Below are 107,847 nucleotides of genomic sequence, written 5' to 3' on the forward strand. Positions count from 1 at the left end.
AAGCACGGCCAACTTCGCCTCTCGAAAGGCTTCAACCTGAAAGACGGGCGGTCTGACTTCATCCTCGCAGAGTACGAAACCCGCCCCGACGTAAACGTCGAGAACATCCAGCAGGTGCGTGCCGTCTGGAACGGAGACGAGTGGGAACTCCATCTCGTCTGCAAGAAAGAAATCCCGGTCGAGGACGCGTCCGGCGACAAGACGGCGGGTATCGACCTCGGCATCAGTAACTACCTCGCCATAGACTACGATGATGGCGCAAGTGAACTATATCCGGGAAACGTGCTGAAAGAGGACAAACACTACTTCACTCGCGAGGAGTACCAGACCGAAGGCGAGAACGGCCCGTCGAAGCGGGCGTTGAAGGCTCGTCGGAAACTCTCTAGGCGCAAAGACCATTTCCTCCACGCCCTCTCGAAGCACATCGTCGAGCGGTGTGTCGAAGAAGGCGTGAAGAAGATAGCAGTTGGCGATCTCAGCGACATCCGAGAAGACGGGAACCGCGATTCGCGGAACTGGGGTGCGTCGGGGAACAGGAAACTCCACGGATGGGAGTTCGACCGATTCGCCCGTCTACTCGAATACAAGGCCGAGGAACACGGTATCCTCGTTGACCGCGTAGACGAGGAGAACACGAGCAAAACGTGTTCGTGTTGCGGACAGATTCGGGATAGCAACCGCGTAGAGCGTGGGCTATACGTTTGTTCGTCGTGCGAGACGACGATGAACGCGGACGTGAACGGTGCAGTGAACATTCGAAGAAAGATAACTCAAAGTCCCCCGACCGGGGATATGAGTAACGGCTGTTTGGCACAGCCCGGAGTCTTCCTGTTCGACGGCGAGAGCGGGTCGTTCAAAACGAGAGAACAGGGAAGCTGCAAACCATAGTGTCCCAACGCTCGGGACGTCGTGCAACGGAGCACGGAGGATGTCAAAAGTGCTTTGTGGTTTTGATTCGGACGCCCACTTATAAAGGAACGCGGCGTTACTCGTTTCGCGAACGGTTCGAAAGCTCCGCCCTTCGGAACGCTGGGCCAAATTTCGGATTTCGTCCCGCCGACCTACCGAACCGCGGACCTGACCCCGAGCTAGAAATCGGTTCCGAGCGCGAGACGTACGGGCGAGAGACGCGCGAGCGAAGCCGCCGCGAGGAGTCAGCGATTACTCGCGCTCGATGACCTCTATCTCGTGGCCGTCGGCGTCTTTCGTGAACGCGTAGCGGTTGTCGCAGGACTCGGGGTCCCGATAGTCTGCGGCGTCCCGTTCCATCAGCGTCTCCCAGTCGTCTTGGAGGTCGTCGGCCCGGACCGCGAGGTGGCCCCACGCGTCGCCCATGTCGTACGACCGGCCGTCGTAGTTGTAGGTCAGTTCCACGGCCATCGCCTCGTCGGCCGCGCCCGCGGGCTTCATGAAGTAGTTCGCGAAGGTGTCTGCCTCCCAGCGGCCGGTGTGCTCGTATTCGAGCTTCCGGGTGTACCACCCCAGCGCCTCGTCGGCGTCCTCGACGCGAATCATGGTGTGGTCGAGGCTCCAGCGCGCGCCGTAGTCGCGCTCGACGATCTCGACCTCGTGGCCGTCGGGGTCCGTGACGAAGGCGTACGAGCCGCCACAGGAGTCGGGGTCGCGGTAGTCCTCGACGCCCGCGTCCATCAGCTCCTCGTAGGCGTCGTACACGTCGTCGACGCGGACGGCGATGTGGCCCCACGCGTCGCCCATGTCGTACGACCGGCCGTCGTGGTTGTAGGTGAGTTCGAGGACCGCGCCCTCCTCGTGGACGCCCTCGGGACCGAGGTAGACGTTCGTGAAGGTGTCGGCCTCCCAGCGGCCCTTCTCCTCGTAGCCGAGGTGGCCCTGGTACCAGTCGAGCGTCTCCTCTAGGTCCTCCACTCGCATCATGACGTGGTCGAGCGTCGCGTTCATACGGTTCGGACGTTCTGCTTCCGGGGCGAAAAGGCTACTGTTCGCGGAACTCCGACGACTCGATAGAGAAGACGGTGTTCGGAATTGCTCCTCCAGAGGAAGCAAGACGGTGTCCTCGAAAGCCCTCGGGCGCTCGCGGTCGCTGAGACGACTAAATTGAACGCGAGCGCCCGACCCCTTTCAGTCCCGCCCGCGGTGGACCGGCACACCTGCTGTAGCGACGGTGGGGAAATCCACCCGGCGCGCGCTGGCGTCATCGCGCCGACGGCGCGATTGCTCGGAAGACGCGGTTTGTCTTCCGGCGCGACCCGCAAGTGGTCGCACCCCCATGCGCGAGGGACGACCGAACGAGCGAAGCGAGTGAGGGAGTCGGCTGGGGAGGATGTGGCCTGCGGTCGCGGTGCGGTTCCCCTAGGTACCGGAAGTAGCTAGCCCCTGCTCGAACTTCCAAAGTCGATTCACGCGAAGGGAATCCGACGAAAACTGAATGGTCACTTCGACAGAAGTTTCGAAGCGTTCTACCGCCATAGCGCGTTCCGGAGGTCCGACCAGTGGAACCACCACGCCAGCGTCCACAGCGCCAGCGTCCCCGACGGAATCACCGCCGACCCGCCGCGAGCCATCCCGAGCGAGAACCACAGATCGCTCGCGCCCGCGAGGACGAGAAGGCCGCCGGTCACGCGCCGGTCCTCCCAGCGCGGGCCGACCAGCGTCCCGAGCGTCGCGCTCCCGACCGCCAGCAGATAGAGCAGGACCGCGACCGGCCACGCCAGCAGTCGGTCGGGCAGGCCCGCGGTGTGGACGTACAGGTAGTCGGGCAGGGTCGTGACGTGGAACGGGTCCGCGCTCACCAGCCCCCACGCGAACACGAAGTCGCCGGTGAAGAACGCGGTCCACGGAACCAGCACCGCCCCGAGAAGCGCGAGCAGTCGGCCCACCCCCGCCGAATCTCGGTCCGTCCCCCTCGGGTCTCGGGACATCTCAGCGCTGGACCACGAGCCGGAGCACGTCCTCGTCGGCGAGCTCGTGGTCGGTGCCGACCTGTTGCTCGTCGTGTTTCGCGCTCGGGCCCGAGACGCGCGCGAACCGGAACCGGCTTTCGAGGTCCCCGCCCAGTTGGCGGGCGGCGTCCCCCACCGTGCTCCCCTTCGGCACGACCAGCGGCTCGTCGTAGTCGACGCCCCGGCCCGGCTTGTCCATGTAGATGCGCATCAGGCCGAGTTCCTCCCAGATGGTCTCCTTGAGCGATTCGAGGCCCTTCTCCTTCTCGGCGGAGATGAAGACGGCCTCCTCGGGGTCGATGCCGTGGTCGCGCAACTGCTCGTTGACGGTCTCGACGTAGTCGGGTTCGATGAGGTCGACCTTGTTGACCGAGACGATGGAGGGGATGTAGACGCGGTTGTCCATCACGCCGTCGACGAGGCGGTCGATGTCGACCTGCTCGCGGATGGTCACGTCGGCGTTGACGTAACCGTGCTCGCGGATGACCTCCTTGACCACGTCCTCGGAGAGTTCCAAATCGACGCTCGACGTGACCCGGATGCCGCCCTTGCCCTTCTTCGCTATCTTGACGCTCGGGCGCGTCTGGTCGAGCCGAATCTTGTTCTCGTACAGTTCCTCGCAGAGGCGCTCGTACTGCTCTATCTCGAACACAGAGAGGACGAAGACCACGAGGTCGGCCGCGCGCACGACCGACAGGACCTCCTGACCGCCGCCCCGCCCTTGGGCCGCGCCCTCGATGAGCCCCGGCACGTCGAGCAGTTGGATGTTCGCACCGTTGTACTGTAGCATCCCGGGGTTGACGTTGAGCGTGGTGAACTCGTAGTCGCCGACCTCGCTCTCGGCGGCGGTCAGAGCGTTCAGCAGGGTGGACTTGCCCACGCTCGGGAACCCCACGAACGCGACCGTGGCGTCGCCGTGCTTCTCGACGTGGTAGCCTTCGCCCCCACCGGCGGAGGACTGGTTTTCGAGTTTCTCCTTTTTCTCCGCGAGCTTCGCCTTCAGACGGCCGATGTGCTCCTCCGTTGACTTGTTGTACGGCGTCTCGGCGATCTCCTCGCGGAGGTCCTCGATTTCGTCCTCCAGTCCCATGAGGAGTGAGTGGGCCGTCCGCGCCGAAAAACCCTTTCCTTCCGGGTGGGCCGTGGCGTATCGTCGGTTCCGCCCGACCCGAGACCGCAGGGACCGAAAGATAAGCCTTAAAACTGCCGCGGCGGTTCGTTTAGGTATGGCTGAGACGATAGAAGTGCTCATTCCCGGCGGACAGGCCGACCCCGGGCCGCCGCTCGGGCCGGAACTCGGGCCGACCCCGGTCAACGTACAGGACGTCGTCAACGACATCAACGAGCAGACCGAGGCCTTCGACGGTACCGAGGTCCCCGTGACCGTCACCGTCGAGGACGACGGGAGCTACGAGATCGAGGTGGGCGTCCCGCCGACGGCTGCGCTCATCAAGGACGAGGCCGGGTTCGAGACGGGAAGCGGCGAGCCCCAGAAGGATTTCGTCGCCGACCTCTCCATCGAACAGGTCAAGACCATCGCAGAGCAGAAGCACCCCGACCTGCTCGCCTACGACACGCGCAACGCCGCCAAGGAGATCGTCGGCACCTGCGCGTCGCTCGGCGTCACCATCGAGGGCGAGGACGCCCGCGAGTTCAAGCAGAAGGTCGACGCTGGCGAGTACGACGACGTGCTCGCAAACGAAGCGGAAGCGTAATTTCGAGTTTTCTTCCGTTCTCTCCGGTCGAGAGACATCGTCGGTGCTCGTAGCAGTTGGTCAATTCTCAGTAGATTTTCGAACGCGCGTACGCGAGACAGTTAGAATACGTCCGTCTCCATTCGAACTGGAAAATTAGAATACGTCCCTCTCCACGAACTGAAAAACGATTCCCGACTACTGGCGACGCCGACACGCGTATCCGCAACCGAGTAGCACTGCGAACGCCGTCACTACTGGTCCGAATCCCGGAATGGTCCCCTCGGTACTCGGGTTTGTCGTCGTTCCAACGGTTTCGCGTTCGTCGTGAGCGGCGACCGTTGTGGCCCACCCAACAGTCTCGTCTTCGTTGCGGTTCGTCTCACCAGCGAGGAGGAAGCCGTCGGCGGCGGGGAGCGCAGTATGGACGGTAGTCGCAGACTGTTCGTACGTCGCGCGCCATCGCTCCTCGCCGTCGGCCTCCGTCCGAACGACGACAACGTCACCATCCGGGTCGGCGAGGTTGGTCGTATCACCGACGAATCCGAAACCGTCGTCCGGAAACTGCACGACATCGGTTACGTCGAAATCGCTATCGAGTGAGGGATAGGACTTCTCCCAGCGTCGCTCTCCCTGTTCGTCGAGTCGAATCAGCCATCCGGACGACCCGCTGGTTCCGGCGACTGCGAACCCCCCGTCGTCGGTTCGGGTCGCGTGAAATTTGCCACTATGTGGGCCGAAATCGACGGTCCTGGTTCGTTCACCCGAAGCATCGATGCGCCACAGCCAACCGCCGCTCGACCCGTGGGAACCGACGACGAACAGTTCGTCGTCGGGACCAGCGAACAGAGCGCGGACGCGGTTCAGTGGCGACTCACTTTCGCCCCACGTCCACGGCCCTTGCACGGTATCGGTCTCGGCGTCGTACACCGCGACGACCGCCCAGAGGTTCTCGGGACTCGAACCGGTATCGGCGAGTGCGTACCGACCGTCGGACAGTTCGGCGACGTGTCGAATTTGGTCGAACGCCTCGATTCGTCGGTGCCACGCTCGGGAGCCGTCTGCTTCGAGTTTTGCGAGGACTCCTCTTCCGGACCTGCCGCCGACGAGAAAACTGTCGTCGTCGGCCGAGACGATGGTCTTGAACTCGGTCGCTTCGCCGAAGTGATGCCGTCTCCGCAGTTCGACGTGACCCACCTCGTCGGTCGAGATGAACAGGCCTCGGTCTTCGCTAGCGTCTTCGACGGTCGTTCCGGCGAACGCATACCCGGTCTCGTTCGGTGTAACGTCCGAGATCGTCGTGGAGTCTGGACCGTACGTCTGAGTCCACTCCATTCCAGCAGGGAGGGCAGTCGTTCCAGCGGTGTGTTCGTCCGCGCGAGCGACGGTCGAACTGACCGCTGTGGCGGCGAACACATGGAGGAGGCGACGTCGGGGAATAACTGTAGATTTCACGAGTGGATTCCTTCTTTGAACGGCAAATAAATAGAGTGTTCGGTAACTACTAGTCGGAGCGTTGGGCTTGCTCGACGACCAATTTATCAGTCGCGTCTATCGCGGTGACCTGACCGTAGTTACGGATTCGCAGTTTCGGAGTGATACGAACCGTTTCGGTCCATCGTTCGGTCTTTGTCGCTCGATACTTTTCGGGGACGTCAGGATTTTCGACGAGGTCATCAGTTGACTTCCGAAGCTCCACCGACACGTCCTGTGAACCGAGCTCGAAGGTCCCTTCCGAACCGGGGTTGATTGTCCCGCTGACGTTCTTTCCGGACGGCGAGATTACGTTGCCATTCCGTTCGAACTCGACGGATGGGACTTCGATGGCATCCTCAGGCTCGAAGAAGTAGCCACGGCGATAGTGCTCCAAGAGGTTGGTCGGTATCTTGTTAACCTTACCGCCGCCAAGACCGTCCGAGAGTGGGTGGAACTGTTGTGCCCGAACGACTCCCTCGTTCTGTTTTATTGTCTCGATAGCGCTCTCTGGTGCGGGCTTCGTGAGGAACAACTGTTCCCCGTCGGGGGACACCGTGCGGTCGAGCGGCGTCTCGAAGTGCATAACGGGGTAGCTTGCTCGCGGGTCGTCGAGAGCAGGAAGTTCGACTTCGAAGGCGGCCTCTACAAAATGGGTTGGCCCGAGAGAAGTACCAGGCTTTGCTTCCACCGGAACGACACCAGCGGCACCCATGGCGGCCGTTGCACCCGCCGCTTTGAGGAATTTTCGTCGGTCGATGCGTCCAGATGTATCCTGTGAATCGTTGTTTTGGGTCATGGAATCAGAATTCAGCGTTGGCAGTGTCGCGCATGGCTTGCAGTGTGCAGTCGGTCATAAGCTGGTCGTACTTTCCCTGCCAGCTTTGGTCGCTCGTACACTGACCGTCGTACGCTTGGTCGTCCGTATCGTCTGCCCAGAGAGTCGCCATCGGACTGGTCGCACCGTATTCGCCCGAGCCACCCCACTCGTAGACCTTCCCGAGTTGGTGGTCGCCGTGGAATCCATCGTCTGTAGTCAGGCCGTTTTGCTCCGAGAGCTTACTGCTGATGAATCCGTGCAATGGCTCTTGAATGGAAAAACTCCGAATCAGGTCCGAGTTGTCGGATTTCGTGCCAAGCATCATCCAGAGCGCTTCTTTGAATGCAGTGTGACCAACCTCGGTTGGGTCGAAGTTGTATCCGTTGTTCGAGTACCAATTGACTGAAGGGCCGCCAGCGTGGTCAAAGCCGTCGCTGACGCCGTAGTGAAGTCCTCGGTAATCCGGGAACATGTTGTCCGAACTACTGTCTAGCCAACTACTGAACTTATCTCCAAAGTTGTGGGCTGTGTCTATCTCGTCGCTTCCTTCCTCGTAACTCAAGTTCATCGGGCCGCCGGTGTATTTCACTATTTCGTAGTAGTCCAGACAGTCGTTCGAGACGAACACGTCCATCGCACCCTCGATAGCGTTGACGACACGCCCGTCCTCCGAAACGTCGCCATCGACTGCCGACTCATTTGGATAGAGGTACAGAAACGCCCTCCTTGTGTCACTACCATCACAAAAGCAACCGCCGCTCGCTACAGTTTCTCTGTTCGACATCCTTTATAATTTTATTAGGAGATATTATAAAAATTTTTAGTGATTTTTTATATAATTATTTATTAAATAGACAGTATTATTATAAATATATTTTGATATAGGAGATATTAAACCAACAGTCGGTAGAGCGACTATGAATTCGAGCAGAAGGTCGACGCTGGCGAGTACGACGACGTGCTCGGCGCGGAAGAAGCCGCGGCCTGAACCGGACTCTCTACGCTTTTCCCGTTGGACTCGGTCCGAGTAGCGACGGCTCCCTTCGGTCGCCGTCGCTCGGTGGGGTCGCGTACACGCGCGCGCGACGACTACCGATATATGCTTCAGGCAACGGGACGCGTCTCGCGCGCCGACCGCCGGATGTCCGGATTCGGCGGCCACGGCGACCCACGTCGGCCCGCGACCCGGAACTGGTTCGACGGGTTTAAGTTTCGCATGACCGTCGGTTCGAACGAGACAGGCATAGCCTGTTTCACTGACCCGTAGGAGCGTCCTGCGTACTACGGAGGTGAACAATGGCAGATCAGGAGATAGAGCAAGCAGTCTCTCGCGCACTCGAGGACTCCCCGGAGCGGAACTTCCGCGAAACGGTGGACCTCGCGATAAACTTGCGCGACTTGGATCTTAACGAACCGTCGAACCGCGTAGACGAGAGTATCGTCCTTCCGTCCGGCACCGGCCAGGACACCCAGATCGTCGTGTTCGCGGAGGGCGAGACCGCCCTCCGCGCCGAAGAGGTGGCCGACGAGGTCTTCGACAGCGACGACCTCGAAGACCTCGGCGACGACGACGACCGAGCGAAGGACCTCGCCGACGAGACCGACTTCTTCATCGCGGAAGCGTCGCTGATGCAGGATATCGGTCGGTACCTCGGTACCATCCTCGGCCCGCGAGGGAAGATGCCCGAACCGCTTCAGCCCGACGACGACGTCGTCGAGACCGTCAACCGGATGAAGAACGTGGTCCAGCTTCGGAGCGGCGACCGGCGCACCTTCCACACGCGCGTCGGCGCGGAGGACATGAGCGCAGAGGAGATCGCCGACAACATCGACGTCATCCTCCGGCGACTCCACTCCAACCTGGAGAAGGGCCCGCTCAACGTCGACTCCATCTACGTGAAGACCACGATGGGACCCGCCGTGGAGGTAGCATAGAATGTCCGCCGAAGCCGAACGCAAGACCGAGACGATTCCCGAGTGGAAGCGCGAGGAGGTCGACGAGCTGGTGGACCTCATCGAGGGGTACAGCAGTGTCGGCATCGTCAACGTGACGGGCATCCCGTCCAGGCAACTCCAGACGATGCGGGCCAACCTTCACGGGAGCGCCCAGCTCCGCATCAGCCGGAACACGTTGCTCCAGCGCGCCCTCGACGAAGTCGACGAGGGCGTCGAGGCGCTCGGCGAGTACGTCTCCGGCGAGGTCGGACTCATCGGCACGAACGACAATCCGTTCGGGCTGTACAAGGAGCTCGAAGCCTCGAAGAGTCCGGCCCCCATCAGCGCGGGCGAGGTCGCGCCCAACGACATCCTCGTCCCCGAGGGTGACACGGGCGTCGACCCGGGTCCGTTCGTGGGCGAACTCCAGAGCATCGGCGCTGCGGCCCGCATCATGGAGGGCTCGATCCACGTCACCGAGGACAGCGTCGTCGCCGAGGAGGGCGATGAGGTCTCCGAGGACGTGGCGAACGTCCTCGCGGAACTCGGCATGGAGCCCAAGGAGGTCGGCCTCGACCTCAAGGGCGTGTTCTCCGACGGCGTCGTCTTCGAGTCCGACGAACTCGCAATCGACGTCGACGAGTACCGCGCCGACGTGGAGACGGCGGCGGCCCGCGCCCGCAATCTCTCGGTCAACGCGGTCTACCCGACCGCTCGGACCGCGCCGACGCTGGTCCGGAAGGCCGAGGGCGAGGCCAAGAGCCTCGGACTGGAGGCGGCCGTCGAGAGCCCGGAGCTCGCCGACGACCTCGTCAGCGCGGCCGACGCGCAGGTTCGCGCGCTCGCGGCCCAGATCGACGACGAGGAGGCACTCCCCGAGGAGCTTCGTGACGTCGAAGCCCCCGCAACGGGCACTGCCGAGGAGACCGAGGCCGACGCCGACGAATCGACCGACGAAGAAACCGAATCCGACACCGACGCCGAGGACGACGAAGACGACGACGGCGACGACGGCGGAGACGCGCTCGGCGCGATGTTCGGATAACCAACCCCCCAACGACTACTACCAATGGAATACGTTTACGCTGCACTCATCCTGAACGAATCGGGCGAAGAGATCAACGAAGAGAACCTCACCAACGTGCTCGACGCCGCTGGCGTCGACGTCGAGGAGTCCCGCGTCAAGGCGCTCGTCGCCGCGCTGGAGGACGTCGACATCGACGAGGCCGTCGAGCAGGCCGCCGCCGTCCCCGCTGGCGGGGCCGCCGCTGGCGCTGGTGCCGCCGAGGGCGGTGCCGACGAGGGCGGCGACGAGGACGAGGCCGAAGAAGAGGAAGCCGCCGAGGAAGACGACGACGACGAGGACGACGAGGCCAGCGGCGAGGGTCTCGGCGAACTCTTCGGCTAACTCGGGCTTCGCGGAACTCGATTTTCTTTCGGACGCCGACCGACCAGCGACGGCCGTCTCACCGACCAGCCACGGCGCTCGCGGGCGACACCCCCTGCGAACGTTTAAATCCGAGGACGGGACCAACTCTCCGCGATGGAGGCGCTTGGCGTCCGACTCGCGCTCGACCCGGCCGGGACAGCGACCGCGCTCGCGTTCGTCCTCGGCGGCGTCGCGCTCGGTACCGCGAGCGGTCTGGTCCCGGGCCTCCACGTCAACAACCTCGCGCTGTTGCTCGCGTCGGTCGCGCCCGCGGTGCCCGGCCCGCCCCGCCTCGTCGGGGCGGCGATGCTCGCTGCGGGGGTCGTCCACTCGTTTCTCGACGCCGTGCCCGCGCTGGCGCTCGGCGTCCCCGACCCCGCGATGGCCGCGACCGCCCTGCCCGGCCACCGACTCGTCATCGCGGGACGCGGTCGGGAGGCGATTCGGCTGTCGGCGCTCGGTAGCGGACTCGCGGTCGCGCTCGCGGTCCCGCTGGCGGTGCCCGTGACCCACCTGATGACCACCGCGTATCCGACGCTCCGGGCGCACATGCCGGTCGTCCTCGGGGCCGTGACCGGCTTCCTCGTGGTGTCCGAACGAACGCCGCGCGCCGCCGTCGGCGGCGCGGCGGCGTTCCTCGCGAGCGCCGGACTGGGCTACGCGACCCTCGACGTGAACCCGGCGGCACCCCTCGACGCGGGCGGGATGCTCACCCCGCTGTTCGCGGGGCTGTTCGGCGCGCCGATCTTGCTGGACGCCCTCTCGGGGTCCGGGGTCCCCGAACAGGACGACGCGACCGTCGCGATTCCGCGCCGGGCGGTCGGGGTGACCGCCCTCGCGGGAGCGGTCGCCGGGGCGGTCGTCGGCTACCTTCCGGGGGTCTCGTCGGCCATCGCGGCGGTGCTGGCGCTGACCGCGGTGCCGGGGTCGACCGGCGCGCGCGGGTTCGTCGTCACGACCAGCGGGGTCAACACCGCCAACACCATCTTCGCGCTGTTCGCGCTCGCGGCGCTCGGCGCGCCCAGAACCGGGGTGATGGTCGCGCTGCAGGAGACCGGCGCGCCCGTGAACCTCCCGCTACTGCTCGCGGCCGCGGGACTCGCGGGCGTCGCGGGGTTCGCGCTCGTCCTCACGGTCGGCGACCGCTACCTCGTGGCGGTCGGGTCGCTCGACTACGCTCGGTTGTCGACGTGCATCCTCGCCCTGCTGGTCGGACTCTCGTGGCTGTTCGCGGGACCGGTCGGCGTCGCGGTGTTCGGCGCGGCGACCCTCGTCGGTCTGGTGCCCGTCCGATTCGGCGCGCGCCGCGTCCACCTGATGGGGGTGTTGATCGGGCCGCTGATGGTGGGCGGGTGACGCCTCGTTCACTCCAGAATCTGCCGGGTTCGGCGGTGGCGGTCGCGGAACATCGGTTCGAACCCCAGCCATCCCAGCGGGCCGAGCAGGTCGCCGACGACCGGAACCGACCCGACCACCGGGAGGTCGTAGGTCACGCGGTCGCGGACGAGCGTTCCCTCGCCGTCGGCGTAGAAGCCGTGGACGTGTCGCCACCGCGGGAAGGGTCCATCGTCCATCACGTCCTCGAAGACCGCCGACCCGTCGCCCCGGTCGCGCCGGGTGATGCGGGAGGTCCACCGCTGGCGCGGGCCGACTCCGAACGGTCGGACCGAGAGGTCGATCTCCGTCCCGGCCGCGAGCGTGTGGTCCGTTTCGGCGGTCCGGTCGCTGCCGTCGGGACCGCGGACCGCCTCGACCCGGAGGTTCATCCAGTCGGGCGTGAGCGCCCGCAGTCCCTCGATTCGGGAGTGGAACTCCCACACCGCTTCGAGGGGCGCGTCCACGCGGACCGCTCGCCGGTAGGTTGCCATGGGTCGGGGGTTGGGCCTCCAGGAAGGCAATCCTTGCGGTCGGCGGTGGCTCGACTGTCACATCGAGGGTTTATATTCGGGCGACGCGTGAGGCCACACCATGGTTTCGGAGCGCGCGACTCGAACGACCCCGTTCGCCGCGATGGACGTGCTCGAACGGGCCAATCGAATGGACGACGTGATACATCTCGAGGTCGGCGAACCCGACTTCGAGACGCCGCCCGCGGTGACCGAGGCGGCGGTCGCGGCGCTCCGCGCGGGCGAGACCGGCTACACCTCCTCGAAGGGCAAGCCCGAACTCCGGAACGCGATTTCGGACTACTACGACCGCCGGTACGGCGTCGACGTGGCCCCCGAGCGCATCGTCGTGACCTCCGGGTCGTCGCCCGCGTTGCTGCTCGCGTTCTCGGCGCTGGTCGACCCCGGTGACGAGGTGGTCCTCACCGACCCCCACTACGCCTGCTATCCCAACTTCGTCCGCCAGACCGGCGGCCGGATTTCGACCGTCCCGCTGTCGGCCGAGGAGGGCTTTCGGCCGCGAGTCGAGGCCTTCCAGCGCGCGGTGAGCGACGAGACCGAGGCCCTGCTCGTCAACTCCCCCGCGAACCCCACCGGCGCGGTCCTCGACGGACCCACGCTCGACGAACTGGTCGGCATCGCCGACCGCGCCGACGCCACCGTGATCTCCGACGAGGTGTACCACGGGCTGACCTACGAGGGCGAGGACCACACCGTGCTGGAGTACACCGACGACGCGTTCGTCCTCGACGGCTTCTCGAAGCGGTTCGCCATGACCGGGTGGCGACTCGGCTGGATGGTCGCGCCGCCCGACTACGTCGGCCACGTCAACCGCATCGCCCAGAACACCCTCATCTGCGCGCCCAACTTCGTCCAGTCGGCCGGAATCGCCGCACTCGGTTCGGGCGACGACTTCCTCGACGAGGTCCGGGAGACCTATCGCGAGCGCCGGGACTTCCTGGTGGACGCGGTCGACGAGTGGGACATGAGCATGGGGTACACCCCGGGCGGGGCGTACTACCTGCTCGTGGACGTGAGCGATTTGCCGGGGGACGCCTTCGACGCCGCCGACTTCTTCCTCGAAGACGCGGGCGTGGCGATGACCCCCGGCCCGGACTTCGGCGCGAACGCCGCCGAGTGTCTCCGGGTGTCGTACGCCAACAGCGAGGAGAAACTCCGGGAGGCCTCAGAGCGAATCCAGCGGGCGCTCGAACGCGTGGAAATCTCGGCCGATTGAGAGGAGACGTTCCCCCGCCCGAATCTACACGAGCCACCCGGCGCGTGCGGGTGCGACGCCCGCGGGCGTCGCACCCACCGCGCGAGGTCGTCGGAAGCGAAGCGACCGACGGCTCGGGAGAGTTTGCCTCTCCCGGTGGACGAGGACCACAGGGAGGAGCGACCGAAGGAAGCGCCCGACCGAGGACCGCAGTCGGTTGGGGAGGACGTGGCCTGCGGTCGCGGTGCTGTGCGGTCTCTCATAGGTGACGGCAGTAGCTAGCGTCTCGGCGTGAAAGTAGTCGTCTGTTACGACAGAAGGGAGTACGACCGCGAGCATTCGAGACTGCTAATCAGACCCTCTCGACGACTCCTGCAACCTCTAGCCGTCACTTCAGGCGTTCCTGCAGGAAGGAGGGGTGGGCGGCGGTCACGCCCTCGATGTCCAGAATCTTCTCGCTGATGACCTCGCCGACCGCGTCGCCGTCGGCCGCGCGGACCTCGGCCATCAGCATGTGGTCGCCGCTGGAAGTGTAGAGCGTCTCGACCTCGTCGAGGTCCTTGAGGTCGCGGGTGGCCTCGACGTACTGCTCGCTCGCGACGTCCATCCCGACCAGCGCGATGCTCTGGCTCGACAGCTTCTTGGGGTCTATCTCGGCGGAGTAGCCGACGATGACGCCCTCGTCTTCGAGCTTTTCGATGTACTTTCGAACCGTGGGCTTCGAGACGTTCGCCCTGTCGGCGATCTCCGCGTAGGAGGCCTGGGCGTCGTCCTCTAAGACTTCGAGAATTCTGTCCTGCGTCGATTGGGCACTCATTGGGTGACTATTTACGATACGGGAAAAAATACCTTCCGAATGGAAAAACGCTTTACTTCCCGACTGAAATCGGGTCGGACGCGGTTTCGGCGGCCGTAACGCCGCCTCGACGCGGGGAACGAGTCGTTACTCGCGTGCTCGCGAGTCCGACGGCCACTATCCTCTTTCGGGACGACCGCGTACCGACTCCGCCGTGACACGACACTACTCGCGCCGACGCGTTCTGCAAGTGACGGTCGCCACAGCTTCGGTCGGACTCGCTGGGTGCGGCATGCCCGGCGGGAACGGTGACGACGAAGAGGAAAACGGGGACGAAGAGAACGGAGATGGTGAGGAAGAGACCACGACCGAGGACGAAGAGAACGGAGACGGTGAGGAAGAGACCACGACCGAGGAAGACGAGTAAGGCGACGCGAGCGACTCGCTCGCGAGCGAGTCGCCCGCGTCGCGCGACCGCTCGGAACCCTCCACTGGCCGAGCGTCGCGACTACTCGGCGAGTGAAAAAGCGAAAACCCACGTCGCTGGCGTCGCGGTTACTTGTGGCGGTCGAGCAGGTCGTAGCTACGCTCCCACTCGTAGTCGTCGTCGAAGTACCGCTCGGCCAGCGGTTCCTCGGGCATGTCGCCCGTGGCCTGCTTTTCTTCCTGGTAGGACGGGCGGTCCTCGTCGACGTAGAACCGGCCCGTCAGCACTTCGCCCTCGTAGAGGGCATCCTCGGCCTCGTACATCATCTCGGCCGCCTCGCGGCGGTCGTGGATGTCGAAGTCGTAGTCGTCGCTATCCTGGATGTCGATGTAGGGGACGTACTGCTTGGCGTCCTTGTTCCAGGTCGGACACTGCGTCAGGAAGTCGACGTGGGCGAAGCCGTCGTGCTCCATCGCCTCCACGAGGATCTCCTTGGCCTGATTGGGGTTGACCGCGGCGGTCCGAGCGATGTAGGACGCACCGGAGGTCAGTCCGAGCGAGAGCGGCCGAATCGGGCTCTTGGCGCTCCCGTGGGGCTGGGTCTTCGACTTGTGGCCCTTCGGGCTGGTCGGGGAGGTCTGTCCCTTCGTGAGCCCGAAGATTTCGTTGTCGAAGACGATGTAGGTCATGTCGTGGTTCTCGCGGGCGGTGTGCATGAAGTGGTTCCCGCCGATGCCGTAGCCGTCGCCGTCTCCGCCCGCCGCGATGACTTCGAGGTCGGGGTTGGCCATCTTGGCGGCGCGAGCCACCGGCAGGGCGCGGCCGTGGATGGAGTGGAAGCCGTAGCTTCGGAAGTAGGAGCTGAGCTTGCCCGAACAGCCGATGCCCGTGACTAGCAGGCTCTCTTCGGGGTTGCGCCCGACTTCGGGCATCGCCTGCTTCAGCGCCTTCAGCACGCCGAAGTCACCGCATCCCGGACACCACGTCGCCTGAGGCTCGATTTCGGGGGTGAACTCGTCTCTGTCTATCTCGCGTTCCTCGCCGATTGCGTTGAATACACTCATGGTTAATCACCCGTTGCCGACTCGATGCGAACGTTGTACTCGCTGATGTCGCCCGACCCGTCGATGCGGGTGCGGAAGCCGTCGACGACCTCCGCGGGCTCGAACGGGTTGCCATCGTACTTGAGCAGGCTGTACAGCTTCTCGCCGAACCGGCCGAGCTGACCCTGGATGTGGCGACGGAACTGCGCGGTCGCGTTCATCTCGACGACCAGCGCCTCGTCGACGCTCTCCAGGAACTCCGTGACCTCCGCCTTGGCGAACGGCATGATGTCGCTGACGTTCATCGCTTTCACCGAGTGGCCCTCGTCGTTCAGCACGTCGACGGCCTCCTCGGCGACGCCTTTGGCGGACCCGAAGGTGAGGATACCGTAGTCGGCGTCCTCGGGACCGTACACCGGCTGGTGGTCGGCGTTCTCGTCCAGTTCCTCGCGGATGGCGTCGAGCTTGGCCATCCGGCGGTTCATCTGGATCACGCGGTTGTCGGGGTCCTCGCTGATGTGGCCGACCTCGTTGTGCTCGTTGCCCGACGCGAGGTAGTTACCGCCCTTCTGGCCGGGGAGCGAGCGCTTGCTGACGCCGCCCTCGCCGTCGTACATGTACCGCTTGAACCGGCCCGCCTCCTGGGCGGCCTCTTCGAGGTCCTCCTCGGTGACGACGCTCCCGATGTCCGGGTTCGGCTCCTCGTCGAAGACCGCTTCGGGGACCGTCTGGTGGCCGCCCGAGAGCTTCTGGTCGTAGAGGACGATGGCCGGAATCTGGTAGTCGTAGGCGAGTTCGAACGCCTTGCGGGTCTGTTCGTACGCCTCGGCGGGGTCGCCCGGCGCGAACACCACGCGGTTCGAGTCGCCCTGACTCGTGTACAGGACGTGTTCGAGGTCGCCCTGCTCGGGCTTGGTCGGCATCCCGGTCGAGGGACCCGCCCGCATCGACTCGACGAGAACGACCGGCGTCTCGGTCATCTCCGCGAGCCCGAGGGGCTCGGACATCAGCGCGAAGCCGCCGCCCGACGACCCGGACATCGCCTTCGCACCGGCGTGGCTCGCGCCGATGGCGAGCGACGCCGCCGCGATCTCGTCTTCGACCTGCTCGGAGATGCCGCCGAACTCCGAGAGGTGCTGGGTCATGATGGTGAACACGTCGGTCCACGGGGTCATCGGGTAGCCCGAGATGAACCGACAGCCCTCGTCTATCGCGCCGTAGGCGATGCCGTGGGAACCCGAGACGAGGACCTGCTCCTCGTCGACGGTGCCCTCGGGCGCTCGGAGGTCGTGGGTGTGCTCGTAGTCCTCGTCGACCGACTCGTACGCGTCGTGGAGGATGGTGAGGTTGGCTTCGAGCACGTCGCCGCTCATCGCGTCCTCCATCAGGCTCTCGATTGGTTCGAGGTCGAGGTCGAGCAGTGCGGCGGTCGCGCCGACGCCCGCGGTGTTGCGCATGACCTCGCGGCCGTGCTCTTTCGCGAGCCCGCGGAGGTCGAGGTCGTAGACGTGCCAGTCGTTCTCCTCGACCCGCTCGTCGAAGTCCTCGATCTCGTCGGTGTCGAGCAGGCCCGCGTCGTAGACGATGACCCCGCCCTCTCGGAGCTCGTCGAGGTTCTCCGAGAGCGGCTTGATCTCCTCGTTGCCGTAGTAGGCCTCCTCCTGCGGATTACGGGCGAAGCTGTCGCCCAGCGCGAGCAGGAAGTTGTAGCCGTCGCCCCGCGACTTCACCGGATCGTCGCTCGCCCGGATCTCTACGTACGTGTGGCCGCCGCGGATGCGCGACGGATAGTGCCGATGCGTGAAGACGTTCAGCCCCGACCGCATCAGGGCCTTCGCGAAGTTCTGGCTCGTCGAGTCGATCCCGTCGCCGGAACCGCCCGCGATTCGCCAGATGAGTTCATCGTCCGTCATATTGTAGTCTCACGGCCGTTAGGCCCAGTGTTTTGAATTTCGGCATGGACGCAGTAAAGCCTTTGCTATAGATTAGCAAGGAATGTTCATGACAGACCGCGGGTAACCGCGGGTTTCTACCGGCTTTTCGGATACCATCCGACCGGAATCGGATAGTCAAGTGAACTCTCCGACCCCACATATTTCATACTATGTTTTAATTATCTAAATTTATAAGTGAAAAGGAGCAAACCTGCCCCAGAATGCCGAAGCCGAGTCTCGCCGTCGCTGTCGCTCTGCTGGCCGTGACGATGGTAGTCACCGGAACCGTCGCATCGCCGAACGAGTCTCCGCTCGCCGACGCGGGTCTGGACCAGGACGTATCGAAGGGCGCGACCGTCCTCCTCGACGGAACGGGGTCGTACGACCCGGACGGAAGCATCGAAACGCACGGCTGGACGATTCGAACGCCGAGTAACGAAACTGTGAGTCCCGACTGTAGGACCTGTGACCGAACCTCGTTCGAACCGACCGAGGTCGGACAGTACCGAGTTACGCTCACCGTCACCGACGACGACGGTGCGAGGAGCAACGACACGCTCTACGTCGACGTCTCTCCCGGGGCAGGTCCCGAAATATCGGTCTCCGGGGACCGAGAGCCGACGGAAGGCGATGTAGAGACGTACACCGCGGATATCGATCCGGGCGCCGCCGAACTGGACTACGTCGTCTGGGCGGTCGATGGGACCGAAATCGCGAATCACTCGCTTTCGCCCGACCGGCCGACGGATACCGTCGAGAAACGCTTCCCGACCGCGGCCTCGCGGTCGCTCACCGCGACCGTCTACGACGCCGACGGCCAGACGGGGACAGACGCGCTCGACGTGACCGTTCAGAGCGAACCGACTCCGCCCTCGGAGTCGGAACCTGACCCCGAACGAACCATCGCACAGGAGACCTCGCCGACCGTCGACGGAGATACGGTGGTGACCGGAACCGAACCCCTCCGCGGCCAGTACGACGTTCGATTGGACGCGCCCAGCACCGACATCGATTCCATCGAATGGCGGAACAGCGCTGGCCGCATCGGCGAAGGCCGGTCGCTGACGCGGGCGTGGGAACCCGGGAACCACACCCTCTACGCGGTCGTCTCGTACGCCGATGGCTCCGAAAACATCGCCACCTTCGACGACGGGACGACCGCCATCGTCGCCGACCCGGAGCCGAGCGTCTCCATCGACTCGCTCGACCGGTTCGGCGCGATTTCGGGGACGGTAGCCGGACTCGACGAGTACGAGAACCTCGAAAGCATTCGCGTCGAAGTCGACGGCGAGACGGTCGCGACCGGTGGTCCGAACCTCGACGGCTACCTTCGGGACGACCCCGGTCGCCGCCAGACGCTGGATTTCTCGCACTCCGATTTCACGCCGGGAGAACGCTACTTGGTGACTGTAGTCGCGACCGACGAACGCGGACAGACGACGAGAACGACCGAGTCGATCGTGCCGGTGAAACGGCCGGAGATCGTTCGCTCCGAATTCGTCAACGACCCCGTCGATTCGTACCATCCGCGGATAGATGCGAGTCGATATGCCGCGCATCATGTGCTGGAGATCGATTTGAACGGGGTGGATCCGGATAATCTCACGGCGTCGACTAGAAGACGCAGTGAGAATTTGTCGAAGATAAGAGATAGAGGGTATAATGAAGAAGGCGGACGCAGTAATATTTTAATCCATACATTCTGGTCTGGTACTCACCCCGGTGAATATACCGCGATATCCTCATTTTCTACTTCAGAAATAGATGTAAACTGGCAAATGAGTAAGAAGAGTTCATTTAAAGTCACACCCAGCAAACCAGAATTACGCATCGAAGTCCTCAACGACGGAACGAAAGATTACATAACGAAGGACCACGGGATTCTCGTCGACGCGAGTGACTCCTTCGATCCCGATGGAACCGACCTCAAGTACATCTGGGGGTACGGTGCGGAACCGACGAAACCGGACAATACGACCGCGAAGTTCTCGGCCTACGAGAGAGCCGAGAGCATAGTCGAGGACGAACACGACCTTCGAGCGAAGCGAGATTTCGACTTCCTCGACCAGTTCGTTCCGGAGGTCGAGAGCCGCGAGATTCTGACCGAGGGACCGTACTACGGTGACGAGACCATCGAGATCCGAGTCGAGACGGAACCGTACCACTTCTCGAAGCGGACCTATTACGACGACTTCGCGCTCGATATCTCGACCACTGGCCCGGAGGCGGAGGTCGTCGAATGGAGGCAGGTCGAAGCACCGGACAGCGAACACTCGGGTCCCGGAGAAGACGCGTATCGGTACGCGGGAATCGTCGAAGTACCGGCATCCGAACTCTCGTCGACTACGGATACCCCTGAAATCACGGTTTCCAACGAGGAAAACGAGCATCAAAACGTTCAGGTAGAATTCCCCGAAGCCGACGTGTTCACGGCCGACGGGAGCTACTGGTCGAACCTCACGGTTCAAAATCTAAAGTACTCGATAGAGAGACCCGAGACTCGCGAAGTTACGGCCGATACGAAGGCCGAACGAGACGACTATCGGATGGACGGATACGCCGTCAGCGACGAAACCGAGACCACGGAGTACGTACTCGAAGAACGGACCAAGGTCGAAGACGCGGAGTACGAAACGGAAACGAAGGAGTTCGCATCGGAACAGAATCGGGAGATGTTCCTCTCGACCGAGTCCGAGTGGGACCCTGCGGGGACAGCTCAAAAGGAGGTCACCCGGACCCGGCGGGATACAGACTGGCGGGATACGAACCCGGCCGAGAGACCCGAGTGGAGCGATTCGGACCTCTGGAACGGGGAGTTCACCGGCGAGACGAGACAGAAGTTGGTAGAGCCCGCGGAGTATCGGACCGAAAGACGGTACGAGTACGAACGTGAGGTCGAGAAAACGGGTACGCGAACGGTCACGCGAACGAGAAGAGTAACGATTCCCAAAACGGGCACTCGAACCGTAACTCGCTGTGACATCGGTCTGGGCTGTTACGAAACGACGGAGACGTACACGTACTACGAGACGGTTACGCGGAGCTATACGACGACAGAGACATACACATATACTACAACGGAAACCGAGACGTACTGGGCCAGATCGAGACTCGATTCGGATCACGGCCGGACTGGCGAGACCAGACGGATAAAAGAGGAAGACGCGGTCTACAAGACCCAGTACGAGGTCGAGCAGAAGGAGAGATACACGGATTCCGTTACGGTTTACGAGGCGACACGGGAGAAGATGGTAGCGCCCGCGAAATACGAGTGGGAGCGCGCTCAAACGACTGAGGAAGCGATGCTCGCCCGACACAAAGCCAACTCGGACGACGACTGGCGTATCGGCGAGCAGACCACCAAAACGATGTGGACTCTCAGCAAGCAAACCGGAGTAACGGAGTTCGAGTCGGAATATTACGAGAACGAGGAGCACGTAGTCGAAACGTCAGCGACCGTCGAAGGTGATGTCATCCAGACGTACGTGAACGAAGACTCAGGTGAGACAGAGACGCGCACTACCGGAAAGACGGAGGAGTTCACGTACTCGGGCGCAAAGGACCAGCAGGAAATTCTGGACGAACTCAGACAGTCCGGCGGTGAGCGGCGGTGGTGTAAGGTAGATCACCGATGTAGATAGAGCACGACATCATTTGAGTTAATTAAATTTAAATTATATAGGTCCTAAATGATATATATGGGTTCAAATCTGAAGTTCGTCTGTTTCCTAATTCCAGTTCTGATTCTCGGAATGGCTACTGTGTCTGGTAGTGCAGTAGCTCAGGACGAAACAGTCAATGAAACTGTAATCAGTGGTGAAGGAATCGTGTATCAAATCTCATTTAGTAAAGCTAATTCAAGTATTTCTACAACTGTAGTTAATCCCACAGATTGGGAAGACAAAATCACGGGATATATATTAAAAGTCGACGGCCAGCGAGTCCACGACGCTAATTTCAGACTAGACCAAGACGAACAGCAAACCGAGCAGATAAACATCACGCCCGGGATAAACGTCAACCAACGCGAACACACCATTACGTTCTCGACCTACGAAAACACGACCCGGTTCAATTTCACCCGCGAGATCGATTCCACGGACTCCGAAACGGTACCCGCTCCGCACATCTCGAACGTCGAGGTGAAAGACGGAACCGCCAAGGGCGAACCCTCGGCCGTTGCCAACGTCACCATCGTCAATCCGTCCAAACAGCTCTACAGCACCAAGCTCATGGTCCACACGGTCGATACCGACGGGAGTCTCTACCCCGCGTCGGTCCGGCCGGGAGACTCTCGAACAATCTCGGTCGAACTGCTCGACGAACAGGGGTCAGAGATAGCGGGCGAAGCCCGACTGTACACAGGAAATATGACGACCGAGGAGGGCGCGTTAGACCAGGTGGAGTTCGCCGGGCAGGACGGGGGCGACACGTCGGTCCGGGACGCGTCGTACGAGCCCGCTCGGCCGACATGGATGAGCGACAACTACGAGTACGAGAACGAAAGCTACGAGCGCGGTATCGGAGAGAAGCTCAGTCGCGGTCACGACGTCGAAGGGATTCCGGTGGTCTACCCCGCCGTCGCGTTCCTCGTCGGGGTCGGTATGCTACGGAAGTGGAGATGACTCAGGACTCTTTCGTCCGGAGAATCTCGCGCATATTCAGATAGATGTCCTTTGGCGAGGTCTCCTCGTCGGGGTCGTAGAGGTCGCTGACCCGGTAGAGCATCGCCGCGACCATCTCGCTCTCCGATGTTTCACCGCGGATGTCCTCCGCGATTTCTCGGAGTTCCTTCGCGCGCTCCACGTCGGGTCCGTCGGAACCGTGGTCGTGGGACATGGCTTATCGTTGCGAGCGGCGTTTGATAATCCCGACGTTGTTGGCGACGTTCTCGGTGAGCACGCGGAAGGCGTCGCCGGTGTCGCTGTCCTCGTCCAGCACGATGGGGCGCCCCTCGTCGCCGCCGGTCCGGACCGACGGGTCGATGGGGATGGACCCGAGGAACGGCATGTCGTTGTCCTCGGCGAACTTCGCGCCGCCGCCGCGACCGAAGATGTCGTGTTCGCCCCCGCAGTCCGGGCACTTGAACGTGGACATGTTCTCGGCGATGCCGAGGACGTTGGTGTCGTGGCGGCCGAACATCCGCAGGCCCTTGCGGGCGTCGTCGATGGCGACCTCCTGGGGCGTCGTGACGATGACCGCGCCGGTGACCGGGACGCTCTGGAGGAGGGTCAGTTGGGCGTCACCGGTCCCCGGCGGGAGGTCGACGACCATGTAGTCGAGGTGGCCCCACTCGACGTCCTCCCAGAGCTGGGTCAGGACCTTGTGGACCATCGGGCCGCGCCAGATGACGGGGTCGTCCTCGCCGACGAGGAACGCCATGCTCATCAGCTTCACGCCGAACTGCTCGGGCGGAATCATGGTCTCGTCGTCGGTCGCTCTGGGGGCCTCGTCGGCGTCGACCATCCGTGGGACGTTCGGTCCGTACACGTCGGCGTCGAACAGGCCGACGCGCGCGCCGAGTTGCGAGAGGCCCGCCGCGATGTTCACGGCGACGGTGGACTTGCCGACGCCGCCCTTGCCGGAGGCGACCGCGATGATGTTCTCGACGTTCGGGAGGACCTGCTCGTCGGGCGAGAGGTCGTCGTCGACGCGCGCCGAGAGGTTCGCCTCGATGCCGTGCTCGCCGAGGACCTCCCTGACGCGGTCGGCGATCTGTGTCTCGTGGGGTGAGTACGGTGCGCCGAGCGCGAGGGAGATGTCGGCGGTGTCGCCATCGACCGACACGTCGTTGACGAGGTTCAACGAGACGATGTCGTCGCCGAGGTCCGGGTCCTCGACGTTCCGGAGCAGGTCGCGTACCGCTGATTCGTCCATACCGGCGAGTAGGGGGCGAGCGAGCGAAAAGGCTTGCCCCTCGAACTGAACCCTATTGCATTGCAGTTCCGGACCGGTGGGGGACGGTCACGCACCGATTACTTAACCTCGGTCGAAACGTGGGTGAGGACGTGAGCGATTCGGAATGAACGATTCGGACTCCGCCCCGGTCGAAGCCGGGGAACGCTACTCGGTCGAAATCGAGGACCTCGGGAGCGAAGGCGACGGCGTCGCTCGAATCGGGTCGTTCGTCGTCTTCGTCCCCGGTTCGGGACTCGGCGACCGCGTCGACGTTCGCATCGAGGAAGTCGGGGGGAGCCACGCCGTCGCGTCCGTGGTCGAGGACGACGAGGAAGTGTGAGGAGTGTGATAGTAGTAACCCCGGCCGACCGATTCGACTCGCCGGACGTAACCGGATACGGTTACGAACAACCGATTTCCTCCCGCGATTTTAAGGTCGCTCGGTCGAAAACTCCGTCGTAATGCTGGAGGACGATTTCGGGCGCGAGGTCTCCGGCGTGCGGGTCTCGCTCACCGACCGATGCAACTTCGACTGCGTCTACTGCCACAACGAGGGGCTGGGGGACACCCGCGGCCCGATGGACCCGCAGGACGGGGAGATGACCGCCGACGAGGTCGTCCGCTTTCTGGAGGTCGCCCGCGAGTTCGACGTCGGGAAGGTCAAGTTCACCGGGGGCGAGCCGATGCTCCGGGAGGACTTAGAAGAGATAATCCGGCGAACGCCCGACAGGATGGAGGCCTCGATGACGACCAACGGCACCTTCCTGCCGGGCAGGGCCGAGGACCTCGTCGAGGCCGGACTGGAGCGAGTGAACGTCTCACAGGACGCCCTCGACCCGAAGGCGTTCGCGGAGGTCACCGAGAGCGGCGCGTACGACCGGGTGATGGAGGGGGTCGATGCGGCGCTCGACGCGGGACTCGACCCCGTGAAGCTCAACATGGTGGTCTTCGAGAAGACCGCGGGATACGTGCCCGAGATGGTCGACCACGTCGCCGACAACGACGGGCTCCAGCTCCAGCTCATCGAGTACATGCCGGAGCTGACGGGCAAGCCCGAGTGGGCCATCGACATCGAGCGCGTTCACGGCTGGCTCGAAGACCAGGCCGAGGAGGTCGAGATACGCCAGATGCACGGGCGTCGGCGCTACTGGATCGGCGGCGACGCCGAGGAGGGCGGGATGGTCGAGATAGTCGACCCCGTCGAGAACGAGAGCTTCTGTCGGAACTGCCATCGCGTGCGCGTCACGCACGAAGGATACCTCAAGGGGTGTCTGAACCGCAACGACGACCTCCGGCCGATGGGCGAGATGACCAAGCCCGAGATTCGCGAGACGTTCCGCGAGACGGTCGCGAACCGGGTGCCCTACTACGGCGAGTACATGGTGAAGGGCGACGACGGCGAGTGGGAGATAAACGACGAGTACATCGAGGTCTAGATATTTAGGACGGTCGGGACAGCACTCTTCGAGTCTTCCCCGGGGCAGGCGAGTCAAGGGGTTTCCGTGGTATGAACCGCCAGAAAGCCCCCGACAGCTCGCCTCCCGGGACTCGCTGTGCTCCTCAGTCGCTCACTCCGTTCGCTCCTTGCGGTGCTTACGTCGTCCGGGTTCGTCGAGCGGTCGGCCCCTTTCAATCCCGCCCGCGACGGAGGGGCAGTCGGGCGTGTCCCGGTGGGAGGGCCCACCGGACGCTTTCGGTGGTCCGTGTCACCGAGTGAGGCACGACGACCGTGGCCCGCAGGCTTAACCGCACGCCGGGCGAACTACGGTGGCATGACCGAACTCGCAGAGGCGCTCGGCGAGGTCGGCGTCGACGACCGACTCCGAGTGACGACCGAGGACGGGACGGCGTTCGAGGGGCGGGCGAGCCCGGTCGACTACGTGCCCGAGGAGTCGCTGCGCATCGAGGTCCGGCCCGAGGACGGCGGCGTCGACAGGTACGAGATACGGGCGACCTACGACGACGGCTGGAGCGACCCGCTGGTCCGGCACGCCGAGGCCGACGCTGAAGACGGGTCGTGGACCGAACTCGGGAGAGTCGGGGAGTTCGCGGCCGAGGAGCAGGGCGGCCAGTCGGGCCCCGAGTCGGAGCCGTCCTGACCGAGTCCGGGGCGTCCCGAAACCGAGCGCGGAACCGTCGTACGACGTGATACGATTCGTTGCGTTTATATATGTCCCGTGGGTACGTTGAGTTGCAAACCTGTAGGGGCACCGGGTCCCGAGTCCGGAAGGGCGACAGTGAATGCAAGCAACGTGTCGAGGTAGCCTAGTCTGGCCCACGGCGCAGGGTTGCTAACTCTGTGGCGTCAAGCCTCGAGGGTTCAAATCCCTCCCTCGACGCTTCAACGTATCCAACTATGAGCACGGAAGAACCACAGGAGGAAGACGAGGACCTCCAGTACTTCGTCCGCATCGGTCGAACAGACCTCGATGGGACGAAGACCGTCGAACGGTCCCTGTCGGAACTCAACGGGATCGGCCGCCGAGCGGCGCGCATCATCGCCGACAAGGCGGGCGTCGACCGGACGGCGACGTTCGGCCGTCTCGACGACGGCGAGATCGACTCGGTCGTCGAGACCGTCGAGAACTTCGCCGACGAGGTCCCCGAATGGCTCGCAAACCACCGCAACGACTACTTCACCGGTGAGACCACCCACGAGACGGGCAACGACCTAGACATGACCCGTCGTCAGGACATCAACCGGATGAAGATGATCGACTCGTACAAGGGCGTCCGCCACAAGCGCGGCCAGAAGGTCCGCGGACAGCGCACCCGCTCGACCGGCCGCACCGAGGGCACCATCGGCGTCAACGTCGAGGAGATCAAAGAAGAACAGGCCGCCGAAGAAGAGGGTGGTGAGGAGTAATGGCGCTCGGCGAGAACACCAAGTTCTACGAGACGCCTAACCACCCGTTCCAGGGCGAGCGCATCTCCGAGGAACACAGTCTCCTCGACCGCTACGGCCTGAAGAACAAAGAGGAACTTTGGCGCGCCCAGTCCGAGCTTCGTGGCTTCCGCCGCGAGGCCCGGAACATCCTCGCCCAGCGAGCGCAGGGCGACGTCGAGGCCGCCGAAGGCGAGGAGTTCGTCGGCCGCCTCCAGCGGCTCGGCATCCTCGGCGACGGCGACGAACTCGACGACGTGCTGTTGCTCGAAGTGACCGACGTGCTGGAGCGTCGCCTCCAGACCGTCGCCTACCGGAAAGGACTGGCCCAGACGCCCCAGCAGGCGCGGCAGTTCGTGACCCACGGCCACGTCAGGGTCGACGGGCGGCGCGTGCGAGCGCCCTCCTACAAGGTCGAAGTCGCCGAGGAGGGCACCGTCGAGTTCGACGAGAACAGCCCGCTTGCCGACGAACTCCATCCAGAACGAGCGGAGGGTAACGAATGAGCGCAACCGACGACGACAAGTGGGGCGTAGCCCACGTTCACGCATCGTTCAACAACACCATCATCACGGTCACCGACCTGACCGGTGCCGAGACCATCGCGAAGTCCTCGGGCGGGACAGTCGTGAAGCAGAACCGCGACGAGTCCTCGCCGTACGCGGCCATGCAGATGGCCGAGACGGTCGCCGAGGAAGTCAAGGCGGCGGGCATCGAGGGCGTTCACGTTCGCGTGCGCGGCCCCGGCGGTAACCTCCAGCAGAACCCCGGACCGGGCGCGCAGGCGACCATCCGCGCGCTCGCTCGCGCCGGGCTGGAGATCGGCCGCATCGAGGACGTGACCCCCATCCCGCACGACGGCACCCGAGCCCCCAAGGGCAAGAGTGGATTCTAACCCATGACCGAGGACTTCGACGTCGAGTTCATCGAACGCGGGGACCGGAAGTCGCGGTTCCTCGTCCGGGGTGCGAGCCCGGCGTTCGCCAACGGCATCCGGCGGGCCATCGTCGCTGACGTGCCGACGCTCTCGATAGACACGGTGCGGTTCATCGAGAACTCGTCGGTCATGTTCGACGAGCAGATCGGGCTCCGGCTCGGTCTCGTCCCGCTATCGACGCCGCTGGGCGAGTTCGAGGAGGGCGACACCGTCACCCTCAGCCTCGACGTGTCGGGTCCGGGTACCGCCTACTCGGGCGATCTGGTCAGTTCCGACGAGATGGTCCAGCCCGCCGACGACAACGTTCCCATCATCGACCTGAAGGACGACCAGCGCCTCGAACTCGAGGCCGACGCCGTCCTCTCGTCGGGGAAGGACCACGCCAAGCATCAGGGCGGCGTGGCCGTCGGCTATCGGCACCTCCAGCGCGTGGAGGTCGTCGGCGACCGTGACGAGTACGAGGACGACGAGACGAACGTCCTTCGCGGGGTCATCGAAGACGACGGCGAACTCGTCCCGACCGAGGAGTTCGACCACGACCTCACGAACCGCTACCCCGGCAAGGAGGTCGAAGTCCACGACGTCGAGGAGGCGTTCGTGTTCCACGTCGAGAGCGACGGCTCGCTGTCGGTCGACGAACTCGTCACCGAGGCCGTCGGGTCCATCGAGGCCCGCGCCGACGAACTCGAAGAGGCAGTACAGCTATAGAACCATGCAGGGTCCTTCCAACCGCGTTTCGGCGACGCTCGCCCGTCGCGCCGAGCGGCGTAGCCGCACGGCGCGACGACGAGCTCGCGGGCTTCGCCCGCTCGCGTTCCCGTCGGTCCGTTGGAACGACGCACGTCAGACCGAAACTGGTTTGAAGGGCCACCCACTACACACTGTTGCCCGCGAGGGGCTGCACGTGTGTTCTCCGTGCAGGGATAGCCAAGTCAGGCCAACGGCGCAGCGTTCAGGGCGCTGTCTCGTAGGAGTCCGCAGGTTCAAATCCTGCTCCCTGCACTGCAATTCTCATTCCCATCAGGAGGAAGTATTATGAGCAAGACGAATCCGAGGCTCACCAGTCTCATCGCTGATCTGAAGTCGGAGTCCCGCGATTCGGACGCCGACGTGTGGAGTACTGTCGCAGACCGCCTCGAGAAGCCCCGCAGCACGCACGCGGAGGTCAACCTCGGCCGCATCGAGCGGTACGCCGAGGAAGACGAGACCGTTATCGTGCCCGGCAAGGTTCTCGGGAGCGGCGCTCTGCAGAAGACTGTCACCGTCGCCGCAGTGGACTTCTCGTCCACCGCGGAGACGAAGATCGAGCAGGCCGACGGTGAGGCTCTCGACCTCGAACAGGCAATCGAACAGAACCCCGACGGAACGAACGTGCGGGTGATTCGATGAGTATCGCAGAATTCGACGCCGACGTCGTCGTGGACGCCCGCGACTGCATCCTCGGTCGCGTGGCGAGTCAGGTCGCACAGCGCGCGCTCGACGGCGAGCGCGTCGCGGTGATCAACGCCGAAGACGCCATCATCACGGGCAACGAAGACGACGTGATGGAGACCTACCAGAAGCGCGCCGAGCTGGGGTCCGACCGCGGTCCGTACTACCCCAAGCGACCGGACATGATCTTCAAGCGGTCGATCCGCGGCATGCTTCCGTACAAGAAGACCCGCGGCCGCGAGGCGTTCGAGAACGTCCGCGTCTACGTCGGCAACCCCTTCGACGAGGACGGCGAAGTCCTCGAGGGCACGTCGCTGGACCGGCTATCGAACATCCGCTTCGTCCAGTTGGGCGAAATCAGCAAGAATCTGGGTGCTAACGTCACATGGTAACCAATACGAGCGGAAAGAAGAAGACGGCCATCGCCCGCGCCACCGTCACGGACGGCGAGGGCCTGGTGCGAATCAACTCCCGACCGGTCGAGCTGGTCGAACCCGAGATGGCTCGGCTCAAGATGCTCGAACCGTTCCGCATCGCGGGCGACGAACGCCGCGACGCGGTCGACGTTGAGGTCGACGTGCAGGGCGGCGGCATCAGCGGACAGGCCGACGCGGTCCGGACCGCCATCGCGCGCGGGCTGGTCCAGCACACCAACGACGCCGAACTCCGAGACGCGTTCATCGAGTTCGACCGGTCGCTGCTGGTCAACGACTCGCGGCGCTCGGAGCCCAAGAAGTGGGGCGGCCCCGGCGCTCGCGCGCGCTACCAGAAATCTTACCGCTAATGACCATGACAGGAAACCCGCGGTTCCGAACGGAGGAACGATAACCCATGATGGTACCAGTCCGCTGTTTCACATGCGGCAAGGTCGTCGGGGAGTACTGGGAAGAGTTCAAGGCGCGGTCGGCGACCAAGGAGGGCGACGAGGACCCCGAGAAGGTCCTCGACGAACTCGGCGTCGAGCGACAGTGCTGTCGCCGGATGCTCGTCTCGCACAAGGACCTCGTGGACATCGTCTCACCCTACCAGTAATGGCTCAGCAACAACGCTACTCCCGGTACGAGAAGGCACGCATCATCGGGGCGCGCGCCCTGCAGGTGTCGTACGGCGCGCCGGTACTCGTCGAGACCGACGAGACCGAGCCCATCCTCATCGCGGCCGAGGAGTACGACGCGGGCGTCCTTCCGTTCACGGTGCGACGAGGCAAGCAATGACGCTGGTCAGCGAGGTTCGGCTCCGCCAGATACTCGACTCCCGAGGTAATCGGACGGTCGAGGCCGACGTGGTGACCGAGAGCGGCGGGTTCGGCCGCGCGGCCGCGCCCAGCGGCGCTTCGACCGGCGAGTACGAGGCCATCGAACTCGACCCGAGCGAAGCCATCGCCTCGGCTCGCCAGCACGCCGTCCCTCGCTTGGAAGGCCAGGTGTACGTCGGCGACCAGCGCGACGTCGACCGGACGCTACGGGCGGCCGACGGCACCGACGACTTCTCCGAAATCGGTGCGAACAGCGCGGTCGCCATCAGCATGGCCGCCGCGAAGGCCGCCGCCGATGTGCTGGGTGCGCCGCTGTATCAGCACCTCGGCGGCGCGTTCCGGGGCGAGGAGTTCCCGACGCCGCTCGGGAACGTCGTCGGCGGCGGCGAGCACGCCGCCGACGCGACCGCGATTCAGGAGTTCCTCGCCGCGCCCGTGGGCGCACCCAGCGTCCAAGACGCGGTGTTCGCCAACGCCGCCGTCCACCAGGAGGTCGGCGACCTGCTGGACGACCGGAACATCCCGGCCGGAAAGGGCGACGAGGGCGCGTGGGCTCCCTCCATCGACGACGCCGAAGCGTTCGAGATCGTGGCGGAGGCCACCGAAACCGTCTCCGAGGAGTTCGGCTTCGAAATCCGGTTCGGCCTCGACGTGGCCGGTTCGGAGCTCTACGACGCCGACGCCGAGGAGTACGTCTACCGGGACACGACCCGGGACACCGGCGAGCAGATCGAGTACGTCGCAGACCTCGTCGACGAGTACGACCTCGCGTACGTCGAGGACCCGCTCGACGAAAACGACTACGCCGGGTTCGCCGACCTGACCGAGAGGGTCGGCGACCGGACGCTCGTCTGCGGCGACGACCTGTTCGTCACCAACGTCGAGCGACTTCGGACGGGCATCGAGCGGGGTGCGGGCAACTCGATTCTGGTCAAGCCCAACCAGATAGGCACCCTCAGCGACGCCGTCGACGCCGTGGAACTCGCGGTCGAGAACGGCTATCAGCCGGTCATCTCCCACCGCAGCGGAGAGACCGAGGACACCACCATCGCACACCTCGCCGTGGCGACCGCCGCGCCGTACATCAAGACGGGCGCGGTCGGCGGCGAGCGAACCGCCAAGCTGAACGAACTCGTTCGAATCGAGCAGAACGTTTCACAACTATGAGCGAAAACGAGAGCGAACAGGTAGAAGAAGAAGGCCTCGAAGCTGCCGAATCGGAGACCGACCTCGAACCCGAGGGCGAATCCGGTGCGGAGCCGTCGGTCGACCCCGACGACGACGTGGCGGCACAGGCCGACGAGGAGGAAACGACCGCGGGCGACGAGACCGAGTCCGAAGACGAGGGGCCGTCCCTCGACGAGGACGTGATGGACAACCAGGAGGAGGCCGACCTCCTCATCCCCGTCGAGGAGTACCTCGGCGCTGGCGTCCACATCGGGACCCAGCAGAAGACCCAGGACATGGAGCGGTTCATCCACCGCGTCCGCACCGACGGGCTGTACGTCCTCGACGTCTCGAAGACCGACGAGCGCATCCGCACCGCCGCCGACTTCCTCGCGAACTACAATCCCGAGCAGGTGCTGGTCACCTCCTCGCGCCAGTACGGTCGGTTCCCGGCCGAGAAGTTCGCCGAGGCCGTGGGCGCGCGCGCCCGCACGGGCCGGTTCATCCCCGGCACGCTCACGAATCCGAAGTACGACGGCTACATCGAGCCGGACGTGCTCGTCGTCACCGACCCCATCGGCGACGCACAGGCCGTCAAGGAGGCCATCACGGTGGGCATCCCGGTCATCGCGATGTGCGACTCCAACAACAACACCAGCAACGTCGACCTCGTGGTCCCGACGAACAACAAGGGTCGCAAGGCGCTGTCGGTGGTCTACTGGCTGCTCGCCAACGAGACCCTCGACCGCCGCGGTGCCGAGCCGACCTACGGCCTCGACGACTTCGAGAGCGGTATCTGAACTGCGCTTTTGGGTGTTTTTCGGTTTTGCGACCGTCGTTCTTCGAGCGCACAGCGATGCGTCTTCCGTGGGATGGAGCGTGTTCGTGATCGTGAGACGGAGCGTTCGCGAGTTCCAAGACTGTTGAGGGTACTAGCTACTCCCGGTACCTAGGAGGACCGCACCCGCAGACCACGCGTCTCCCCCAATCGACTGCGCTTCTCGCTCGTCGTTTCACTCCTCGCTTCGATGTCTGCGAACGCAGTTCGCAGATCAGCGAGACGCGAAGCGTCTCGCAAGCCTCATCCCTCACGCGGGAATGTCGGCCCACGAGGGGCCGACCCCGCGCGCCACGATTTGAGTGAGACCAGTATCGCGCAACTTCGACGTTGGTCACGGCGCGCGCTGGCGCGAGTTCATCTCGCGCCATCATTGCGCGAGGGATGACTGAGCGACTGGAAGGAGCGAGGGAATCGGCTGGGGAGGGGTGTGGTTGCGGTTCTCCTGGGTACCGGAGGTAGCCAGCGTTCTCGGATACACCGACAGCCGAAGCTACGCCGCCAACAGAACACACCGACGCTCGAAATAAATGACGCTTTCTAGAACAAAAATCGCGCCGAGCTACTCCTCCAGACAGTCTTCCAGCGGTTCGATGATCTCGTCGGCCACCGAATAGGGGTCGGTCTCGCGCGCCCGGACGCGCTCGACCAGTTCCGCCATGCCGCCTCGGCGCTCGATCTCGTCCTCAAGCAGGTCGCCCACGTCTTCGCGGAGCAGGTTCCGAATCTCCTCGGCGTACCGGGTCCGGGCCTTGGCTTCGAGGGTGCCCGACTCCTCCAGATACGCCCGGTGGTCGGCGAGGGTCTCGACGAACTCCGCGACGCCCTGCCCGTCCTTGGCGACGGTCTCGACCACGCGGGGGCTCCAGCTTTCTGCTTCGTCGCCCTCGGCGGCGCTCGCTTCGCTTTTGTCCGCGCCACCGCTACCGCCGCCGACGGCACCCGCGCCGTGGTGGCCGGTCGCGAGGTTCGCGGTGCGGTCTTCCTGCATGTGGATCATCTCACGCAGTTCCTGTACCGTGCGGTCGGCACCGTCGAGGTCGGCCTTGTTGACCACGAACACGTCGCCGATCTCGAGGATGCCCGCCTTGAGCATCTGGACGTTGTCGCCGGACTCGGGCGGGACCAGCACCGCGACCGTGTCGGCGGTCTTCACGATGTCGATCTCGTTCTGGCCCGCGCCGACGGTCTCGATGAGTATCCTGTCCTTGCCGAACGCGTCGAGGGCCTTGACCGCGTCGGTGGTCGCGGTCGACAGGCCCCCGAGAGTGCCGCGGGCCGACATCGACCGGAAGAACACGTCCATGTCGCCGACGTTGCTCGCCATCCGGATGCGGTCGCCCAGCACCGCGCCGCCGGTGAACGGCGAGGAGGGGTCCACGGCGATGACGCCGACCGTCTCGCCGCGCTCGCGGTAGTAGTTCGCGAGTTTGTCGACCAGCGTCGACTTGCCAGCGCCGGGACTCCCGGTGATGCCGACGACCTCGGCGTCGCCGGTGTGGTCGTGGAGCGCCGAGACGAGTTCGCGGTAGCCCGGGTCGCGGTTCTCTATCTTGGTGATGACTCGCGCGAGCGCGCGGTGCTTGCCCGCGAGCAGCTCCTCGACCAACTCGGCGTGTTCTGCGTCGGCGCTCATCGCTGGGGCGCGTTCTCGCGGACGAACTCGATGGTCTCCTCCATCGGCGTGCCGGGGCCGAACACCTCGGCGACGCCCATCTCCTTGAGTTCGGCCTTGTCGTCGTCAGGCACGACCCCGCCGACGAGGATCAGGGTGTCCTCGAACGCGTCGTACTCCTTGAGGCCGTCGATGACCTTCGGCACGAGGGTGTTGTGGGCTCCCGAGAGGATGGAGATGCCCAGCACGTTCACGTCCTCCTGGACCGCCGCCTGCACGATCTCGTCGGGCGCGTTGTGGAGTCCCGAGTAGATGACCTCGAACCCGGCGTCCCGGAACGCGCGGGCGATGACGTGGGCCCCGCGGTCGTGGCCGTCGAGTCCGACCTTGGCGACGAGGCATCGAATCGACTGCTGTTCCTGGTCTGCGCTCATACACGAGAGTTCCGCCCGTTCGGGTTTCACTTTAACGGAAATCTTGCCGAAAGTTCATTTGAATCCCTACAAGTTTGCTTGTAGAATCGCCGCCCACCGGCGGGTTCGTGCCGGTCGGACTGGGCGTTCGTCCCGCCCCCGTCGACGGGAGTCGCTCGTCTCGCGCCGGTCGGCCCCTCCTCGGCGGCCGACGCTACTCCTCGAACCCGCCCGTGACCAGCACGGGACGGTCGGCCTGAAGGATGACCGACTGAGAGACGCTGCCGAAGATGGCCTTCCCGGCGGGCGAGCGCCTGCGCCCGCCGACGCAGATGCAGTCGGCATCGACCCGGTCGGCGACGTCCAGTACGGTGGCGGCTGGTTCGCCGCTGCGCTCTATCACCTCGACATCGACACCGGCGTTGTTCAGGACGTCGCTGGCCCGCCGGACCGCCCCGACCTCGGTCGCCGACGCTCCCTCTCCGTCGGTGAATACGTGCAGGAGCGTCGCCCGGACCTCCCGAGCAGCCTGCGGGAGGTCGGCGACGGCTCGGGACTGTCTCCGCGCACGGTCGGCGTCCTCGTCGAGAGCGACCACGACGTGGTACATGCTCCGGTCCACGACGAACGGGACCTTAGCTGTTCTCCCCGGCCTGCTCGGCGTCGGCGACGTGCGAGACGACCACCACGAGCCCCAGCAGGACGCCCAGAACGAGTCCGACCGTGACCGCGCCGTACACCGCCAGCCCCAGCGGCGTGGGCTGGAGTTCCATCACGCCAAACAGTTCCACCGCGGTGAGGTCGCCGGGACCGAACGCACCGAGTACCGCGCCCACGACGCCGGTGATGGCCACGATGAGCGCGTAGAGTCCGACCACGAGCCGTCGACCCTCGAACGTCCCCGTCACGGTCGACCCTCGGGTCGGCGGAAGGATTAGCCTTTTCATCCGGTCGGGCCGTAGGTCGAGTATGTCCGAGAAAGACCTGTTGGCGCTCCTGCTCGGGGGAATCGCGCTTCTCATGTTCGCGATGGGTATCATCCTCGCGGTGACGTGACGACCTGACGGGGGCGACCGGGGTCCGTCGCCGTATCGGAATCGAAGTTATCGACCGACTCGGGCCGTAGCGAACGCTACCCGGTCGAGAGAAAAACCGAAAAATTGCTCGTTACGCTTCGTCTTCGGCGGGTTCGTCGCCGTTTATCTCTTGGCCGCCGTCAGGGACGACTTCCTCGCCGCCGTCGGTGGCCGCAAGCGCGGTCTCGCGCTTGCGCTCGAACCACGCCCACTCCTTGGTCTTCAGACCGTCGTCCTCGAGGTTCCACGGGTCGCCCGACTCGACGCGCGGGCCTTCGAGCCACGAGGTCACGATGTTCCAGACGAACACGAGCTGGCCGAAGCCCATGATGAACGCCCCGACCGTGGCGACCATGTGCCAGTCGGCGAACTGCGGGAGGTAGGTGGCGTACCGACGGGGCATGCCGCCGTACCCGAGGAACAGCATGGCGAAGAAGGTCATGTTCGACCCGACCATGGTGGTCCAAAAGTGAATCTTCGCGAGCGTCTGCTGGTACATCCGGCCGGTGTACAGCGGGAACCAGTAGTAGATGCCCGCGAAGCCGGCGACCGCGATGGCTCCCATCACGACGAAGTGGAAGTGCCCGACCACGTAGTAGGTGTCGTGGAGAACGAGGTCGACCGGAACCGACGCGAGGAAGACGCCGGTGACGCCGCCGATGATGAAGTTCTGGACGAACCCGATGGAGAACAGCATCGGCGCGGTGAGCCTGAGCCGGCCGTTCCACATGGTGGTGATCCAGTTGAAGGTCTTGACTGCCGAGGGGACGGCGATGGCGAGCGAGACCGCCATGAACGACGCCCGGATGCGGGGGTCCATGCCCGTGCTGAACATGTGGTGGGCCCAGACGCCGAACGAGAGGACGCCGATGGCGAGCGTCGAGTAGACGACGAATTTGAATCCGAACAGCTTTCGGCCGGAGAATCTGGGCAGGATGAGGCTGACCAGTCCCATCGGCGGGAGGACGAGGATGTACACCTCGGGGTGGCCGAAGAACCAGAACAGGTGCTGCCACAGCATCGGGCCGCCGCCCTCGGCCGCGAAGAACAGCGTGCCGAAGTTGCGGTCGAGCAGGAGCATCACCAGCGCGCTCCCGAGCAGGGGGAACGAGAACAGGATGAGTCCCGACTGGGTGAGCATCGTCCACGAGAAGATGTCGAGGCTCTCCCAGCCGACGTTCTCGCCGCGCTCGGTGAAGATGGTCGCGATGAAGTTTATCGCCCCCATCGTCGCCGACACCCCCGACAGGTGCAGTCCCAGCAACATCAGGTCCACGCCGGGGTTGGCCTGTTCGACCGACAGCGGCGTGTACATCGTCCAGCTGGTCTCGGCCGCGCTGATGCCGATGTCGGTCGCACCCAGCGGGAAGCCGATCCAGATGAGGATTGCGGCGGGCGGGAGCAACCAGAACGCGATGGCGTTGATGCGGGGGAACGCCATGTCGTCGGCTCCGATGAGTAGCGGGATGAAGTAGTTCCCGAACGCCGCGATGATGGGCGTCCCGAACAGGAACAGCATCGTGATGCCGTGGGTCGTCAGCAGGGCGTTGTAGAAGTTCGCCCCGATGATGGCCTCCTCGGGCACCGCGAGTTCGGTCCGCATCAGGAGGACCGCGATGCCGCCCCACGCGAACGAGAGGAGGCCGAAGAGGCCGTAGAGCATCCCGATGTCCTTGTGGTCGACGGTGGTCAACCAGCGTACGATTCCGGCGGGCTTCTCGTGGTGTACCTGCCCGGTCTGTTCGCCGACGTAACCCCCACCGGTCGCGAGGGGAGTGTACGAACGCCAGTCCTCGAGGCGCGTGAGGAACGCGGCGACCGCAAGCAGGAACACCCCCATGACGACGGTGAGTGCTATTTGCCCGGCTTCTACCATACCCCACGGTCAGGACTACAAGGTAAAGAAAGGTTAGGTTCCGTCCCCGCGACGTGGGGGTGCGATTACGGTCGAAAAAGACGCGAAGGCGAACGGGTTCGGTCGGGCCGGGAGTTCGACCTCGGCGTCTATCGTACGATTCCCGATACGTCGAGAATCGCTCGGTTGAACCGTGGTAATCGGACCCAAGAGTCGTGGAACCGCGCCCGACGGTCGATTCGCGGCGTCGGGCCGACCACCGGTCCGTCGAGGTGTAAGCCGGAGCTCACATCGTCGTATTTTTGGTCGCGTCAGTCGTCGTCCAAGCCGACGCCCCCTGAACGGAGGACTCCAATGCACACGATTCTCATCACCGTCGACGCGTTGCGGGCCGACCACCTCGGGCAGTACGGCCACGAGCGCGACACGATGCCAGCCCTCGACAGACTCACCGCGGACGGGACCCGGTTCGAGGCCGCGTTCTCGAACGCGCCCTACACCCGCATCTCGATTCCCTCGTTTCAGACCTCGCAGTTCCTCGCGTACGACGAACTCGCCGAACTGCCGACCATCGCGTCCATCCTCGGGGACAGCGGGGTGACGACCGCGGCGGTCGGCACCCAGACCGGCGTGGGTCTCGTGGACGCCGACTTCCGATTCGATCAGAACCTCGACCTTGGTCGCGACGAGTACCACGAGGAGGCCAACAGCGACCGAGCGTTGCGGGACCGGATCGTCCACCGCGTGGACCGACTCGCGTCGCGAGTCGGTCCCCTCCTGCGGCGGGTCGAACCGGTGTACGAGGCCGTCGACGACGCCTACCGGCGACTCGTTCCCACGCCCGACTTCCAGTACCTCGGGTACACGAGCGCGGAGGTCGTCACCGACACCGCGGTCTCGTGGCTGGAGGACAACCGCGACGAGGACTTCTTCCTCTGGATTCACTACATGGAGGGCCACCGGCCTTACGGCGTCCACGACGAGGACCCCGCCTACCTCGACGAACCCCTCGACACCGACCGAATCAAGCGCCTGATGAAGACCGCGGGGACCGCGCCCGAGGAGATTTCCGCGAGCGAACGCCGATTGCTGGAGGACCTCTACGACTCGGACCTGCGGTACTGCTCGCGCCACCTCGACCGACTGTTCGACGCGATGGCCGACCTCGGTGTCTGGGACGACGCAAACGTCGTCTTTTCGAGCGACCACGGCGAGGAGTTCGCCGAGCACGGCAACTACTTCCACCGAAACTACCCCTACGACGAACTCATCCACGTCCCCCTGCTCGTCAAGCGCGAGGCCGGGACCGCAAACGACTCCGACGCTCCCGACACCGTCGAGCAACAGCGCCAGTTGCTCGACCTCGCGCCCACCGTCTGTGCGTTCCACGGTATCGACCCCGAGGAGTTCGACTTCGAGGGCGAGCCCCTGTTCGAGGGCGACGACCGTCGGGTCGTCGCCCTCGGGTCGGGTCGGCCCGACGACGAGCAGGTGGTCGCGGGCCGGTGGGACGGCTGGAAGTTCATCTACGACGACGAGTCGGTCCAGCTGTACGACCTCGACGCCTCGCCCGACGAGACCGACTGCGTGGCCGACGACCACCCAGAGGTCGTCTCGGAGTTCCGCGAGGCCATCCCCGAGTACCTCTTCGACCGCGAGGACGAACGGCTCCGCGACCCGGTGGACGGGGTCGAGAAAGAGCAGTTAGAGGCGCTGGGCTATCTCGAACTGAAGGACTGAACTCACTCCGCGTCGCCCGATTCGGCCGACTCGATGCGGTCGGCCGCGACGTACGTGAGGTACGCCAGCAGGACGAAGGGAACGATGAGCAGGCCGTACGCGACGGCGGAGGTCAGGCCCTCTATCGCCCACGGCGTCGCGACCGTGAACAGCGCGATGAAGAAGCCGATGATGCAGAGCGGGATGAGGTTGACCGTGATGTCGAGCCACGTCTCCCGTTCGAAGATGGGGGTTGCCATGGTCGCCGGTAGCCACGCAGCCGACAAATAGGTTTCCGATTCGTCGTCCTACACCGCGCGGGGTTCCCAGAGCGACCCGAAGACCCCGGCCAAGAGGACGAGGAAGCCGCCGACGACCACCGCGAGGCCCCGGAGGCGGATGGCGTCGGTGGTGTTGAGCGCGACCGCGCCGCCAGCGACCAGACAGACCACCGACGCCGCGACCAGCGCCTTCCACGGATTGCCCACGTACTCGGACTCGCGCAGGATGCCCACGACGCTCCCGACGAACAGCAGGAGCCCGCCGACCGCGACGGGGAACAGTGCCATGACGATACCGACCTCGAAGATGGCGAGTCCGAACGCGACGAACACCGGCCACGGACTCGCCTTCCGGTACTCGTCGCTCAGCCCGGGTTGTTCGTCCATGGTAGTGGGTGGGTCCGGTGGAAACTAAAGCGCTCCGACTGCTCGGTCGGGGCGCGACGCCGACGGCGTCGCGCCGAGGGTCAGGCCCCGAGGAGCCACCCGCCGACGAAGAGCCCGCCGCTGAGGGGGTCGTTCGTGTAGTAGGAGTAGACGAACAGGAACCCGAAGTACAGCAGTACGAGCAGTCCCAGCACCTTCAGCCGGAAGCTACGGAGGTCGTCGGTCTCCTCGGCGTACGCCGACTGGAAGGCCTCGCGCTCCGCGTCCGAGAGGTCCTCCCAGTGGTCGAGCCCCTCGTGGAGGACGAGCAGTTCCTCGCTCTCCAGCGGGCGCTCGCAGTAGGGACACTCGACGGGCGACTCGTCGGGCGGAACGCGGGTCTCGTACGTGAGGGGTTCGTCGGTCATGGGGTGAGGGGGTCGTCGGTCATGGTGAACGTGTCGTCGGTCACAGGTAAGGCGGTTCCACGTCGGGGGCGGCGACGATCCAGAGGCTGATCATGGTGTACAGCACCATCACGACCACGAAGGGGTACTGGCTCCGGACCGCCTGCAGACGCCCCGGGAACACCTCGTACGCGGTCGCGTGGGCGACCCACACCGCGAGCAGGTGGCCAAGCAGGACGAACGTCACCGCGACCGTTCCGAACCACCCCGGGAGCACGATGACCACCGGGTCGAACGGCGGCGAGAGCGGTGACGAGAGCGCATTCGTCAGCACGGGCGACAGCGAGATGAAGTACCCGAGGAAGTGCGCGAGGTGGTAGCCCGCCGCGATGGGCAGAAGCGAGGGCACGAACCGGCGGCCGATGGCCTCCGGGGTGAGGTAGGTCCCGGCGGTCTCCCGGGAGTACCGTGAGGCGAGCCGGTAGGCGCCCCAGAACGCCCCGAACCCGACGAGGAGCGCGGCGGGGTAGACGAGCTGCGCGGGCACGCCGACTCCCACGACCGCCCGGGCGAACTCGGCCCAGACGGGCGTGCCGACGAAGCCGTCGTAGGTCGTCACCCACAGCAGGGCGACCACGAACGCCACCTCGTCGCGGCCGTCGGCGAGGCGGGGTTCGGTCAGCGCCGCGCCCGGCAGCCGGAGTTCGAACCCCGAGTCGGTCCGGCGCAACGGTGCGACCCGGCCGTAGTAGCGGAACACCCGCGAGACGGGGTCGACGTTGTCGAACCACGCGTCGGGGCCGTAGACCAGCGCGCCCGCCAGCGTGACGACCGAGTAGCCGACGATGACCCACGAGAGCAGTCGGGGCTCGTCGGCCAGCGGGCTGACGACCTCGACCCAGATGAGCGCGAGCAGGCCGACCACGCTGGGCCACGCGCCGAACCGCTCGGGGTACTCGCGGTCGAGCGAGGGGAGCCACTCCGCGAGCGCGCGCCACGGGTTCAGCGCGGGCCAGCTGTTGCCCAGCAGGTAGACGGTCGCGACGTAGCCCGCCCACCAGCCGACCCACACGACCATGGTCGCGGCGTTCCGGAGCGAGTCGGCCGGACCGAGGAAACCGATGACGACGATGCCGACGAGCGCGAGGACCGACAGCAGTCGGGTCACGGTCCGGATGCCGTCGACCCGCGCGCTCGCGACGCGACGCCACTCGTGCATCGTCCGGATGAACGCCCGGTCGGTGACGAAGCTCGCGAGCAGGAACGACGCGCCGACGACCCCTCCGCCGGTGAGCAGGAACAGCCACGTCGGAACCGACATCGACCCCGCCGCCGCCCGGAGGTTGCCGCCGTGGGCCAGCGCCCGCCCGACGACCGGGCCAGCGAGGACGGCCGTGAAGAAGGCCGCGAGCGCCGCGATTCGGCGGTCCATCCGAACTCTCATTGCCGGACGTTGGGCCGGTCGGGACTTGTGGGTTCCGGATACCTGCCGGGAGGCGGGATGCGCAACGGCGGAACGCTCGCCAGCAGGGTTTTATGGACCGGTGTGGTACCGGAGACGGGGGAGTTATCGTGGAACGCCAAGACCAGCCGACGGGTTCGGGCGAATCGGAGATGGGAGAGGCCGCCGACGCCGCGCCCGACGACATCGCGGAGATGGACATCACCGAGCCGACGGTGACGTGGCTCGAAGTCTCGCACCCGCAACAGCCGATTCCCATCGGGGAGAGAGACCGGGTGCTGGACAGCCACTTCAACGAACAGTACGACGTCTGGGAAGTGCTGTTGGTCGCGCTTCCCGACGAAGACGATGACGACGAGGAGTAGTCAGATCATGTCCTTGTCCTTCAGGCCCTCGATGAGGTCGTCGACCAGCGAGTCGACGTCATCGTAGGGGAAGTCCTGCGCGTCGGACATCTTCGTCGAGAGCTCCATCGCGGTGAAGCTCACGTCGCCCGCCTCGAAGCGCGTGCCCGGACCGTTCGGGAGCGCGGGAACGAGGTCCATCGGGTTGCTGACCGGGTAGTCTGCGCCTTCGAAGGCGTCGGTGAACTGCTCGCGGAGTTCGGCTTCGGTTTCTTCGTCTGCCATACGCGTGTTGTGTGCAGTTTCCCGCAAAAACGTTCCGGAACAACTGGAAACTGGTTGTGGGTTGTTCGGGACGGACGGGTCGGGACGGGATGACCGGGTTTATAAGCAGTGGGGCGTCATTCCTTCCCATGAACGCCGACTTCGATTTCGACTTCGACCTCCTGCGAGAACTCACCGAGGAAAGCGGCGTCGCCGGGTACGAGGACCGAATCCGCGAACTCGTTCGCCGGGAGTTCGACGGGGTGGTCGACTCGGTCCACACCGACGCGATGGGCAACGTGGTGGGAACGGTCGAGGGGTCGAGCGACTACTCGGTCGCGGTCGCCGCGCACATGGACGAGATCGGCTTCATGGTCCGTCATATCACCGACGAGGGCTTCCTCGAACTCGACGCCCTCGGCGGGTGGGACGCCGACGTGCTCCGCGCCCAGCGCGTGCGGGTCCACGCCGAGGAGGGAGATTTGACGGGCGTCATCGGCTCCATCCCGACCCACGTCCAGGAAGACGACGAGGACGGCCTGTCGGTCGAGGACGTTCACGTCGACCTCGGTCTGCCCGCCGAGGAGGTCGACCAACGGGTCTCGGTCGGCGACCTCGTCAGCATGGACCAGACGACCACCACGGTCGGCGACCACGTCACCGGCAAGGCGCTCGACGACCGGGTCTGCCTGTTCGCGATGCTCGAAGCCGCGAAGCGACTCGACGACCCGGACGTGACAGTCCACTTCTGCGCGACAGTCCAAGAGGAGCTGGGCATCCGGGGCGCGCCCGCGCTCGGTGTGGACCTCGACCCGGACCTCGCGGTCGCGCTGGACGTGACGGTCGCCAACGACATCCCCGCGGTCGAGAAGGAGGGCGAGTACGTGACCGAACTCGGCGAGGGGACAGCGATAAAGCTCAAGGACTCCAGCGTGGTCACGACCCCGAAGGTCCACCGCCGGATGCGGTCGGTCGCCGAGGAGCGCGACATCGACCACCAGCTCGAAGTCCTCCCCTCGGGCGCGACCGACACTTCGGGGTTCCAGAACACCCACGGCGCGAAGCCGGTCGGGGCCATCTCGATTCCCACCCGGTACCTCCACACGGTCACCGAGAGCGCCCACCACGGCGACGTTGGGGCGACCATCGACCTCCTGACCGCGTTCCTCGACACCGAGACGGGAGAGCACGACTACAGCCTTTGAACCGGCGGATTTCGTGACCTTCGATTTTCGAACACGTATCGACTCCCGACCGTTCTACGGGCGCACGAGTGATTGTCCCGCGAGCGAAGGCTTTTGAGCAACCGTTTGCCAGCGGAGGCCCGCGCTCCGCGCGGGCCTCCGCTGGCAAACGGTTGCGGAGCGCGGCCCGGAGCGCAGGAAAAGGTTGCGGAGCGCGGGAAGAGGTCGTATCGAAAGTATAGAGTACCCGCCCGCGCTACCGTCAGGTATGACGAACACGGAACCGAGCGAGTCGGTCACGCGGCGCGGGTTCATGCGGACCGCCACCGGCGCGGCCGCGACCGCGGCCGCGGCGGGGACCGCGGCGGGCCAAGACAACGAATCCGAGGGCGACGGCGACGGCGGCGGTGGCGGCAGCACCGAAGAAGTCACCGTCGGCCCCGGTGGCGAACTCGTCTACGACCCCGCGGAACTCGAAATTACGCCCGGAACGACGGTCAAGTGGGTCTGGGACTCGGACAACCACAACGTGGTGGCCGAGAGCACGCCCGACGACTCCGACTGGGAAGGCACCGAGGGCGGCGACGACGAGACCTACGACACCGGCTACGAGTACGAGTACACCTTCGAGACCGAGGGCGACTACGCCTACTACTGCACCCCCCACCAGAGCGCCGGGATGGAAGCCACCATCACCGTCTCTGAGGACGCCGGAGGCGGCGGTGCGGCCGCCGGGCCCGCGGTCCCGAGCAGCGCCAAGACGCTCAGCATCGCCACCACCGCCGCGCTCGTGTTCACGCTCGGGCTGGCGTACTTCTTCATCAAGTTCGGCGGCGACTACGGCGAACTCGACGAGTAGCGGCGGAGTCCCGTTTTTCGCCGAGTCCGAATCCACACATCGACTCGGGCGTGTTCACACCGAGTCGGGCGTGTCGTGAAGCGTCAGTTCGACCGGGCGGTGCTCGCCTTCGAGGTCGGCGACGATGCGCTCGACCACGCGCTCGGCCTCCTCCAGCACGAGCGGTTCGACCTTCTTGACGACCCATCCGAGCGAGACCAGCCGCGGCAGGTCGAGCATGTCCGAACTCGCCGAGTCGGCGTCGAACCGGATGACGAGTCGGACCCGCGAGGCGGTCTCGCGGTCCTCGGGGGCCTCCTCGGGGACGTGGTCGACCAGCCACTGCCCGCGGGCGTCGAGGTCCTTGACCAGTCGCCAGTCGATACGCTCGGGCCGGTCGAGGTCGGTCACCGTCGACCGGACGGTGTAGTTCAGCTTCCACCACCGGAGGTGGATGTCGTACTCGGTTCCCGGGCCGCCGTCGCCGTGGCGCTCGACCCCGGTGAGGTGCTTCGAGTACCCGGCGTACCCCTCGAAGTCGGTGAGAAACTCGTAGGCCTCCTCGGGCGGCACGTAGACGACGGTGCTGACTTCGACGCTGTCCACGAACCGGGGTTCGGACGAGCGGAGCGTAAAAGTTCCGGCGACTGGGGGTGATTGGCGTCGTTCTGCTCGCCCTCGACCGAGAACCGAACGAAAATGTCGACCGGGAATGTATCGTTCGGCGCGCGCGTTGCTCGCGCGCGAGGTCTGCGTGAGCGGAGCGAACGCAGGCTCGTCAGAGCGACGCTCTGACGGTGGACGAGGACCGCAACGCAGTGAGGACCGCAGGAGGCTGGGGAGGACGAGGTGCGGTCCTCATAGGTGACGGGAGTAGCTAGCTCAGAAGCGTTCGAAACAGAATCTCGGACGCCGAGAAGCTAGCTACTCCCGGTACCGAGGAGAAACCGCACCGCGACCGCAGGCCACACGCCTCCCCAACCGACTGCGGTCCGCGACTGCTCGCTTCGCTCGCAGTCTGCGGTCCTCGTCCCTCGCGCATGAGGGCGCGACCTCGAACAGTGAGGTCGCGCCAGCGCGCGCCGGGTTGGCCGGGTCGGTCTGTCGTCACTCCGAGGGGTCCGACCCGAACCGCGAGATTTGTTACTCCCTGCGCGCGAACGCCCCACCATGGCAGACCGAGACGCTTACGACGTGGTGATCGTCGGCGGCGGGGTCGCGGGCCTGACCGCCGCGGTCTACACCGCCCGACACGACTTCCGGACGCTCGTCCTCGACGCGGGCGGGTCGCTGCTCCGGCGAAACGCCCATCTGGAGAACGTCCCCGGCTTCCCGGCGGGCGTCGACTCCCGGCTGTTCCTCGACATGCTCGCCGATCAGGCCGACCGCGCGGGCTGTGAGCGCCGGGAGGCCGAGGTGGTCGCGGTGAACCGGACCGACGCCGACGACGGTGCTGGCGACCGGTTCGCGGTCGAGACCGCCGGGGGCGACCGGTTCGAATCGGCGTCCGTCGTCGCGGCGACCAAGAACGAGACGGGCTACCTCGACGGCGTGGAGGGAGTGGAGTTCGTCGAGCGCGGCAAGACCTTCGTCGAGACCGACGAGCGCGGCCGGACCGGGGTCGGGGGCCTCTACGCCGCGGGCCGCCTCGCCGGGAAGCCCCACCAGACCGCGGTCGTCGCGGGCCACGGCGCGGAGGTCGCGGTGACCCTGCTGGAGGACGACGACCGGCCGTTCTACCACGACTGGGTCGCGCCCGACCGGTACTTCACCGGGCGCGGTCGGGACCTCCCGCCGGGCTGCGAGGAGATAGACGGGCAAGAGCGCGGTCGGCGCGAGGCCGAATCCCGGTCGGTCATGCGCGAGTACTTCGAGTCGCCCCACCCCGGCGAACCCGAACAGCACCCGAGCGTCGACGACGACTGACCCCGTTTCCGAAACGCGAGTCCATTGCCGTTCCGGATTCGGACCCCGGAACGAATCGACGACGCTCCCTTCGACCCGCCGGAACCTCGATGCGATGCCCGAATTCAGTCGGCGAAGCCGGGCGTGCGGGGCGACCCCGACTGCATCGAGTCCGAGTCGTCGGACCGCCGCAGGTAGGGTTCGAGGTCGGTCGCCGACTCGGTGAGGCGCACGATTCCCGTCGAGCGGTCGTACGCCACGACCCCCGCGTCGGCGAGTTTGGGGAGGTGGACGTGGACGAGGCTCGTCCGGACCTCGTCGGCGCTCGGACCGCCGGTCTCCTCGACGGACCCGCCGTCGCGTTGCCACGCGGCGATGCGCTCGGCGAGGTCGTCGACGGCCGCGCGGCCGTCGCGGCCGACCGCGTAGAGGACGCCGCGGCGGCGAGCGTTCGAGAGCAGGTCGAAGGCCGCACTCACTTCGGCAACGTTCTCGTCTGCGAGGGTGTGTTCCGTCATACACCCAGTCCCTGGTGGCCGGGGTATATCAAGCGGGGACTCGTTCCCGACGATTTCGAACCGGCCCTCCCGACCGTTGCAACTGTTTCAATGCTAGATTCTCAGTTTTTATACTGTATTGTTCGGGGCGGTGGGAGCCCGGAACGACTCGATACCGCGGAATCGGAGTCGGCCCGCGCGGCGAGTCGAACCCACACCCATTTAACGTATCAGGACCCGAACGTCGGGTAATGCTCGCGGGAGTCAACGTCGCGCTGGGCGTCACCGGTAGCATCGCCGCGGTGAAGGTGGTCGAGTTGGCCCACGAACTCCGGCGGCGCGGCGCGTCGGTCCGCGCGGTGACGACCGACAGCGCGCGTGGTATCGTCCACCCATGGGCGGTCGAGTTCGCCACCGACAATCCGGTCGTCACCGAGATAACCGGGGACGTAGAGCACGTCGAACTCTGCGGCCGGGACGGGTGGGCCGACGTGTTCCTCCTCGCCCCGGCGACCGCCAACACCGTCGGCAAGGTGGCGGCCGCGATAGACGACACGCCCGTGACCACCTGCGCGACGACCGCGCTCGGCGCGGGCGTCCCGGTCGTGGTCGCGCCCGCGATGCACGAACCCATGTACGACCACCCCGGCGTCCTCGACGCGATAGAGCGCGTCGAGTCGTGGGGCGTCGAGTTCGTCGACCCCCGAATCGAGGAGGGCAAGGCCAAGATCGCGACCGAGGACGCCATCGCGCTCGCAGTCGCGCGCGCCGCCACGCCCGACCCCCTCGCGGGCGAGCGCGTGGTCGTCACCAGCGGCGCGACCGGCGAACCGGTCGACCCCGTCCGGGTCCTCACGAACCGGTCGTCGGGCCGGACCGGCCGGGCGGTCGCCCGGGCCTGCCACGTCCTCGGTGCCGACGTGACGCTGGTCCACGGGTTCGTCGGCCCCCACGCGCTCGGACGGGGCGAGGCCGTCGGGGAGGTCGCCTACGCCGATCTCGTATCGGTCGAGACCGCCGAGGAGATGCTCGCGGCGGTCCGGCAGGCGACCGAGACGAGCGCCTCGGCGCTCGTCTCGGCCGCGGCCATCTCCGACTACACGGTCGAGGCCGAAGGGGAGAAGATACGCTCGGGCCGGGACCTCTCGCTCGACCTGTCGTCGACCCCGAAACTCATCGACGAGATTCGCGCCGACAGCGACATCCCCATCGTGGGGTTCAAGGCCGAGACCGGCGGCGACGACGCGGCGATGGTCGAGCGCGCCCGCGAGACGCTCCGGCGCGCCGACCTCTCGTTCGTGGTCGCCAACGACGCCGGAGTGATGGGCGACGACCGGACCCGCGCGCTGTTCGTCGACGAGTCGAGCGTTCGCGAACACGAGGGGACGAAGGCCGAACTGGGCCGGAAGGTCGCCGAGCGACTGGCCGAGGAACTGTCCTGAGGCCGCGCCGATTCGGCGGCGAACCGTGAGAAACCGAAGCAATCTTTAGACACTGGGCGCGCTTTTCAGGTAGGATATCAACGATGGTCGGACACCTACTGGCGTATCGTCGTCCCGAGAGCAACGCGCCGAGAGCAACGCGACAATGACGGGAGCGCGCATCCTGGTTCCGGTTCGCGATTCGTCCACGCTTCGCAACACGGTGGCGTACGCCGCCACCACCGCGGCCGAGTCCGACTCGGAGCCGCGTCCGACCATCCACTTCGTCTATCCCGTGAGCCAGCGAATCACCCCCGGCCAACGCCCCGCGGATGCCGAGGAACTCCTCGGCCGCGTCGAGGCGTGGATCGAGGAGGACCTCGCGGAGTACGACGCCGACGTCGGCGTCGAGACCGGCTTCGTCGCCGAGGGCGAGTACCTGTTCAATCCCCGCGACTACGCAGACGTGCTCGGTCGGTACGCCCGCGAGAACGCCATCGAGACGGTCGTCCTCGACCCCGAGTTCAATCCGCTGGGGATGACACCCCTCCTTCCTCCGCTGGAGACCGAACTCGAACGGGCGGGCCTCGACGCCGAGGTCGCGCCGGTCGACCGGCCGACGCGGCGGTTCCCCATCGTCCGGCGCGCCAGCCTCGGCCAGTTCGTGGTGCTGTTCGGCTGGGCGTTCGGGTTCTACCTCGTCATCGCGGGGTCGCTCGCGCCGTTCGAACTCGCGACCGGGGCCATCTCCGGCCTCGTGGTCGCGGGCCTGCTGTGGCGCATCTCGCTGAGCGGGTTCGCCAACGTGGGTCGGCTGGTCGGCCGACTCGTCCGGATGGGGCTGTACGCGCCCCTTCTGGTGTGGGAGATCGCGAAGGCGAACGTCCAGATCGCCTACGTCGTGCTCCACCCCGACCTCCCCATCGACCCCGAGGTCGTGGAGTTCGACGCCGCGGTCTGGTCGGAGCTACCGGTGACGACGCTGGCCAACAGCATCACCCTCACGCCGGGGACGCTCACCGTCGACGTGAACCGACAGAAATTCACGGTTCACGCGCTGACGACCGATTCGCGTGAGGACCTCCTCGACGGGGGGCTCGAACGGGCGGTCCGGTTCGTCTTCTACGGCCGGTCGGCGGCCGACATCCCGAGTCCGGCCGAGCGCGCCGGGGACTCGAACGACACCGAGACCACAACGGAGAGTGACACAACGTGACATTCATCAGCGACGTGTTGTTGACCGCGGCCGCCGCCTTCGTCCTCATCTCGCTCGTGGTCGTGTACCGACTCGTCCGCGGGCCGACGATGCAGGACCGGGTCATCGCGGTCAACGTCATCGGTTCGAACATCGTGGTGACCATCGCGCTGGTCGCGGGCGCGTACCGCGACGTCGGCGCGCTCGACATCGCCATCGTCTACGCCCTGCTGAACTTCCTGATGAGCATCGCCATCTCGAAGTTCACCGTCGAGCGGGGTGGTGTGCTGTGACGCCCCGTGAGATAGCCGTCCTCGTGCTGGCGGCGGGCGGCGTGTTCTTCGCCGTCGTCGCCGCGGTGGGCATCGTTCGGCTCCCCGACCTCTACACCCGGTCGCACAGCGCCTCGAAGAGCGACACCCTCGCGGCCGGACTCTCGCTGGCCGCGGTGGCGGTGACGTTCGGACTCGACGTCTCGACCGTCAAGGCGGTACTCCTGCTTTTGTTCATGTTCATCACGAATCCGACCGCCGCCCACGCCATCGCGCGGGCGGCCGCCGAGGAGGGCATCGAGCCGTGGACCAGAGACGGGGCCGACAGCGGGTCGGCCGACGGAACGGGGTCCGGGCCGACCGACGGAACGGGGTCCGGGCCGACCGAGAGGGAGGTCGAGGAATGAGTCCCCTCGAACTCACCCTGCTGGGGTTCGTGCTCGCGACCGCGCTCGCCACCGCGGTGCTCCGGGACGTGCTCGGCTCCATCATCGCGTTCGCCGCCTACAGCCTCGGCATGGCGGTCATCTGGGTCGTGCTCCGCGCGCCCGACGTCGGCCTCACCGAGGCCGCCGTCGGCGCTGGCGTGACCACGGTCCTGTTCCTGTTGACCATCGCCAAGACCGTCCGGCCGTCGGGCCAGCGGACCATCGAGCGCCTCGACCTCCCCGCGCTCGGGGTCGCGCTCGCGCTGGTCGGCGTGCTCGCGACCACGCTCGGGGCGCTCCCGCCGGTCGGCGGCGCGGAGACCCCGGTCGCGACCTCCGAGGTGACCGCCTACTACCTCGACAACGCCTACGAGGAGGCGGGCGTCAAGAACGCCGTCACCGCGGTGCTGGCGGCCTACCGTGGGTTCGACACCCTCGGGGAGGCGGTCGTGGTGTACGCCGCGGGCGTCGGTATCTTGGTCGTGCTTCGAAAGGAGGTGTTCGCGTGAGCGAGACGCCCCCGGACGAGGAGGCCGACGCCGCGCGTGACCCGGAGGCCGAGGCCCCCGAGGCCGTCTCGAACGGAGCGGAGCCCCGCCCCTACGTCGAGAGCCCCATCATCATGGCGACCGTCCGGGTCGTCGCGCCCTTCGTGTTCACGTTCGGGCTGTTCATCATGTTCCACGGCGCGGACTCGTCGGGCGGCGGCTTCCAGGGCGGGGTCATCGTCGGCACCGTCATCCTGATGCTGGGCATCGCGTTCGGCATCGAGCCGACCCGCGAGTGGGTCGACCCGGAGACCGTCATGGTGATAATCGGCCTCGGAACGCTCGGCTTCGTGGCTGTCGGGGTCGGCACGGTGGCGCTCGGCGGGGCGTTCCTCGACTACCCCGTGTTCGGCGACGCGTTCGGCATCCCCCACCCGAGCAAGTACGGCATCGAGCTGGTCGAACTCCTCATCGGCGTCATCGTCTCCGGCATCATCACCGGCCTGTTCTTCGCCATCGCGGCCGGGATGCAGGGAGGTGAGACGGCGTGATCGACCTGCTCGCGTCGCGGTACTACTACCTCGTGACGTTCGTGCTGCTGGGGGTCGGCACTTACATGATGATCGGCAACCGCAACCTCGTGAAGAAGGTCATCGGGATGAACGTGTTCCAGACGGGCATCTTCCTGTTCTTCATCGCGGCGGCCTACCTCGACGGCGCGAACCCGCCCGTGCTGACGGCCGACGCGCCCCACGTCAGTCCCCTCCCCCACGTCCTCATCCTGACCGCCATCGTGGTCGGGGTGAGCCTCACCGCGGTCGCGCTGGGGCTCATCGTGCGAATCCACTCCGAGTACGGCACGCTCGACGCCGATGTCCTCTGGGAGGTGCGCCACGATGACTGACCTCGTCCCCATCGCGGTCGCCGTCCCGATAATCGGCTCGGTGGTCGCGCTACTGGCGGGACTGGTCCGCTCGGAGACGGGGTGGCCGGTCGCGCTCGCGGCGTCGGTCGCGCAGGTCGGACTCGCGGTCGAACTCGCCCGACGCGCGTTCGTCGAGGGAACCATCCGGTACGTCGTCGGCGGGTTCGAGGTGCCCTACGGCATCGAACTCGTGATAGACGGCCTCTCGGCGTCGGTGCTCGTCCTCGTGGCGGTCGTCGCGCTCGGGGTGCTGAGCTACGCCCGGGCCGCGGGACCGCGCTCGAACGCGTTCTACGCCGCGTACCTCCTGCTGGTCGCGGGGCTGTCGGGGATGACCATCACCGGCGACCTGTTCAACATGTACGTCTTCCTCGAAATCACGGGGCTGGCGGCGTACGTGCTGGTCGCCAGCGACGACGGCGGTCGGTCGGCGGTCGCGGCGCTCCGGTACCTCCTCATCGGGACGGTGGGCGCGTCGCTGTTCCTGCTGGGCATCGGCTACCTCTACATCGGGACCGGGACGCTCAACATGGCCGACCTCGCCGGACTGCTCGCCGAGGACGTGGGCCACGCCTCGACGCTCGCGCGGGCGGCGTTCGCGTTCGTCGTCGTCGGCCTGTTCATCAAGGTCGCGGTGTTCCCGCTTCACACCTGGCAACCCGAGGCGTACGCCGCCTCGCCCGACTCGGTGTCGGGGCTCATCTCGGCGCTGGTCTCGACCGTCTCGGCCTACGCGCTGATTCGCGTGGTCTACACGGTGTTCACCGCCGACTTCCTCGCGGCGAACCCCTTCGCCCGGGACCTGCTCGCGGCCGCGGCGATGGTGAGCATCGTCGCCGGAAGCGTGCTGGCGGTCGCTCAGACAGAGGTCAAGCGCATGCTGGCCTACTCGTCGGTCGCCCAGTTCGGCCTCGTGGTCGCGGGGGCATCGCTCGCCAACGAGACCGCGATGGTCGGCGCGGCGGTCCACCTCGTCGGCCACGCCGTCGTGAAGGGCGGACTGTTCCTCGCGGCCGGAGCGGTCGCGACCGCCACCGGTGCGCGCACGGTCGCCGAGTACGACGGTCTCGCCGACCGCCTGCCGGTCGGCGCGACCGCGCTGGGCGTCCTCGCGCTGACGATGGTGGGCATCCCGCCGACCGTCGGCTTCGTCGGCAAGTGGTACATCGCGCTGGGCGCAGTCGAGTCCGGGGCGTGGGTGCTGACCGCGGTCATCGTCGCCAGCACCCTGCTGACGCTGGCGTACTTCGCCCGACTCGTCGAGCGGATGTTCTTCCGCGAGGCGTCGGTCTCCTCGCCGACCGGCGAGGAGACCGACGCCCGCCCGGAGGGGCCGACGTGGTCGCCGACGGCGACACGGCCGCCGAGACCGACGTGACGGCCACCGACGGCGGGCCGCTCGCCCCCGGCGGCGTCTCGCTCGGGATGTACGCGGTCGTCGTCGCCGCCGCGTTGCTTGGCGTCGCGCTCGGCGCGGCCGCCTTCGAGTACGCACAGCTCATCGAATCGACCGTGACCGCCCTCCTCTCGTGAACAATGACTGAGATAGATTCTCTCCGACCGGTCGCCGCGGTGGTGGTCTCGCTCGTCGCAATCGCACCCATCTTCGCCTCCCGCGGGCGTCCGAACGTCCGGGAGGCGTGGACCATGCTGGCGGCCGTGGGGACGTTCGGGGTCGTCGCGAGCATGGTCCCGGGCGTGCTCGCGGGCGACACCTACGTCACCGACTTCGGGACGTTCGTCCCCGAGGTCTCGTTCGCGCTCCGGGCCGACCCGCTCGGAGTCCTGTTCGCCCTGCTGGCGAGCACGCTGTGGATCGTGACCAGCCTCTACAGCATCGGCTACATGCGCGGGCTCGCCGAGCACGGCCAGACGCGGTACTTCGCGGCGTTCGCGGGGAGCGTGGCGTCGGCGGTCGGCGTGGCGTTCGCCTCGAACCTCGTCGTCCTGTACGTCTTCTACGAGCTGCTGACGGTCGCGACCTACCCGCTGGTCGCCCACGACGAGACCGACGAGGCCCGCGCCGCCGGGCGCAAGTACCTCGCGTACACCTTCGGCGGTGGGGTCGCGGTGCTGGCCGGGATGCTGCTCGTGTTCCTGCTGACCGGCACGGTCGACTTCTCGGCGGGCGGCATCGCGGCGCTCGCTGAGGCCGACCCCGCGATGGCTCGGGCGGCGTTCGCCCTTCTGGTCGCCGGGTTCGGCGTGAAGGCCGCGCTGATGCCGATGCACTCGTGGCTGCCCGACGCGATGGTCGCGCCGACGCCGGTCTCGGGACTGCTCCACGCGGTCGCGGTCGTCAAGTCCGGCGTGTTCGGCATCGCCCGCGTGGTGCTCGACGTGTTCGGGCCCGACCTCGTCGGCGACCTCGGGATGGGGCTTCCGCTCGCGGCTGTCGCCGCCTTCACGCTGCTCGTCGCGAGCGTCATCGCGCTCCGACAGGACAACTTGAAGCGCAGGCTGGCGTTCTCGACGGTGAGCCAGCTCTCGTACATCGTGCTGGGACTGGCGATACTCCACCCGATGGCGCTGGCCGGAGGACTCCTCCACATCCCCGCCCACGCGTTCATGAAGCTCACGCTGTTCTTCTGCGCGGGGGCCATCCACGTCGAGACTCACACCGACGACATCTCCGACATGGCGGGCATCGGAAAGCGGATGCCCCTCACGATGGGCGCGTTCGGGGTCGCGGCGGCCGGGATGGCGGGCATCCCGGTCGTGGCCGGGTTCGTGAGCAAGTACTACCTGCTCATCGGTAGCGCGTCGGCCGGGCAGGTCGCGTTCACGCTCGCACTGCTGGTCTCGGGCGTGCTCAACATCGCGTACTTCTGGCCCGTGGTCTACACCGCCTTCTTCGAGTCGCGGGGCGACGAGGACGAAAAGCCCCTGCTCGAAGGGGCCCTCGGCGGTCGGTTCGGCGGAGGCGGCGACGACTACGCGACCGACGGCGGTCACGACGACCACGACGGGAGCGACGACCACGCCGAACACGCCGACCACGGACACCGCCACACCGGCCCGTGGGAGCGCCGTGCGCCCACCGGCGCGGAGTCGACGTGGTTCATGCTGTTCCCCATCCTCTTCGCGGCGGCGGGGTCGGTCGTGCTCGGGGTCGTCCCCGACGCGGTCGCGTTCCTCGACATCGTTCGTCTCGTCGTTAGCGGCGCGACGGGGGTGAGCGTCTGATGGACCCGATAGTTCCGCCGTTCGTGCCCGTCCTGCTGGCGGCGCTCGTGCTACCGTTCGTCGGGCGACGAGTCGGCCACGCGCTGGGCGTCCTCGCCACCGCGGCGGTCGTCCCCTACGTCTGGCTGGTTCCCGAGGGCACCCACCTCCCGGCGGAGCTGTTCGGCTTCCCGGTGGTGCTGTTCAATATGGACGCCTTCTCGCAACTGATGGGGCTCATCTTCGGGTTCATCGGCGCGGCTGCGGTGCTGTACTCGTACGCGAGCGACGCCGAGAACGTCCAGACCGCGTTCGCGCTGAGCTACGTCGCCAGCAGTCTCGGCGCGGTGTTCGGCGGCGACTGGCTCTCGCTGCTGTTCTTCTGGGAGCTGATGGCGGTCACCTCGACCCTGCTGGTGTGGCACCACGGCGGCCGCGCGGTCCGGGCGGGCTTCCGGTACGCCCTGCTCCACGGCGTCGGCGGGACGCTCCTGATGGCCGCCATCGTCTGGCACTACGTCGAGACCGGCACCTTCCTGTTCACGGACGAGGGCATCGTCGCCGGGTTCCCGCAACTGCTGGCAGCCATCGGCATCGGCGTCAACGTCGGGTTCGTGGGCCTCCACGCGTGGCTTCCCGACACCTACCCGCGCCCCCACATCGCCGCGAGCGTGTTCCTCTGCGTCTACACCACAAAGACCGGCGTGTACGGCATGTACCGGGCGTTCCCCGACGGCGAACTCGCCATCGCCTACATGGGCGGCATCATGGCCGTGTTCGGCGCGACGTACGCCCTGTTCCAGAACGACATGCGCCGCCTGCTGTCGTACCACATCCAGTCGCAGGTCGGCTACATGGTGGCTGGGGTCGGCATCGGGACGGCACTGGGTCAGGCCGGTGCGATGGCCCACGTCTTCAACCACATCCTCTACAAGGGCCTGCTGTTCATGACCGCGGGGGTCGTCATCTACCGGACCGGCAAGGAGAGCCTGAAGAAGCTTGGCGGGCTCGGCCGCGAGATGCCGGTCACGGCCGCCGCGTTCACCGTCGCGGCGCTCTCAATCGCGGGGTTCCCCGGGTTCAACGGCTTCGTCAGCAAGGGCATCGTCATCTCCGCGAGCCACTACACCTTCGAGAAGGGACCGCTCGCCGTCGGCGACTTCTACACCCTCGAACTGTTGCTCCTCATCGGGGGCGTCGGCACCTTCCTCTCGTTCATCAAGTTCGGCTACTACGCGTTCCTCCACGGCGAGTACGACGGAAGCGTCGAGGACGCCAACCGCGGCCAGACCGTCGGGATGGTCCTCGTGGCCGCGCTCTGTGTCTTCTACGGCATCTTCGACGGCGCGCTGTTCGCCATCCTGCCCTTCGACGTGACCACCGAGGCGGTCGTCTCACACGAGTACGTCACCTACACGGTGGGCCACGTCGTCGAGGGGCTGGCGCTGGCGGCCATCGCGCTCGTCGGGTTCGTCCTCATCAAAAAGCCCCTCGCGAAGTACGGCGGGGCGGTCCCGGACGTAGACGCCGTCTACAACCCCGCGGCGTTCTACGGCACCCGGTCGCTCGTGGTCGGCGTGACCGAACTCTACGCCGCGGTCGACCGCCTCGCGGTCGCCGCGGCGCGGGCCGCGACCGTTGGCGTCGCCCGCCTCGGTCGCGGTGCCGTCGAGGTGGTCGGCGGCCGGGAGATCGAGGTCAGGACCGACATCCGCGGGGGCGTCCTGCTCGTGGTGGCCGCGCTCGTGGTCGCGCTGGCCGTGGTGCTGTAAACCCCCGCGATAGACTGCATCACCCTATTTTATCGGCCGTCGAGACGACCCGGAGTGTCGCCCGATTCACGTTCCACCGGGCGCTCGCCCAACGAATCATCCGCTGGAAATCGGCCGGTGACACAATCCACCGAGAAACGCCCGGTGACACAATCCACCGAGAAACGCCCGGTGACACAATCCACGGGGTGGGACTGAAAGGGGCCGCCCGGTCGCGGGCCGCAGGCCCGTGGTCGTCTCTGCGGGCCACTATTTCCGCGCCGGTGCTGTGCGTTGCGGGGGAGGCGCGGAAATATCCCGCAGAGCGACCGCGAGCGGGCGGGGGCTTTCGGGGTGTTCGCGGTTTTGGAAGCTGTCGTGGGTAGCGAGCGGGCGGGGGCTTTCGGGGTGTTCTCGGTTTTGGAAGTCGTCGTTGATAGCGAGCGGGCGGGGGCTTTCGAGGAGGAATTCATGGTGACTGCTCCCCGGGCACGTCGCGAGCAGACGATGACTTTCGCAGTCCGAACCACGCTACACCATACCGAGTACGGACCGAGACCGTCACCTTTTATTGGCACGTCGAGTACCCCCAACATGGATAAGCTGAGGCAGTCTCTGCTCGACGCGCCGATCATCGAGAAAGACGGCTATCACTACTTCGTCCACCCCATCAGCGACGGGATTCCGATGCTCGAACCCGCCCTGTTGCGGGAGATCGTCATCCGCATCATCCGGAAGGCCGAACTGGAGGACGTCGACAAGATCGTCACCCCCGCGGCGATGGGCATCCACATCTCCACGGCGGTGTCGCTGATGACCGACATCCCCCTCGTGGTCATCCGCAAGCGCGAGTACGGACTGGAGGGCGAGGTCGCGCTCTCCCAGCAGACCGGCTACTCCGAGAACGAGATGTACGTCAACAACGTCAACGAGGGCGACCGCGTGCTCCTGCTCGACGACGTGCTCAGCACCGGCGGGACGATGAAGGCCATCACCGAGGCGCTCGAACACATCGGGGCCGACGTGGCCGACGTGCTCGCGGTCATCAAGAAGGAGGGGCCGAACGAACTCGACGACACCGACTACGACGTGAAGACGCTCATCAACGTGGACGTGCAGGACGGCGAGGTCGTCATCGTCGACGAGGACGGCGACGGATAAGAGCTACTTTCCATTATTGGTCATTCAGCAACGGGTCTTATTCCTCAGACCGTTGCCACACCATGACAGCCCGTGTCCCTTGAATAGATAGGTAGAGGATGATGAGTCCAAATATAAGGATAATCGTTTGCTCTAACGCGGAGAAAGAGGAAAGTTGGGTATCAGACCAAAAATAGAGTGAAACTGAATACTGTATAAAAACGACAAAAATTAGCCCTGCACGTGATATATCTCGTGCAAGAGCATCGAATGTTCTACGAATCTCGTCATATGAATCTACTAGCGACGAAATGTTCATTGAGAATGTAAATAAGACGGCAGTCCCCAATACTAAACCCACTGGTTGAATCTGAATTGACCACGTTGCAAGAGAAAGCAAGGCCAGAAACGCTCCGACATGGAAAGCGATAACAGCCGAATTATTCTTTTTCAATGCATCAGCTAAGTAGTATCCTGTTCCTAGCCCAATTAGTGCAATTCGTACCGGAGTCACAATCTCCTCCCCAACAACAGCTAATCCAATTGATGACTGCATTCCTCGGTTCAAAACAACCAGAAATAGAATTAGTGCTACACCAGCGACAAATGCTGGCAGATGATACTGTTGAAGGGTAAGAAGAACTCCAGACTCCGTATCCATGTTCGCTTCATCAGTTTCCATACATCTGACGGAGCGTATATGAACTTAAATATACTTCGCTAAGTAAGGAATCCGATTTTCAGAAGCCGATTCGGTTCAGGCGTCCCCGCGAGCGACCGCGCCGCGGGCCGACGCGAGCGCGTCCGTCGCGGGCGCGGGAAGCGCGTTCGAGTTTGTTCGCGAGGGTCGTCACGCCCGTGAGGCCGAGCGAAGCGAAGCCGAACGGGCGTGACGGGAGTGAGCAGACCGCTGGTCTGCGAACATCGAAAGCCCCGACGCGTCTTTCGGAATTCGAACCGAAGCAAGACATTCCGGGCGTGCGGCGCTTCGCTCGCGGTTGCACCGCTCGCATTCCCGAGGCGCGTTGCGCCTCGCTCTCGCCGTTCCGGGCTGTGACTTGCAGGGTTCGAACCCTCACGCCCGCTGTTGCGACTCGCTCCGCTCGTCGGACAGCGGGCGTGACGGGATTCGAACCCGCGATCAGGAGGTTAGGAACCTCCTGCCCTATCCACTAGGCCACACGCCCCACAAAAAACGAGTTATTCGGTGCTCGTCTCGGTTTCGGTCTCGGAGTCGGTGGCCGAGTCCGTGGAAGCCTCACCGATGGGCTCGGAGTCGGTGTCAGTGTCGGCGTCGAGGTCCGGGTCCTGCATCTCCTGGAGCTCCTGCTCGACTTCCTGGCGGCCCTTCTTGAACTCGCCCATGGCCTCGCCGGTCGAGCGGGCGAGCTTGGGAATCTTGTTCGCGCCGAACAGCAGGACGGCGATGAGGAGTATCACCATCATCTCCATCCCGCCCGGGATTGGTCCGAATAGTGGGATCATCTCTACCATCTCTACGTGAGGATAGCTGATTCTAAATTATAGGCTTTTTGCTCGCTGCCGACCCGAGGAACCGGCTCCGAACGCGTTCCCGGTCGGCCGAGAAACCCGAGTGACCACCAGCGGACACTGCGCGGCCGAGGGCTTTTTCCTCTGGGCGACGAGGGAGACCATATGAGCGAGACGCAGGAATCCGACGAGGGCCGCCGAACCTACGACCCCGACGCAGACCACGCCTTCCCCGACGACCGACTCAACGAGGTGCTGGCGTCCGTCGACGAGGACCCCGAGATTCAGACCTACCTCGACGCCCAGAACGTCAACCCCGTCACCCGGAAGGGGTACAACGACCACGGGAGCAAGCACATCGAAATCGTCCGCGACCGGGCGCTCACCCTCTACGACCTGCTCAAGGAGGGCGGCGTCGAGTTCAACGGCGCGGCCGACCAAGGACTCGACGAGGCCGACGAGAGCGTCATCGTCGCGCTGGCGGCGACCATCCACGACATCGGCCACGTCGTCCACCGCGACGACCACGCCTACTGGTCGATTCCGCTCGCCGCCGACCTCCTCGACCGAATCCTCCCGGAGTTCGACTTCTACGACCGCAAGGACGCGGTCCGGGTGAAGGGCGAGGTCCTCCACGCCATCCTGTGTCACCACACCGAGGAGGACCCCCTCACGACCGAGGCGGGCGTGGTCCGTGTCGCCGACGCGCTCGACATGGAGGAGGGCCGCTCGCGCATCCCCTACGAGCAGGGCGGCCGGGGCATCAACACCGTGTCGAGTCAGGCCATCCGGCGGGTCTCGCTGATGTCCGGCGACGCGGTGCCGGTCCTCGTGGAGATAGAGATGCTGAACGCCGCGGGGGTCTTCCAGGTCGACAACCTCCTGAAGGCGAAGCTCCGGGACTCGGGACTGGAAGACGACATCCGCATCGTCGCCGTGAACATCCGCGAGGACGACAATCAGCTCGTCGAGCGCGTCGAGCTGTAGCGTCGCGCGGCCACCCGGAGGAGAGTCTCAGCTCACGCGGTCGTACACGTCGCGCAGTCGCTCGACCGCGCGCTCGACGCTGATCGCCTCGCGGCTGGCCAGACACGTCCCGCGGAGGTCCTCGCGCTCGTCGAGGGTGCGCGAGATGGCGTCCCGGAAGTCGGCGATGTCGCCGCTCTCGTAGTGGTAGCCGGTCGCCCCGTCCTCGACGGTGTCGGCGAGCGCGCCCGCGTTCGCGCCGACGACCGGCGTCCCGCAGGCGTTGGCTTCGAGCGCGACCAGCCCCTGAGTCTCGACCGGGCTCGGGAACGCGAAGGCGTCGAGCGCCGAGTAGAACGCGGGCAGTTCCTCGCGGTCCAGAAATCCGAGGAAGCGGGCGTCGGCCCCCTGCTTGTCGGCCTGTCGTTCGAGGTCCTCGCGCGCGGGGCCGTCGCCGCCGAACACGACGGTCACGTCCATCTTCGATGCGGCCGCGACGAGCTCCGAGAGGCGCTTCTCGTAGCCGTGTCTGCCGGTGTAGCCGACGAGGGGTCGCTCGCCCGCGAGGTCGTGGCGGTCGAGGAACGCCTCGACCGCCTCCGGGTCGGCCGGACTGAATCGCTCGACGTCGACCCCGTTGGGGACGACCTCGACCGGGGTGTCGACGCCGACCTCCCCGTGGACGTGGTCGCGGGTCGCCGCGCTGGGCGTGAGGACCGCGTCGGCGCGCCCGAAGAACCACCGCTCGTAGGTCTCGCAGACCCGACCGACCGCGGCCGCGACCGCGTCGGTCGGCGAGATGTAGTCGGCGTACTCGCTGGTGGGCGTGTGATAGGAGGCCACGAACGGGAGGTCGCGGCTCCGCGCGAGCCGAAGCCCCCCGAGACCGATGCTGAAGGGGGTGTGGGCGTGGACGACCTCCGCGTTCCGGACGGCCTTCGGCACCTTCGGCGTGCCGAGGCGGAAGCCGTCGTAGAAGGGAAACGGCAGGCTTCCGACGGGGTGCTCGCCGCTCCCGGACTCGTGGCCGTCGGACGCGGGATACACCACGTCCATCCGGCCGCCCGACCGTTCCCAGCGGTCGCGCCACGACTGAACGGTGTACGTGACGCCGTTGACGGTGGGGAGGTACGTGTCGGTGAACGCGGCGACCCGTTGCATTACTCGGTCTTTTGCAAAGCGATACTTAAGACCTTATGAACTCGGGCCGACAGGCGACTCGCCCGACGCGGTGCGTCGGGCGAGTCGCCGGACGCTGGCCGTCGTCGGCTCACGCGACCCGCCGGTACAGCGCTTCGAGGTCGTCGCCCACCGCGTCGAGTCGGAACTCCCGGCTCTTCTCCTCGGCCGCCCGACCGATGCGGTCGCGGCGGTCCTCGTCCGTGAGACTCTCCAGTTCCGCCACGAACTCCTCGCTGGCCTTCAGACACTCCTCGCCGTCCTCCAGCCACCCGAACGTCGGGATGTCGCGCACCACGGGGGGTTTCCCGCACGCCATGGCTTCGAGCAGGGCCATCCCCTCGTTCTCGTTCTTGGTCGGGAAGAAGAAGACGTCCCCGGCGGCGTACGCCCCGCGGATGTCCTCGACGTAGCCCGTGAAGGTGCAGTTGTCGGGCGCGCTCTCGACCAGTTTCTTGGTGTTTCGACTCCGGAGCAGTCGGTCGAGGTCCCCGCCCGCAGGGTTGAGGTAGCCGAACCAGACGAAGTCGAGTTCGGGCATCCGGCGGGCGGTCTCGACGAACGACGCCAGTCCCTTGCGCTCGATGACGTGGCCGACGTTGAACACGACCGGCGGTTCGAGGTCGTATCTGTCGAGGTACTCCGCGCGGAGGTCCCCGTCGTCGACGCCCGCCAGCATCTCGGGGTCGAAGCCGTTGCTGATGACGGTCGTGGGCGCGTCGGCGTACTCCTCGATGACCCGGCGGTTGTACTCGGAGGGACAGACGAGGTGGTCGGCCAGCGAGTAGGCGTACCGGAGGTACGGCTTCATCGGCCTCGCCAGCAGGTTCGAGAACGCGAAGCTCTCGCGGAAGTCCTCGGCGGTCTGGTGGGTGTGGACGACCACGGGTACGCCCGCGCGGCGGGCCCGCTTGGCGTAGTAGATCGACTTCGGCCCCATGTTGTTGAGGTGGAGCAGGTCGGCGTCGAGGTCTGGGTCTGTGGTGTACTCGATGCCCCGGCGGTCGAGAATCTTGCGCTGGTTCTGCACCGACTGGTGGTGGCCGCCCGTGATGTACTCCTCCCACTCGAAGTAGTGGCTCACCTTCATGGTCGTCCCCTGCCATCGTGTTCGAGGTAGTCGAGCGCGCTCACTACCGGCGCGGAGACGCGGCGCGGCCTAAATCCTACCGGAACGCGGTCGTCCGGAGGCCGACCGCGTTCTCCCGCTCGCCCGGAAACCAAAAACTATTTTAGGCGCTCGGAGAATTCCCCCCATGGGGCAACGCAGGATAACCTTCTATCCTTGTCCTGTCTCGCCCCGGAAACCCCCCCCCCCCCATTCCCACATGTCCATAGCCGAAGAGCGCATCGCTACCCTCGCCACGCTCGCCCGGCGGGCCGCGGCGTCGTGTCACGACGACCGCGCCCGCGAGTACGTCCGACTCGCGCGTCGACTCGCCGAGCGCAACCGCCTCTCGCTCCCCCGCGATTTCAAGCGCTTCACCTGCGACGACTGCGACAGCTACCTCCGACCCGGCAAGAACGCCCGGGTCCGACTGCAGGACGGCCACGTCGTCATCACCTGCGACTGCGGCGCGCAGTCGCGGTATCCCTACGACTCCTGACCGCCGTCGCTGCGCGAGGAGCGCGTTCGTCGCCCCTTCACGCCTTTTAAGGCGCTCCGACGCCCAGAGTGGCGTATGACCGACGAAGCACTCCGGAAGCAGGCCCACGACCTCGACGTGACCGTCTGGGTCGGCAAGGCCGGTATCGCCTCCGTCACCGACGAACTGCGCGACCAACTGCAGGACCGAAAGCTCGTGAAGGTGAAGTTCCTCCGGGCGGCCCGCGGGGGCACCACCACCGAGGAACTCGCCGACGACCTCGCCGACGAGGTCGGTGCCGACCTCGTGGAGACGCGCGGGAACACCGCGGTGTACCACTGACGAACGACTTTCTCGACGTAGGTTTTTGTACGAAGGGGCGGCGAATCCGGGCCACCGATGGCCGACGAGCAGTCCGAGTACGACGTGAGCACGCTTCGCGTCACTCGACGGGAAGCGAGAGCGGTTCTCGACCGACAGATAGAGGCGCTGAACGACATCGACGACAAGGCGGCCTACACCCTCCGACTCAACGTTCTCGTCCTCGGCGTCGTACTGACTGTCGCGTCGATACTGGCGAGTAGCGAGGCGACGCCGACCGCCGTTCGGGTGGTGAACGAGGTCGTCGCCGCAGGCGCAGTAGCGTCCGGGTTCTCGATGGTCGGAGCGGTCTGGGCGTACACCGGGACGTCGTATCGAACGGGAGTCGGACGTTCCGACGTTCGGACCGCGCTCGGTCGTCGACCGGCGGAAACCGAGTGGCTCGCTGTGTTATTGTACAGCTACACCATCTGGATGAAGCGAAACGAGCAGGCGAATCGACAGGACGGATTCGCGCTGTTCGTGAGTCATCTCTTCTTACTGTTGTCGATGGGTTACTACGCAGGCGGGGTAGTTTACGGTGTGTTCGTGGGCTCCGACGTTTGGCTCGCGGTATTGCTCGTCCTCGGTCACGCCCTCGTCACCTGTATCGTCCTCTTCGTGCCTCGGGTCGCGACCGGAATCCCGCTGATCGAGCGGTTCCGAGCGTAAATACCGACCGTAGACTTATCCCGGAAGCGGAACAAACGTGAGCCATGGAGGACGAAGACGTGGAGAAGCCGGAACTGGTACAGGAGATCGGTGTTCTGGAGGGACAAGAGGTCTTCAAAGGTCCTCGTCTCCTCCCGCCTCTCGAAGGCTCCGAAGAATAATCGACATTCCCGCGCCTTTTCGCTCGGCCGACCGTCCTCCGGCCCACACCCCAATCCGCCGCGAGCGAAGCGAGCGGGCCGAGGAACTCTCGACCGAGCGAGAGCAGGGCGGCGAAGCCGCCCTGCTCGACGCGAGGGAGGGGGTGATGCAGTGATATTGCTCAAACCGTTTGCCAGCGACGAGTCCGAAAGCCGCAGGCTTTCGGACTCGTGAGTGCGGGAGAGAGGTGTCGCGTATGAAGTATGAGTGTGGACGGGCCGGAGTTGCCCGGCGTTCCGTGTCGGGGAATCCCGGTCGCGTCCTCCACCCCGCGACCCCACGAGCGACAGGTGTCCAGTGGTCCGCTGCTCGCTTCCGCGCCTGACGGATTGCCACCGGTAAACCCCGGCTGGAGCGCTCCTGCGAGCGCCCGCCGAGGACCGCTGTCCCCGTGGGACGAGGCTTCGAAGTCGGCTTCCGGGGCCCGGCACGGTCTGACCGGACGCCTCCGGGTTTCGGCCCCCGCTGAAGACCGTAGCGCGGGTGACGAGCAGGGCCTAACTGCCCGGCCTGAGTCCATCTCCAACTCGGAGCCACGGACTTAAGGGCCTTTCGCTAATCACGAGACGGCGACCCCCGCGACAGCGAGCGAGAACAGGACCGACAGAGCCACGAGCGCGTACGCGACGGCTCCGGCCCGGCGGGTCGACCGCGAACTCCGCGTGACGCCCGGCAGGAGGACGAGCAGGACCGCGACCGTCGCCTTGGCGACGACCAGCCCGCGTAGACCCACCTCGGCGACGACCGGCGCGAGGAACGTCAGCGGGTCGAGGCCCGCCGCGGTCGCCGCGCCGACGAGCGCGGCGTCGGCGACCATGACCGCGACGAGGACGCCGAAGGCGACCGGCCAGACCCACGAGCGCCACGACCGGCCGTCGTCGCGGAGGACGTACTCGCGGTCGGACTCCAGCAGGAACTCGTCGTCCCGGAGCATCCACTTCGCGTCTGGCGCGTCGGCGTCCGAGAGGGGCGCGTCGGCGTCCGAGAGGGACGCGTCGGCGTCCGAGAGGGGCGCGTCGGCGTCCGAGACGGATGGGTCGGAGCCCTGGAGCGCGGCCTCGGTTCTCGGCCCCGAGTCCTCCCCGCGTGCGTCGGTTCTCGACACGACTGGGGGGAACTCCGACTCCCCGGGACTTGGTTATGCGCCGCCTGACGCGTCGCAAACGCCCCCTGCGCTCACAGCGACCCCCCGAGGTTACAGCGCGTCGCGGGCGTACCACCCAGCGACCGCCGCGAGCGAGAGCGTCGCGGCCGCCAGCACCCAGCGGTGGTAGTCGAAGGTCGCGTCGTCGGTGAGACCGCCGACGGTACCGCCGACGGCGACCGCCCACCAGAGGGTGAGCCCCGCCGTGACCCCCGCGAGGACCAGCGCCGCACCCGCGGCGGTCTCGGGGTCCGTGCGACCGTTTCGCCCGGCGGCGAAGACGATGACGACCACCGAGGCGAACAGGACGACCACGAGGTGGATGGGGACGAAGATTGGCGAGTCGTAGTAGACGGTCGCCGCCGAGGTCGGGACGAGGAAGTAGGGCGCGGCCACGGCGGCCAGCACCGCGAGCGCGGCGAGGATGCCGACCGTCGGTGCGGGCGTCTCGGGCAACTCTGTGGACATGCCCGAGGGTTCCGAGCGGGCGGTCAAAAGGCCGACGGTCGAGTCGGAAACCTCACGTATCCGGGGATACACGTCCCGGGTATGGGATTCGGAAGCACGGCCAAGAAGGTCCAGAAGCTGGCCGACACCGCCGAGAAGCTGTACAGCAAGCTCAACGAACTGCGCGAGCAGGTCGTCGAGATGCGCGACACGCTCGATTCGACCAACCAACGCGTGGAGGAACTCGAACGCCAGTCGGCCGAACAGCGCGCCCTGCTGGAGGCGCTCGCCGAGGAGCGGGGCATCGACCCCGAGTCGGTCGAAGTCGACCCCTCCGAGGACGAGGCGGGCGAAGACGCGACGACCGAAACCGACTCCGACGCGGGAGCGGAGGCCGAGACCCCCGACGCCGACGCATAAAAAACGTTAACAGACCCCGCAACTTTTGCCTACGCGATGACGACCCATCGGACGCCCCTCGATTCCGTCCTCGAAACGGTCGGGGAGACGCCCCTCGTGCGCGTCCACGCGGCACCCGACGAGGTGCCGGTGTACGCCAAGCTGGAGTCGTTCAACCCCGGCGCGAGCGTGAAAGACCGCATCGGCAAGTACATGGTCGAGGCGATGCTCGACCGCGGGGAGCTCGAACCCGGCGGGACGGTCATCGAACCGACCGCGGGGAACACGGGCATCGGCTTCGCCATCGCGGCCGGACAGCTCGACGTGGACGCCGTCTTCGTCGTTCCCGAGCGCTTCAGCGTCGAGAAACAGCAGCTCATGGCCGCTCTCGGCGCGGAGGTCATCAACACCCCGACCGAGGAGGGGATGGGCGGCGCGATAGAGCGCGCCCACGAACTCGCCGACGAGATGGAGGGCGCGGTCGTCCCCCAGCAGTTCGCCAACCCCCTGAACGCCGAGGCCCACTACGAGACCACCGCTCCCGAAATCTTCGACGCGCTCAACGGCGAGGTCGGCGCGGTCGTCGCAGGCTGTGGCACCGCGGGCACCCTGATGGGCATCGCCGAGTACGCGCTGGAGCAGGACCCCGAAATCCACGTCACCGCGGTCGAACCCGAGGGGTCGCTGTACTCCGAGACGAAGGGCGGCCACCCCGAGGAGGGCGAGTACAAGATAGAGGGCATCGGCACCCACGACCCCTCGACGAACGAACTGTTCGACCCCGACCTCGTCGACGAGGTCCTGCAGGTCCCCGACCGGCGCGCTCACGACGAACTCGTGCGACTCGCGAGCGAGGAGGGCCACCTCGTCGCCTCCAGCGCGGGCGCGGCCAGCGCCGCGGCGCGACACGTCGCCGAGCGCATCCGCGACGGCGAGATAGACGCGCCCCACGATTCGGTGGTGACGGTGTTCCCGGATTCGAGCGAGCGCTACCTCTCGAAGGGCATCTACCGGTCGTTCGAGGAGTGGGAGGGGTAGTCGGGCGCTGTTCTTCTGCTTGTTCGGTCGAGACCCTCTCTGGTGTGCGCTACGTGAAGTCCACGTCCGTCGTGCTCGAACGCGACACTGCATCACGGCGCGCTGGCGTCATCGCGCCGACGGCGCGATTGCTCGGAAGACGCGGCTTGTCTTCCGGTTCGACCCGCGGTCTGGGTCGCGCCATCTCTGCGCGAGGGCCGAGTAGCGTGGTTCGAAGGAGCTTCGCTCTCTCGTCATCCGGGAAATCTCCGATTTTCCGAGACAACGAAGCGTGGCTTGCGGGACACGACGCGTCCCGCTGATCTGCGAACTCGGTTCGCAGACAACGCAGGAGGCCGGGGAGGTCCGAGGCGCGGTGCCGTGCGGTACTCGTTGGCTCAATCGTGACGTTGCGTTGCTCTCTCCGACGGCGCGGAATACAGCGACAGCCACGGCGACGCTAGCTACTGCCGTCACCAATGAGAGACCGCACCGCGACCGCGGGCCTCACACCTCCCCAACCGATTGCGGTCCTCAATCGCTCACTACGTTCGCTCCTTCCGGTCCTCATCCCTCGCACGACTTGGCGCGACACGAGGTCGCGCCAGCGCGCGCCGAGGTGGAAGATTCGGCTTCGGAGACGGAAGTCATACCCCGACAGCCACGGGAAGTCACACCCACGGCGGTTCGCGCAGGTCGGCCATCGACTCGATGGCGTACTCGGGCGCGTACTCCCCACTCGCCCCGCTCTCTGCCAGCCACACCGCGTCGATGCCCGCGGCCTGCGCGCCAACCACGTCGGCGCGCAGGGAGTTGCCGACGTGGACCGCCTCGTCGGCCGAGACGCCCGTCGCCGAGAGAGTGCGGTGGAAGTGGTCGGGGTCGGGCTTGACCGGGCCGCCGGGTTCGGTGTAGGTCGCGGCGTCGAAGTGTCCCTCGATGCCCAGCGCCGCCAGCTTTGCCTCCTGGGTCTCGCGGCCGCCGTTGGTCACCAGCGCGAGGTCGTACTCCGCGCCGAGTCGGTCGAGGGCGTCCTCCGCGCCCGGGAGGAACTCGACCGCTTCCGGGTCGGGGTCCTCGTAGGCTCGGGCGACCTCGCGCGCGAGCGCGGGGTCGACTCCCAGTTCGTCGGCGACGCCGCCGAAGCACTTCTCGCGGAGTTCGAGCCGAGTCTCGGCACTCACCTTCGGGAGCCACCGCCGGAAGTCGGCGACGTCGAAGAAGGGCTCGACTCCCGCCCGGTCGAAGGCCTCGGCCAGCCTGTCGGCGGTCGAGCGCGGGTGTTCGCAGATGGTGTCGTCGAGGTCGAGAAAGACCGTGGAGACGGAGGCCATTGGCCTCGCTACGGCCTGAGAGGCTAAAAGGACCCCGGCGACCGACCGGTCGCCGGGGTCCTCCGGTCGGTCGTCGGGGGCGTCCGACGAGCCACCGGAGTCACCCGACCAGTCGGCGGTGTTCGACCTTGAAGCACCTGTCCTGAACGACCCGCTTTCCGGCGTCCTCGGCGCGCCGGGCCGCCTCGTCGTCCCGGATGCCGAGCTGGGTCCAGACGACCGTCGCGTCGTCGCGGTCTATCGCTCGCTCGACGATTCCGGCGACCTCCTCGCTCGGGCGGAACACGTTCACGATGTCGACGCCCTCGGGCACGTCGGCCAGCGAGTCGTAGGCCTCCCGGCCGAATATCTCGTCGGCGTGGGGGTTGACCGGAATCACCTCGTAGCCGTGTTCGCGCATGTAGCGGGGAATCTCGTGGGCGTCCTTGCCGGGAGTGGACGAACAGCCGACCACCGCGACCGTCTCCATCCCGAGTATCTCGCGGAGTTCGGCGTCGCTGTCGACTGGCATGGTTCGACCGAGGAGTCGGGCGCGCAAAAGGGTGTGGGTGGCGGCGAGAGGCGGGACGAGCGACCCGCGGCCCTCACGGCATCGGCCGCCAGTCGGTCTCGGTCCCCACGCCCGTCACCTGGAGCTCCGACCCGCCGTCCTCGGCCTCGCGGACCTCTATCTGACCGTCGAACAGCTGTTTCAGGGTGCTCATGGTCTGCTGGTCGTGGGCGGTCGAGTCGATGACGAACACGCCGAGGGCGTCGGCGCTCTGGACCCGGCCGGTGAAGACGTGGAGGAACCGGAACACCGTCTGGAGGTTCGAGTACATCAACAGCGTCGACAGCGAGTGCAGCAGGATGCGGTTGCGCTGGACTCCCCGGCTCTTGTAGAACTCCTGGAGGTACTCCGAGAGCTGGATTCCGATGCCGGTCATGTCCACGGGCGAGGAGGCGTACTTGATGTCGTCGCTCGGCGAGGGGTTCATCCCCTGCTGTTTGGAGACGCAGTCGACGATGCCGAGCGGCCCGCCCTCCTCGCGGCCGAGCATCTCGCGGAGGGTCGCACGCACGTCCTCGCCGCCGTCCTTCGTGGTGACGACGATGGACCCGTCCCCGCGACGGCTTCCGTGCGCGAGAACCTCCAGCGCGAGATTCCGTTTGCCCGTCATCGGCGGCCCGGCCACCAGGAGGTTCGTTCCCGGTTCGACCTCGACCCCCGGACAGACCTCACCCAATCCGTACATGGCGGTTCCTCGTGGCGATACGACCGGGGGCTCGCACTGCATCCCCCGGTAGCGTCTGGCAGTAAAATATCCTGTTCCGCTTATATTCTTTTTGATTACTATCGAGGATTTGGCACGGAAGCGCCTCGTTCGGCCGTTTAGCGCCCCAGACGGTCGATGCGGTCGAGCGACTGCTGGCGGATGTACTCGACCGCGATGCGGGTCAGGTGGTCGTCGGGGTCGGCGCAGGCGTCGGCCCGGTCGAGGTACGTCTCGACGATGTCGCGTATCCGCTCGACGCCGGTCTCGCGGTCGGGCGCGAGGTTCAACTCCGCGGTGACGGGGGTGAGCTGGGTCCCCCTATCTTCGGGGTAGTCGTCGGTGTCGTCGAGGCCGATCTGCGCGCCGACGACCATCAGCACGATGGCGCGCTTGAACCCCTCGCCGAGGTCCATCCCGAGGTCGGCCTCGTACATGTTGAGCATGTCCTCGTAGAGGATGCCCACGCGAGCGTACTGGGTGGCGAAGTAGGGCAGGTCGGCCTCCTCGTCGAACAGTTCTCCCTCCTCGACCGGCGCGAACTTGTACCGCTCGCGGACCTCGTCGGCGACCGCCTCGCGGTCGCCGACCTCCGCCGCCCGGAGGCGGTCGAGCAGGTCGCGGAAGGCCTCGTCCTCGTCCTGATGGCGCTCGGAGAGTTCGACCGCGTGGTCGTAGGACTCCCGGACCGCCTCGGGGGTGTCCTCCCGGTCGAACCACGCTTCGACGCCCTCCCGCAGACTCTGCTGGGCGAGTTCGGCCACCTTCTCGCGGGGCCGGAGATTGGTCTGGAAGTCCTCGTACTCGTCGTCGTTGATGGCGTCGCGCATGTCGCCGTCGAGCAGTGCCCGGACGACGTTGCGGGTGGTCTCGCGGCCTCGCGAGACGAGGTCGTAATCCACCTCCCTGCCGAGGCGGGCCACGGGAACGTCACCGGCCTCGGCGTGGATGCGCCCGAGGGTGAGCATCGCCGGGAGCACGAGTCGGGTGTCGTAGTCGAACCGCGCTCCCTCGTCGGCCGCGCCCGGCGCGAGTTCGACCTCGCCCGCCTCTCGGGCCTCGTCGAGGTCGCGCTCGACGCCGAGGAACAGCCGTTCGGTCATCGACTCGATCTCGGACTCGACCTCGTTGCGGAGCAGTACGACCGCGAACACCCGCGGGTCCCTCGCCGCCCCGAGGTGATTGGCGAGCGCCCGCCCCGTCGCGGGAATCTTCGACCGGAAGGTGCCGACCATGCCCTGTGTCACGTTCGTGAGTCGCCGGTCGCCTCACATGAGTATTGTGGAAACTCGGCCGGGAGCGAGCTATTTATGTGGGTCACGCGACCCTTCGCGTACATGACGAACCCGGACGAGTTCGCCCGCCTGCTCGGCCGCGTCGGCCGGGGCGTCGCGCTCGGCGCGCGGACCGTACTCCCGCTCGACACCAACCCGGTCCCCGCCGAGTGGACCCACGTCACCAAGGTCGACCCCGAGCACGCCAAGAAGCTCCCTCTGCTCTTTCCGCTGTACCTCCGCCACACCGGCGCGGTGTCGGTCGGCGGGTCGGACGACGTGACCGCCGAGAACACCGAGGAGACGTTCGACCTGCTCGCGCCGACCTCGGTGCCGGTGTTCCACGAACCCAGCGGGCCCCGCCACGTCACCCGCCGGACCCGCGAGCAGGCCGACCTGCTGGCGGTCCCCGAGGTACTGAACGGCGACTCCGAGTCGCTGGTCGGTCAGCTCGGCACGGCGACCGAGTACGTCCGCGAGGAACTGGTCCCCGACCTCCTCCGCGAGGAGTTCCCGTGGCTCCCCGCGTTCGTCGCCGACCCGCTCGCGGATTTCGCCACCTCGTGGTTCCTCTCGGCGGCGGTGTTCGAGGCCTACATTATCCAGAACCCCGACAGCGCCGCCGCGCGCGAGGCCAACGTCGGCGCGGCCGACCTGCTCACGCCTCGGGAGGCGAAACAGCGCGCGATGGCGGCCGAGCGTCACCTCGAAAGCGAACTCGTCTACCTCGAATACTCGGGCACCTACGGCGGCGAGGAGGCCACCGAGATTCTGGACGCGGTCGCCGACGGCCTGACGTGGTCCCGGCTCTGGTACGGCGGCGGCCTCGACTCCCGCGAGCGCGTCGAGGACGTGCTCGCGGCGGGGGCCGACGCGGTCGTGGTCGGCGACGCCTTCCACCGGGTCGCCGACGAGGAGGCCGACCTCTGTGAGCGCGCAGTCGGCGAACTCGACTCCGAGGCCTCCGCGTCCCGGGTCCGGGAGTGGGTCGGCGAGCGCGTCGACGCCGGGGAGTCGGCCGCCGCGGCCTACCTCGCCACGATCCCCTCGGTCGCCGACCCCGAGCGACTCGCCGAGCGATATCTCGCGCTCGCGGTCCGGACGTGGCTCGGCCTGCGGAGGCTGGCCGACGAACGCTCCGAGGACGACTCGCCGTCGGCCCGAGACGCCCCCCGCGCGCTCGTGGCGGCCGATTCTCCGTGGCTGGCCGACGTGTCCGACGGCCTCGGGGAAGCCGATGCCGCGGTGGTTCGTCGGGTTCTGCGCGCGCTCCTCGCCGACGGCGTCGGTGAGGCCGACGCGCCGCCGACGGACGCCGCCGCGACATCGGGCGGCGCAGGAGCATCCCCGACGGCACCGACGAGCCACTTCGCGGTGTCGCTATCGCGGGAGTAGTGGCGGTCAGGCGGGGGCTGAGGACGGTCTAGAGACGCCGTTTTAGGGAACTTACGGGCGCTGTAACGATGCTTCTGTGACGATAGAATGGAAAACGCCTTCAATCGGGTCGCCCTACCGCGCGGTACGCTTCGACCGGGACGGTCAGCTACCTATGCGTATCACTACCAAAATCGCCCGCGTGGTCGGTGCCGTCGGCCCCGAACCCGAAGGAGTCTACGAGTGCGAGGACTGCGGCGCGCGGTTCGACCTCGACCGCCAGCGGTGCCCCGACTGCGAGGGGTACTCCATCGACCGCGTCGACTGGCTCTCCGCCCTCTCGGAGTGAAACCGCGTCACGGGACCGCACGGTCGGTCCGAAACCACGGTGTTTAAAACCGACCGGCCAGTAGAACGACGTGCGGGCGCTTAGCTCAGTCTGGACAGAGTACTTGGCTTCGGACCAAGCTGTCGCGGGTTCAAATCCTGCAGCGCCCATTCGTTTTCCGAACGATATAGATTCGACGGACTGCCGTCTCCCGAACTGCTAATAGATCGAAACGTCGGTGTCGGGATGTCGCGGATGGCACCGTCTGGCCGAGCGATCTCCGACCGCACCGGAACTACAGTTCCGCGTCGGTCGTCGCCGAGCAAGACGGGCCTCTGAACAGTCGTCGAGGTGTGCGCTGAACATTGGTCATCCACCAGTGCTATCGACGACCAAGACGGGGACCTGACCTGCCCGGAGAAGCTCTTCTGTCGTGCTTCCCAGCAGTATCGTCTTGAACGCTGACCGGCCTTTGGCACCCACGACGACGAGGTCGATTTCCCGGTCTTCGACGTACGCGAGAAGCTCTTCGTACGGAATCCCTTCTCGAATCGAGGTGACGACGGAAACGTCGGGGGGTCCCTCCGTCTCGATGTCTCCGAGTGCTTGTTCTCCGTCCTCTCGGAGGTTCTGTCGGACGGTATCGGGGTCGACAATGGCGTTATCGTAGCCCGTTCTGGTCTCGATGACGTAGACGGCGTGGAGTTCGGCTCCGTACTTCCGGGCCAAGTCGAGGGCCTGGCGCGAAGCGCGTTGCGCGTTGTCACTCCCGTCAGTCGCGACGAGGATTCGGTCGTACATCGCATCCCAATACGTGACGGGGGGCAAAGAACCGGGGGCCGACACGCGATCCGCGAGCGTGCGTTTCCGGTTACAATCGTCCTCGTGCCAGAAACTTCACCGATACGTACCGTGTAGCTGTTCGTATCCCGTCGAACACCGACTCAGCACCCAACTATGGACTCTCACGGTCGCCTCTCTGATTTCGTCACCCGACACCAAATCGGGATGGTTCTGGGACCAGCACTGTTCGCTGGCGTCCTCCTGTCTTCGCCGTTCGACATTCCCGCGTCGGCAAACGCAACACTCGCAAGTACGCTCTGGATCGCAGTCTGGTGGGTGACCGAAGCGATTCCGATTCCGGCGACGAGCCTCCTTCCCATCGTACTCTTTCCCCTGACCGGTGTCGTCGACGCGCCAGCGGCTACCGCACCGTATGCCGACCAGATCGTGTTCCTGCTACTCGGTGGGTTTCTGCTCGCGCTCGGAATCGAGCGCTGGGGCCTCCACCGACGAATCGCACTCACCATCATGCGTTTCGTCGGGGTGCGGTCCGACCGGCTACTGCTCGGGTTCATGACGGCGACCGCCTTCCTCTCGATGTGGATTTCGAACTCGGCGACGGCGATGCTGATGGTCCCCATCGGGGCCGCTGTCATCGGTTCGGTGTGGGCAGTCGACGAACGGGAGCGGGAGATGGCCGGGGGCGCTGAACAGGGGAATCTCGTCGCGAGGATTCGTACGGACCCAGACGACCGTCCTGCGACCGACTTCGGACTCGCGCTGATGCTCGGTATCGCGTACAGCGCATCGATTGGAGGCGTGGCAACGCTGATCGGGAGTCCACCGAACGCCGTCCTCGCAGGCGTGGCAGAATCCCGACTGGACGTGCAGGTCACCTTCCTCGACTGGCTCGTGTTCGCGGGGCCGCTCTCTTTCGTGTTCCTGCTCGTGACGTGGCTACTGCTGGTGAAACTCCTCGGACCGGAGATTCCACACGAGACGGACCTCGAAGCCATAATCCGGACACAGCGGGAGGAACTCGGAGCGATGACACGCGGCGAGCGGCGGGTGTTGCTGGTCTTCGTTCTCGTCGCGGCCGGATGGCTTCTCCGGCCGTTCGTCCTCCAGCCACTGTTTCCGGCGATTACGGACGCGGTCGTCGCCGTGGTCGGCGGGGTGCTCCTGTTCGTCGTCCCGGCGGACTACGAGAACCGCGAGTTCCTTCTCGACTGGACTGAGACGACACGCGTTCCGTGGGGCGTTCTCCTGCTTCTCGGAGCCGGATTCTCGCTGGCGAACGGGTTTCGAGAGAGCGGGCTCGACGCGGCCATCGCACGGGGGCTGGCCGGTATCGCGGGGGTTCCGACGGTCGTCCTCGTACTCGTCATCGCGACGGTCGTGGTGTTCCTGACGGAGGTCACGTCGAACACGGCGACGGCGACGGTCTTCATGCCGATCACGGTCGGCCTCGGGCTGACCCTCGGCGTGTCGCCGTTGACGCTGATGGCGACCGTTGCGCTCGCGGCCTCGATGGCGTTCATGCTCCCGGTGGCGACACCTCCGAACGCGGTCGTCTTCGGCAGTGGCTACGTAACGGTCCCACAGATGTCGCGCACCGGTCTGTGGTTGAACCTACTGGGTATCCTCGCCATCGTCGTCCTCACGTACGTCTGGCTACCGGTCGCCTTCACGATTTCGGGGTAGGGTCCAGAGAGGGATTTCAGGTCAGTGGTGTGCCTGCCCCGGATTTCGGACTCGGGCCGCGTACGCGTCGGGACGACGCGTACGCGGCCCGACTGGAGCCCCGTGGACGCGGTGGGCGGGGTCCGGGAACGCCGCTCTCTCGATATCTCGTCACCGAACCGCAGTCGGCTCAGTCGTCGCCGACCGCGGGGCCCTCCCGCTCGGCGCTGTCGAAGTCGGGGTGGACCGGGAGTTCCGCGAGGAGGGGGACGTCGTAGTCCTCGCAGATGGCCGTCGCGCCGCCCGACCCGAAGACGGCGTGGTCGTCCTCGCAGTCGGGACACCGGAACGCGCTCATGTTCTCGACCACGCCCAGCACCGGCGCGTCGTGGCGGTCGAACAGCCTCAGCCCCTTCCGGGCGTCGTCGACCGCCATCTCCTGTGGCGTCGTGACGATGACGCCCGCGAGCGGCAGGGTCTGGAGGAGGTTCAGCGACGCGTCGCCGGTGCCCGGCGGCAGGTCGACGATCAGGTAGTCGATTGCCCCCCACTGGACCCCCTCGATGAACTTCATCATCACGTTGTTGACCATCGGCCCCCGGAGGACGGCGGGGTCGTCGCCGTCGGCGAGGTCGGCCAGCACCCCCGTCGAGTTCGCGGTCGTCCTCGCCGAACTCCTCGACGAGGGCCTCGTGGTACTTCTCGTGGAACTCCCGGTCGCTGAGTTCGCCCGCGACCACCCGCTGGGCGTCCTGCGCGAGTTCGACGCCGAGTTCGGCGTCGAACTCGACCGGTGAGTCGTCGTCGGTCGCCGCGGTCCACCTCCGTGGTCGGACCGGCGATGGCGGTTCCTCCGGGGGTCCGTGTCGCGGAACGGCGGGCGTCTCCCCGTCGGTGCCGCCGTCCGACTCGTTCGTCTGCGCGGCCGATTCGCGTGCATACAGCCGAATCCAGACGCACCGACATCCTAAATCGACGCCGCGATTCCCAGTCGCCGGGGCCTCACGCGAGCGTGTTCGGGACGGCCTATTTGCCTTCGGTGGTGTCACTCGCGTTCCCCACGAGGACCCGTGTAGCCAATTTCATCGCCCAGCGCGTGGGCGAGCAGGGTCGCCGACTCCACCGTCAGTTCCTCTCCCGTGTCGTTTACGGTCGGGTGAGTTCGCGTTCGGACATGCCCAGAGCGGTCGACCGGACCGCGCCCCGCGGGGCGCGGTCCGGTCGACGACGTTCCGGACGTGGTCACGCGTCGAACCGACGGAAGCGCTTGGTGAACGATTCGCACGTCGACGGCCGGAGCGTTGCCGAAACCGACCGGCTTTTGTCGCTTCGGCATATGTATTTTTAAATACGAGGACGGACCGATATTTCAGTAGGTGTGGCGCGGGGGGTTCGACGCACGACTCGCGGGGGTTCCGCCGTGACCGAGGAACTCGCGCGTCGTCGAGTTGCCCTCGCCCACCCGAACAACGCTCGGGCGAACACGTCCATCCAGAACGCATGAAGGAACTCGAACGCGACCTCGGACTCCCGTCGGTACTCGCCATCAGCATCGGTGCGATGATCGGTAGCGGCATCTTCATCCTCCCGGCGCTCGCGCTCGAAATCGCCGGCCCCGCCGTGATACTCGCGTACGCGCTGGCGGGGCTGCTCGTGGTTCCGGCCGCCCTCTCGAAGTCCGAGATGGCCACCGCGATGCCCGAGGCCGGAGGAACGTACATCTACATCGAGCGCGGCATGGGTCCCCTGCTCGGAACCGTCGCCGGGGTCGGAACGTGGTTCTCGCTGTCGTTCAAGGGCGCGCTCGCGCTCGTGGGCGGCGTGCCCTACCTGCTCTTGCTGGTCGACCTGCCGCTCAAGCCGGTCGCGCTGGGGCTCGCCGCGGTCCTGATACTGGTGAACCTGCTCGGCGCGAAGCAGACGGGGCGGCTCCAGGTCGCCATCGTCGTGGTCATGCTGGCGGCGCTGGGCTGGTTCGCCGCCGGGAGCGCGCCCGCGGTCGAATCGACCAACTACGCCGACTTCTTCGACGCGGGCGTCGGCGGCCTGCTGGCAGCGACCGGACTGGTGTTCGTCTCCTACGCCGGGGTCACCAAGGTCGCGAGCGTCGCCGAGGAGGTCGAAGAGCCCGGCCGCAACATCCCGCTGGGCATCCTCGGGTCGCTTGCGTTCACCACCCTGCTGTACGTCGCCATCGTCGCGGTGCTGGTCGGCGTGACCGACCCCGGAAGCGTCGCGGGGTCGCTGACGCCGGTCGCGGTCGCCGCCGAGGCGACGCTCGGACGCGCGGGCGTGGTCGCGGTCATCCTCGCGGCCATCCTCGCGCTCGTCTCGACCGCCAACGCGGGCATCCTCTCGTCGTCGCGCTACCCGTTCGCGATGAGTCGCGACAAGCTGGCTCCGCCGTCGCTGTCGGGCGTCAGCGAGCGGTTCGGGACCCCGGTCGCCTCAATCACGCTCACGGGCGCGGTCCTGCTGGCGCTCATCGCGTTCGTCCCGATTCTGGAGATCGCGAAGCTGGCGAGCGCCTTCCAGATCATGGTGTTCGCGCTCATCAACCTCGCGGTCGTCGCCTTCCGCGAGGGGAACGCCGAGTACGAACCGGAGTTCACCTCGCCGCTGTACCCCTGGATGCAGGTCTTCGGGGCCGTCACCGGGGCGGGACTGCTCACCCAGATGGGGACCGTCGCGCTGGCTGGGGCCGTCGTCATCACGGTCGCGAGCGTCGTGTGGTACGTCCTGTACGTCAGGCCGCGGGTCAACCGCGAGGGCGCGGCGCGAGACGCCATCCGGCGGCAGGTCAGCCGGGACGCGCTCACCGACGTGGACTCCGTCGCGGGGGGCACCCACGAGGTCCTCGTCGCGCTCACCAAGAACGTCGACGAGGCCCGCGAGCGCGCGCTCGTCGCGCTCGCGGCCGACCTCGTCCGACCCCACGACGGCCGGGTGGTCGCGGTCCGGTTCGAGGAGATACCCGACCAGGCCCCCCTCACCGAGGACGCGACCGCCCAGTCGTCGGCCGACGTCTCGTTCGAGACGCGTGCGGAGTCGCTCTCGGCGGAGTTCGGCGTCGAGGTCGAGGCCGACGAAATCGTGAGCCACGACACCAAACACGCCATCGTCAACTTCGCCGACCGCCGCGAGGTCGACTCCGTGGTGGCCGAACACGAACCGCTCCGGCTCCGGTCGCGGCTGTTCGGCGACCCCATCGACTGGGTGGTCCGCCACGCCCCCTGCGACGTGCTCCTCGTCGACAACCTCGGGTACGACGACCCCGAGAACGTCGTCGTGACGGGCGACGGCGAGCCATATCCGCCGCTGGCGCTGAACGTCGCCGAGGCCGTCGCCGCGGCCAACGGCGGGAGCATCTCGCTGTGGTACCCCGCGAACCCCGACAGCACCGACCAGCAACTGCGCACGATACGCGACTACCAGTCCGAGCTGTCGGAGATGCTCTCGGTTCCGGTCCGGGCGGAGTCCATCCGGACCGACGGCGGGCAGTTGCCTCGCCCCGACATGCTCGTGCGCCGCGGTGCCGACCACAGGCTCCGGGGCGCGCTGTTCGACGACCGGCCGACGTTCCCCGGGCTGGGCTGTACGACCGTCACCGTCCATCCCCACGAGACGCGTCGGCCGCCGCTCGTCCGTCAGCTGGTGGAGCGGTACCTGCTGTAGGGTCGCCCGACAGCCCCGCGGTCGGCCCGACCGAGTCGCCGGTCGGCGACTCGGTCGGCCTACTCGCCGAGACCGCTCGCCTCGACGAACCGCCGGACGGCGGCGTAGCCCGCGAGCGCGACGACGACGTACGCGACCACCATCGCGTGGGTGAGCGCGGTCGGACTCCCGATGGCGAGCTTCGCCACCGTGTTTGCGGGCGACTCGGGCAGGAGGTAGGTCGCGCTGACCACCACCAGTATCCCCATCGAGAAGAGGAACTGAGCCTGCTTGCGGTCGCGCAGGCGGAGCGCAGACAGCGCGCCCATCGAGACCACGCCCACCGAGAGCGCGGTCACGAGCAGGAGTATCTCCGCGGCGTTCGAGACGCTGGTCCCGTTGAACGACAACAGCGCGAGCCACGCACCCGCTTGCAGGGGCGCGAGGACGCCCATCGCGATCAGCTTCCCGTCCACGATGTCGCCCCCCGTCAGCGGCGCGACCCGGAGGAGTTCGAGCGTGCCGCGGTCGTACTCCTCGGCGATGGCGTCGACCGTTACGCTCCCGCTGAGGAACACGGGCAGGAACATCAACAGGGGGATAAGCACCGTGTAGGTGAACCCGAAGTAGGGGCTCGACTCGCCCTCCGGGGGGAGCGGGACGGGCGCGCGTTCGAGCCGGTCGGCCAGTCGCTGGCGCTCGCTGCGCTCGAAGGCGTCCAGTACCTCTCGAATCTGGGTCACGACCAGCGTGGTCCTGACGTTGCCGTCGGGCGCGACCGCCCGAACCTCGGCGCGCCCGTCCGACCCGCGCTCGACGTGGAGGACGGCGTGGACCTCGCCGCGCTCGAAGCCCTCCATCGCGGCCTCTTCGGAGCCGTACTCGACCGCGCGCCACCCGTCCTCGGCCTCGATGACCGGGACGATGTCCTCGCCCGCCTCGCCCGAGACGCCGAACTCCACGACGAGTTCGCCCGAGACCGACCCGGGGTCGTACAGCGACACCAGTCCCACCGCGAGGAACGACGAGAACGCCGCCACGAACAGCTGGATGAGGATGGCGAGCACGATGGTCTTCTCGCTTCGCAGGGAGGCGAGTTCCCGCCGGGCGACCGTCAGGCGCTTACCCAAGGTGGCTCACCACCGTTAGGTTGTAGGCGGCGTGAACCAGCGTCGCCACCACGAGCGTTCCGGCGTACCAGTAGCGGTCCCGACTCGCGCCGTAGGCGGTCGTCGCCGCGGTCACCGCGTGAAGCGCGAGCGGTGCGAGCAGAAGGCCGACCAACACGAGCGGCGAGGTCTCGACGCCCAGCCCCGTCACCGTCCCGAACGCCGCCTGCCCGAGTTCGAGGTCGGGCAGGCCCACCAGCTGTGCGAGTGCGGTCGCCTTCTCGCCGACGAAGAAGCCCAGTCCGGAGAGAAATCCGAGGAGGGCGACCGACCCGCGCGTCGGCTCGAACCGACCGTGGGCGAACCCCGCGTAGACGCCGACGCTCTTGGCGACCTCCTCGATGAGCGCGATGGCGACCAGCAGGACCGGAATCGACACCTCGACCGGCAGGGCGAACAGGAGCGCCACCGCCAGCAGTTCGGCGACGAAGACGAACGGAATCGAGAGCGCGCTGAGTTTGGCGACGCTCCGCGGGCCCGAGAGCTGGCCGTCGAGCGCGTCGAGGAACTTCAGCGGGACCGACCGCTGGGTGAACATGTCCTCCTCGCGGTAGACCCCCGCGCCGAGCGCGAACAGCACTCCCGCGGTCAGCGCGAGCGGGAGCGTCGAGAACGCGTAGTCGGCGAGCGCGACCTCGCCGCCGCCGAGCGCCCGCACCACCAGCGTCAGCGGCGAGATGGCCGCGATGGGATGCACGTCGGTGAAGATGGCGGGGATGAACGCGTAGGAGGTCAGGAACACCGACAGCGAGACCGTAACGAAGGTGAGTTCCTTGAACGACCGCGAGAACATCGCGCCGACGAACGAACTCGCGAGGAAGACGAGCGCGATGGGGACCACCGCGGCGACCGAGACCGCCGCTGTCGCCGCGATTTCGAGCGGCGCGTCGCCCCCGGCGGGGGTCAGCGCCGCGATAGCGAGCGCGGTCAGCGTCGCGATGGCGACCATCCCGAGGAGGTACGGCAGGGTCTTGCCCGCGATGATGTCGCCCCGCGAGACCGGCGACACCAGCAGGAGCTCTCCGCGGTCGTTGACCCGCTCGTTCAGCACGCTGGAGGCGTACGCCTGGATGACGAAGTTCATCGGCAGGACGAACGCGAACGCCAGCACCAGCGACTCGAAGGGGAACGGCGGCGTGATGTCGGCGGGCGTGCCGCCGGTCGCGTCGTCGGCGAACAGTGGTTCGGCGTCGTTCACAGAGGCCCCGTCCTGCCCGAGGTCGTTCCCGCTCGAACCGCCGGAGTCCGTCGTCTCGGAGCCCGCCGGGCGTTCGTCGGTATCGTCCGAATCGGGCGATTCATCGCCCGATTCGGATTCCGAGTCCCCGCCGTTCGTTTCCACCGGTACCGTTTGCTCACCGTCGCTCTCTCCGGAGTCGGCATCGCGGTCATCGCTACCTCGGGAACCGTCCCTGTCTCGGCTCTCCTCCGAATCGTCCTGCGCTGCTGTCTCGGCCGAGTCGTCGCTCGCGTCGGTACCGCCCGGACCGCTCCCGTCGCCGAACTGTCGGTCGGGGTCGGTCGGCGAGTCCTGCTCGGCGTAGCGCAGCGAGACGTTCACGGGAAACGCCGCCGCCCGGTCGGATTCCTCGCCCATTCGAGCGTCGTTGTAGGCCTCGACGGTGGCCCGGAGTTCCGAGGCGGCGGCCTGTCCCTTCGGCGAGGGGTCCCACCGCACCTGTCCGGGTGGGCACGCGGGCGTCTCGGCGGTGCAGACGGTCACGTCGGCGTTCTCCGAGTCCGGGTCGACCGCGACGAACGTCGGGTCGGCGACCACCGGACCGTGGTACGGGCTGTCGTCGGCGACCCCGACGCGGTAGATGCCGTCGTCGAGCGCGACGCCCTCGCTGGCGACCATCGGCGCGAGCGCCGCCATCAGAACGAGGACGACCCCGACCGCCGCGAGCGTCCGGCGGTCGAGTTGGCCCGCGTTCCTGCTGACCTCCCACCGCGCGATGCGCAGTGTCTTGTCGGGCTTCACGGTCTGCCCTCCACGTCCGGGGAGTCCTCTGCGAGGTCGAGGAAGATGTCTTCGAGGCTCGGTGTGTGGGTCTCGATGTCGGCGACCTCGCCGCCCGCGTTCCGGGCGAGGTCGCGGGTCTCCTCGACGCCGTCCATGCTCTCGACCACCCGGCGGTAGCGGCCGTTCTCCGCGACCGCGCCCTCGACCTCGACCGTGGTGTAGACGCGGTACTCGGTCCGGCCGTGTTGCTCGCGGATGGCCTCGACGCTCCCGCGGGCGACGATGCGGCCGTCGTTCATCATCGCGACCCGGTCGCAGATGCTCTCGACGTGGAAGAGGTTGTGAGCGCTGAAGACCACCGTCTTCCCGGACTCGGCGAGGTCGCGGGTGAACTCGATGATGTAGTTGGTCGTGAGGGGGTCGAGGCCGCTTGCGGGTTCGTCGTAGATCAGCACGTCGGGGTCGTTGACCAGCGAGCGCGCGATGGCGACCTTCCGGCGCATGCCCTTCGACATGTCGCCGAGCCGACGGTCTCGGTGGTCGAGGTCGAGCCGGTCGAGGGTGTCGCGGATGCGCTCGCGGGCGACCCCCCGGGGCACGTCGTAGAGGTCGGCGAAGAACGTCAGGTACGAGACGGGCGTCATGTCCTCGTAGAGGGGCGACTCCTCGGGGAGGAAGCCGAGGTACTTTCGCATCTCGGGGTCGGCGGCGTCGTAGCCCGCGACCCGGGCCGTGCCGCTCGTCGGCTCCACGAGTCCGGCGAGCATCTTGAGCGTCGTGGTCTTGCCCGCGCCGTTCGGGCCGATGACGCCGAACACCTCGCCGTCGGGGACCGAGAAACTGCTGCCCTCGACCGCGGTGAAGTCGCCGTACTCCTTGCGCAGGTTCTCCACTTCGATCATCGAACTGCCCGACACTCGTGACCGGGGGGACTTGGTTTTACGGTTCGCCGACCGGAACCGACCGGTTCGAGCGGGCCTCCCCGGTCGCTTCGATACCGGGACTCGAAACGCTGATTGGGGTCGCGTAAGAATCGGTTGCCGTACGCGAGCTATCGGTGACTGCCGTGTTCGAACGAACGAGACGACGGAACTGGCGGGTACGCGTCGACTGGCGGCTGAGCCTCAGCCTCGTCGGGACCGTCCTCAAGTGGCTGGTCGTGCCCCTCCTGTTGCCGCTGGCAATCGCGGTGTACGACGGTTCCGACGTGGTCCCGTTCGCGGCGACGATACTGACCACCGCGGTCGTGGGCGCGGGACTCGAATCGCTGTCCGACGAGCGCGACCTCCACGCGAGGGAGGCGTTCCTGATGGTGTCGCTCACATGGCTGGCGGTCGCGGTCGTGGGCGCGCTCCCGATGGTGCTGGCGGGTACCGGCGCGCTCGCCGAGCCGGACAACGCGCTGTTCGAGAGCATGAGCGGCATCACGACCACGGGCGCGACCGTGATGGTCGACTTCTCGGCTCACTCGCGGGCAGTGATGATGTGGCGACAGCTCATCCAGTGGCTCGGCGGCCTCGGGATACTGGTGCTTGCGACCGCCATCCTCTCACAGCTCTCGGTCGCGGGGGCCCAGCTCATGGAGACCGAGACCCAGACCCGCGACGTGAACAAGCTCACCCCGCGCATCTCCGAGACCGCGGGCATCCTCTTCCGCATCTACGTCGGCCTCACGCTGGCGCAGGTGGCGGTCCTCTACGCGTTCCGACTGGTCGGCATCGCGCCCGAGATGACCCTTTACGACGCGGTCGCCCACGCGTTCACGACCATCTCGACCAGCGGCTTCTCGCCCCGCCCCGAGAGCATCGCGGCGTTCTCGCCTGCGGTCCAGTGGGCCGTGATTCCGTTCATGGCGGTCGGCGCGACCAGCTTCGTGCTCATCTACCTCGTCCTGCGAGGCGACACGGGACGGCTCTCGCGAAGCGACGAGTTCCGGTTCTACGTCGGCGTCCTCGGCTTCTTCAGCATCGCGGTCGCCGCGGTCCTGACCCTCGACGCGACCTTCCCCGGAAACGTCGAGGCGACGGTCCGACACTCGGTGTTCCAGGTCGTCTCCATCACGACCACCACGGGCTACGCCAGCACCGACTTCGACCTCTGGTCGGCGTCGGCCAAGCACCTCCTTTTCGTCTGCATGTTCATCGGCGGGATGGCCGGGAGCACGACCTGCTCCATCAAGGCGCTACGGTGGCTGGTGGTGCTGAAGGCGTTCCGGCGGGACCTGTTCGTCGCGGGCCACCCCGAGGTGGTTCGGCCGGTCCGGCTGAGCGGGCGGGTGGTCGACGAGCAGACCATCCGGGACATGTACGCCTACACGCTGGTGAGCCTGATGTTCTTCATCGCGGCCACCATCTTCGTGGTGATGGACACCTCGCGGGTCGGGTTCCGAATCGGCGAGTTCGAGGCGATGGGCGCGGCGGCCGCGACGTTCTTCAACGTCGGCCCGGGGTTCGGCGTCGCTGGCCCGTTCGAGAGCTACGAGACGTTCCCGACGACCACGAAGCTGGCGATGACGGCGCTGATGTGGGTCGGCCGGATAGAGATAATCCCGGTCCTCGTCGTTCTCACCCCCTCGTACTGGCTGTCGTGACCAGTGGGGATCGTCGCCGGGAGCCAGCCAGTTACGACTCCACCGTGTCGAGGACGCGCTCGGAGAGCTCCACGTCAGAGAGGTCCCCGCGGGCGTGAGCGCGCAACCACTCCTCGTCGGCCCGCCACGCGCCGCGCTCGCCGCCCTCGATGTCGAAGACGGTCGCGCGGAGGTCGACCGGCTCCCAGCCGTCGTCGGCCGCGTCGAGCAGGAGATTGAGGACCCGACCCATCTCGCGCTGTGGGACGCCCTCGCCGGGCGTGGCGGTCTCGTACTCGATGGAGAGCGTGCCGTCGGCTCGGTCGAGCGCGGTGACGTACACGCCGTGGCTCATCAGCCGCGATTCGAGTCGGTCGTGGAGGTCGTCCATGTGACCGCCTACGGCCCGAGGGGTGTAGTCGCTACCGGAAGTCCTGCGAATCGCGCGCGGTGATGCAACCGCAGGTCACCGCGGGGTCGAGGACCTCGTCGACCGGCATGGATTCGCCGCACTCGGTGCAGACGACGGTCGTACTCGACGTGCGACGGTAGTACTCTAGTGCGTGCGCGCCGACGACGGCCCCCGCGAGGAGGCCGACCGCCCCCGCGAGCGCCTTGTCGAACAGCGCAGTCTCGCGTGCCATGCGCGGCGAAGGTTCGGCCAGAAACTTAAAGCCATTGACGCGGGGAAAACAACAGAATCAGACAGGACAGCACTGCAACCTTTTTGTCGGCGTCGGCGGTACCCGACGCCATGGGCGATACGCTCGCCGAGACACCCGACGAGGAGAACGCGCTGGTGAAAGCGACAGCGCTCGCGGTCCTCGGGGCCGGGCTCCTCGCGCTGTTTCTGGGCTACAGTTGGTTCTGGATGGTGTTCGCGCTCGGATTCGCGGTCGTCGTCCCGCTGGTGAAAGTGGCGACCAAATCGCTCGGAGACGCCGACCGAACCGGGGAGGTCGGCCGCGAGCGCCGCCCCGAACCCGCCGGGCCCCGGTCGGACTCGCGGGGCGAGTCCGACCGGGGCCCGGCGTCGAGGCGGGACGCCCTCGACTCGCTCCGGGACCGGTACGCCCGCGGCGAACTCGGAGACGAAGAGTTCGAGCGGAAGGTCGAACGACTCCTCGAAACCGAGACGCTCGAAGACGCCCGCGGACACGTCCGGCGGGGACGAGAAGCGGGGCCGCGAGAGTCGGAATCCGCGGAACGCGAGCACGACTCCGAAAGAGGGCGTAGCTCCGCCGAAGGCCCCGAGCGCGAACGCGAGTGAGCGCGGCCCAATCCGACGTTACCTCCGAACGGTCCGGGCGTAACCGGGTCGTGGGCGGAATAAGTGCGACATATAAAAGGCGAGCGAGAACGAAGACAGCGGTATGGCAGTCATCGACTTCGTCATCGGATTCGTCGTGAGCCTCCTCATCGGGGCGCTCGGCATCTACGTCGGCGGCCGGATAATCACCGGCATCGAGGACTACGGCTACGCCGTCATCACCGCGCTCATCGGGTCGGTGGTGTGGTGGCTCGTCGCGGTGCTGGTGGGCTGGATTCCGCTCCTCGGGACGGTTCTCGCGCTCGCCGCGTGGATATACGTCATCAACGTCCGGTACCCCGGCGGCTGGGGCAAGGCCATCGGCATCGCGCTCGTGGCGTGGCTCTCGGTCTGGGTGGTGCTCGTGGTACTCGGCACCCTCGGACTCCTCACCCCCGACGCCATCGGGGTGCCCGGCTTCTAGGTCTCCTAACCCAGTTCCTCACCGACCAACTCGACCGCGTTTCGTATCGCACCCACCGACGAGAGGTATCCCGCTCCCACCGTCGTCTTGAGCGCCTTCGCCGCCCGGCCGGTGAGGACGGTCGGACCGACCTGCGCGACCGCGCCGTCGCCGACCGACACCAGCCACCCCGGCGAGTCGAACGCGAAGGGGTCGAGTCGGGGGTCGAACACGTCGTCGCCCTCGCGGTCGTGCTCGACGAGTCGCGCGAGGTTGTCGGCGACCGCGCGTGCCTCCCGGACCGCGGCCTGCGCGCTCGCCGGGACGGGTTCGCCGTCGGCGTCCACCACGCGCGCGGCGTCGCCGACCACGAACGTCGAGTCCCCGACCTGCAGGGTGTTTCGCACCTCGGGGCGCTCGCCGTCGAGGGCGTCCGGGCCCCGGATGCCGCCGGTCCAGACGAACTGGTCGTAGTCGAGGCTGTCGCCCGACTCGAACTCGATGGTCTCGTCGGTCGCGCGCGCGACCGCGGCGTTCGTCCGGACCTCGACGCCCCGTTTTTCGAGCTCGTTCCGAACCGCCCGCTGGAAGTTCTCCGGGAACGCTGGCGCGACGCTGTCGAGTCGCTCGACCAGCGTGACGGTCACGCGCTCTCCGGCGTCGCGCTCGTCGGCCAGCGCCGCCAGCTCCCCCGCGACCTGTATTCCCGAGAGGCCCGCGCCGCCGACCACGACGCGCGACGCGGGGTCCCGCGACGGCGCGTCGCGGGACGCCGCGTCCGAGGCCTCCGCGCCCGAGGGCTCGGCGCGGTCGAGCGCGCCGAGGAACTCCTCGCGAATCCGCTCGGCGTCCGGAATCGACTTGAGCGGGCTGGCGTGGTCCTCGACGCCCGGCAGGTCGTAGAAGGCGGTCTCGGCCCCCAGACACACCGCGGCGTAGTCGTAGTCGAGGGTCTCGCGGTCGCGACCCTCGCTCCCCGCAGCGCCGAGGGTCACGACGTTCCGCTGGGGGTCCACGTCGGTGACCGTTGCGCGTCGGATTTCGGCGCGGTCGAGCACCTCGTCGAGGGGCACCACGATGTCCTCGGCCACCGACGGGCGGCGGATGACGCGGTGGACCTCGTGCTGGACGAGATGCCTGCCGGTCTTCTCGACCACGAGGAGTTCGACGTCGTCGGGGACGTTGCGTTCGAGCTTTCGGGCGAGGGTCAGTCCGGCGTAGCCCGCGCCGAGGACGAAGATGCGCATTCGACTCGGCGTAGGGGCCGACGACAGTTAAAACAGCGCCTCGCTCTCGTCAAGAATCTCTGCGGGACCGCCGACCTCCCAGACCATCGTCTCGTCGGCGTGTTCGGCGACGGTCGCCTCGACGCGGTCGGCGTGCGCTTCGGTCGTGTTGACGTAGACGCTCGCGCCCGTGTCGGTCGAGAAGTAGACCGGTACGTCCTCCTCCTCGCGCAGGTCGCGCACCGCGTCGAAGATTTCGAGGGTCTCGGGCTTCCAGTAGACCCACCCCGCGGGACCGGTCATCGTGGTCGCGGCCAGCGACAGCGAGTCGTGCTCGGCGGTCTCGAACACCCGGTGGAAGTCGCCCGCCCGGAGCGCGTCGCGCATCTCGGCGAGCTGGTCGTGGATGTGGGCCAGTCTGGCCTCGAACATGTGGCTGTCGGCGGCCTCGCGGTGGGCCGCCTCGGTCTCCTTGTACGCGGGGACCAGTCCCGCCACGATGCGCAGGTCGTCTTCGAGGGGCGAATCGAGGCGCTCCGAGCGGCAGTCCTCGTCGTTGAGTCCGGCGTGGAGGTCCGAGAAGCCGCCGGTCACCGCGCGGGCCGCCGACGACGACCCCCGGCGCGCGATGGTCGAGACCGCGGGCCGCGAGAGGCCGAGGTCGGCGGCCTCCGCGAGCGCCATCGCGGCCGCGGCGAACCCCGACGACGACGAGCCGAGCCCCACGTTCGACGGGAAGGAGTTCTCGCTCTCCAGTCGAACGGGGAATTGGGCGTGGTCGGCGTCGGCGAGCTCGCGAACGCGGGCGAGGACGTTCGAGACGCGGTCTGCCTCGTGGTCGGCCAGCTCCTCGCCGCCGACGACGAAGGTGTCGGCGTCGAGGTCGGGGTCGAACTCGACGGTGGTCTTCGTGTGGCTCGGCGCGGTGCAGACGCTGATGGAGTCGTGGTACGGGAGCCGAAGCTCCTCGTCGCGCATCCCGTGGTACTTGACGAGGCCCTGAATCGGGTGGGCCTTCGCGGTCGCCTTCATGGGTGGAAAGGTGTGGGACGGGGGGTTAAAACTCTCGGAACGTCGACAGCGAGATTCGCGTGGCCGGTTCGATTCGTCTATTGGAGTGGTCCGAAACGAGACTGTGAGAACTGGTGTTGTGATTTCGAAGCCGACTACATTCGAGAAGTGGTGTATCGAGAAGCTAGCTGGCTCCGAAAGGTGATCCACCGACAAGCTAGCTGGCTCCAAAAGGTAATCCACCGAGAAGCTAGCTGGCTCCGAAAGGTGATCCACCGAGAAGCTAGCTGGCTCCAAAAGGTAATCCACCGAGAAGCTAGCTGGCTCCGAAAGGTGATCCACCGAGAAGCTAGCTGGCTCCGAAAGGTGATCCACCGAGAAGCTAGCTACTCCCGTCACCTATGAGAACCGCACCACGTCCTCCCCAACCGACTGCGGTCCTCACTCCGTTGCGGTCCTCGTCCCTCGCACGAGAATCGCGGCCCAAACCGCGGGCCGCGATTCCGCGCGCCGGGTGGTTGACGAATATGCGCGATACTGACCGTTCACCCCGGCGCGTGCTGGCGCGGCGCGCTGTTTGCGCCGCGCCAAGGCGCGCGAGGGATGACTGAACGAGCGAAGCGAGTGAGGGAATCGGCTGGGGAGGGCGTGGCCTGCGGTCGCGGTGCTGGGTGGTTCTCCTAGGTACCGGGAGTAGCTAGCTTCTACCGTCCTGTTCTGGTCTCTCTCGCCACCCGGACCCCTTCACGACGAATCGAACATCACAACACCACCCTAGCGCGGCCAACGAACAAGATTCAAACCGCAGCCCTCCCACGAGAAGCACATGGGAACACCGCTGGACACGCGCGAACAACAGGTCGAAGAGGTCCTCGACAGACTCTACGAGGCCTACCCCGACTCGACGATCTCGCTGAACTTCTCGAACCGGCTCGAACTCCTCGTCGCCGTGATACTCTCGGCGCAGTGTACCGACGAGCGGGTCAACAAGGAGACCGCCCACCTCTTCGAGAAGTACGAGACGGTCGAGGACTACGCCGAGGCCGACGAGGACGAACTCTCCGAGGACCTGAACTCCATCACCTACCACAACAGCAAGGCCGACTACATCAAGACCTCCGCCCGGCTCATGCTGGAGGAGTACGACGGCGAGGTCCCCGACACGATGGACGGGCTCACCGAGCTGAAGGGCGTCGGGCGCAAGACCGCGAACGTGGTGCTTCAGCACGGCCACGACATCGTGGAGGGCATCGTGGTCGATACCCACGTCCAGCGCATCTCGCGTCGACTCGGAATTACCGAGGAGGAGACGCCGAAGAAGATCGAACGCGACCTGATGGGCATCGTCCCCGAGGACGACTGGCAACAGTACACCCACCTGTTCATCAGCCACGGCCGAGCGACCTGCACGGCGCGCAACCCCGACTGCGGCGACTGCGTCCTCGAAGACGTCTGCCCCTCCTCGAAACTCGACGGCGAGGTGGACCTCGCCAGCGGCGAGGCGTGGGGGTAGTCGAAGAAGCGAATGGTGATTGCGGACGTTCGCCTCGCCGAAGCCCGAAATCGGAGACACACGTCAGAGAGTGCTGAGTATGTGTATCCCGCGAGCGGGGTGCTTCGTCCCAGCCAACTACGATGCACTCGGCAAAAAAGAGTAGCTACTTAGCTGTCGAGAAACATTCACTGGCTGATGGATACGAAACCCATGGACGAATCGGAGATCGATTCGTTCCTCCGGGAGCAGGATTCGGGAACGCTATCTCTGACCAACGGAGAAGAGACGTATGCTATCCCGGAATCGTTCGGCTACGACGGAGAGAATCTATATTTTCACATGGCGTATACTACAGACAGCCAGAAGATGGAGTTCATCGAAACGACGGAAGTAGCCACGTTCACGACCTACCGTGAGGACACTTCCGCATCGAGCGTTATCGCTCGTGGCGAGATCGAACGTGTGCCCGAAAGCGACGAGATTCTCGCGTCTCGGGCGTTCGCCGACAACACTGTTGTACCCGTACTCAATGTCTCTATCGAAGAGTCAATCGATCAACTCGACTTCGACTTCTATCGACTACGGCCTACTGAACTCACCGGGCGCAAATTCGGCGATAATCTGGGACGCCCCGACCGGACCGAGCAGTCGACGAGTTGACCGGATTGGCTCCCGAAAGTATCTCGGCTTGGGAGTCCGTCGATTAGCGTCTCAGTACAGCACGTACTCGACGAAGTACCGCGCGATGCCGACGACCCACGCCAGCAACCAGAAGACGACGTAGCCCGCGACCCCGACCCGGAGGCGACGCCGCCACGCGCCCATGTTCTCGTGGAGGTCGTCGATGTCCGCGTTCTCGTCGGGGTCGTGATAGAGGTCGTGGTGGTACTTGACTTGGAAGATGCGGACGATACCGGTCAGCGCGAGCGTCAGCATCGCGTAGGCCTGCAGGCCGAGGAAGACGTGGACCGCGGTCAGCCCCCCGACCTGCTCGAAGAAGCGAGGTGCCATCCACGTCACCACGGGAACCGCCGTCAGGAGCAGGCCGACCGCGATGAACTTCAGGTGGTGGGTTAGCACGCCCCACGTCACCGTCTCCTGGTCGAGGATGTACCACGCGCCGTAGAGGTAGAACGGGAGACTCGCGGTGACGACGAGCGCGACCACCGTCGCAACTATCGCGTCGCTGACCATGGTCGGCGGTTGGGAGCGCGCGAGGTTAAGGCGTACGGAAGCGGTCTCGGAGCCAACGGTCGGCCGTCTCGGCCGAACGTCGGGGCGCTTATGCGCCTTCAGGTCCGAGTCCCCACCAATGACCGACGCCTCGGACGACCCGGCCGCGCCCGCGAGCGACTCCGAGGAGCGCGAGTCCCGGGAGCAGCTCCGCGAGCGGGTCGAACGGAAGTACGACTTCGAGAACTTCGGCCCGCAGGACATGGCCGAGATGACCTACGAGGAGTGGGAGGCCGCCTTCGACCACGGCTCGTGGATCACGGGTCGGGAACTCCTCGACCGGGTGGAGGCCGACCTGAAGAACAGGGTCGCCAATCGCGACGTGTTCGCCGTGCTCGAACGCGTCCAGCAGGACGGAGAGGGACGCCTGCTGGCGTACTCCGACGAGGGGTACGCCGTGGTCTATCCCGACGGGAGCGTCGAGGGGCGGGGCACCGTCCTCCGGGACGTCAAGCCCTCGGTCGCGCTCGCGTCGATGGAGAGCTACGAGGTGCCCGACGCGCCCGACGACGACGTGCTCCCCGACCCCGCGTCGGTCCCGGAGGGGTCGGGCGAACTCGGCAACCAGTTGATGCAGATAATCGCGGGGGTCCACCTGCTGGCGGGCGTCGCCCTGCTGGTGGCGTGGGTCGCGCTCGCGCTCCCCCTGGTCGCGGCCGTCGCCGGGTTCGGCTTCCTGCTGTTCGGCGTCTTCGTCTTCCTCATCGTCGCGAACGCCCGGCTGTCCGACCGGTTCCGCTCGGAGGAGTACCGCAATCGGCTCCGGGCGGTCGGCATCGAGGACGGCGAGCGCCCGGAGTTCCTCGCGGAGGCCGACCTCGGCGAGAGCGAGAGTCCCGACGAGACGGCGTCGAGCGCGCCCGAGGCGGGAGTCTCTCCGGGTTCTGAGGACGACGGCTGACCGCTGGCGGGCGCGGTGGCGGCCGAACCCCGAGTCCGGCGGCATCGGTGGCTTTAAGCAACTCGTGCCCTGAGTTCGAGTTGTATGAAGAGGCGGGACTTTCTGATGGCAGCCAGCGGTGTTGCTGGCGGCACTGCCGCGGGCGCGGCGGCGGGCCCCGTAGCGGCCGCGCAGGACGACGGCAACACCACGACTGCCGACGGAAACGAGACTACGACCGCCGCCAACGAGACCGCCGAGGGCAACGAGTCCGACTCGGACGGAGGCGGCGGTGGCGGAGGCGGACCGACCGAAGAAGTAACCGTCGGCCCGGGGGGCGAACTCGTCTACGACCCCGCCGAGCTGACCATCGAGCCCGGAACGACGGTCAAGTGGGTCTGGGACTCGGACAACCACAACGTGGTGGCCGAGAGCACGCCCGACGACTCCGACTGGGAGGGCACCGAGGGCGGCGACGACGAGACCTACGACACCGGCTACGAGTACGAGTACACCTTCGAGACCGAGGGCGACTACGCCTACTACTGCACCCCCCACCAGAGCGCCGGGATGGAAGCCACCATCACGGTACAGGAGGGCGGAGGCGGCGGGGGCGGCGGTGCGGCCGCCGAGGAGGACCCCGAACACATGGGCGTCCCGATTCAGGCCCACTTCGTCGGGATCGGGACGATTCTCATGATCATCATCTCGCTCGTCTACACGTTCTTCCTGCTGAAGTACGGCGAATCACCGAACACGAGCGGAGGTAACTGATATGTCATCCACAGGCTCAACCTACGGCGACATCCACCGCTACGAACCGGCTCGCGAGAGCACGGCCGCCGCCATCGCCATCGTCCTCCTGACGGTGGTGGAGGTCGTGTTCGTCGGCCTGTTCACCTTCGGACTGGTGGACGGCTGGGGATACACGGGGCTCGGCAACATGTACCTCGGGTTCATCCTCGCGGTCATCTTCGTCGACCTCGCGTTCATCCTCATGCTGTACCGCAAGGAGTTCCTCCCCGACGTGATGATCGTCAAAAAGCGTCGGCGCAAGTGGGAGGACCTCTACATCCGCGAAGACCAGCAACACGGTGTCGACTCGGTCGGCAACGCGTGGGAGCAGTTCAAGCACGCAGTGTACCCGTACTACAAACGATAAACCATGCCAGCAGAAGACGACAAGTATCCGGCAAGCACAGGTCGCCGTCGCTTCGTGAAGGGCGTCGTCGGAAGCGCCACGCTCGCGGGCGTCGGCACCGCCGCGGCGGCGGGAATCGACTCCGCGACCGGTCCGACCGGCGGCGGTGGCGGTATCATCGACTTCCGTGGCGTCGAGAACACCAAGGGTCCCGCACCGCGGGGAATGCCCCAGATTCCGCTCGAAGTCGACGACGAAGGGTATCTGAAGGGCGTCTGGCCCGAACCCGAGACGAGGGTGCTCGACAACGGCACCGAGGTCGTCGAGGCCAAGATGGAACTCGGCGGTGTCACCTACACCACCGAGTGGTTCCAGTACTGCGGCATCCAGACCGCAGAGGGCGTCCGGCCCGACGCAGACCAGGACAACTACTTCCGGTACATCTCGAACTCGAAGTACGACTGGCAGAACAGCGAGGTCGAGGGCGACCAGAAGGTCCACGTCGACGACTTCGCCGACTACGGCTCGTGGGGCAACGGCATCGGGGCCGATGGCCTCGGCAAGCCCGCCCAGGCCAAGTGGCGCTCCGAGGACGTCTCCTCGGCCGAGACGCTCCCGGTCCAGCTCATCCGGAGCGAGCGCATCGAGGAGATGGCCGAGAACAACGAGTGGATCGCGGCCAGCACCGCCGAGGGGTTCATCGCCAACCTCAACAAGTGCACGCACTTCTGTTGCGTGCCGACGTTCAAGGCCCTGCCCGACTCCTCTAGCGCGGGCGCGGAGGACAGGATCTACTGTCAGTGCCACCAGTCGGTGTACGACCCGTTCAGCATCGTCGAGGAATCGTTCGCGGCGCTTCCCATCCCGGAGGGTGAATGATGAGCCTCGAACGCAAAGACGAGTACGACCACGGCGAGTGGATGCGCGAGAAGGAGCTCACGCCGGTCGAGAAGACGTTCCTGACGACGCTCATCTGGATGGACAAGCGCTTCCGCATCGTGGACTACCTCGAAATTCTGGAGACCCTCTACTACCGGGTCAACCTCCAGATGCCCAAGAGCCACACCGAGCAGTACAACCTCGACAACAAGTTCTGGTACTGGTACCCGCTGTACGCGCTGGGGAGCTTCTCGACCATCGCGTACGGCGTGGCCGCGGTCAGCGGGGCCTTGCTCGGGTTCTACTACGCTCCGGCGACCACCGGCGACCCGACGACGGCGTACAATCAGCTGGCGTTCATCATGACCGACCTCAACTTCGGGTTCATGCTCCGGTCCATCCACCGGTGGTCGGCGCAGGTGATGGTCGCCGCGGTGTTCCTCCACATGCTCCGCGTGTACTTCACTGGGGCGTACAAGGAGCCCCGCGAGCTCAACTGGATCATCGGCATCATCCTCATCAGCCTCACGATGGTGTTCGGATACACCGGCTACCTGCTCCCGTGGGACCAGCTGGCGTTCTGGGCCGGACAGATCGGCGTCGAGATGAGCCTCTCGATTCCGCTGGCGGGCGAGTGGGTCGCCCAGCTGCTGTTCGGCGGCTTCAGCCTGAGCCAGGCGACGCTCCAGCGGATGTACATCCTCCACGTATTCTTGCTCCCGTTCGTGGTGACCACGATCATCGCGGTCCACATCGGAATCGTGTGGATTCAGGGCATCGCTGAACCCCACTAAGAACCATGACAGAAAAAGAAGCGAAAACCGACGGCGGCGAAGACGTACAGACAGACGGCGGTGGCGGTCCCGGCATCGTCCCGCCGGACGACGAGACCCCGACGTGGAGCGAGCGCAAGGCTCGCCGACAGGGACTCTCTCGACTGACCTACGAGTACTTCGAGCGCTCGCGCCGGGAGGACCAGGACCTCCGCCAGGAATCGAGCTACGTAGAGCGCGACGTGTTGGCGTTCCCGACGTGGCCCCACGAGATGATCCGGAACCTCTCGATCACCAGCTTCTTCGTCGGGATGATCATCTTCCTCTCGGCGACCATGCCGCCCCACCTCGGGGCACCGGCCGACCCGAGTTCGACGCCCTCGATCATCCTGCCCGACTGGTATCTCTACTGGTCGTTCGGCCTGCTGAAGCTCGGCCCGCTCAACCCCGAGCTCGCCATCCTCGGCGGCGACAAGCTGTTCGCCGACCGGACGTACGGCGTGCTCGCCAACATCGTCGTTGTCGGCGCGGTCGCAATCGTGCCGTTCCTCAACAAGGGGAGCGCGCGCAGACCGGTCGAACAGCCGTTCTGGGCCAGCGTCGGCGTGGGCGGCGTCGTGTTCGCGACCACCATCAGCGCGCTCGCGGTCAAGAACCTCATCCCGCTCGACTCGGACCTGCTGTTCGACCTGACGTTCCTGGCCCCGCTCGTGGCCGGGACCATCACGTACGCGTTGCTGAAGTCGATGCGCGAGGGGTACATGTTCGACCTCAACCGCCGGTACTACCGGCTCCGGCCGCCGAAGTAACCGCCTCTTCTCTTCATGGATTCCAGTACCGACGACGCCGACACCGAGGGCGAGACTCGCGCCCGCGAGGTCGTGGTGCCCCTGCGACTCTACAAGGTCGTGACCGTCTTCTCGACGATGTTCGCGGTCGCGTTCGTGGTCGGCGGGTTCGTGGTGCTCGACACCGCGACCCAGCGCGCCAGCCTCGACATCGAGGAGATCAACGTCCCGCTGGCGGTCCTCGGCGTGGCGATGATCGTCGCGGGGTCGGTCGTGTACGCGTTCTCGACCCGGTTCCGCGCCGAAGGAATGGGAAAACCTAAAGACGGCTCCGACGAACCATCAAACAATGGCTGACGAATTCGCAAAGGGACTCGGTATCCTGACGGGCGGCGGTCTCGTCTGGATGGTACTGTCGGGCTGGTACACGACACCCGGCTTCGAGGACACCCAGCTCATCGGCGAGATTCCGGGCGACCTCGACACCTACGGACAGGCGGCAATCGTGTTCCGCGAGGCGACGTTCTGGTTCGTCATCCTCGGGGTCCTGGTCTTCTGGGTCGTCATCCCGGCACTCCAGCAGTACCGAGAGGCATAGCCCGCGAATCGCCGATATCGTTCTCCACTGGATTTCGTCGCCCCCCCCGGGTCGCGCATCGAGATTTCCGTCGGGGCGGGCGTTTCTCCTCGGTGTCCTCCGAGCGGCCCCGGAGCCGTGCGACTCCGCCGACGGTGGGTCCGCTCCGAGAGTCGGTCCCAACGGCCTCAGAAATCACCGTCGCGTCGTCGGGAACCGACGACGCGACGGGTGGCGCGATGGGTCGTCGCGTTCTGGAGTCGCGCTCGCATCTTCGTTCGGGAGTCGCGCTCGCATCTTCGTTCTGGAGTCGCGCTCACGACCGCGCTCGCACGCTCGTCTGGGCGGCGCTCGCGCCCGCGCCCGCGTTAGCGCGGGCGCGGGCGCGAGCGCGTGAGAAATAGTAGAGTAGTGGTGACAGTGACGAGAAAAACCGGCGGCAGTGACGAGAAAAAGCCGGAGGACGCTCGACGGCCAGCGGGTGAGTAGATTCCGCGCGCTCGGAGAGTCATCGCGAGCGGGAGCCGTGGCTGGGGAGCCGAGACGTGCGGCGAAAAGGCGGCGGGCGCTCAGACGATGCTGTTCCAGAAGGGTGCGATGACGTAGAACAGGCTCTGGTAGGCGGCGTAGAGCAGGACCAGCGCCCAGGCGACCAGCGCGCCGTTGGGCTTGCTCAGGCGCTCGCCGTTCCGGAGTTCGACCTCGCGGGCCTCGAACTCGAAGAAGTCGGTGAGGAAAAGCCCCAGCACGAGCGTCGACATGACCATCCCGGCGTGGTGGTGGAGCGTCAGCAGGTAGAACGACCCCAGCACGAGAACGAGGTTCGACAGTTCGTGGAGGTAGTTGCGGTCCAGATACTCCTCGCGGTCGTCCTCGCGGGCCTGACTCCGGTAATCGCGGTAGGCGAACAGCCGCGTCCCCATGTTGACCAGCACGAGCGCCAACACCACGTACTCGATAACGGGTGCGACGAACGTATCCACCGGCCCGAACATCGACAGCAGTTGCATACACGATACTCGTGAAGGCGGCGTATTAAACCTTGATTTCCGCGTGCGACGGTCGCCGCCCTACCGCTCGAAGAACGACCGGCTCTCGGGCACGCGAGCCAGCGCGAGCGCGCCGTCTCGGCTCACCTCGACCGTGGCGTGGACCGACACCGACCGCACCCGTCGGTCGTCGAGCAGTAGCGACACGTCCCCCTCGTCGCGCTCGACGCTCAGTTCGACGGCCTCGGTCGCGTCCAGCACCCATGTGTCGACGTTCACCGCGAACGGCGCGATGGGGACCACCCCGACGACGCCCGTCCCGGGTTCGAGCAGGGGACCGCCCGCGCCCCGGCCGTAGCCGGGGCTTCCGGTGGGCGTGGAGACGACGACGCCGTCGGCCCGGACGCGGGCGACCCGCTCGCCCCGCGACCGGATCGAGTACTCCGAGATACGCGCGGGTTCGGTCGTCACCAGCATGGCGTCGGCGAGCGCGCGCCCCGCGCGCTCGCCGTCGACCGAGACGCCCAGCACCGCCCGCGATTCGAGGTCGAACTCGCCCGCGAGCAGGGACCGAACGCCCGAGAGTGCGTTCGCGCGGTCCCCGCTCGCGTCGGCGTCGACCCCGCCGTAGCCCGGTCCGGCCCCAACCGGGAGGACCGGCACCTCGACCGACTCGCCGACGAGCGCGAGCAGGGCCGACTCGCCGACCGCGACGACCGCCTCGGGGTCGGTCGCGAGGACTTCCCCCGCCGTTCCGCGGGCGACCGGTTCGCTCGCGGCGTCGGCGACCTCGGCGACTCGGTCGGCGAGCGACCCCTCGCCGACGACACCGACCGTCATCCGACCCCCTCCTCGTGCGTGGTCCGCATCGGTCCCACGTTGGTCGCCCATCCGTGAAAAGAGTACGGAGTCGGTCCGTCGGGGATTCGGCGACGGCCCGGTCGATGCCCCCGACGACCTCGTCGACGAGGTCGACGCGCTGAACTGAGCGGCGGGCGTCGGTCGATTCGACGGCGAGGGTCGGTCGGCGGTCTCCCGCGGATTGCCGGTACCCCGAAGCTTTCGGTTCTTTCGATGTGCTAGCTCTCGGCAACCTTTATTTGGCTCCTGAGAGAGTAGTAAGACGAACCTATGACTGACGATACCGTAGAACTCGAGGCCCGGCTCGAAGAGCAGGAAGCGTTCGAGCCGCCCGAGGAGTTCGTCGAGCAGGCGAACGTCTCCGAGGAGTCCATCTACGAGGAGTTCGAGGAGGAGTGGCCGGAGTGCTGGGAGCGGGCGGCCGACCTGCTCGACTGGGAGGAGGGGTACGACACCGTCCTCGACGACTCGAACCCGCCGTTCTACGAGTGGTTCACGGGCGGGTCGCTCAACGCGTCGGCGAACTGTCTCGACCGCCACCTCGACGAACGCGGCGACGAGGCCGCCATCGAGTGGGTCGGCGAACCCGTCGAGGAGGAAAACCGGACCTACACCTACGAGGACCTCCACCGCGAGGTCAACGAGTTCGCGGCCGCGCTGACGGAGTTGGGCGTCGAGGAGGACGACGTGGTGACGCTGTACATGCCGATGATCCCGGAGCTTCCCATCGCGATGCTCGCGTGCGCTCGCATCGGCGCGCCCCACTCGGTGGTGTTCGCCGGGTTCTCGGCCGACGCGCTCGCGACCCGGATGAACGCCGCGGATTCGGAGTATCTGGTGACCTGCGACGGCTACTACCGCCGGGGCGACGGCCTCGACCACCTCTCGAAGGCCAACGAGGGGCTGGCGGGCGTCGACCACGACGTGGAGGCCGCGGTCGTGGTCGAGCGTCTGCGCGAGGGCGACGGCCACGGTCACGACCTCGCCGACAATCAGCGCGCGTACGCCGACCTCGTGGCCGAACACGAGGGCGCGACGGTCGAGCCGGTCTCCCGGGACGCCGAGGACATGCTGTTTCTGATGTACACCTCCGGCACCACGGGCCAACCGAAGGGCGTCAAGCACACCACCGGCGGGTATCTGGCGTGGTCGGCCTGGACCTCCCGCGCCGTGCTGGACGTAAAGCCCGAGGACACCTACTTCTGCTCGGCCGACATCGGCTGGATTACCGGCCACTCCTACATCGTCTACGGGCCCCTCGCGCTCGGGACCACCACGATGATGTACGAGGGGACGCCCGACCACCCCGAGCGCGACCGCCTCTGGGAGATCATCGAGGAGTACGAGGCGACCCAGCTCTACACCGCGCCGACAGCCATCCGGGCGTTCATGAAGTGGGGCACCGAGTACCCCGACCGCCACGACCTCTCCAGCCTCCGACTGCTCGGGACCGTGGGCGAACCCATCAACCCCCGGGCGTGGAAGTGGTACTACAAGCACATCGGCGACGAGTCCTGCCCCGTGGTCGACACCTGGTGGCAGACCGAGACCGGCGGCATGATGGTCACGACCCTGCCGGGCGTCAAGACGATGAAGCCCGGGAGCGCGGGACCGCCCCTGCCGGGCGTCGACGCCCGCGTCGTGGACACGACCGGCGAGGAGGTCGAGGCCGGACGCGCGGGCTACCTCACCGTGAACAAGCCGTGGCCCGGGATGTTGCGCACCCTCTACAGGAACGACGAGCGCTACATCGACGAGTACTGGGCGGAGTACTCCGACACCGACTCCGACGACCCCGACGACTGGGTCTACTTCCCCGAGGACGGCGCGAAGGTGGACGACGACGGCTACATCACGGTGCTGGGTCGCGTCGACGACGTCATCAACGTCTCGGGCCACCGCCTCGGCACGATGGAGATAGAGAGCGCAATCGTCGGCGTCGAGGGGGTCGCCGAGGCCGCGGTCGTCGGCGGCGACCACGAGGTGAAGGGCGAGGCGGTCTACGCCTACGTCATCACCGAGGACGGCTACGAGGGCGACGAGGCGATGCGCGAGCGCATCGTCGCGGGCGTCGAGGACGCCATCGGCCCCATCGCCCGGCCCGAGCAGGTCGTGTTCACGCTCGAACTCCCCAAGACCCGCTCGGGCAAGATCATGCGCCGCCTGCTGGAGGACATCGCCAACGGCGAGGACCTCGGCGACACCTCGACCCTGCGCAACCCCGACGTGGTCGAAGACATCCAGGGGAAGGTCGGCGGCGACTGACCGACTCGACCCTCGGGCGACCGGACCGCGGTCCGGTCGCCCGAGCGCTGCAGTTGCCCGGCCGACGACCGCTCGCTCGCGGCTCGCGTGACCGGCCATCTCTTCCGTCGCCCGCCGTGCGCGTGACCGACCATCCCCTCCGTCGCCCGCCGTGCGCTCCGCGCACGGCGGGCGACTCCAACCGCCGAGACCCCGGTAATCGGGCGTTACTTTTTATGAATGTTATCTAACTAGTCGTCAGCATGACCGACTCCGACCTCGCGGACGTTTCCGGATACGCCGACGAGTACCGGTTGCGGGTCTTCGACGCCGCGCTCGCCGAGTTCGGCCTACATCGCGGCGACCTGCTCGACGCCGACGCACCGACGGCGTTGGCGGTCCTCGTCCGGCAGTACGTGGTCGGCGGGCCCGGCGGGTCCCCGAGGTCCGACCCCGGCCGGGCCGCTGGGGCCCTCGAACGGGCCCTCGGGACGGGGGGCCTCGACCCCGAGGACCTGTGGCGCGACTTCGCGGCCGAGTGCGAGCGGGCGAACGTCCCTCTCGCCGACGAGCGGCTCCGGGACGCCGTCACGGGGCTCGCGCGACTCGTAGAGCGCGAGGGGAACCCGTTCAGGTGGGTCGAACGCGAGGTCGACGCGTGCGGTCGGCTGACGGTTCCCGACGACGAACTCGACTCGCTCGCCGGTCTCGGACCGGACGGCGCGCGGGCCTTCCTCCGCGACGCGGTCTGGCTCGTCGGCGTCGAGGGCGGCGTGCGCCGACAGGACCGACACCTGCTCCAGTCGGTGGGGCGGTGGGTGCGGCCGGTGGTAGAAGCCCTCTGGCCGTCGCTCGACGGGGCCGACGAGGTGGTGCTGGCGAACCACGTCGCCGACGCCTGTGCCGACGCCGGTGTGTCGGGGGTCGCGTTCAATCAGGGCGCGTGGTACCTCGGCCGCGAGGCGGTCGGGGGCGGCCCCGACCGGGTCCGGCGCGACCTCCGACGCCGGTTCGGCGAGTCGGGCAGAACGGAAGCGACCGACGCCAGCGCCGGAAGGGAACGCACTTAGGCCGGTGGTCCCAAACTTCCGGACATGGCAACCACGAACGCGAAGCGCCGAGTCAGGGACAACCCGCGGGCCGCGACCGCGATACTCTCGGTCCTCGGCTACGTCCTCGTCCTCGGGACCTTCGCGGGCCTGCTCCCGATCTATCCGGACCTCGGCCGCGAGACGGTTGACCTGCTGAGCCACGCCATCGCGGGCGTCAACACAATCGCGCTGACCGCGCTCCTGCTGGGGTGGCGCTGGATACGCCGGGGAGAAGTTCGCAAGCACCGGGCCGCGATGCTGACCGCGTTCGCGCTCATCCTCGTGTTCCTCGTGCTCTACCTCGTGAAGGTCGGCGGGGGCGGCGAGAAGTCCATCGCGGTCACCGGCCCGGTCTACTACGCCTACCTCGCGATGCTCGCTATCCACATCGTGCTCTCGGTGGTCGCGGTCCCGGTCGTCCTCTACGCGGTCGTGCTCGGCCTGACCCACACCCCGACCGAACTCCGGGACACCGCCCACGCCCGGGTCGGTCGGTGGGCCGCGGGCGCGTGGGCGCTCAGCCTCGCGCTCGGCATCGTGACCTACCTCATGCTCAACCACATCTACGGCGTCGACGAGTACATGGCGGCGCTACTGCCGGTCCTCGCGGTGCGTCGGTAAGCGACGACCGGATCAGCGCTCTCAATCGGTCCGCGGAATCGCGTAGGCCCCCGCCGCGAAGAAGGCGAGCGCGAGGACGGCCAGCACGCCCATCTCCGCGCCGAACGCCCCGCCGGAGTAGGTCAGCTCCCGGACCCCGCGAGCGAAGTAGGAAAGCGGCGAGAGCCCCATCGCGGGTCGGAACCACGCCGGGAGCAGGTCGGGCGTGACGAAGGTGTCCGAGAGGAAGAGCAGGGGGAGCGCGATGGTGTTGCTCATGGCGATGACGCCGTCCTGGGAGTCGGCGGTGGCCCCCAGCACCGCGCCGAGGCCGCAGAACACCGCGACCCCGAGCGCGACGAACGCCGCGACGAGCGCGAGGCTCGCGGGGTCGAGGATGAGGTCGGCGGTCCCGGTCACCAGCGCCATCAGTCCGAGGACGATGAGGCTTGCGATGCCGATGATGGCGACGTTGACCAGCGTGTGGGCGAGCAACCACTCGACCCGCGAGAGGGGCGTGGTCGCCAGCTTCTCGAAGCGGTTGCCCTCGCGGTGGCGCGCGACCTCGCTCCCGACCCGCGACAGCGGCGTGAACAGCACGACCACCGCGAGGTAGCCCGGCAGGTAGTACGCCGGGGGTTCGGCGAACAGCCCCCCGCCGCCCGGGTTGGTCTGGACCAGCACCGCGAAGATGAGCACGAGGATGACCGGGAAGAAGAACGTGAAGAAGACCGCGGTCCGTCGCCGGACGAACGAGTGCCACGCCGCGGTCGCCTCCGCGCCGACCCGACCGACCGCGGTCATCGGTCGCCCTCCGCGCGGACGGCCTCCGCGCTAGGTTCTGCTTCTGTCTCCACGCCGCCGAGGCCGGTCGGGCCGCCGGAGGCGACCGACCGGCCGGTCAGTTCGAGGAAGGCGTCTTCGAGGTCGGGCTGTTTCCACGCCAGCGCGTCGTACGCGACGCCCCCTCCGTCGAGCGCCGCGACGATGTCGCCGATGTCCTCGGGACCGACCCCCGGGACGACGAGTCCCCGGCCGGTCGCCTCGGCGTCGAACCCGGTCCCCGCGAGCGCGTCGGTCGCGGCCGCGACCGACGCGCTCGCGTCCCCGGTCACGTCCACGACGATTCGACTCGCGCCGCCGTGCTCGGCCACGAGGTCGGCTGGCGACCCGACCGCGACGAGTCGCCCCGCCGCGAGCAGGCCCACGCGGTCGGCGAGGCGCTCGGCCTCCGCCATGTAGTGGGTCGTCAGGAAGACGGTGGTGCCCGCCGCCGCGAGGTCCTCGATGAGCGCCCAGAGTGCGCGTCGCCCGCCGGGGTCGATGCCGGTCGTCGGCTCGTCGAGAAAGAGCACGTCTGGGTCGTTGACCAGCGCCGTGCCGACGCAGGCCCGGCGCTTCTGACCGCCCGAGAGGTTCTCGTACCACGTTCCGTCGGCATCGAGGCCGACCTCCGCGAGGACCGCGTCGGGGTCGCGACTCTCGTCGTACAGCCCCGCGTAGTAGGCGACGAGTTCGCGGGCGGTCAGCCGCTCGGGCGGGTCGAACGACTGGGGGAGCAGGCCGAGTCTGGAGCGCTCGACCGTCTGCGGGCGGTCGCCGAACACCGACACCGACCCGGCGTCGGGCGTCGTCGTCCCGGTCAGCGCCCGGACCAGCGTGGTCTTTCCCGCGCCGTTCGGGCCGATGAGCGCGAACACCTCGCCCTCGCCCACCGAGAGCGAGACGCCGTCGAGCGCCGCGGTGTCGCCGTACTCCTTGCGGACCCCGTCGGCGACGAGTGCGTCTGCCATGTGCGGGAGTTGGGCGGTTCGCAGGTAAGGCAATCGATTCGGTGGAGCCAGAAGCCGTCGATCCACCCGTCGTTTAGCCTCCATCTACTGGCGTGACGATTCCGTCGACCAGATCGACCGACAACCGTTCGTATCTCAGAACGTACTCTATCCGCCCTCGCTCGTCGTTGTACTCCTTGGAGACGAGTTGGGCGTCTACCAGATTCTCCAGTTCCCTGTAGATGGTTTCACGGTGTTTTCCCTCCTCGTGTTGCCGTTCGTACCGCTCGAAGGCTCCGACGGCGGAATCCGGGCTATCCGCGAGGAGTCGAACGATTTTGATTCGAGTCTCGCTCGATAGCGTCTGTCCGATTCGAGTGATTTCCATACGACTGCGTAACGAAGTAACTCTAATCACAGTTTGTTACGTATTCTTGTAACAAAATAGCCGGATACACAACAAAATCGCATATGACCTCCACGTTATCGTGCGACCGATGTCGGACGACTTCGCGGAGACGTACGAGGAGACGCTCCGCCGGGCGAATCGAATCGCCGAGGAACTGGAAGCGGTCGACCCGGAAGCGGTGTCCCGAGAGAACTGGGAGGAGGAACTCCGCGACTACATGCTCGCTGTCGAGAACTTCGAAGACCACAAGACCGAGATTTACGCCTCGATTTTCGACGAAACGAGCGGAAAAGGGCGAATACGGGAGTATCTGAAGGACAAGGTCGGCGGCCCGGTCAGGTCCGAGACGCTCGCGCGCATCAGCGGTATCAGCCAGTACGCCCGTCGCGTCCGGGAACTCCGCAACGAGGAGGGGTTCGTGATCGACAGCACCCGGACGCGAGCGGAGTTGGGACAGAACGACTACTTCGTGGTCGAGATTCGAGACGTGGACGAGAAACGCCGCATCTCCGCACAGACGCGCTACGAGCAGTTACAGCGCGAAGAGACGTGCCGAATCTGCGGTCGCGGCGTCGACCATCCCGACGTGAAGTACATGGAGGTAGACCACATCGAATCGTTCGTCGACTACGACGACCCGGAGGCCGTCAACGACCCGGAGAACCTGCGTACCCTCTGCAACGAGTGTCACCACGGGAAGAGCGCCGCCGACGACGTCGCCAACAGGCGGCGAGGTGGAGAGATACGCCGCGAGTGAGGACTACGTCCCGAACGCCTGCAACTGGGACTGCTTCTCGCTCCCGACTCGGAACGACTTCTCGAATATCTCGTGGTCGGTCTCGGCTTCGGGGTTCACGCTACTGGTCTCGCCTTCCAGATGCGATTTCATCGCCTGTCCGAGGTGATACGAGAGTTTGGGCGGCACCGCGTTACCTATCTGAGGCGCGACCCGGGTTCGTGCGCCGTAGAACTCGAAGTCGTCGGGGAACGTCTGGAGTCGCGCCCCCTCGCGGATGGTGATCGAACGGTTCGCTTCGGGATGGAGATACCTGCCCTTCTCGGGCTTGTAGAACTCCGTCCGAATCGTCACCGACGGTCGGTCCCACCACAGGCGACCGAACAGGTCGGTTCCGCCCTGCGTCTTGTTCTTCCAGCACTCGGGCATCAGCTCCTTGGGGAGGTCGTATCGGTTCCCGCCGGGCGGTACCTCCTCGAAGCGCTTCTTGCTCAACTCGGTCACCTGCTTTCGACTCACATGCCAGTTCTCCTCGGTCGGTTCGTTCGGCAAGTCTCCGATGGCGTCCGCGACGGTTCTTATCGGACCGTCCGTCTCCTCGGGGAGGAACGGAACGCCGAGCTTGCTTCCGAGGACGAACGCGCGCTTTCGCTTCTGGGGGACCCCGTACTTGTGCGCCCACAGCGTGTCGACGACCGTCGTGTATCCCATCTCCTCCGCAATCTCCACCGTCCTGACGCCCTCCTGAGACTTGAGGAACCGCGGAACGTTCTCGATGAGGAAGACGTCCGGGTCGATATCCTCGACGGCTCGGAGGAAGTGTCGCCAGAGCGAATTGCGCTCGTCGTCGAGTTCCGCCGTCTGGGTCTTGTTGAGATTCGAGAAGCCCTGACAGGGCGGTCCACCGACCACGACGTCGGCGTCGTCCCACGATTCGAACGAGTCTACGTCTCGGACGTCTCCCTCGATCACCTCGGCGTCGAAGTTCCGGCGGAAGGTCTCGGCCGTGTTGTCGTCCTGCTCTATCGCCGCGATGGTCTCGAACGCGCGCTCGTCGAAGCCGATCTCCTCGTATCCCAGATCGGCGAGGCCGTTCAAGCGCTCGGGCATCTCGAACCCGAGCGAGAACCCACCCGCGCCGCTGAAGATATCGACGACCTTGTACGGCGGCTCCGCCATATCTATGGCTTCATTGTTGGATTCGTCTATTATACCTTTGGATGGCGCGGCCGTTCTTCACCCGTCCATCAGTTCGTCCTTGCGGCGCTCGAACTCCTCGGTGTCGAGGAGGCCCCGCGAGTGAGCGTCACCGAGGCGTCCGAGTCGCTCCGCGACGGTCTGGGGTTCGCGCTCGGCCGCCGACGCACCGGGGCCGACGTCGGGCGTCTCCCGCTTGCGCCGGCAGGTCGCGTACTCGACCGCGCGCTCGACTTCCCTCGTCGCGTCGAAGTCGAGTTCGATCCGATGGCGGCGCATCTCGTCGCAGCTACCTGCCGAAGGTCGGCCGCCAGGACAGCAGGCCGACCGTGAGCACGAAGACGACGGTCGAGATGGCGTAGGACCACTCGTTGGCTACGGTGGCAATCGCCGACCCCGCGCCCGCGACGCTCGTGAGGAGTCCCGCAAAGACCGGCCACGTACAGCTCACGCACGAGAGCAGACCGAGCGCGCCCGAGATGGCCGACCCCGCCGCGTCGAGCACGGTCGCGTAGACGAGGTAGGCCAGCGCCGCGTAGCCCACGAGATTGTACGGCATCAGCGTGAGCTTGAAGCTCTCGCCGGTGAACATCAGCGCGGGACCCCATCCCGGCGGTAGCCACGCGAGTCGCCACCCCATCGCGGCGTGACCCGGCGGCGCGACGAGGCCGCCCGCGTACGCCAGCGCGAGGAAGTACCCGACCGCGATTCCCGCTCCGAGGTAGCGGTCCCGCGACGACCGAGGCGTCGGGTCGGTCCGGACCAGCGCCCATATCGCGACGTTCAGCCAGACGAACGGATAGACCAGGAAGCGCCACTCCTCGATGGTCACGTCGGCGGCGAGGAGGTAGACGACTGTCAGGATTATCTCTGTGTTGACGAGCAGGCCCGCCCACAGCAGGGTGTCTCGGCCCGGGCGAATCCGGTCGAGGTCGAGACCGATTGTCCGGGTCATCTCAGAACACCAGCGCGTCGGCGACCACTGCGATCAACAGCGCGCCCAGATACGCGTTCGAGGCGTGGAACGACCGGAACGCCGCCTCCTCGGTTCGCTCGCGGTGGAGACGAACGACGGTCCAGAGGAAGATGGTCCCGAACGCGACGCTCGTGAGCGCGTAGAGCCACCCCAGCGTCGTGACCGTCAAGAGCGCGCCCGCCGCGAGCAGGGTCGCGCCGAGGTACAGCAGGATGTGCTTGCGCGTGACCGCCTCGCCGCGCACGACGGGCATCATCGGGAAGCCCCCGCGGGCGTAGTCGTCCTTGTACGCAAGCGCGAGGTTGTAGAAGTGCGCGGGAGTCCACAGGAAGATGACGCCCGCGAGCACGAGCGCCGGGAGTCCGATCTCGCCGGTCACGGCGGCCCACCCGATGAGCGCGGGAAGCGCCCCGGCGAAGCCGCCGATGACCGTGTTCTGGACGGTGTTTGGCTTGAGCAGGAGGGTGTACACCACGCTGTAAAAGAGGATGGCGAACAGCCCGAGCGCCGCCGCCAGCACGTTCACCGAGAGGAAGGCCGCGAGCGAGAGGACCGCCAGCAGGAGGCCGAACGCGACGGCGTTCCGGACCGGAATCCGCTCGGTTGCGGCGGGGCGGTCGGCCGTGCGCGACATCTTGCGGTCCACGTCGCGCTCGAACACATGGTTGAAGGTGCCCGACGCGCCGATGGAGAGGACGCCGCCTGCGAGCGTGGCGAGGACGGTCTCGACCCGCAGGGCTGGTCCCGCCGCCAGCGCCATCCCCGCCGAGGCGACCAGACAGAGCAACCACATCAGCCGGGGTTTCATCAGCCGGAAGTAGGCGCTCGCGGTCTGCTTGGCGCGGGCGAACGGGTCGTCGGGCGTCTCGACCGCGGGGCGCGGACCCGCGGGCGGGAGCTCGTCGGGGTCCTCGACGCCGCGGGGTTCGTCGTGGGAATCGGGTTCGAGCGTCCACGCCAGCGCGAGGACGACGCCCGAGAAGATGGCCATCCCGACGACGAGGTGGACCGCCGACAGGAGCGCGGGGGTCGCGGTGGTCGCCGCGAACGCGCCGAGGCCGACCTGCACCGGGTAGAGCGCGGCCGAGATACCGACCGCGGCCTTGACTCGGCGAGAGGCGTCTGCGCGTCGCAGGCCGAGGACGGTCGTCCCCACGAGGAGCAGGCCGACGACGAGCGCGGCGACGCGGTGGCCCCACGCGACCGCGAGCTGTGGGTCGTCGAGGGGGACGACCCACTCGCCGTGACACGCGGGCCAAGTCGGACACGCGGTCGCGGCGTCGGTCAGCGCGGTGGTCGCGCCCGCGACCACCAGCAGGTAGACGCCCATCGCGGTCGCTGCGAGCAGCGAGACGAACCGCCGGGAGGAACCGTGTTCGGTCACGCGAATCTCTTACCCGAAAGGTTACGACTCTC

Annotated in this window: 121 protein-coding genes, 4 tRNA genes, 1 other RNA gene and 3 pseudogenes (1 of these 129 running past the window's edge); 73 read left to right on the forward strand and 56 right to left on the reverse strand. The window is 66.5% G+C overall.

Features of this window, described 5'->3' with window-relative positions:
- Positions 1-888, forward strand: partial view of an RNA-guided endonuclease InsQ/TnpB family protein gene (locus NGM10_RS02515; RefSeq protein WP_253481464.1) — the 3' portion only. Its footprint begins 369 nt before the window's first position; only the last 888 of its 1,257 coding nucleotides appear in the window; the start codon falls outside the window, past its left edge; its stop codon occupies positions 886-888.
- 273 nt (positions 889-1,161) lie between these two features.
- Here the strand turns inward: NGM10_RS02515 and NGM10_RS02520 are convergent, their stop codons facing one another.
- The 3 genes from NGM10_RS02520 to NGM10_RS02530 all read right to left on the reverse strand — a co-directional run bounded on the left by NGM10_RS02520 (position 1,162) and on the right by NGM10_RS02530 (position 4,011).
- On the reverse strand, positions 1,162-1,920 hold the full coding sequence (locus NGM10_RS02520) for a VOC family protein (protein ID WP_253481467.1): 759 nt from the start codon (positions 1,918-1,920) through the stop codon (positions 1,162-1,164).
- Between the two features lie 518 nt (positions 1,921-2,438).
- Complete coding sequence (locus NGM10_RS02525; protein WP_253481470.1) at positions 2,439-2,900, reverse strand: TIGR04206 family protein; 462 nt, start codon at positions 2,898-2,900, stop codon at positions 2,439-2,441.
- Position 2,901: 1 nt separating this feature from the next.
- Positions 2,902-4,011 carry an OBG GTPase family GTP-binding protein gene (locus tag NGM10_RS02530; protein ID WP_253481472.1) on the reverse strand — a complete coding sequence of 370 codons (1,110 nt, stop codon included), beginning with the start codon at positions 4,009-4,011 and terminating at the stop codon, positions 2,902-2,904.
- A 136-nt stretch (positions 4,012-4,147) separates the two neighbouring features.
- Between NGM10_RS02530 and NGM10_RS02535 the strand changes: the two genes are divergently transcribed.
- Positions 4,148-4,636: a 50S ribosomal protein L11 gene (locus NGM10_RS02535; protein ID WP_253481474.1), complete on the forward strand. Its 489-nt coding sequence runs from the start codon at positions 4,148-4,150 to the stop codon at positions 4,634-4,636.
- 177 nt (positions 4,637-4,813) lie between these two features.
- On the opposite strand, the gene NGM10_RS02540 is transcribed toward NGM10_RS02535, so the two are convergent.
- The 3 genes from NGM10_RS02540 to NGM10_RS02550 form a co-directional block, all read right to left on the reverse strand.
- The gene (locus NGM10_RS02540; protein ID WP_253481476.1) at positions 4,814-5,950 is read right to left on the reverse strand and encodes a hypothetical protein; all 1,137 of its coding nucleotides are present in this window, start codon (positions 5,948-5,950) and stop codon (positions 4,814-4,816) included.
- A gap of 169 nt (positions 5,951-6,119) precedes the next feature.
- Positions 6,120-6,887: a twin-arginine translocation signal domain-containing protein gene (locus NGM10_RS02545; RefSeq protein ID WP_253481478.1), complete on the reverse strand. Its 768-nt coding sequence runs from the start codon at positions 6,885-6,887 to the stop codon at positions 6,120-6,122.
- 4 nt (positions 6,888-6,891) lie between these two features.
- On the reverse strand, positions 6,892-7,692 hold the full coding sequence (locus NGM10_RS02550; RefSeq protein WP_253481479.1) for a hypothetical protein: 801 nt from the start codon (positions 7,690-7,692) through the stop codon (positions 6,892-6,894).
- Between the two features lie 512 nt (positions 7,693-8,204).
- On the opposite strand from NGM10_RS02550, the gene NGM10_RS02555 reads away from it, so the two are divergent.
- From NGM10_RS02555 to NGM10_RS02570, 4 genes are all read left to right on the forward strand, one after another.
- Positions 8,205-8,843 carry a 50S ribosomal protein L1 gene (locus tag NGM10_RS02555; RefSeq protein ID WP_253481480.1) on the forward strand — a complete coding sequence of 213 codons (639 nt, stop codon included), beginning with the start codon at positions 8,205-8,207 and terminating at the stop codon, positions 8,841-8,843.
- A 1-nt stretch (position 8,844) separates the two neighbouring features.
- Positions 8,845-9,888 (forward strand): 50S ribosomal protein L10, encoded by a 1,044-nt coding sequence (locus NGM10_RS02560; RefSeq protein ID WP_253481481.1) that lies wholly within the window; start codon positions 8,845-8,847, stop codon positions 9,886-9,888.
- A gap of 24 nt (positions 9,889-9,912) precedes the next feature.
- The gene (gene rpl12p / locus NGM10_RS02565; RefSeq protein WP_253481482.1) at positions 9,913-10,251 is read left to right on the forward strand and encodes a 50S ribosomal protein P1; all 339 of its coding nucleotides are present in this window, start codon (positions 9,913-9,915) and stop codon (positions 10,249-10,251) included.
- Between the two features lie 135 nt (positions 10,252-10,386).
- A complete protein-coding gene (locus NGM10_RS02570) occupies positions 10,387-11,628 on the forward strand; it encodes a tripartite tricarboxylate transporter permease (RefSeq protein ID WP_253481484.1) in 1,242 nt (413 codons plus the stop codon).
- An 8-nt stretch (positions 11,629-11,636) separates the two neighbouring features.
- Here NGM10_RS02570 and NGM10_RS02575 read toward each other — a convergent pair whose 3' ends face one another.
- Positions 11,637-12,140, reverse strand: a complete 504-nt coding sequence (locus NGM10_RS02575) for an SRPBCC family protein (protein ID WP_253481486.1) — start codon at positions 12,138-12,140, stop codon at positions 11,637-11,639.
- Positions 12,141-12,240: 100 nt separating this feature from the next.
- Between NGM10_RS02575 and NGM10_RS02580 the strand changes: the two genes are divergently transcribed.
- Positions 12,241-13,395, forward strand: a complete 1,155-nt coding sequence (locus NGM10_RS02580; protein ID WP_253481487.1) for a pyridoxal phosphate-dependent aminotransferase — start codon at positions 12,241-12,243, stop codon at positions 13,393-13,395.
- Between the two features lie 367 nt (positions 13,396-13,762).
- Here the strand turns inward: NGM10_RS02580 and lrpA1 are convergent, their stop codons facing one another.
- Positions 13,763-14,191: an HTH-type transcriptional regulator LrpA1 gene (gene lrpA1 / locus NGM10_RS02585; RefSeq protein WP_253481488.1), complete on the reverse strand. Its 429-nt coding sequence runs from the start codon at positions 14,189-14,191 to the stop codon at positions 13,763-13,765.
- Positions 14,192-14,384: 193 nt separating this feature from the next.
- On the opposite strand from lrpA1, the gene NGM10_RS02590 reads away from it, so the two are divergent.
- Positions 14,385-14,597 carry a hypothetical protein gene (locus NGM10_RS02590; protein WP_253481490.1) on the forward strand — a complete coding sequence of 71 codons (213 nt, stop codon included), beginning with the start codon at positions 14,385-14,387 and terminating at the stop codon, positions 14,595-14,597.
- A gap of 128 nt (positions 14,598-14,725) precedes the next feature.
- Here NGM10_RS02590 and NGM10_RS02595 read toward each other — a convergent pair whose 3' ends face one another.
- Together NGM10_RS02595 and NGM10_RS02600 are read right to left on the reverse strand one after the other, a co-directional pair.
- Positions 14,726-15,661: a thiamine pyrophosphate-dependent enzyme gene (locus tag NGM10_RS02595; RefSeq protein WP_253481492.1), complete on the reverse strand. Its 936-nt coding sequence runs from the start codon at positions 15,659-15,661 to the stop codon at positions 14,726-14,728.
- A 2-nt stretch (positions 15,662-15,663) separates the two neighbouring features.
- The gene (locus NGM10_RS02600; RefSeq protein WP_253481494.1) at positions 15,664-17,553 is read right to left on the reverse strand and encodes a 2-oxoacid:acceptor oxidoreductase subunit alpha; all 1,890 of its coding nucleotides are present in this window, start codon (positions 17,551-17,553) and stop codon (positions 15,664-15,666) included.
- A gap of 290 nt (positions 17,554-17,843) precedes the next feature.
- Here NGM10_RS02600 and NGM10_RS18255 point away from each other — a divergent pair.
- The 3 genes and pseudogenes from NGM10_RS18255 to NGM10_RS02610 all read left to right on the forward strand — a co-directional run.
- Positions 17,844-18,134, forward strand: a pseudogene (locus NGM10_RS18255) (PKD domain-containing protein); the annotation flags it as partial.
- 282 nt (positions 18,135-18,416) lie between these two features.
- On the forward strand, positions 18,417-21,215 hold the full coding sequence (locus NGM10_RS02605; protein WP_253481495.1) for a hypothetical protein: 2,799 nt from the start codon (positions 18,417-18,419) through the stop codon (positions 21,213-21,215).
- Positions 21,216-21,272: 57 nt separating this feature from the next.
- A complete protein-coding gene (locus NGM10_RS02610) occupies positions 21,273-22,199 on the forward strand; it encodes a hypothetical protein (RefSeq protein WP_253481497.1) in 927 nt (308 codons plus the stop codon).
- Position 22,200: 1 nt separating this feature from the next.
- On the opposite strand, the gene NGM10_RS02615 is transcribed toward NGM10_RS02610, so the two are convergent.
- Positions 22,201-22,413, reverse strand: coding sequence for a DUF7976 family protein (locus NGM10_RS02615; RefSeq protein WP_253481527.1), 213 nt, complete (start codon positions 22,411-22,413; stop codon positions 22,201-22,203).
- A gap of 3 nt (positions 22,414-22,416) precedes the next feature.
- A complete protein-coding gene (locus NGM10_RS02620) occupies positions 22,417-23,451 on the reverse strand; it encodes an Mrp/NBP35 family ATP-binding protein (RefSeq protein ID WP_253481530.1) in 1,035 nt (344 codons plus the stop codon).
- 145 nt (positions 23,452-23,596) lie between these two features.
- On the opposite strand from NGM10_RS02620, the gene NGM10_RS02625 reads away from it, so the two are divergent.
- The 16 genes from NGM10_RS02625 (at position 23,597) to rpsB (ending at position 31,946) form a co-directional block, all read left to right on the forward strand.
- Positions 23,597-23,812 carry a TRAM domain-containing RNA chaperone gene (locus NGM10_RS02625; RefSeq protein WP_253481533.1) on the forward strand — a complete coding sequence of 72 codons (216 nt, stop codon included), beginning with the start codon at positions 23,597-23,599 and terminating at the stop codon, positions 23,810-23,812.
- 121 nt (positions 23,813-23,933) lie between these two features.
- Positions 23,934-24,908, forward strand: coding sequence for a GTP 3',8-cyclase MoaA (gene moaA / locus NGM10_RS02630; protein WP_253481536.1), 975 nt, complete (start codon positions 23,934-23,936; stop codon positions 24,906-24,908).
- Between the two features lie 336 nt (positions 24,909-25,244).
- On the forward strand, positions 25,245-25,571 hold the full coding sequence (locus NGM10_RS02635) for a hypothetical protein (RefSeq protein ID WP_253481538.1): 327 nt from the start codon (positions 25,245-25,247) through the stop codon (positions 25,569-25,571).
- 155 nt (positions 25,572-25,726) lie between these two features.
- Positions 25,727-25,811: transfer RNA gene (locus NGM10_RS02640), tRNA-Ser, on the forward strand.
- A 17-nt stretch (positions 25,812-25,828) separates the two neighbouring features.
- Complete coding sequence (locus tag NGM10_RS02645) at positions 25,829-26,338, forward strand: 30S ribosomal protein S13 (protein WP_253481540.1); 510 nt, start codon at positions 25,829-25,831, stop codon at positions 26,336-26,338.
- On the forward strand, positions 26,338-26,862 hold the full coding sequence (locus NGM10_RS02650) for a 30S ribosomal protein S4 (protein ID WP_253481542.1): 525 nt from the start codon (positions 26,338-26,340) through the stop codon (positions 26,860-26,862). The genes NGM10_RS02645 and NGM10_RS02650 overlap by 1 nt, the downstream gene beginning before the upstream one ends.
- The gene (locus NGM10_RS02655; RefSeq protein ID WP_253481544.1) at positions 26,859-27,251 is read left to right on the forward strand and encodes a 30S ribosomal protein S11; all 393 of its coding nucleotides are present in this window, start codon (positions 26,859-26,861) and stop codon (positions 27,249-27,251) included. Before NGM10_RS02650 ends, NGM10_RS02655 begins: the two co-directional genes overlap by 4 nt.
- A 3-nt stretch (positions 27,252-27,254) precedes the next feature.
- On the forward strand, positions 27,255-28,001 hold the full coding sequence (locus NGM10_RS02660; RefSeq protein WP_253481545.1) for a DNA-directed RNA polymerase subunit D: 747 nt from the start codon (positions 27,255-27,257) through the stop codon (positions 27,999-28,001).
- Positions 28,002-28,210: 209 nt separating this feature from the next.
- Positions 28,211-28,295 (forward strand) — tRNA-Leu (locus NGM10_RS02665).
- A gap of 33 nt (positions 28,296-28,328) precedes the next feature.
- Entirely contained in the window at positions 28,329-28,682 is a 354-nt protein-coding gene (locus NGM10_RS02670; RefSeq protein ID WP_253481547.1) for a 50S ribosomal protein L18e, read from the forward strand.
- A complete protein-coding gene (locus NGM10_RS02675; protein ID WP_253481549.1) occupies positions 28,679-29,116 on the forward strand; it encodes a 50S ribosomal protein L13 in 438 nt (145 codons plus the stop codon). Before NGM10_RS02670 ends, NGM10_RS02675 begins: the two co-directional genes overlap by 4 nt.
- Positions 29,110-29,508, forward strand: coding sequence for a 30S ribosomal protein S9 (locus NGM10_RS02680; protein ID WP_253481551.1), 399 nt, complete (start codon positions 29,110-29,112; stop codon positions 29,506-29,508). Before NGM10_RS02675 ends, NGM10_RS02680 begins: the two co-directional genes overlap by 7 nt.
- Before the next feature lie 47 nt (positions 29,509-29,555).
- The gene (locus NGM10_RS02685) at positions 29,556-29,756 is read left to right on the forward strand and encodes a DNA-directed RNA polymerase subunit N (protein WP_253481553.1); all 201 of its coding nucleotides are present in this window, start codon (positions 29,556-29,558) and stop codon (positions 29,754-29,756) included.
- Entirely contained in the window at positions 29,756-29,938 is a 183-nt protein-coding gene (locus NGM10_RS02690; protein WP_253481555.1) for a DNA-directed RNA polymerase subunit K, read from the forward strand. Before NGM10_RS02685 ends, NGM10_RS02690 begins: the two co-directional genes overlap by 1 nt.
- A complete protein-coding gene (gene eno / locus NGM10_RS02695) occupies positions 29,935-31,146 on the forward strand; it encodes a phosphopyruvate hydratase (RefSeq protein ID WP_253481558.1) in 1,212 nt (403 codons plus the stop codon). Before NGM10_RS02690 ends, eno begins: the two co-directional genes overlap by 4 nt.
- Entirely contained in the window at positions 31,143-31,946 is an 804-nt protein-coding gene (rpsB, locus tag NGM10_RS02700; RefSeq protein WP_253481559.1) for a 30S ribosomal protein S2, read from the forward strand. Before eno ends, rpsB begins: the two co-directional genes overlap by 4 nt.
- Before the next feature lie 600 nt (positions 31,947-32,546).
- Here the strand turns inward: rpsB and meaB are convergent.
- The 5 genes from meaB to ctaD all read right to left on the reverse strand — a co-directional run bounded on the left by meaB (position 32,547) and on the right by ctaD (position 36,964).
- Positions 32,547-33,620, reverse strand: coding sequence for a methylmalonyl Co-A mutase-associated GTPase MeaB (gene meaB / locus NGM10_RS02705; protein WP_253481561.1), 1,074 nt, complete (start codon positions 33,618-33,620; stop codon positions 32,547-32,549).
- The gene (locus NGM10_RS02710; RefSeq protein WP_253481563.1) at positions 33,617-34,033 is read right to left on the reverse strand and encodes a cobalamin B12-binding domain-containing protein; all 417 of its coding nucleotides are present in this window, start codon (positions 34,031-34,033) and stop codon (positions 33,617-33,619) included. Before NGM10_RS02710 ends, meaB begins: the two co-directional genes overlap by 4 nt.
- A gap of 193 nt (positions 34,034-34,226) precedes the next feature.
- A complete protein-coding gene (locus NGM10_RS02715; RefSeq protein ID WP_253481565.1) occupies positions 34,227-34,622 on the reverse strand; it encodes a universal stress protein in 396 nt (131 codons plus the stop codon).
- Between the two features lie 25 nt (positions 34,623-34,647).
- Positions 34,648-34,920, reverse strand: a complete 273-nt coding sequence (locus tag NGM10_RS02720) for a DUF7520 family protein (RefSeq protein WP_253481567.1) — start codon at positions 34,918-34,920, stop codon at positions 34,648-34,650.
- Positions 34,921-35,179: 259 nt separating this feature from the next.
- Positions 35,180-36,964, reverse strand: a complete 1,785-nt coding sequence (gene ctaD, locus NGM10_RS02725) for a cytochrome c oxidase subunit I (protein WP_253481569.1) — start codon at positions 36,962-36,964, stop codon at positions 35,180-35,182.
- A gap of 333 nt (positions 36,965-37,297) precedes the next feature.
- Here ctaD and NGM10_RS02730 point away from each other — a divergent pair, with 333 nt between their 5' ends.
- Entirely contained in the window at positions 37,298-38,683 is a 1,386-nt protein-coding gene (locus NGM10_RS02730) for a sulfatase family protein (RefSeq protein WP_253481570.1), read from the forward strand.
- A gap of 2 nt (positions 38,684-38,685) precedes the next feature.
- On the opposite strand, the gene NGM10_RS02735 is transcribed toward NGM10_RS02730, so the two are convergent.
- The 4 genes from NGM10_RS02735 to NGM10_RS02750 all read right to left on the reverse strand — a co-directional run bounded on the left by NGM10_RS02735 (position 38,686) and on the right by NGM10_RS02750 (position 41,160).
- The gene (locus tag NGM10_RS02735) at positions 38,686-38,922 is read right to left on the reverse strand and encodes a DUF6684 family protein (protein WP_253481572.1); all 237 of its coding nucleotides are present in this window, start codon (positions 38,920-38,922) and stop codon (positions 38,686-38,688) included.
- 48 nt (positions 38,923-38,970) lie between these two features.
- The gene (locus NGM10_RS02740; RefSeq protein ID WP_253481574.1) at positions 38,971-39,330 is read right to left on the reverse strand and encodes a DUF7541 family protein; all 360 of its coding nucleotides are present in this window, start codon (positions 39,328-39,330) and stop codon (positions 38,971-38,973) included.
- An 80-nt stretch (positions 39,331-39,410) separates the two neighbouring features.
- Complete coding sequence (locus NGM10_RS02745; protein WP_253481577.1) at positions 39,411-39,737, reverse strand: DUF7410 domain-containing protein; 327 nt, start codon at positions 39,735-39,737, stop codon at positions 39,411-39,413.
- Between the two features lie 40 nt (positions 39,738-39,777).
- A complete protein-coding gene (locus NGM10_RS02750; RefSeq protein WP_438267163.1) occupies positions 39,778-41,160 on the reverse strand; it encodes a hypothetical protein in 1,383 nt (460 codons plus the stop codon).
- 128 nt (positions 41,161-41,288) lie between these two features.
- Here NGM10_RS02750 and NGM10_RS02755 point away from each other — a divergent pair, with 128 nt between their 5' ends.
- Complete coding sequence (locus NGM10_RS02755; RefSeq protein WP_253481579.1) at positions 41,289-41,543, forward strand: hypothetical protein; 255 nt, start codon at positions 41,289-41,291, stop codon at positions 41,541-41,543.
- Here NGM10_RS02755 and NGM10_RS02760 read toward each other — a convergent pair whose 3' ends face one another.
- Positions 41,544-41,807, reverse strand: a complete 264-nt coding sequence (locus tag NGM10_RS02760; protein ID WP_253481582.1) for an MTH865 family protein — start codon at positions 41,805-41,807, stop codon at positions 41,544-41,546.
- A 128-nt stretch (positions 41,808-41,935) separates the two neighbouring features.
- On the opposite strand from NGM10_RS02760, the gene NGM10_RS02765 reads away from it, so the two are divergent.
- Positions 41,936-42,991: a M42 family metallopeptidase gene (locus NGM10_RS02765; protein WP_253481585.1), complete on the forward strand. Its 1,056-nt coding sequence runs from the start codon at positions 41,936-41,938 to the stop codon at positions 42,989-42,991.
- A gap of 247 nt (positions 42,992-43,238) precedes the next feature.
- Complete coding sequence (locus tag NGM10_RS02770; protein WP_253481588.1) at positions 43,239-43,829, forward strand: plastocyanin/azurin family copper-binding protein; 591 nt, start codon at positions 43,239-43,241, stop codon at positions 43,827-43,829.
- Positions 43,830-43,883: 54 nt separating this feature from the next.
- On the opposite strand, the gene NGM10_RS02775 is transcribed toward NGM10_RS02770, so the two are convergent.
- Complete coding sequence (locus NGM10_RS02775; protein WP_253481590.1) at positions 43,884-44,414, reverse strand: type II toxin-antitoxin system RatA family toxin; 531 nt, start codon at positions 44,412-44,414, stop codon at positions 43,884-43,886.
- Positions 44,415-44,978: 564 nt separating this feature from the next.
- Between NGM10_RS02775 and NGM10_RS02780 the strand changes: the two genes are divergently transcribed.
- Positions 44,979-45,734, forward strand: a complete 756-nt coding sequence (locus NGM10_RS02780; protein ID WP_253481592.1) for an NAD(P)-binding protein — start codon at positions 44,979-44,981, stop codon at positions 45,732-45,734.
- A gap of 104 nt (positions 45,735-45,838) precedes the next feature.
- Here the strand turns inward: NGM10_RS02780 and NGM10_RS02785 are convergent, their stop codons facing one another.
- Positions 45,839-46,231 carry a DUF7344 domain-containing protein gene (locus tag NGM10_RS02785; RefSeq protein ID WP_253481593.1) on the reverse strand — a complete coding sequence of 131 codons (393 nt, stop codon included), beginning with the start codon at positions 46,229-46,231 and terminating at the stop codon, positions 45,839-45,841.
- 230 nt (positions 46,232-46,461) lie between these two features.
- On the opposite strand from NGM10_RS02785, the gene coaBC reads away from it, so the two are divergent.
- From coaBC to hpt, 12 genes are all read left to right on the forward strand, one after another.
- Positions 46,462-47,652 (forward strand): bifunctional phosphopantothenoylcysteine decarboxylase/phosphopantothenate--cysteine ligase CoaBC, encoded by a 1,191-nt coding sequence (gene coaBC, locus NGM10_RS02790; protein WP_253481595.1) that lies wholly within the window; start codon positions 46,462-46,464, stop codon positions 47,650-47,652.
- A 145-nt stretch (positions 47,653-47,797) separates the two neighbouring features.
- Complete coding sequence (locus NGM10_RS02795; protein WP_253481596.1) at positions 47,798-48,847, forward strand: monovalent cation/H+ antiporter subunit E; 1,050 nt, start codon at positions 47,798-47,800, stop codon at positions 48,845-48,847.
- The gene (locus NGM10_RS02800) at positions 48,844-49,119 is read left to right on the forward strand and encodes a cation:proton antiporter (protein ID WP_253481597.1); all 276 of its coding nucleotides are present in this window, start codon (positions 48,844-48,846) and stop codon (positions 49,117-49,119) included. Before NGM10_RS02795 ends, NGM10_RS02800 begins: the two co-directional genes overlap by 4 nt.
- Positions 49,116-49,505: a monovalent cation/H(+) antiporter subunit G gene (gene mnhG / locus NGM10_RS02805; RefSeq protein WP_253481598.1), complete on the forward strand. Its 390-nt coding sequence runs from the start codon at positions 49,116-49,118 to the stop codon at positions 49,503-49,505. The genes NGM10_RS02800 and mnhG overlap by 4 nt, the downstream gene beginning before the upstream one ends.
- Entirely contained in the window at positions 49,502-50,035 is a 534-nt protein-coding gene (locus NGM10_RS02810) for a DUF4040 domain-containing protein (RefSeq protein WP_253481599.1), read from the forward strand. Before mnhG ends, NGM10_RS02810 begins: the two co-directional genes overlap by 4 nt.
- Complete coding sequence (locus NGM10_RS02815; RefSeq protein WP_256504369.1) at positions 50,032-50,565, forward strand: MnhB domain-containing protein; 534 nt, start codon at positions 50,032-50,034, stop codon at positions 50,563-50,565. The genes NGM10_RS02810 and NGM10_RS02815 overlap by 4 nt, the downstream gene beginning before the upstream one ends.
- Positions 50,562-50,918, forward strand: a complete 357-nt coding sequence (locus NGM10_RS02820; RefSeq protein WP_253481600.1) for a cation:proton antiporter subunit C — start codon at positions 50,562-50,564, stop codon at positions 50,916-50,918. Before NGM10_RS02815 ends, NGM10_RS02820 begins: the two co-directional genes overlap by 4 nt.
- On the forward strand, positions 50,911-52,317 hold the full coding sequence (locus tag NGM10_RS02825; RefSeq protein ID WP_253481601.1) for a monovalent cation/H+ antiporter subunit D family protein: 1,407 nt from the start codon (positions 50,911-50,913) through the stop codon (positions 52,315-52,317). Before NGM10_RS02820 ends, NGM10_RS02825 begins: the two co-directional genes overlap by 8 nt.
- Positions 52,278-52,472 carry a hypothetical protein gene (locus NGM10_RS02830; protein ID WP_253481602.1) on the forward strand — a complete coding sequence of 65 codons (195 nt, stop codon included), beginning with the start codon at positions 52,278-52,280 and terminating at the stop codon, positions 52,470-52,472. The genes NGM10_RS02825 and NGM10_RS02830 overlap by 40 nt, the downstream gene beginning before the upstream one ends.
- Positions 52,473-52,475: 3 nt before the next feature.
- A complete protein-coding gene (locus tag NGM10_RS02835) occupies positions 52,476-54,125 on the forward strand; it encodes a cation:proton antiporter (protein WP_253481604.1) in 1,650 nt (549 codons plus the stop codon).
- Entirely contained in the window at positions 54,125-55,876 is a 1,752-nt protein-coding gene (locus NGM10_RS02840; RefSeq protein ID WP_253481607.1) for a Na(+)/H(+) antiporter subunit D, read from the forward strand. Before NGM10_RS02835 ends, NGM10_RS02840 begins: the two co-directional genes overlap by 1 nt.
- Before the next feature lie 573 nt (positions 55,877-56,449).
- A complete protein-coding gene (gene hpt, locus NGM10_RS02845) occupies positions 56,450-57,016 on the forward strand; it encodes a hypoxanthine/guanine phosphoribosyltransferase (RefSeq protein WP_253481609.1) in 567 nt (188 codons plus the stop codon).
- 37 nt (positions 57,017-57,053) lie between these two features.
- Here the strand turns inward: hpt and NGM10_RS02850 are convergent, their stop codons facing one another.
- The 3 genes from NGM10_RS02850 to NGM10_RS02860 form a co-directional block, all read right to left on the reverse strand.
- The gene (locus NGM10_RS02850) at positions 57,054-57,677 is read right to left on the reverse strand and encodes a hypothetical protein (RefSeq protein ID WP_253481611.1); all 624 of its coding nucleotides are present in this window, start codon (positions 57,675-57,677) and stop codon (positions 57,054-57,056) included.
- A gap of 432 nt (positions 57,678-58,109) precedes the next feature.
- A tRNA-Arg gene (locus NGM10_RS02855) sits at positions 58,110-58,182 on the reverse strand.
- 13 nt (positions 58,183-58,195) lie between these two features.
- Entirely contained in the window at positions 58,196-58,489 is a 294-nt protein-coding gene (locus NGM10_RS02860) for a twin-arginine translocase TatA/TatE family subunit (protein WP_253481613.1), read from the reverse strand.
- A gap of 162 nt (positions 58,490-58,651) precedes the next feature.
- Between NGM10_RS02860 and NGM10_RS02865 the strand changes: the two genes are divergently transcribed.
- The gene (locus tag NGM10_RS02865) at positions 58,652-59,473 is read left to right on the forward strand and encodes an HD domain-containing protein (RefSeq protein WP_253481615.1); all 822 of its coding nucleotides are present in this window, start codon (positions 58,652-58,654) and stop codon (positions 59,471-59,473) included.
- 27 nt (positions 59,474-59,500) lie between these two features.
- On the opposite strand, the gene NGM10_RS02870 is transcribed toward NGM10_RS02865, so the two are convergent.
- Together NGM10_RS02870 and NGM10_RS02875 are read right to left on the reverse strand one after the other, a co-directional pair.
- On the reverse strand, positions 59,501-60,613 hold the full coding sequence (locus NGM10_RS02870) for a glycosyltransferase (RefSeq protein ID WP_253481617.1): 1,113 nt from the start codon (positions 60,611-60,613) through the stop codon (positions 59,501-59,503).
- 109 nt (positions 60,614-60,722) lie between these two features.
- The gene (locus NGM10_RS02875; RefSeq protein ID WP_253481618.1) at positions 60,723-61,721 is read right to left on the reverse strand and encodes a glycosyltransferase family 4 protein; all 999 of its coding nucleotides are present in this window, start codon (positions 61,719-61,721) and stop codon (positions 60,723-60,725) included.
- Between the two features lie 238 nt (positions 61,722-61,959).
- Between NGM10_RS02875 and NGM10_RS02880 the strand changes: the two genes are divergently transcribed.
- The 3 genes from NGM10_RS02880 to NGM10_RS02890 all read left to right on the forward strand — a co-directional run bounded on the left by NGM10_RS02880 (position 61,960) and on the right by NGM10_RS02890 (position 63,249).
- Complete coding sequence (locus tag NGM10_RS02880) at positions 61,960-62,238, forward strand: ribonuclease P protein component 4 (RefSeq protein WP_253481620.1); 279 nt, start codon at positions 61,960-61,962, stop codon at positions 62,236-62,238.
- A 75-nt stretch (positions 62,239-62,313) separates the two neighbouring features.
- Positions 62,314-62,559, forward strand: coding sequence for a YhbY family RNA-binding protein (locus NGM10_RS02885; protein ID WP_253481622.1), 246 nt, complete (start codon positions 62,314-62,316; stop codon positions 62,557-62,559).
- Positions 62,560-62,616: 57 nt separating this feature from the next.
- A complete protein-coding gene (locus NGM10_RS02890) occupies positions 62,617-63,249 on the forward strand; it encodes a hypothetical protein (protein ID WP_253481625.1) in 633 nt (210 codons plus the stop codon).
- A 412-nt stretch (positions 63,250-63,661) separates the two neighbouring features.
- Here the strand turns inward: NGM10_RS02890 and ffs are convergent.
- The 3 genes from ffs to NGM10_RS02905 all read right to left on the reverse strand — a co-directional run bounded on the left by ffs (position 63,662) and on the right by NGM10_RS02905 (position 65,062).
- An RNA gene (gene ffs, locus NGM10_RS02895) (signal recognition particle sRNA) lies at positions 63,662-63,972 on the reverse strand.
- A gap of 37 nt (positions 63,973-64,009) precedes the next feature.
- Positions 64,010-64,555, reverse strand: coding sequence for a hypothetical protein (locus NGM10_RS02900; RefSeq protein WP_253481627.1), 546 nt, complete (start codon positions 64,553-64,555; stop codon positions 64,010-64,012).
- A gap of 90 nt (positions 64,556-64,645) precedes the next feature.
- Positions 64,646-65,062 carry a DUF7548 family protein gene (locus NGM10_RS02905; RefSeq protein ID WP_253481629.1) on the reverse strand — a complete coding sequence of 139 codons (417 nt, stop codon included), beginning with the start codon at positions 65,060-65,062 and terminating at the stop codon, positions 64,646-64,648.
- Positions 65,063-65,143: 81 nt separating this feature from the next.
- On the opposite strand from NGM10_RS02905, the gene NGM10_RS02910 reads away from it, so the two are divergent.
- Together NGM10_RS02910 and NGM10_RS02915 are read left to right on the forward strand one after the other, a co-directional pair.
- Positions 65,144-65,461 (forward strand): DUF5798 family protein, encoded by a 318-nt coding sequence (locus tag NGM10_RS02910; RefSeq protein WP_253481631.1) that lies wholly within the window; start codon positions 65,144-65,146, stop codon positions 65,459-65,461.
- 36 nt (positions 65,462-65,497) lie between these two features.
- Entirely contained in the window at positions 65,498-66,478 is a 981-nt protein-coding gene (locus NGM10_RS02915) for a PLP-dependent cysteine synthase family protein (RefSeq protein WP_253481633.1), read from the forward strand.
- 650 nt (positions 66,479-67,128) lie between these two features.
- Here NGM10_RS02915 and NGM10_RS02920 read toward each other — a convergent pair.
- The 4 genes from NGM10_RS02920 to NGM10_RS02935 all read right to left on the reverse strand — a co-directional run bounded on the left by NGM10_RS02920 (position 67,129) and on the right by NGM10_RS02935 (position 70,291).
- A complete protein-coding gene (locus tag NGM10_RS02920; RefSeq protein WP_253481635.1) occupies positions 67,129-67,791 on the reverse strand; it encodes an HAD family hydrolase in 663 nt (220 codons plus the stop codon).
- A gap of 100 nt (positions 67,792-67,891) precedes the next feature.
- Positions 67,892-68,302 carry a CoA-binding protein gene (locus tag NGM10_RS02925; RefSeq protein WP_253481637.1) on the reverse strand — a complete coding sequence of 137 codons (411 nt, stop codon included), beginning with the start codon at positions 68,300-68,302 and terminating at the stop codon, positions 67,892-67,894.
- A 73-nt stretch (positions 68,303-68,375) separates the two neighbouring features.
- Positions 68,376-69,026: an RAD55 family ATPase gene (locus NGM10_RS02930; protein WP_253481638.1), complete on the reverse strand. Its 651-nt coding sequence runs from the start codon at positions 69,024-69,026 to the stop codon at positions 68,376-68,378.
- 137 nt (positions 69,027-69,163) lie between these two features.
- On the reverse strand, positions 69,164-70,291 hold the full coding sequence (locus NGM10_RS02935) for a hypothetical protein (protein ID WP_253481640.1): 1,128 nt from the start codon (positions 70,289-70,291) through the stop codon (positions 69,164-69,166).
- Between the two features lie 90 nt (positions 70,292-70,381).
- Here NGM10_RS02935 and NGM10_RS02940 point away from each other — a divergent pair, with 90 nt between their 5' ends.
- From NGM10_RS02940 to NGM10_RS02950, 3 genes are all read left to right on the forward strand, one after another.
- Complete coding sequence (locus NGM10_RS02940; RefSeq protein WP_253481642.1) at positions 70,382-71,713, forward strand: geranylgeranylglyceryl/heptaprenylglyceryl phosphate synthase; 1,332 nt, start codon at positions 70,382-70,384, stop codon at positions 71,711-71,713.
- Between the two features lie 154 nt (positions 71,714-71,867).
- The gene (locus NGM10_RS02945) at positions 71,868-72,041 is read left to right on the forward strand and encodes an FmdB family zinc ribbon protein (RefSeq protein ID WP_253481644.1); all 174 of its coding nucleotides are present in this window, start codon (positions 71,868-71,870) and stop codon (positions 72,039-72,041) included.
- A gap of 74 nt (positions 72,042-72,115) precedes the next feature.
- Positions 72,116-72,190: transfer RNA gene (locus NGM10_RS02950), tRNA-Arg, on the forward strand.
- Between the two features lie 199 nt (positions 72,191-72,389).
- Here NGM10_RS02950 and NGM10_RS02955 read toward each other — a convergent pair.
- Positions 72,390-72,821, reverse strand: coding sequence for a universal stress protein (locus tag NGM10_RS02955; RefSeq protein WP_253481647.1), 432 nt, complete (start codon positions 72,819-72,821; stop codon positions 72,390-72,392).
- A 207-nt stretch (positions 72,822-73,028) separates the two neighbouring features.
- Here NGM10_RS02955 and NGM10_RS02960 point away from each other — a divergent pair, with 207 nt between their 5' ends.
- Complete coding sequence (locus NGM10_RS02960) at positions 73,029-74,507, forward strand: SLC13 family permease (protein ID WP_253481650.1); 1,479 nt, start codon at positions 73,029-73,031, stop codon at positions 74,505-74,507.
- A gap of 172 nt (positions 74,508-74,679) precedes the next feature.
- Here the strand turns inward: NGM10_RS02960 and NGM10_RS02965 are convergent.
- Positions 74,680-75,117, reverse strand: a pseudogene (locus NGM10_RS02965) (P-loop NTPase); the annotation flags it as partial.
- Between NGM10_RS02965 and NGM10_RS18260 the strand changes: the two are divergent.
- On the forward strand, positions 75,050-75,283 hold the full coding sequence (locus NGM10_RS18260) for a hypothetical protein (RefSeq protein ID WP_368408679.1): 234 nt from the start codon (positions 75,050-75,052) through the stop codon (positions 75,281-75,283). The pseudogene NGM10_RS02965 and the gene NGM10_RS18260 sit on opposite strands and share 68 nt — an antisense overlap.
- Here NGM10_RS18260 and NGM10_RS18265 read toward each other — a convergent pair.
- Positions 75,203-75,535: pseudogene (locus tag NGM10_RS18265) on the reverse strand (4Fe-4S ferredoxin N-terminal domain-containing protein); the annotation flags it as partial. The gene NGM10_RS18260 and the pseudogene NGM10_RS18265 sit on opposite strands and share 81 nt — an antisense overlap.
- Before the next feature lie 451 nt (positions 75,536-75,986).
- On the opposite strand from NGM10_RS18265, the gene NGM10_RS02975 reads away from it, so the two are divergent.
- Positions 75,987-78,161: an amino acid permease gene (locus NGM10_RS02975; protein ID WP_253481655.1), complete on the forward strand. Its 2,175-nt coding sequence runs from the start codon at positions 75,987-75,989 to the stop codon at positions 78,159-78,161.
- Positions 78,162-78,220: 59 nt separating this feature from the next.
- On the opposite strand, the gene NGM10_RS02980 is transcribed toward NGM10_RS02975, so the two are convergent.
- Genes NGM10_RS02980 through NGM10_RS02990 form a run of 3 tightly spaced genes read right to left on the reverse strand, consistent with a single transcriptional unit; the run spans position 78,221 to position 82,174 of the window.
- A complete protein-coding gene (locus NGM10_RS02980; RefSeq protein ID WP_253481656.1) occupies positions 78,221-79,270 on the reverse strand; it encodes an ABC transporter permease in 1,050 nt (349 codons plus the stop codon).
- Positions 79,263-81,290, reverse strand: coding sequence for an ABC transporter permease subunit (locus NGM10_RS02985; protein WP_253481658.1), 2,028 nt, complete (start codon positions 81,288-81,290; stop codon positions 79,263-79,265). The genes NGM10_RS02980 and NGM10_RS02985 overlap by 8 nt, the downstream gene beginning before the upstream one ends.
- Complete coding sequence (locus NGM10_RS02990; RefSeq protein ID WP_253481660.1) at positions 81,287-82,174, reverse strand: ABC transporter ATP-binding protein; 888 nt, start codon at positions 82,172-82,174, stop codon at positions 81,287-81,289. The genes NGM10_RS02985 and NGM10_RS02990 overlap by 4 nt, the downstream gene beginning before the upstream one ends.
- Before the next feature lie 164 nt (positions 82,175-82,338).
- Between NGM10_RS02990 and NGM10_RS02995 the strand changes: the two genes are divergently transcribed.
- Positions 82,339-83,862 carry a TrkH family potassium uptake protein gene (locus NGM10_RS02995; protein ID WP_253481662.1) on the forward strand — a complete coding sequence of 508 codons (1,524 nt, stop codon included), beginning with the start codon at positions 82,339-82,341 and terminating at the stop codon, positions 83,860-83,862.
- Between the two features lie 31 nt (positions 83,863-83,893).
- Here NGM10_RS02995 and NGM10_RS03000 read toward each other — a convergent pair whose 3' ends face one another.
- Together NGM10_RS03000 and NGM10_RS03005 are read right to left on the reverse strand one after the other, a co-directional pair.
- Entirely contained in the window at positions 83,894-84,232 is a 339-nt protein-coding gene (locus NGM10_RS03000) for a DUF8159 domain-containing protein (RefSeq protein WP_253481663.1), read from the reverse strand.
- Between the two features lie 31 nt (positions 84,233-84,263).
- Positions 84,264-84,485: a hypothetical protein gene (locus tag NGM10_RS03005; RefSeq protein WP_253481665.1), complete on the reverse strand. Its 222-nt coding sequence runs from the start codon at positions 84,483-84,485 to the stop codon at positions 84,264-84,266.
- A 110-nt stretch (positions 84,486-84,595) separates the two neighbouring features.
- Here NGM10_RS03005 and NGM10_RS03010 point away from each other — a divergent pair, with 110 nt between their 5' ends.
- Positions 84,596-85,111 carry an SHOCT domain-containing protein gene (locus NGM10_RS03010; protein ID WP_253481668.1) on the forward strand — a complete coding sequence of 172 codons (516 nt, stop codon included), beginning with the start codon at positions 84,596-84,598 and terminating at the stop codon, positions 85,109-85,111.
- A gap of 103 nt (positions 85,112-85,214) precedes the next feature.
- Entirely contained in the window at positions 85,215-85,574 is a 360-nt protein-coding gene (locus tag NGM10_RS03015; RefSeq protein ID WP_253481671.1) for a hypothetical protein, read from the forward strand.
- Positions 85,575-85,579: 5 nt separating this feature from the next.
- Here NGM10_RS03015 and NGM10_RS03020 read toward each other — a convergent pair whose 3' ends face one another.
- Positions 85,580-86,800 carry an NAD(P)/FAD-dependent oxidoreductase gene (locus tag NGM10_RS03020; protein WP_253481674.1) on the reverse strand — a complete coding sequence of 407 codons (1,221 nt, stop codon included), beginning with the start codon at positions 86,798-86,800 and terminating at the stop codon, positions 85,580-85,582.
- Positions 86,801-86,827: 27 nt separating this feature from the next.
- Entirely contained in the window at positions 86,828-87,811 is a 984-nt protein-coding gene (gene mvaD / locus NGM10_RS03025; RefSeq protein WP_253481677.1) for a phosphomevalonate decarboxylase MvaD, read from the reverse strand.
- An 805-nt stretch (positions 87,812-88,616) separates the two neighbouring features.
- Between mvaD and nth the strand changes: the two genes are divergently transcribed.
- Both nth and NGM10_RS03035 read left to right on the forward strand, forming a co-directional pair.
- Entirely contained in the window at positions 88,617-89,303 is a 687-nt protein-coding gene (gene nth / locus NGM10_RS03030; protein ID WP_253481680.1) for an endonuclease III, read from the forward strand.
- Positions 89,304-89,495: 192 nt separating this feature from the next.
- Positions 89,496-89,945, forward strand: coding sequence for a pyridoxamine 5'-phosphate oxidase family protein (locus NGM10_RS03035; RefSeq protein ID WP_253481683.1), 450 nt, complete (start codon positions 89,496-89,498; stop codon positions 89,943-89,945).
- Between the two features lie 51 nt (positions 89,946-89,996).
- On the opposite strand, the gene NGM10_RS03040 is transcribed toward NGM10_RS03035, so the two are convergent.
- Positions 89,997-90,479: a DUF7321 family protein gene (locus NGM10_RS03040; protein WP_253481685.1), complete on the reverse strand. Its 483-nt coding sequence runs from the start codon at positions 90,477-90,479 to the stop codon at positions 89,997-89,999.
- A gap of 118 nt (positions 90,480-90,597) precedes the next feature.
- Between NGM10_RS03040 and NGM10_RS03045 the strand changes: the two genes are divergently transcribed.
- From NGM10_RS03045 to NGM10_RS03080, 8 genes are all read left to right on the forward strand, one after another.
- On the forward strand, positions 90,598-91,419 hold the full coding sequence (locus NGM10_RS03045) for a DUF7319 domain-containing protein (RefSeq protein ID WP_253481687.1): 822 nt from the start codon (positions 90,598-90,600) through the stop codon (positions 91,417-91,419).
- A gap of 84 nt (positions 91,420-91,503) precedes the next feature.
- Positions 91,504-92,172, forward strand: coding sequence for a plastocyanin/azurin family copper-binding protein (locus tag NGM10_RS03050; RefSeq protein WP_438267164.1), 669 nt, complete (start codon positions 91,504-91,506; stop codon positions 92,170-92,172).
- Position 92,173: 1 nt separating this feature from the next.
- Positions 92,174-92,560 (forward strand): DUF7318 family protein, encoded by a 387-nt coding sequence (locus tag NGM10_RS03055; RefSeq protein WP_253481691.1) that lies wholly within the window; start codon positions 92,174-92,176, stop codon positions 92,558-92,560.
- A 3-nt stretch (positions 92,561-92,563) separates the two neighbouring features.
- Positions 92,564-93,418, forward strand: a complete 855-nt coding sequence (locus NGM10_RS03060) for a ubiquinol-cytochrome c reductase iron-sulfur subunit (RefSeq protein WP_253481693.1) — start codon at positions 92,564-92,566, stop codon at positions 93,416-93,418.
- Positions 93,418-94,212 carry a cytochrome b gene (locus NGM10_RS03065; protein WP_253481694.1) on the forward strand — a complete coding sequence of 265 codons (795 nt, stop codon included), beginning with the start codon at positions 93,418-93,420 and terminating at the stop codon, positions 94,210-94,212. The genes NGM10_RS03060 and NGM10_RS03065 overlap by 1 nt, the downstream gene beginning before the upstream one ends.
- A 5-nt stretch (positions 94,213-94,217) precedes the next feature.
- Complete coding sequence (locus NGM10_RS03070; protein WP_253481696.1) at positions 94,218-95,000, forward strand: cytochrome b family protein; 783 nt, start codon at positions 94,218-94,220, stop codon at positions 94,998-95,000.
- Positions 95,001-95,015: 15 nt separating this feature from the next.
- Positions 95,016-95,336: a DUF7315 family membrane protein gene (locus NGM10_RS03075; protein ID WP_253481698.1), complete on the forward strand. Its 321-nt coding sequence runs from the start codon at positions 95,016-95,018 to the stop codon at positions 95,334-95,336.
- Positions 95,329-95,577 carry a DUF7314 family protein gene (locus NGM10_RS03080; RefSeq protein ID WP_253481700.1) on the forward strand — a complete coding sequence of 83 codons (249 nt, stop codon included), beginning with the start codon at positions 95,329-95,331 and terminating at the stop codon, positions 95,575-95,577. Before NGM10_RS03075 ends, NGM10_RS03080 begins: the two co-directional genes overlap by 8 nt.
- Positions 95,578-96,125: 548 nt before the next feature.
- Here the strand turns inward: NGM10_RS03080 and NGM10_RS03085 are convergent.
- Both NGM10_RS03085 and NGM10_RS03090 read right to left on the reverse strand, forming a co-directional pair.
- The gene (locus tag NGM10_RS03085; RefSeq protein ID WP_253481702.1) at positions 96,126-96,566 is read right to left on the reverse strand and encodes a DUF7313 family protein; all 441 of its coding nucleotides are present in this window, start codon (positions 96,564-96,566) and stop codon (positions 96,126-96,128) included.
- A 60-nt stretch (positions 96,567-96,626) separates the two neighbouring features.
- A complete protein-coding gene (locus NGM10_RS03090) occupies positions 96,627-97,385 on the reverse strand; it encodes an NAD(+)/NADH kinase (protein ID WP_253481704.1) in 759 nt (252 codons plus the stop codon).
- Positions 97,386-97,676: 291 nt separating this feature from the next.
- Between NGM10_RS03090 and acs the strand changes: the two genes are divergently transcribed.
- The 3 genes from acs (at position 97,677) to NGM10_RS03105 (ending at position 101,362) form a co-directional block, all read left to right on the forward strand.
- Positions 97,677-99,671 (forward strand): acetate--CoA ligase, encoded by a 1,995-nt coding sequence (gene acs / locus NGM10_RS03095; protein WP_253481707.1) that lies wholly within the window; start codon positions 97,677-97,679, stop codon positions 99,669-99,671.
- Positions 99,672-99,913: 242 nt separating this feature from the next.
- A complete protein-coding gene (locus NGM10_RS03100; RefSeq protein WP_253481710.1) occupies positions 99,914-100,720 on the forward strand; it encodes a hypothetical protein in 807 nt (268 codons plus the stop codon).
- Positions 100,721-100,744: 24 nt separating this feature from the next.
- Entirely contained in the window at positions 100,745-101,362 is a 618-nt protein-coding gene (locus NGM10_RS03105; RefSeq protein WP_253481712.1) for a DUF420 domain-containing protein, read from the forward strand.
- 21 nt (positions 101,363-101,383) lie between these two features.
- Here the strand turns inward: NGM10_RS03105 and NGM10_RS03110 are convergent, their stop codons facing one another.
- From NGM10_RS03110 to NGM10_RS03120, 3 genes are all read right to left on the reverse strand, one after another.
- Positions 101,384-102,145, reverse strand: coding sequence for an ABC transporter permease (locus tag NGM10_RS03110; RefSeq protein WP_253481713.1), 762 nt, complete (start codon positions 102,143-102,145; stop codon positions 101,384-101,386).
- Positions 102,142-103,134, reverse strand: a complete 993-nt coding sequence (locus NGM10_RS03115) for an ABC transporter ATP-binding protein (RefSeq protein ID WP_253481715.1) — start codon at positions 103,132-103,134, stop codon at positions 102,142-102,144. The genes NGM10_RS03110 and NGM10_RS03115 overlap by 4 nt, the downstream gene beginning before the upstream one ends.
- A gap of 73 nt (positions 103,135-103,207) precedes the next feature.
- Complete coding sequence (locus NGM10_RS03120) at positions 103,208-103,501, reverse strand: hypothetical protein (protein WP_253481717.1); 294 nt, start codon at positions 103,499-103,501, stop codon at positions 103,208-103,210.
- Between the two features lie 109 nt (positions 103,502-103,610).
- Between NGM10_RS03120 and NGM10_RS03125 the strand changes: the two genes are divergently transcribed.
- A complete protein-coding gene (locus NGM10_RS03125; protein ID WP_253481719.1) occupies positions 103,611-104,279 on the forward strand; it encodes an HNH endonuclease in 669 nt (222 codons plus the stop codon).
- A gap of 3 nt (positions 104,280-104,282) precedes the next feature.
- On the opposite strand, the gene NGM10_RS03130 is transcribed toward NGM10_RS03125, so the two are convergent.
- Genes NGM10_RS03130 through cyoE form a run of 4 tightly spaced genes read right to left on the reverse strand, consistent with a single transcriptional unit; the run spans position 104,283 to position 107,761 of the window.
- Complete coding sequence (locus NGM10_RS03130) at positions 104,283-105,437, reverse strand: DNA cytosine methyltransferase (RefSeq protein WP_253481721.1); 1,155 nt, start codon at positions 105,435-105,437, stop codon at positions 104,283-104,285.
- 57 nt (positions 105,438-105,494) lie between these two features.
- Positions 105,495-105,734, reverse strand: coding sequence for an SHOCT domain-containing protein (locus tag NGM10_RS03135; protein WP_253481722.1), 240 nt, complete (start codon positions 105,732-105,734; stop codon positions 105,495-105,497).
- 10 nt (positions 105,735-105,744) lie between these two features.
- On the reverse strand, positions 105,745-106,410 hold the full coding sequence (locus NGM10_RS03140; RefSeq protein ID WP_253481723.1) for a DUF7546 family protein: 666 nt from the start codon (positions 106,408-106,410) through the stop codon (positions 105,745-105,747).
- 1 nt (position 106,411) lies between these two features.
- Entirely contained in the window at positions 106,412-107,761 is a 1,350-nt protein-coding gene (gene cyoE / locus NGM10_RS03145; RefSeq protein WP_253483742.1) for a heme o synthase, read from the reverse strand.
- Positions 107,762-107,847 lie beyond the last annotated feature (86 nt).

The sequence above is a fragment of the Halorussus salilacus genome, from assembly GCF_024138125.1.
Lineage (GTDB): Archaea > Halobacteriota > Halobacteria > Halobacteriales > Haladaptataceae > Halorussus > Halorussus salilacus.

Coding starts and splice junctions, on each gene's coding strand:
- NGM10_RS02545 (WP_253481478.1), bottom strand. CDS start 6,887: ATGACCCAAAACAACGATTCACAGGATACATCTGGACGCATCGACCGA.
- NGM10_RS02535 (WP_253481474.1), top strand. CDS start 4,148: ATGGCTGAGACGATAGAAGTGCTCATTCCCGGCGGACAGGCCGACCCC.
- NGM10_RS02840 (WP_253481607.1), top strand. CDS start 54,125: ATGGACCCGATAGTTCCGCCGTTCGTGCCCGTCCTGCTGGCGGCGCTC.
- NGM10_RS02660 (WP_253481545.1), top strand. CDS start 27,255: ATGACCGAGGACTTCGACGTCGAGTTCATCGAACGCGGGGACCGGAAG.
- NGM10_RS02785 (WP_253481593.1), bottom strand. CDS start 46,231: ATGACGGAACACACCCTCGCAGACGAGAACGTTGCCGAAGTGAGTGCG.
- NGM10_RS03100 (WP_253481710.1), top strand. CDS start 99,914: ATGACCGACTCCGACCTCGCGGACGTTTCCGGATACGCCGACGAGTAC.
- NGM10_RS02580 (WP_253481487.1), top strand. CDS start 12,241: ATGGTTTCGGAGCGCGCGACTCGAACGACCCCGTTCGCCGCGATGGAC.
- NGM10_RS02920 (WP_253481635.1), bottom strand. CDS start 67,791: ATGGCCTCCGTCTCCACGGTCTTTCTCGACCTCGACGACACCATCTGC.
- NGM10_RS02870 (WP_253481617.1), bottom strand. CDS start 60,613: ATGCAACGGGTCGCCGCGTTCACCGACACGTACCTCCCCACCGTCAAC.
- NGM10_RS03065 (WP_253481694.1), top strand. CDS start 93,418: ATGAGCCTCGAACGCAAAGACGAGTACGACCACGGCGAGTGGATGCGC.
- NGM10_RS03035 (WP_253481683.1), top strand. CDS start 89,496: ATGGACGAATCGGAGATCGATTCGTTCCTCCGGGAGCAGGATTCGGGA.
- NGM10_RS02825 (WP_253481601.1), top strand. CDS start 50,911: ATGACTGACCTCGTCCCCATCGCGGTCGCCGTCCCGATAATCGGCTCG.
- hpt (WP_253481609.1), top strand. CDS start 56,450: ATGGATAAGCTGAGGCAGTCTCTGCTCGACGCGCCGATCATCGAGAAA.
- NGM10_RS02975 (WP_253481655.1), top strand. CDS start 75,987: ATGAAGGAACTCGAACGCGACCTCGGACTCCCGTCGGTACTCGCCATC.
- NGM10_RS02645 (WP_253481540.1), top strand. CDS start 25,829: ATGAGCACGGAAGAACCACAGGAGGAAGACGAGGACCTCCAGTACTTC.
- NGM10_RS03005 (WP_253481665.1), bottom strand. CDS start 84,485: ATGGCACGCGAGACTGCGCTGTTCGACAAGGCGCTCGCGGGGGCGGTC.
- NGM10_RS02650 (WP_253481542.1), top strand. CDS start 26,338: ATGGCGCTCGGCGAGAACACCAAGTTCTACGAGACGCCTAACCACCCG.
- NGM10_RS02675 (WP_253481549.1), top strand. CDS start 28,679: ATGAGTATCGCAGAATTCGACGCCGACGTCGTCGTGGACGCCCGCGAC.
- NGM10_RS02875 (WP_253481618.1), bottom strand. CDS start 61,721: ATGAAGGTGAGCCACTACTTCGAGTGGGAGGAGTACATCACGGGCGGC.
- NGM10_RS03110 (WP_253481713.1), bottom strand. CDS start 102,145: ATGACCGCGGTCGGTCGGGTCGGCGCGGAGGCGACCGCGGCGTGGCAC.
- NGM10_RS02735 (WP_253481572.1), bottom strand. CDS start 38,922: ATGGCAACCCCCATCTTCGAACGGGAGACGTGGCTCGACATCACGGTC.
- NGM10_RS03105 (WP_253481712.1), top strand. CDS start 100,745: ATGGCAACCACGAACGCGAAGCGCCGAGTCAGGGACAACCCGCGGGCC.
- cyoE (WP_253483742.1), bottom strand. CDS start 107,761: ATGGGCGTCTACCTGCTGGTGGTCGCGGGCGCGACCACCGCGCTGACC.
- NGM10_RS03135 (WP_253481722.1), bottom strand. CDS start 105,734: ATGCGCCGCCATCGGATCGAACTCGACTTCGACGCGACGAGGGAAGTC.
- NGM10_RS03115 (WP_253481715.1), bottom strand. CDS start 103,134: ATGGCAGACGCACTCGTCGCCGACGGGGTCCGCAAGGAGTACGGCGAC.
- ctaD (WP_253481569.1), bottom strand. CDS start 36,964: ATGGTAGAAGCCGGGCAAATAGCACTCACCGTCGTCATGGGGGTGTTC.
- NGM10_RS02930 (WP_253481638.1), bottom strand. CDS start 69,026: ATGTACGGATTGGGTGAGGTCTGTCCGGGGGTCGAGGTCGAACCGGGA.
- NGM10_RS02740 (WP_253481574.1), bottom strand. CDS start 39,330: ATGGACGAACAACCCGGGCTGAGCGACGAGTACCGGAAGGCGAGTCCG.
- NGM10_RS02570 (WP_253481484.1), top strand. CDS start 10,387: ATGGAGGCGCTTGGCGTCCGACTCGCGCTCGACCCGGCCGGGACAGCG.
- NGM10_RS03055 (WP_253481691.1), top strand. CDS start 92,174: ATGTCATCCACAGGCTCAACCTACGGCGACATCCACCGCTACGAACCG.
- NGM10_RS03070 (WP_253481696.1), top strand. CDS start 94,218: ATGACAGAAAAAGAAGCGAAAACCGACGGCGGCGAAGACGTACAGACA.
- NGM10_RS02745 (WP_253481577.1), bottom strand. CDS start 39,737: ATGACCGACGAACCCCTCACGTACGAGACCCGCGTTCCGCCCGACGAG.
- NGM10_RS02680 (WP_253481551.1), top strand. CDS start 29,110: ATGGTAACCAATACGAGCGGAAAGAAGAAGACGGCCATCGCCCGCGCC.
- NGM10_RS02990 (WP_253481660.1), bottom strand. CDS start 82,174: ATGATCGAAGTGGAGAACCTGCGCAAGGAGTACGGCGACTTCACCGCG.
- NGM10_RS03050 (WP_438267164.1), top strand. CDS start 91,504: ATGAAGAGGCGGGACTTTCTGATGGCAGCCAGCGGTGTTGCTGGCGGC.
- NGM10_RS02850 (WP_253481611.1), bottom strand. CDS start 57,677: ATGGAAACTGATGAAGCGAACATGGATACGGAGTCTGGAGTTCTTCTT.
- NGM10_RS02945 (WP_253481644.1), top strand. CDS start 71,868: ATGCGTATCACTACCAAAATCGCCCGCGTGGTCGGTGCCGTCGGCCCC.
- NGM10_RS02555 (WP_253481480.1), top strand. CDS start 8,205: ATGGCAGATCAGGAGATAGAGCAAGCAGTCTCTCGCGCACTCGAGGAC.
- NGM10_RS02750 (WP_438267163.1), bottom strand. CDS start 41,160: ATGAGAGTTCGGATGGACCGCCGAATCGCGGCGCTCGCGGCCTTCTTC.
- NGM10_RS03090 (WP_253481704.1), bottom strand. CDS start 97,385: ATGACGGTCGGTGTCGTCGGCGAGGGGTCGCTCGCCGACCGAGTCGCC.
- NGM10_RS02770 (WP_253481588.1), top strand. CDS start 43,239: ATGACGAACACGGAACCGAGCGAGTCGGTCACGCGGCGCGGGTTCATG.
- NGM10_RS03080 (WP_253481700.1), top strand. CDS start 95,329: ATGGCTGACGAATTCGCAAAGGGACTCGGTATCCTGACGGGCGGCGGT.
- NGM10_RS02575 (WP_253481486.1), bottom strand. CDS start 12,140: ATGGCAACCTACCGGCGAGCGGTCCGCGTGGACGCGCCCCTCGAAGCG.
- NGM10_RS02885 (WP_253481622.1), top strand. CDS start 62,314: ATGACCGACGAAGCACTCCGGAAGCAGGCCCACGACCTCGACGTGACC.
- NGM10_RS02880 (WP_253481620.1), top strand. CDS start 61,960: ATGTCCATAGCCGAAGAGCGCATCGCTACCCTCGCCACGCTCGCCCGG.
- NGM10_RS02715 (WP_253481565.1), bottom strand. CDS start 34,622: ATGTACCACGTCGTGGTCGCTCTCGACGAGGACGCCGACCGTGCGCGG.
- NGM10_RS02625 (WP_253481533.1), top strand. CDS start 23,597: ATGAACGATTCGGACTCCGCCCCGGTCGAAGCCGGGGAACGCTACTCG.
- NGM10_RS02940 (WP_253481642.1), top strand. CDS start 70,382: ATGACGAACCCGGACGAGTTCGCCCGCCTGCTCGGCCGCGTCGGCCGG.
- NGM10_RS02600 (WP_253481494.1), bottom strand. CDS start 17,553: ATGACGGACGATGAACTCATCTGGCGAATCGCGGGCGGTTCCGGCGAC.
- NGM10_RS02925 (WP_253481637.1), bottom strand. CDS start 68,302: ATGCCAGTCGACAGCGACGCCGAACTCCGCGAGATACTCGGGATGGAG.
- mvaD (WP_253481677.1), bottom strand. CDS start 87,811: ATGAAGGCGACCGCGAAGGCCCACCCGATTCAGGGCCTCGTCAAGTAC.
- NGM10_RS02765 (WP_253481585.1), top strand. CDS start 41,936: ATGAACGCCGACTTCGATTTCGACTTCGACCTCCTGCGAGAACTCACC.
- moaA (WP_253481536.1), top strand. CDS start 23,934: ATGCTGGAGGACGATTTCGGGCGCGAGGTCTCCGGCGTGCGGGTCTCG.
- NGM10_RS03130 (WP_253481721.1), bottom strand. CDS start 105,437: ATGGCGGAGCCGCCGTACAAGGTCGTCGATATCTTCAGCGGCGCGGGT.
- rpsB (WP_253481559.1), top strand. CDS start 31,143: ATGAGCGAAAACGAGAGCGAACAGGTAGAAGAAGAAGGCCTCGAAGCT.
- NGM10_RS03020 (WP_253481674.1), bottom strand. CDS start 86,800: ATGCGCATCTTCGTCCTCGGCGCGGGCTACGCCGGACTGACCCTCGCC.
- NGM10_RS02525 (WP_253481470.1), bottom strand. CDS start 2,900: ATGTCCCGAGACCCGAGGGGGACGGACCGAGATTCGGCGGGGGTGGGC.
- NGM10_RS02520 (WP_253481467.1), bottom strand. CDS start 1,920: ATGAACGCGACGCTCGACCACGTCATGATGCGAGTGGAGGACCTAGAG.
- NGM10_RS03085 (WP_253481702.1), bottom strand. CDS start 96,566: ATGCAACTGCTGTCGATGTTCGGGCCGGTGGATACGTTCGTCGCACCC.
- NGM10_RS02865 (WP_253481615.1), top strand. CDS start 58,652: ATGAGCGAGACGCAGGAATCCGACGAGGGCCGCCGAACCTACGACCCC.
- eno (WP_253481558.1), top strand. CDS start 29,935: ATGACGCTGGTCAGCGAGGTTCGGCTCCGCCAGATACTCGACTCCCGA.
- NGM10_RS03040 (WP_253481685.1), bottom strand. CDS start 90,479: ATGGTCAGCGACGCGATAGTTGCGACGGTGGTCGCGCTCGTCGTCACC.
- NGM10_RS02635 (WP_253481538.1), top strand. CDS start 25,245: ATGACCGAACTCGCAGAGGCGCTCGGCGAGGTCGGCGTCGACGACCGA.
- NGM10_RS18260 (WP_368408679.1), top strand. CDS start 75,050: ATGAACTTCATCATCACGTTGTTGACCATCGGCCCCCGGAGGACGGCG.
- NGM10_RS02620 (WP_253481530.1), bottom strand. CDS start 23,451: ATGGACGAATCAGCGGTACGCGACCTGCTCCGGAACGTCGAGGACCCG.
- NGM10_RS02595 (WP_253481492.1), bottom strand. CDS start 15,661: ATGAGTGTATTCAACGCAATCGGCGAGGAACGCGAGATAGACAGAGAC.
- NGM10_RS02540 (WP_253481476.1), bottom strand. CDS start 5,950: ATGGAGTGGACTCAGACGTACGGTCCAGACTCCACGACGATCTCGGAC.
- NGM10_RS02960 (WP_253481650.1), top strand. CDS start 73,029: ATGGTTCTGGGACCAGCACTGTTCGCTGGCGTCCTCCTGTCTTCGCCG.
- NGM10_RS02670 (WP_253481547.1), top strand. CDS start 28,329: ATGAGCAAGACGAATCCGAGGCTCACCAGTCTCATCGCTGATCTGAAG.
- NGM10_RS03125 (WP_253481719.1), top strand. CDS start 103,611: ATGTCGGACGACTTCGCGGAGACGTACGAGGAGACGCTCCGCCGGGCG.
- lrpA1 (WP_253481488.1), bottom strand. CDS start 14,191: ATGAGTGCCCAATCGACGCAGGACAGAATTCTCGAAGTCTTAGAGGAC.
- NGM10_RS02910 (WP_253481631.1), top strand. CDS start 65,144: ATGGGATTCGGAAGCACGGCCAAGAAGGTCCAGAAGCTGGCCGACACC.
- NGM10_RS02955 (WP_253481647.1), bottom strand. CDS start 72,821: ATGTACGACCGAATCCTCGTCGCGACTGACGGGAGTGACAACGCGCAA.
- NGM10_RS02730 (WP_253481570.1), top strand. CDS start 37,298: ATGCACACGATTCTCATCACCGTCGACGCGTTGCGGGCCGACCACCTC.
- NGM10_RS03045 (WP_253481687.1), top strand. CDS start 90,598: ATGACCGACGCCTCGGACGACCCGGCCGCGCCCGCGAGCGACTCCGAG.
- NGM10_RS03120 (WP_253481717.1), bottom strand. CDS start 103,501: ATGGAAATCACTCGAATCGGACAGACGCTATCGAGCGAGACTCGAATC.
- NGM10_RS03000 (WP_253481663.1), bottom strand. CDS start 84,232: ATGGACGACCTCCACGACCGACTCGAATCGCGGCTGATGAGCCACGGC.
- NGM10_RS03010 (WP_253481668.1), top strand. CDS start 84,596: ATGGGCGATACGCTCGCCGAGACACCCGACGAGGAGAACGCGCTGGTG.
- meaB (WP_253481561.1), bottom strand. CDS start 33,620: ATGAGCGCCGACGCAGAACACGCCGAGTTGGTCGAGGAGCTGCTCGCG.
- NGM10_RS02915 (WP_253481633.1), top strand. CDS start 65,498: ATGACGACCCATCGGACGCCCCTCGATTCCGTCCTCGAAACGGTCGGG.
- NGM10_RS03060 (WP_253481693.1), top strand. CDS start 92,564: ATGCCAGCAGAAGACGACAAGTATCCGGCAAGCACAGGTCGCCGTCGC.
- NGM10_RS02610 (WP_253481497.1), top strand. CDS start 21,273: ATGGGTTCAAATCTGAAGTTCGTCTGTTTCCTAATTCCAGTTCTGATT.
- NGM10_RS02530 (WP_253481472.1), bottom strand. CDS start 4,011: ATGGGACTGGAGGACGAAATCGAGGACCTCCGCGAGGAGATCGCCGAG.
- NGM10_RS02710 (WP_253481563.1), bottom strand. CDS start 34,033: ATGAGCGCAGACCAGGAACAGCAGTCGATTCGATGCCTCGTCGCCAAG.
- NGM10_RS03075 (WP_253481698.1), top strand. CDS start 95,016: ATGGATTCCAGTACCGACGACGCCGACACCGAGGGCGAGACTCGCGCC.
- nth (WP_253481680.1), top strand. CDS start 88,617: ATGGGAACACCGCTGGACACGCGCGAACAACAGGTCGAAGAGGTCCTC.
- acs (WP_253481707.1), top strand. CDS start 97,677: ATGACTGACGATACCGTAGAACTCGAGGCCCGGCTCGAAGAGCAGGAA.
- NGM10_RS02890 (WP_253481625.1), top strand. CDS start 62,617: ATGGCCGACGAGCAGTCCGAGTACGACGTGAGCACGCTTCGCGTCACT.
- NGM10_RS02550 (WP_253481479.1), bottom strand. CDS start 7,692: ATGTCGAACAGAGAAACTGTAGCGAGCGGCGGTTGCTTTTGTGATGGT.
- NGM10_RS02615 (WP_253481527.1), bottom strand. CDS start 22,413: ATGTCCCACGACCACGGTTCCGACGGACCCGACGTGGAGCGCGCGAAG.
- NGM10_RS02780 (WP_253481592.1), top strand. CDS start 44,979: ATGGCAGACCGAGACGCTTACGACGTGGTGATCGTCGGCGGCGGGGTC.
- NGM10_RS02560 (WP_253481481.1), top strand. CDS start 8,845: ATGTCCGCCGAAGCCGAACGCAAGACCGAGACGATTCCCGAGTGGAAG.
- NGM10_RS02690 (WP_253481555.1), top strand. CDS start 29,756: ATGGCTCAGCAACAACGCTACTCCCGGTACGAGAAGGCACGCATCATC.
- NGM10_RS02685 (WP_253481553.1), top strand. CDS start 29,556: ATGATGGTACCAGTCCGCTGTTTCACATGCGGCAAGGTCGTCGGGGAG.
- NGM10_RS02905 (WP_253481629.1), bottom strand. CDS start 65,062: ATGTCCACAGAGTTGCCCGAGACGCCCGCACCGACGGTCGGCATCCTC.
- rpl12p (WP_253481482.1), top strand. CDS start 9,913: ATGGAATACGTTTACGCTGCACTCATCCTGAACGAATCGGGCGAAGAG.
- NGM10_RS02860 (WP_253481613.1), bottom strand. CDS start 58,489: ATGGTAGAGATGATCCCACTATTCGGACCAATCCCGGGCGGGATGGAG.
- NGM10_RS02795 (WP_253481596.1), top strand. CDS start 47,798: ATGACGGGAGCGCGCATCCTGGTTCCGGTTCGCGATTCGTCCACGCTT.
- coaBC (WP_253481595.1), top strand. CDS start 46,462: ATGCTCGCGGGAGTCAACGTCGCGCTGGGCGTCACCGGTAGCATCGCC.
- NGM10_RS03015 (WP_253481671.1), top strand. CDS start 85,215: ATGGCAGTCATCGACTTCGTCATCGGATTCGTCGTGAGCCTCCTCATC.
- NGM10_RS03140 (WP_253481723.1), bottom strand. CDS start 106,410: ATGACCCGGACAATCGGTCTCGACCTCGACCGGATTCGCCCGGGCCGA.
- NGM10_RS02835 (WP_253481604.1), top strand. CDS start 52,476: ATGACTGAGATAGATTCTCTCCGACCGGTCGCCGCGGTGGTGGTCTCG.
- NGM10_RS02760 (WP_253481582.1), bottom strand. CDS start 41,807: ATGGCAGACGAAGAAACCGAAGCCGAACTCCGCGAGCAGTTCACCGAC.
- NGM10_RS02655 (WP_253481544.1), top strand. CDS start 26,859: ATGAGCGCAACCGACGACGACAAGTGGGGCGTAGCCCACGTTCACGCA.
- NGM10_RS02810 (WP_253481599.1), top strand. CDS start 49,502: ATGAGTCCCCTCGAACTCACCCTGCTGGGGTTCGTGCTCGCGACCGCG.